This is a genomic window from Alphaproteobacteria bacterium US3C007 (genome assembly GCA_034423775.1).
In the GTDB taxonomy this organism is placed as follows: Bacteria; Pseudomonadota; Alphaproteobacteria; order Rhodobacterales; family Rhodobacteraceae; genus Thalassovivens; species Thalassovivens spotae.
Genome location: CP139918.1, coordinates 2,422,205 through 2,537,547, shown reverse-complemented (window position 1 = coordinate 2,537,547; position 115,343 = coordinate 2,422,205). Strand labels below are relative to the sequence as shown.

Below are 115,343 nucleotides of genomic sequence, written 5' to 3'. Positions count from 1 at the left end.
GCCTTCCCCCGCATTCTTTCTCAAATTGAAGGAAAGTTAGAAGGGCAAGAGCAGGCTGATAAGCCTACAGTTTTCGATGTAGATGAAACTCGGATAACTGCGAACGCTGCGTCCCCTTCTGCTGATCCAATCTTGAAAAGACACGGCTTTGAACACAAAGTCACAACCGAGAAGATCCGGAACGTTCTGCGTCATACAAAAAAACGCCTGAGCGCGGGTGTTAGCGCGCTAAGGGCCGTTCTAAAAACGCTGCTGCAAACGGCTCTTCGCCAAACCAAAATGGCCGGCGTAGGCGCCACGCAATTTATAAAAATCTGCAAACACAAGCTGTTTGTTGAAGGCGTTGTACCGCTGGTGCAGAGATTGCAACCAATTCTGCGCAAATACGTGTTGAAGGCGCGGGATTGGGGGCTTCCCGTCATGCTGCTTAGCGCTTCGGTGCTTCTGGCTGGGTTTACAGCAACATATTTCATTGTAACGCGCAGCGCCGATCCAAGTACTGATCTTGCGTTGAAAGTAGAAACGGTGAGCGCAGATGCAGATGCAGATGCAGATGCAGATGCAGATGCAGATGCAGATGCAGATAAGAAAATCGACGTTTTGCGATCGATACAAGAGCTCTCGCCAGCCCCGGAAGCAGAACGGCGTCGGGGCTTAACCGGGCTGGAAGGTTTTACCACAACCGATACGCAGGCAAAGGCAGAGGTGTTCAGCGAAACGCCATTGCTCGGCCTATCCGAGCTTCAAACATCGGCCGGTTTTGACCTCTCTATTGTAGAAAAGCTGCCAATGAAGCGGGCACTGTCGCGGTTAGACAGCCTAGCAACACCCAGTTCAACTCGCACGCGCGATGGAACAGAGCTTGCACCGGAAGCTAAAATCGAGATTCCACAAACGGCTAGGTCTTCCCAGCTTAATACGCCTGAATTTATCCCGAATGGACCAATGACCCCCGAAGAGCTTCGGCGCGTTTATGTATCAACAGGGGTTTGGCCAATGGCCCCAAAAGCTCCATATCAAGCAAGCACGAAGGCTCTTGAAGATTTATATATCGCATCAATTGATGCAGATATTCGTGCCCATGATCCGGTTATTTTGCAAAGCCCGGATGAGTTTTTGACCGATAGTACAAAAGACCTTGCGATCCCTCTGCTTAAAAAAGCGAAACCGCTTGGGCTTGCAACGGGTGACCCGGCTATCGAAATGCCCAACGAACCTTCTGCAAAAACGCTGGTTTCGCCTAACATAAATGCATTGCGCGTGTTGCCAGATGTGACGCTGAGACCGCCTTCAATGGCGCCGCAGCCTTTGGCAGAATTGACCCCGTCGATCATAACACAAGACAGCAATAAAACGGCAATATCACAACCGGATGCACTACCCTCGATTGATGCGTTAACGCGGCTTGACCCTCCCAGCGTGACTGGCTTTGGAAATCAAGCAACGAACCCTATTTTTGAAAATGCGGCCACCGAAAACGCAGAAAACCAAAGCTCAGAAACTAACCCGACCTCTGAACTCGTCTCAAAACCGCCTTCTGTTTCCTCAGAAGAAGACGCCATTGCCAGCACCGATCCGCAAACACCAAAAGCACCCGAGCCTGCAATAGATATGCTTGCCCAAAGCCGGCCTCTCATACGCCCGCAGGCCCTTGTCGCGGCTTTACGTGCAAAAGAGAAAGCCTTTGAAGAGGCGCTTAACACCTCTATCCGACCCAAAATCCGGCCGGCGCTTACGGAAATTGCTCAATCTGACACTTTGATAAGCCGCTTGTTCAGCGCCTTGGATGAAGGAGATGAAGCCAATGTGGATTCTCCAATAGCAGACGAACCAAGCAGCGCGCGGGTAAGTGAGCGCGCCACGTTGGAAAAAGGGCTCAATCTCAGAAAAGTGAATTTGCTCGGCACGTATCGGTTTGGAAACAGCCGGAAAGCCTTAATTCTTATGCCAAATGGGTCGAAGCGGATGGTAAAAGTAGGAGACCGCTTGGATGGTGGACAGGTGGCCGCCATTGACGAAGAAGAATTGCGTTATATCAAGTCAGGGCTCAATATCATTTTATCCATGCCAAGTGGGTAGGTTCCATTGCTGGGTTTTATGCGTTGCAACGGCGGTAAAATACGAAAACAACGTTAGGCGTCGCTTTCATCGCTCACCCCTGCTTCCGCAAAGGTCGACATCCCAGAATGACAGGCCAGCGCTGCCTGAAGAATTCCAATCGCAACCGCCGCGCCTGAACCTTCGCCGAGTCGCATCCCCAAAGATAAAAGCGGCTCTTTATCAAGCTGCGCCAACACGCGTTTATGCGCTTGCTCGGCACTTTCATGCCCCGCAACAGTATGATCCAACACGGACGGGCTAATTTGCTGCAGACAGGCTGCCGCGGCGCAGCAAATAAAACCATCCAAAATCACCGGAATGCGCAGACAGCGCGCGCGTGCAATCGCGCCCGCCATGGCGGCCAATTCACGCCCACCCAGACATTGCAAAGCTTTTAATCCGTTCTGCTGGGCCTTAGGGTTCATCTGCAAGCCCGCCGCAATAACACGGGCTTTTTTGGCGATACCGGCCGCGTCAACACCAGTGCCCTTACCAACCCAATCTTCCGCGCGGGCGCCAAAAAGCGCGTGGGCAATCGCGGCTGCAGAGGTTGTATTTCCAATGCCCATCTCACCTGTGACCAAAAGATCACAATCTTCGGACACCGCGTTCCAACCCGTTTGCAACGCCAGAAGAAACTCATCTTCCTCCATCGCGGGCCCTTGCGTGAAATCTCGTGTTGGGCGATCTAACTCTAAGCCATGCACCTGTAATTTCGCGCCAAAACAGGCAGAAAGCTGATTAATCGCGGCGCCCCCAGCTTGAAAATTAAACACCATCTGTTCTGTAACCTCGGCTGGAAAAGCGGATATACCTTGCGAGGTCACCCCATGATTGCCGGCAAAAATCAGCACTTCAGGTTGTGAAATAGACGCGCGCGCATCCCCCCGCCAAGCGGCGTACCATATGGCAAGCTCTTCCATCCGCCCCAAAGCACCGGCCGGTTTGGTCAATTGCATATTGCGTTGTTTGGCTGCTGCTTGGCTTTCAAGATCAAATGACGGTGCTTGACGCAGCAGATCAACGAATTGTGAAAGAGAAGAAAAAGTGTCCATAATCAGTTTTACCTTGTTCGCAATATACTCTTTGAGCTATTTACCCAGCTGCCATCGAAGTACAAGCGTTTTAGAGGCATCCAACGAGTATTAACCGACATGACCCTGCATAAGTTCACCACCTATTCTAACGATGCGAAATTGGCGCTCAGCCTGCTCAGCCGCACCCCTATCTCAGTGGAGGATGGCGCCTATCAGCGCACGGCAAAGGCCGTGTGGGCTTATGGGCTTGTCGGGATAGTTTGGGGCACTTTGGTTTGGGCTGTGGGTCTATGCGCAGTAACTTTAAATATTCCAGATGGCCTAGCTGCGCTTATCGCCTTGGGTACTGGTCTTATTTTCACCGGCGCGCTGCATGAGGATGGTCTGGCAGATTGCGCCGACGGCTTGTGGGGCGCCCAAGAGAAACAGCGCCGCTTGGAGATCATGAAAGACAGCCAAATTGGCAGTTATGGAACCCTAGCCTTGGTTGTGTCCGTGCTCTTGCGGTGGCAGCTGATAAAAGAACTGATGCAGGCAGAATTTGCCTTTGTGGGGCTAATTGTGACCGCCGTGCTTGCCCGCGCGGCCATGCCGCTTTTGATGGTTTATCTACCGCATGCCCGGAGCAGCGGTTTATCGCATAGCGTTGGCAGACCTCAGCCCAAGCACGCCCTGATAGGAGTTGGCATAGCTGCCATAATCGCGCTGGCCTTTGCAGGTCTGATAGGCTTTGCTGCTCTGCTCTGCACAGGCTGCGCTGCCCTACTCTGTTCTGCGATTGCCCAGCGCAAAGTCTCGGGGCAAACCGGCGATATTTTGGGAGCAACCGAACAGGTTTCAGAGATATTTGTGTTAATGGCAATCGTCGCGCTGTTACCGTAGCTGCAGCTCAAGTGAGAGAAGCCTGATCAGACTGCATCTGCTTTACGCGGCGCGAGACACCAATACATCATCGACTTTTTTTGCCGCAGCAACCTCATCGCCATCTTCAACAGCCGCAACTTCGCGCGTCAGGCGTTCCAGCGCCGCTTCGTAAAGCTGCCGTTCCGAATAGCTCTGCTCGCGCTGATCATCGTTGCGATGTAAATCCCGAACAACTTCCGCTATGGCAATCAAATCGCCAGAATTAATCTTTTGCTCATATTCCTGTGCACGCCGCGACCACATCGCCCGCTTCACTTTTGCTTTGCCTTTGAGCGTGGTCATCGCGCGGCCAACCACATCAGGAGAGCTTAATGCGCGCATGCCAATCTCAGTCGCCTTATGCGTTGGCACGCGCAGCGTCATCTTGTCTTTTTCGAAAGACACCACGAATAATTCAAGCGTTATTCCAGCGATTTCTTGCTCTTCAATAGAAACGATTTGGCCCACACCATGCGCGGGATAAACAACAAATTCGTTTGGACGAAAATCATTTCGTTTTGATTTGGACATTCAGTTTACCTTTCTTGCGGTTCTCTTTGGCCGAGCAGATCAACAAGCCTAAAACATTCGGCTTCTTTTAACATAGTCTCAACTAGGATGATTAGATGCAGGGTATCACACCACTTTTCGCTGCTCGTACATGCTTTCGATCGTGTTCATAGCACAAAATCAACCTTGGCACCAGAGATGGGTTTTGGTGGCGTTTATCCGCCTTCGCCAGCAGCCTCAGAAAAGTATTTTTCAAGCTTTCCGGTTTCACCATCGCGCTCTTCAGCGTCTGGAAGTGGATCTTTTTTGGTTATAATCACCGGCCAGAGGATCGAGTATTTGCGATTAAATTCGACCCATTTCTCCATATCAGGCTCGGTGTCAGGACGGATGGCATCTGCGGGGCATTCAGGCTCACAAACGCCGCAATCTATACATTCATCAGGGTGAATAACCAACATGTTCTCACCCTCGTAAAAACAATCCACCGGGCAAACTTCAACGCAGTCGGTATATTTGCAGCCAATGCAACTGTCATTCACAATATAGGTCATTCGTCGCTGTCCATTTCACATATCTTCCAAACCCTTAGCTAGAGCAGTCGAAAGAATCATTCAAGCCAATCATTGCGAAAATTACGCAGCGCGCGGCGTTCTCGTTTGGTGGGGCGCCCTTTTCGATCCTGCCCCGGCGCTGGGTTTTCGGGGTCTTGCTTTGGCGTTAAATCGCGATAGAGCAACTGAGCCTCGCTAGCCGGTCCACGACGATGCCCCAAGGCTAAAACTTCGACAACGCGCACAGAACGGCTTTGCACAACAGTTAGAACCTGTCCGACCGAAATACTGGTTGCCGGCTTCAGAACTTTTGCAGCGTTCACGCGTATATGGCCCGCTTCAATCTGTTTACTGCTGAGGCTGCGTGTCTTGAAAAAACGCGCAAAAAACAGCCATTTATCCAACCGTATTCGATCCGCCTCTGCCACACTTAGCGATCCTGCGTTTTTAACCCCATCAACGCAGCTGCAAACGGGTTATCTGGATCAATTTTCTGCGTTTTTTCTGGCTTGGCTGCAAAATTTTTGGGGCCTTTTTTATCGCGCGATGGTTTTTGCTTGCCCTTCGATTTGCGCGTCTGCTTTTCATCACCCGCGCGGTGTTTCGGTTTATTATGCCTGGGCGGGCTTTGTTTTTTAGCCACATGCCCCCAGGTGAATGTATAGAACACTTCCAACTCTGGCTCTATGGTCTCAGCGCTTTGTGATTGCGCGGGCGCTGATTGGCTATCTGCCTGCGCTATCGAAGCTGCGGGCTGCTCTTCCTCGTGCAGCGTCTCCGTCCGCTCTGAGCCCGAAGAAAGCGCTTCCGCAGCGCTCGGCTCGACCTTCGCGGGGTTGACGTCCAATGCCGCCTCTTGCGCCGCATCCACAGGTTCGGACGCCACCTTCTCAGGCAAATCGGCGGCTATTTCGGGTTTATCCACCTCAGGCGTTGCGCTGGCTACTGGATCTTGGGCAGCCTTGGTTTTTACGCGTTCCGCCTTCGCCGCCTGATAACCAAGACCTTGCATCAAATCGGCAAATTGCTCCAAGGTCATTCCGGTAATCGATAGCATATCTGCTTTCGCTTCAAACCCGGTCCGGCTGTTTTCGCCGCGCAGCATATCTGCCAAACGCTCCAGCATATCGATGCGAATGGCGCGGGTGCCCGCGTTGCGATAGCCACAAATCGTATCATGCCCGCTTTCCGCATGGGCATCGACGGGAACCGTCACCAAACCGGGGGGCGGCGCTTCGGAAAAGGTTTGCAGCCCCTTGGAAAGCGACCATAAGACCAACCGCAAGCGGGTGGGGGCGGGTTTCAGCAGCAAGGGCATAAACACGGTAAATTGACCGAAACGCACCCCATGTTTGCGCAATGCCCCGCGCGCATCTTGATCCAAAGATTTCACATCTTCGGCAACTTGCGCGCGCGGTAGAATTCCAAACCCCTCAACCATGCGATAGGCAAAGCCCCGCGCCAAACCCGTTAGGGTTTCATCACGTTGTAAATTTATCAGCGGCTCAAACAGGCTAGCGATCTTGCGATCAATAAAATGCTGCAACCGCCGCTGTACTTTTTGCGTCACATCGGCGCCGGCCTCATCATCCACGAACACCGTGATCCGTGGTTTTAAAATATCATCTCCGGACACCAATTTGCCGATCGCCTGCGTTCCCCACAAAAGGCCGCCTTGCTCAGTAAAATCAATTTCTGTATCCGGCGCGTTGTAAAATCGATCCGCCCGCAGATGAAAATGCGGCGTCAGGGCCTGTAAAGCCGCAGATTTGATGGTCTTTGCTTCTTGCCCGGTCGCGTCTTTATCTTGACGAAACTGAAACCCTTCAAGCCGACCAACGAATTCTCCTTCGACGGTCACCTCACTATTTTCATTCACTTCGGCCAACAGGGCCTCCTTCTGGTTCAACCTGCGCAACAGCACCGAGGTTCTTCGATCCACAAACCGCTGCGTCAAACGCATATGCAGCGCGTCCGATAATCTATCTTCTACAGCGCGCGTCGTCTCACGCCAATGATTTTCGTCATCTACCCAACCACTTCTTTGGCTGACATATGTCCAAGTGCGCACAAAAGCCAATCGCATTGACAATGTATCAATATCACCCTCCACGCGATCAATGCGTTTGAGATGCCCCGCAAGCCAATCATTCGGCAAATGCCTATTGCCCTGTAAATGCCCGAAAACACTGCTGAGTAAGCTGACATGTTCGGCCAAGCTTATCCCGCGAAAATCAGGAATTCGGCAAATATCCCAAAGCAGGCGCACATGCTCTGGATGCTGCATTTGTTGGCGAATATCTTCGCTTTGCCATAGGGCCTGCAGCGCAAGGTAATCATCGGCTTCCCGAGCTTTTACCAAAAGATCATCTTGAGATGATATAGACAGGCTGTGCATCAACGCATCGATCGAAGAAAAATTCAAATCAGAATTGCGCCATTGCAATTTCGAAATCGGTGTGAAGCGATTTTCAACAATTGCAGCCGCCATGCCCTCGTCAAGCGGAGGTGCCTCGCCCGTCACCCCAAAACTGCCATCCGACATCCCGCGCCCCGCGCGGCCGGCGATTTGCCCCAATTCATTTGGCGCCAAATCACGCATCCGGCGGCCATCAAACTTTGACAAGCCTGCAAAAGCCACGTGGTCGATATCCAAGTTCAACCCCATACCAATCGCATCCGTTGCCACTAGATAATCAACATCTCCGTTTTGATACAGCTCCACCTGCGCGTTTCTTGTGCGCGGGCTCAACGCCCCCATCACCACTGCTGCACCGCCCTTCTGGCGCCGGATCAATTCGGCGATGGCATACAGATTATCAACTGAAAAGCACACAATTGCGCTGCGGGCGGGCATTCTGCTGATTTTTTTGGAGCCCGTATAACTGAGCGTGCTCAGACGGTCCCGCCGCATAAATTGCGCCTCTGGCACCAATTCTGAAATCACCTTTCGCATCGTGCCGGCGCCCAGAAACAGCGTTTCATGCAAGCCGCGCATGTTAATTATGCGATCGGTAAACACGTGACCGCGTTCAGGATCTGCACAGAGCTGCACTTCATCAATCGCCACAAAATCCACCCCCATCGCCTGCGGCATGGATTCGACGGTACAGATCCAATATTTGGTGCGTGGAGGTACGATCCGCTCTTCGCCAGTGACCAGTGCCACAACTGATGGACCGCGCAGGGCAACAATTTTATCGTAGACCTCACGTGCCAAAAGCCGCAATGGCAAGCCAATAATTCCAGTACGATGGGCGAGCATGCGTTCAATGGCGTAATGGGTTTTACCGGTATTTGTGGGCCCTAGAACGGCGACCACCCGCGCAGATTGCTGCATCTTACCCTCTAGGATTAAAGCGTTTTCTCGCCGGTCGCCGATGCAACGCGATCTCTGGCGCTTTCTACGTCTTCTAAAAACGGATGTATAGTCAGAACCTTGGAATAGGCGGTAAAGGCAAGATCAGGACGTTCAAAATGCTCAAAAATTTGGCCCAGAAGCACCAGAGACGGATAATGCAAGGCATCAAGCCTCAGGGCGGCTTGCAAATCTTCTATAGCGGGGCCGAAATAGCCAAGGTGATGATAGGCGCGGGCGCGCCCATACCATCCTGAAGCAAACTGTGGCGCCATTTCAATCACGGCACCAAAATGCTGCGCCGCCACATCGAACCGCTGCGCTTTAAAACTGTTTTCGCCGCGCTTGTAGAGCAAATCAACGCCAGGCGAGCCCGACAAAGACCAAAGCTGCTTTATTTCTCGCTCTATCGCGGCAAACTTTTCTTGGTCAGACGCCGCCAACTCATTGTACAAAAGCCTGATTTGATCCGAGCTATCCGCTGAGCAAAGCGTTGCACAAACAGAAATGAAGCCTGAGGCAACAAGGCATTTGATTGTTGTTCGAAAACTCTCCATAGGGATAAGATAGTGGATGGGTCACTTTATTCTAGTTAAAATGGCAAAAAGGAATTCGTGATGAGTGAAATTTTGGAACAGGCTGTCCTAGCCCTGACAAAGAAAATGGGCGAAGCCTCTTTTGGTGGTTCTGCTAAATTCGATATCGACGGCGAAGGGTGCATTATGATTGACGCCGCAGGCGTGCGTGCCGGCGATGAAGAGGCAGAGGTAACGCTTCGAGCAAATACAGAGACGTTCCAAGATATCTTAGCCGGCGATTTAGATCCTGCATCTGCCTTCATGAGCGGACGTTTGACCATTGATGGTGACATGGGCGTTGCCATGCAGCTGGGCAGCGCGCTTGGGTAAAGGGATACCAACGCGTACAAAAAGCTCGTCGGCCAGCCCTTACTGGCGTGCGGGGCGGCCTAATCTAAGCGATCTTTTTAACAGTTTTTAAGTGAGCTTATGCACGCCTTTGGCAACCGCAGCAGCGCCAGCGCGCAGCCAATTATGCTCAGAGGCCACAAAAAACACCGTTAAGCCATATTTCTCGCGCCATTCTGCGGCTTGCTCTACAGTGCCCACAAAGCTCATATACGCCTTGTTCGAGGCGCGCGCCGCCTCGCCCACACTGCGCAATGCCGCTTGCAATTCCTCACTGGTTTGATCAGTTTTACCATAGCCAACCGATAAATCAGCCGGCCCAACAAACAGACCATCAATCCCCTCGATTGACGCAAGATCCTTCGCAACTAGAACCGCCTCTGGCTCTTCCACCTGGGCGATCACAACAGTTTCATCACGCGACTTTTGTAAAAGGTCAGGCATTGATTGCGTGGCATAACCGGCCCAGCGCGTCGATCCGGCATAACCCCGACCGCGATGCCCGAAGCGCGCCATACGGGCAATCGACTGCGCTTTTTCAACGCTGTCAACATGAGGCACAACAATGCCAACGGCTCCATAATCTAAAGCCTGTAAAATTTCGCGCTCGCTGCCATCACCCACCCGAATCAAAATTGGGAAATCAAGCGCGGTTGCAACGGCAATACATTGATCCATGGCGCCCCGATCAAACGGCGCGTGTTCGGCATCCAAACATAAAAAATCTAACCCAGACTGCGCCAAAACCTCAATCATAATATAATGTGGTGTTTTCAAGAAGGTTCCCGCTAAAGGCGCCCCCGATAACATTTTTTGTCGAAAATTCGATATGCGTGACATTTTATACCCCATTTTTTTCGCGCAGTGTACGCGGCGATCTTGCAGATGCAAGGGTGGCCGCAGCCCAGCTTTGATCTATGTTTGAACGATGAGCAAATCAGCACTTCTTCGTTTCACAGGTCGCGGGATATATTGCCCTGCCGGAGAGTTTTACATTGACCCGTGGCGCCCCGTGGAACGCGCCCTTCTCACGCATGGTCATGCCGATCACGCCCGCCCTGGGCATAGCAGATATCTCAGCACGGATATTGCTGCCCCTGTGATATCGCATCGCTTAAACAATCCCGTATTGGAAACCGTCCGCTATGGAGAAACCAGACAGATTAAAGATGCGCTGGTTTCGTTTCACCCCGCCGGCCATATCCCTGGCTCTGCCCAAATTCGTATTGAGGTTGCAGGTGAAATATGGGTGGTATCTGGCGATTATAAAATCGAAAATGATGGATTAACAACCCCTTTTGAGCCACTGAAATGTCATAGTTTTATTAGCGAATGTACCTTTGGCCTTCCGGCGTTTCAATGGCAGCCTCAAAACACCATTTTTGATCAGATTAACACTTGGTGGGCAGAAACTGCCAAAGCCGGCAAATGCTGCATTCTGGGTGCCTACGGTCTGGGCAAGGCGCAGCGCTTGCTATGCGGCTTGGATGCCAATATCGGTCCAATCTTGACGCACAGCGCCACAGAAGCCACAAATCAGATCTTGCGCGATCAGGGCTTTGATCTTCCCAAAACTCAGAAAATTATGCCCGATATGGATCGCAAAGCGCAGCGCGGTGCGCTGATTTTGGCGCCCCCTTCGGTATTTGGCAGCGCTTGGGCCAAACGTTTTGGCGAAACGTCAACAGGGTTTGTAAGCGGTTGGATGGCGCTGCGCGGTATTCGGCGGCGGCGTGGCTTTGACCGGGGCTTTGTTTTATCCGATCACGCGGACTGGCCGGCCCTAAACGCCGCAATCAAAGAAACTGGTGCAGAAAACATCTATGTTACACATGGTTACACTGACATCTTTAACAATTGGCTGAACGAACAGGGCTATAATTCAAACATCGTAAAAACCGATTTTACGGGGGATGAGGCTGAGCTGCCTGAGGAAGAGAGCGCCGAATGAAAGCCTTTGCGCAGCTGATCAAAACACTGGATGAAGCCAGTCAAACCAACGCAAAGCTCGCAGCGCTATCTGAATATTTTAAAAGCGCCGCGCCAGAAGATCGCGTCTGGTGCATTGCTATATTTTCTGGCCGCAGGCCAGCGCGCAGCGTCACGACCGCCGAGATGCGCATTTGGGCGGCCGAGGCCGCCGAGCTGCCGCTATGGCTGTTGGAAAACACCTATCATATTGTGGGTGATTTGGCCGAAACTATTTCGCTTTTACTGCCGCCTGCACAGCACAAATCAACGCGAACGCTTCAGCAATGGATCCAAGCGCTTCTCAATTTGAAAGGTCAGGATCTGGCTGCACGCAAAGGCTTCATGCTTGCAGCTTGGACAGAATGCGATGGGTATGAGCGTTTCGTGTTCAATAAATTAATCACGGGCGGCTTTCGCATCGGCGTCAGTCAAAAGTTGATGACGCGCGCTTTGGCCCAAGCAACCGGACAGGATGCCGCCGATCTCGCTCATAAATTAATGGGCCAGTGGAATCCACAAATGACCAGCTGGGAAGATCTTATTCTTGCGCAAAACGCCAGTATCAATCTATCGCGCCCCTATCCGTTTTGCCTTGCACATGCCTTAGACACAGAGCCCACAAAACTGGGCGACATAAGCGAGTGGTCCGCCGAATGGAAATGGGACGGCATACGCGCCCAAGTGGTGGTGCGCGAAAAAAACTGTTTCATCTGGTCGCGCGGTGAAGAGATGGTGAACAATCAGTTTCCCGAGCTTGCCCCTTTGGCCGAACAACTGCCACATGGCACCGTGATCGATGGAGAGTTATTGGCTTGGGCAGATGATAAACCCCTGCCCTTTCATCTTTTACAAAAACGACTTGGGCGCAAAACAGTGCCGGCGAACCTGCTCAAATCTGCGCCAATACGGCTGTTAGCCTATGACCTGCTTGAGGAAAAAGGCAGCGATATACGCGCGCAACCCTTCGCGCAGCGTCGGTCTGCGTTGGAGGCGCTTTTGCAAACGCACAATGCGCAGGATGTGATCATCCCTTCACGCTCACTTCCAGCAAAGAGCTGGGGGGATTTGGCAACATATCGGGACGACGCGCGATCTACGCTTGCGGAAGGTTTGATGATAAAATCACGCCAGAGCCCCTACATCGCGGGGCGCAAAAAGGGGCATTGGTGGAAATGGAAGCTAGATCCGCGCACCATTGATGGCGTGATGATCTATGCTCAGGCCGGACATGGGCGACGCGCCAATCTGTATACTGATTTCACCTTTGCTGTATGGGATGGTCCAGCGCTCGTGCCCTTTACCAAAGCCTATTCGGGCCTAAGCGATGCCGAATTTCGCAAAATTACCGCCTGGGTGCGCAAAAATACGCTGCAAAGATTTGGCCCCGTACGCCAGGTCACGCCGCAGCACGTTTTCGAAATAGCCTTTGAAGGCATCCAAGAAAGCACGCGTCATAAATCAGGTATTGCACTGCGCTTTCCGCGTATGGCACGCTGGCGCGGTGATAAAAAACCAGAGGATGCAAATACCCTGGCCGACTTAAAGGAAATGCTTCATGTCCAGCCCTAAGCCAACCGCGCCCGCGCCAGCCTTGGCGCGCGCCCCCCATAAAAAGGCGCGGCCGGGCAGTTGCGACACGCATGTGCACCTTTTAGCTGCCGCAAATGAATTCCCGCTTTATGAGGGCCGCGCGGAAGACCCCCCAAGCGGTTATAAATTTCAAGAATGGATCGGGCTGTATCGTCGCCATCTTGAAAATTTAGGCTGCACCCGCGGGGTTATCGTGCATTCAATTTTTTACGGCACCGATAATAGCGTAACCGTGGCGGCCCTGCGCGAAATGGGCGCAGGTTTTCGTGGCATTGGCTTGCTTCCCGATCAGGCTTCAGAAGCCGATCTTGACCAATTCGTAGCCTGGAACATGGCTGGCGTGCGGCTGAATTACGTCCACGGGGGTGTTTTAAGCTGGAAAGGCGCCAAAGCAATGGCGCCCAAACTGGCCGATCGGGGCTTGCATATTCAAATGCTTATGCACGCCCATCTGCACATGAACGAATTACAACCCGACCTGCAAAGCCTATCCGTGCCTGTGTGTTTTGATCATATCGGATGGCCCGACTTAACGCTTGGGACAGGCAATGCCGGGCTTGAGACGCTGTATCATATGTTAGATAGCGGCAAGGTTTGGATCAAATTGTCAGGCCTCTACCGGTTGGCAAACGCGCCTTATTTTGATACGGATGAAATTGTTTCAAAGCTGGTACGCGCAAATCCAGAACGCTGCCTATGGGGGTCAGATTGGCCCCATATCATGCTCAACGGCGCTGAAATGCCCGATGCAGGGTCTTTGATGGATGCATTTTATCGCGTGGTCAGCGATGAAAAAACGCGCGACCAAATTTTGATTGAGAACCCCAAGAAACTGTACGGCTTCGCCGATTGATCTGCGTATCACCTAGCCAAAACGGCCTGTCAGCGCCAGCGCGCAACATGCCCTTGTAACTCAAAACCCAGCGGCCTATCTCTTTAGGTGAACAACAAAAGGTCTTTACATGTATTTTCCCAATATTGCCCCACGCGATGCAAACACATCTCATGGAAATAAAAACCTTGGTGATCTACCGGAATGGGATTTAAGTGACCTTTATGAGGGCGAAGACGCGCCGCAATTGATCAGCGATTTGCAATGGCTCGAAGGCGAATGTGCACAATTCGCACAAGATTATCAAAATAAGCTGGCTACGTTAAACGCCGATGAACTACTCAGCTGTATCCACCGAAATGAGAAAATCAGCGCCATCGCGGGGCGCATCATGTCTTTCGCGGGGCTGCGCTATTACCAAATGACCACAGATAGCAACCGCGCCAAATTTATGTCGGATGCGCAGGAGAAAATCACCAATTTCACCACGCCTTTGGTGTTTTTCACCCTCGAGATCAATCGGCTTGAAGATGGGTATTTAGACACGCGGTTTGCGCAGAACAAGGAACTTGCCCGATACAAGCCAGTATTTGACAAGATCCGAGCGATGAAGCCCTACCAGCTGTCTGATGAGTTGGAGAATTTTCTGCATGATCTTGGTGTTGTTGGGGATGCGTGGGAAAAACTCTTTGATGAAACAATCGCAGGATTGTCTTTCGACGTGGCGGGCGAAACGCATAATATCGAGGGCACTTTAAATTTCTTAACCGATCAAAACCGAGATAACCGTCAAGCCGCAGCGCATGCTTTGGCCGACGTGTTTCAAGACAACATCAAAACCTTCGCGCGCGTGCACAACACGCAAGCCAAAGAAAAAGAGATCTTGGACCGCTGGCGCGGCATGCCCAGCCCACAAACCGGTCGGCATTTATCCAACCATGTTGAACCGGAAGTCGTTGAAGCTTTGCGAAACGCTGTGGTAAGCGCCTACCCGCAACTCAGCCATCGCTATTATGAGCTCAAGCGCAAATGGCTGGGGCTGGATAAAATGCAAGTGTGGGATCGAAACGCACCTCTTCCGCTTGAAAGCGATCGATTGGTGGATTGGCCCGAAGCCCGGGATACCGTGATGAGCGCCTATGCAAGCTTTGATCCGCGTTTGGCAGATTTGGCTGAACCGTTTTTCACCAAAGGGTGGATAGACGCGCCGGTTAAACCCGGCAAAGCCCCCGGTGCTTTCGCGCATCCCACCGTGACCGATGTGCATCCCTATGTGATGCTGAATTACTTGGGAAAACCGCGCGATGTGATGACTTTAGCGCATGAGTTGGGGCATGGCGTTCATCAGGTTTTGGCGGCAAAGCAAGGCGAAATGCTTTCATCTACACCTCTAACCCTTGCAGAAACGGCATCCGTGTTTGGCGAAATGCTCACCTTCAAAAAAATGTTGGAAAACGCCAAAGATCAAAATGAGCGCAAAGTATTATTAGCCGGAAAAGTGGAAGATATGATCAACACGGTCATCCGGCAAATCGCCTTTTACGATTTTGAGTGTAAATTGCATGAGGCACGAAAAGCCGGCGAACTCACGCCCGATGATATCAACGCGCTTTGGATGAGTGTTCAGGGCGAAAGCCTTGGGCCAGCCTTCGAGTTTATGGATGGCTATGAAACCTTTTGGGCCTATATCCCGCATTTCGTGCATTCGCCATTTTACGTTTACGCCTATGCATTCGGCGATGGTTTGGTCAACGCGCTATACGCCGTTTATGAAGCGGCTCCTGATGGCTTTCAGGAAAAATATTTCGATATGTTAAAGGCCGGCGGCTCCCAACATCACAAAGATCTGTTGGCCCCATTTGGTTTAGACGCCAGTGACCCAACATTTTGGCAGCAAGGATTATCAATGATCTCATCGATGATCGATGAGCTTGAAGCGATGGAAACTCCCTAATAAGAATATCCGATTGCGATCTAAAGCCGTTGGTCAGGCCAGCCCAAGCCCGCAGCAACAGCAACCTGCGTCAAGGCTGCTCTTGTTTTTTCGACAACCGATCTACCTTTAAGTCTACGAGTTGAATGACTGATTGAAAGAGCTCACATGCGCCTATGGATTTTATTTGCAATGATGATCACCGCCAGCACTGCCACCGCCCTTGACTTTACCTTTGAAAATATTGATGGGGGCGCGCTGTCTTTATCGAATTACGAAGGTCGGCCAATTTTGGTTGTGAATACGGCCAGCAGATGCGGTTTCACAGGTCAGTTGAGCGGGCTTCAAAAGCTTCATGAAACCTATAACGATCAAGGTCTGGTGGTTCTGGCTGTGCCTTCGAATGATTTCAACCAAGAATTGGGGAGCAACGCGGATGTTAAAGAGTTTTGCGAGCTTGGTTATAGCACCACGATGCCCATGACCGGTATAACCAAGGTAAAAGGACCAAACGCACATCCGTTTTTCAAATGGGCGAAACGCTCTGCTGGCTTCGTTCCGTCGTGGAATTTTAACAAATTGTTGATCGATCAAAATGGCCAAATCGTTAAGAGTTTTGGATCAGTTGCGCGTCCCAGCGGGCGAAAGATCACGTCTGAAATCGAAATACTGCTTCAGTAAAAGCCACGCTTTTTTCTGTTAAGCAGACGCCACCGATTTACTTTTCTAAGAGACGAAAAGGGGTAACCGGTCCCGTTTTAAACGCGTTGGGCCCAATTGAGGATGATATCCGCAACGGGCTTGGTTTGGCTAGGCGACAAGACATGCCCGGCAAGCACGTGGAAGCTCTCATCATCCTGTTGCCCCAAGTGAATTTCCTGCCCTGTGCTCTGGCCGCCCCAAGCATGCATTACCTGTAAAATTTTATCAGCCTGTACCACCTGATCTTTGGACGAATACAAAAATAAGCTGGGAATTTTTGCCCGTGCAAAATCCAATTGCATGACCTGTTTGACCAAGGCACCGACGGGCAGAACCGCCACGGATGGGTAAACAAGGCTGCACGTCGCGGCATGCGCCGCGCTGCGGGGGTCAAACCGGCGCGTTTTGCCCGCAAAAACCGGCAACCAATAGCGCGCCAACGGCCATGTTAAGAACCGCGCGCGAAAATCTAGGATGCCAAAATTTGGCGATACAAACACCGAGCCTGCAAGCTTTTGGGACAGCTTCGGATTTAGCGCCGCCACCGCCGCCAAGGTGCCCCCTGTTGAGGTCGAGATAAGCAAAACCCGCTCACCCAAGCGCTCACCAATTAAAATCGCCTCTTGTAAATCCGCCATCCAACCCGCAACCGTCCCCTCTGCTAGGGCTTTATCTTCGCGCCCATGCCCTTGCAGGCGGGTAAAAAACAAATTGCTGCCCAAAGCGTTTGAGACCAAATCGGGTACAGGCCTAATTTCTTCAGATGCTGCCGAAAACCCGTGCAAATACACCACAGATAGCAGAGTTTTTTCTTTGGCGTCATTTGCCCAAATGATGCGTTTTTCTAAAGAGGGTTTAATATCGGAATACGCGCTCTCTGCATCTTGCAAATAATGATCAAGATCATCACCAATCGGTTTGGGCGCTGCCAAGCTTAAATCTGCGGGTTCACGAGGGGCCCAATACACCAAACCCAACACCAAGAGGCACAGAATTCCTATTATCAAAATGAAAAAAAATGTCATTTATGGCTGCCCCATATGTTTGGTTGATTTTTCAAATAAGACCCTCAAATTCTGATCAATTACAGCCAAACATTCGGCAGTTGAAAAGGAATGATCTTGCCCCGCCAAAAAAGTTAATGACACATCCGGGCTTTCAATATGATCTAGCAAATTAAGGGCGGTTTGGCGCGTTACGCTACGATCTTGTGTGCCTTGCAAGCAGATCACCGGAAACGGCAAGGACAGACTTGCCCGCATCACCAGATGGTCACGGGCCTCTTCGATCAACTGTCGAGTGATCGGATAAGCCTCGCCATATTCAGAGGGCAATAAGGTAAGACCTTTTTCCAAAACTTCGGCTTTTTGTTCAGCCGAAAAACTCGGCCACATGCTGTCTTCGGTAAAATCAGGTGCAGCCGCGATTGTCATCAAACCTGCAACACGACCTGCCAACCGTTGCGCCAAAAGCAACGCAATCCACCCGCCCATCGAGGATCCGACAAGCATGATAGGTCCCTGCGTTTTTTCGCTAATGATAGCCTCTGCATCCTGCGCCCAGTTCCCAATAGATCCATCGGTAAACACGCCTGAAGACTCGCCATGACCAGAATAATCAAAACGCAGATAAGAAAAGCCGCGCTGCTGCGCCCAACTTTCTAGGAAAAGCGCTTTTGAACCCTGCATATCGGATTTAAATCCCCCCAAAAACACCAAATTGGGCGAAGCGCCTGCGGTTTTGTGATAGGCAAGCCGGCGCGCCTGCGGCGTGGTGTAAAAAGCGGGCATCATAAATCCTTATCGTTTAAGGTTGGCTTTCGTTGTGACAGGGCATCCCCTGCTTGGTCAAGCCAGCGCTTTTAAAATTAGCAAAAGCTTGCTTGACGATGAACGCAAGACGCGCCAAAAGAGGTTAAACCCGCAACCGGGCGCATGGTCGGCGCCAAAATGACGAGGAGGCATCTGATGTCCCAAATTACGCTCACCCTTCCAGATAACAGCAAGCGCAGCTATGCGGCCGGGATAACCGCAGCCGAAGTGGCCAATGATATTGCGACATCGCTGGGCAAAAAAGCTATTAGCGCAACGCTAGACGAAGCCCATTGGGATCTACAATGGCCCATCGAAAACGACGCCGCAATCGCTATCAACACGATGAAAGACGTGGCACCTGCGCTGGAGTTGGTGCGCCATGATCTGGCGCATATCATGGCCCGCGCCGTGCAAGAGATTTGGCCCGACGTAAAGGTGACAATCGGCCCAGTGATTGAAAACGGTTGGTATTACGATTTTGACCGCACCGAGCCATTTACCCCAGAAGATCTTGGTTTGATTGAAAAAACTATGAAAGCCATCATCAATAAACGCGAGGCAGTTCGCACAGAAATCTGGTCGCGTGACGAAGCCGTGCAGCATTATACCCAGTCAAATGAACCCTATAAGGTTGAACTGATTGAGGCGATACCCGGCGCGGAACCTCTGCGCATGTATTGGCATGGCGATTGGCAGGATCTGTGCCGTGGACCACATTTACAACATACAGGACAAGTTCCCGCCGACGCGTTTAAGCTGATGTCGGTGGCCGGTGCTTATTGGCGCGGCGATAGCAATCGCGCCATGTTGCAGCGTATTTACGGCGTCGCGTTTTTAAATAAAGAGCAGCTAAAAGCCCACCTGCATATGCTTGAGGAAGCCGCAAAGCGCGACCATCGGAAATTAGGCCGTGAAATGGCTCTGTTTCACATGCAAGAAGAGGCCCCCGGGCAAATTTTTTGGCATCCAAATGGCTGGAAAATATACACCACGATCCAAGATTATATGCGCCGTCAACAAACACGGGACGGCTATGTCGAGGTCAATACTCCCCAAGTGGTGGATCGCAAATTATGGGAAGCCTCTGGCCATTGGGAAAAATACCAAGAACATATGTTTATTGTTGAGGTCGATGAAGACCATGCGCGCGAAAAAGCTGTCAATGCGTTGAAACCGATGAACTGCCCCTGCCACGTACAAGTATATAATCAGGGCTTAAAGTCTTACCGCGATTTGCCATTGCGGATGGCTGAATTTGGCAGCTGCAACCGCTATGAGCCGTCTGGCGCGTTGCATGGCATCATGCGCGTGCGCGGCTTTACCCAAGATGATGCCCATATTTTCTGCCGCGAAGATCAGATCGAATATGAAACAAAGAAATTTATCAATTTTCTTTCAAATGTATATGAAGATTTGGGTTTTGAGAAATTCGCCATTAAATTCTCGGATCGGCCCGAGCAACGATCGGGCAGTGATGCGGTATGGGATCGCGCCGAGGCCGCTTTAAAATCGGCCACGGAAGCGGCCGGTTGTGAGTTTGAACTTAACCCAGGCGAAGGCGCATTTTACGGCCCAAAATTAGAATTCGTGCTAACCGATGCCATCGGGCGTGATTGGCAATGCGGGACTTTGCAGGTGGATTTCGTTTTACCCGAACGGCTTGATGCCAATTATATTGGCGAAGATGGGGATAAACATCGCCCCGTGATGCTGCACCGCGCGTGCTTGGGCTCTTTTGAACGCTTTATCGGTATTTTGATCGAAAACTTTGCTGGAAAGCTGCCATTTTGGTTGGCCCCGCGGCAAGTTGTGGTGGCGGCAATCGTCTCGGATGCAGATGAATATTGCCGCGAGGTGGTTGATTTGCTGTCTCGCTTGGGAATTCGGGCCGAGCTCGACCTGCGCAATGAAAAAATCAATTATAAAGTGCGCGAACATTCATTGGCAAAAGTGCCTGTTATTTTGGCCTGCGGCAAACGAGAAGTGGAAAACCAAACCGTCTCAATTCGCCGTCTTGGCGAAACGCAAACAAGCGTTGCGCCGCTAGATGAGATTGCACAATCGTTGAAAGCAGAGTCTGCAGCACCTGATTTAAGATAACGATTTCATTTCACAACGCGTAAAAATTACACAGACCTTGGCTGAAAACTGTTTCAGCCAAGCCGGCGCTCTGTTCCGAAAGGGGCGCGGTCTTACCACAATAATGTGATCAGACGTGATGTGCCTTTTTATTTAAACGCTGCCTATATTGAGGGCGTTAATAGATAAAAAGGAGTTTCAGTATGTCAGAAGATTTAAAAACAAAAGTCTTGATCGGGGCCGTAGCCGTTGCCTTGAGCGCACCCATGGTTGCTACCGCCTCTGGTGCCAAAGAAAAATGCTATGGCGTATCTCTGGCCGGCCAAAATGATTGCGCTGCAGGCGCAGGCACTACCTGCGCAGGCACTTCAACCGTGGATTACCAAGGCAATGCCTGGTCGTTGGTGGATGCAGGCAGCTGTCTGGAAATCGAGCTGCCAAATGACGCAGGCGATCAAGCCCGTATGGGATCCCTTACAGCCTTAGAGCGCGATCTGCCCTCTTAACGGGCTCGATCATCTTTCGAGGAATATCCAAAGATGAACCAAGGAACGCCGATGCCAGATCTTATCGCAAATTCACTTCCCGCCAGCATTGGCGTCGGGTTTAAATCTCAACATTTCAACGATATTTTATCTAGCCCGCATCCCGTTGGATGGCTGGAAATTCACGCTGAAAATTATTTGGGCGAAGGCGGGCGCCCAATCTCTCAATTGCAACATTTACGGGCTGAGCTGCCAATCTCGGTGCATGCAATTGGTTTATCAATAGGAGGTGAGGCGCCGCTGGATAAAGAACATTTGGCGCGCATAAAGCGTTTATGCGACTGGCTAGATCCTGCAAGTTTTTCCGAACATTTGGCATGGTCAACGCATGCAGGCAATTTTCTAAACGATCTTTTGCCGCTGCCTTATACCGAGAAAACCTTAAAACACGTCATCCGACACGTGGATCATGTTCAAACTATATTGGGGCGGCAGATGTTGCTTGAAAACCCATCTAGTTACTTTCAATTTTCGGAAAGCTGTTATTCGGAACCTGCATTTTTAAACGCGGTGGTGGCGCAGACTGGATGCGGACTTTTGTTAGACGTCAATAATATATTTATCTCATGCCACAATCTAAACATGTCAGCTGAAGCCTATATCGATGAGCTGAATTGCACCGCCATTGGTGAAATTCATTTGGGCGGACATTCAACAGATGTTTTGGAACAGGGCGAACTTTTGTTGATCGATTCTCATGCTGCGCCAGTAGCAGATACAGTTTGGACGCTTTATAAAGATGTTTTGAAACGTACAGGTCCAAAGGCAAGCTTGATCGAATGGGATACAGATGTGCCTGATTGGTCCGTTCTAAACAGTGAAGTGATGCAAGCTGCCTGTCTTTTGGAACAGCAAAGATGCCAGTCTCAATGACACAAAAAGAGCTTTTCATCGCTTTTTCCAACCCCGGTCAGCCTTGCCCAGCGAATTTGAAAACCGGCAAGCACCTCCCTGCTACCAGCGGGTTGAACATCTACCGAAACACCATAGCCCACGGCTTAATTACCACTTTGGAAAGCAACTTCCCGAAAACAAGAGCCGTTCTTGGCCCGAAGAATTTTTATTCATTGGCGCGCTTATACGCCAGTAAAGAAAAACCAACCTCATCTCTTTTGTATAAATATGGCGTGGGGTTTTCGAAATTTTTACAAAAAATACCTGCCCTTTCTGAGTTGGGATACCTACCTGATTTGGCCAGGCTCGAACAACATATAAGGTTATCTTATCATGCGCGCGACTGCGCCCTATATAATTGGGAAAACCTTCTTAAGCACCAAGATACAGATCTTTTAACGGCATGCTGTCAGTTTGACGCAGCCTGTTTCATCATCCCGACATATTGGCCGCTAGGCACCATTTACCGCAAAGCCCAGTCAGGCGCACCAACGCGGCATCCAAAGCGGCTTAGCAGCGCAAGCGCGATCCTTGTTACGCGCCCTGAGTTTGATCCCCAGATCACAACGGTTCCAGAAGAACTCATAAAGTTTTTAGACGCGTTGGCTGCAGGTCATACATTTCGAACCGCATGCAATATCGGAAAAACCAGCGGCCCAGCATTTACGCTCAAGGCGGGACTGCAGTTTCTTGTAAACGCAAACTCCGTTCACGACATCACATTTTAGGGCAGCATCATGATCCAACTTATTCAAATTATGAACTCTTTTGCAGGCAGGCTGGCAGCGAAAGTACCCAATCTGTGCTTATTGGCAAGATTTGTATTTGCGGCGGTGCTTTTGGTTTATTTTTGGGCATCAGGCCTCAGCAAACTCGGTGCGGGGTTACTGGGGCTGTTCCACCCATCAGCTGGCGCATATGTTCAAATCTTCCCAAAACAAATGGAAGCCTTTGGCTATGATCCTAGCCAGTTTGGCCTATTTCACGACCTGGTCGTTTTAATAGGTGTTCTGTCAGAATTCCTCATTCCACTGATGATTACAATCGGCCTGCTCACCCGATATGCCGCGTTGGGCATGATTGCCTTCATAGCCGTACAAACCGCAACTGATCTATTTGGTCACGGGGTGCTTGAGGATCCCACCACTTTGGGCAAATGGTTTGACCGCAGTTCTTCTTCTGTGATTATGGACCAAAGGCTGCTTTGGCTGTTTGTGTTGTTCTATCTCGTCAGACACGGAGGCGGAGTTCTTTCGCTTGACCAGTGGCTAAGCTCACGCAAGGTTTAAAGCAACGCAGCTTGCGTTTTCGCGCTCCAACTGAGGTAAAGTTTCTGCTCGTGTGTCTCAATTAGGGGGCGCTTCATCACTGCGGGGTGAAGGCGTAACAAATCGCGCGGTGGCATTGCCCGCTCGTCCGACGATAAATTACGCCAGGTTGTAGATTTTTTATTGACCAAATCATCGCCAAATTCTTGCAAAGCAGCGTCTAGAATTTCGTCAGGAATCAAATCGACACGCACATCAAAAAACCGATAGCCATCCAATAACTTAACTGCTTTTCGGCAAGTATCGCAGTTTTTTAAACCGAATATTCTCATTTCAACGCCTTTTTCAGCGAAATTTTGCAGAAGTTTTCGTAAATGAACAGGTTTTTCTTGATTTTTAAAGCAGCTCCGTTCCAATTTATCATGTCTTAAAGCGACACAGAAACCGTTGTCGCTTGAGAAGCCGCCAAACTGGCGGAACGAACACCCCCGCATAGGGGCAAACTTTAGAAGGAGACACGGGGCATGCCGAATGGTACCGTGAAATGGTTTAATACCACAAAAGGCTACGGCTTCATTGCACCTGACGATGGCGGAAAAGACGTTTTCGTTCATATTTCTGCATTGGAGCAATCGGGCTTAACCGGATTGGCTGATAATCAAAAGATCAGCTTTGAACTGCAAGAAGGACGTGACGGACGCCAAATGGCGTCAGAGTTGAAGCCTTTATAAACGAAACGCCAAGCCCCGTTCCTATGCGGGATTAGGCGCTTTGAAGCCGCCGCGCTTCTTTTCCGGCCAAATCGATAAGGTCGGCGAAGAAAGGCTTTTGCAAATCGGGCGTGCGCACGGCTGCGTAAAGGCGGCGGGTTATCCCACTTTCGGTCAGCGGCCGCGTGACATAATCCGAATTATACTGGACCTCGCGCACCACCCAATCTGGCAAAACCGCAACCCCACGATTTGAAACAACCAACAAAAGAATAACCGCTGTCAGCTCTGCCTGTCGAATGGCTTTGGGTTCGACTTTCGCAGGGATTAATAATTGACTGAACAGGTCCAAGCGGCTGCGTTCAACAGGATAGGTGATCAAGGTTTGCTCTGCAAAATCCTTCGCCTCAATAAAAGGTTTTTTTGCCAAAGGATGCGATCGCGCCGCCACAAAGACGGGCGCGTAATCAAATAATGGCACAAATTCAATTCCCGGAAGGTCATCGGGATCGGAAGACACAACAAGATCAACATCTTCTTTTTGCAGCGCCGGCAAGGCATCAAATGCCAAGCCAGGCCGAATATCAACATCAACATCGCCCCAGTTTTTCCGAAAAGACTCTAAGACCGGAAACAGCCATTCAAAACAGGCATGGCATTCAATCGCAATATGCAACCGCCCTGCGCGCCCGCCCCGCAAACTGGCAAATTCTGCCTGCAAGGCGTCGATCTCGGGCAAAATCTTGTTGGCCGTGCGCAACAAGCGTTGACCCGCTGCGGATAAACGCATCGGTTTTGAACGCCGCACGAATAATTCAACCCCGGCCTGATCTTCTAAACCCTTGATCTGATGGCTTAGAGCGGATTGGGTTATATGCAGCATATCCGCGGCTTTGGCCAAACCACCGGCCTCTTCTATCGCCTTTATCGTTCTTAAATGGCGAAACTCAATGTGCATCTTCATATGGAACTCATAATATTAGTGAATTTTATGAACTTGATTCAAGTTTAAGGATCGTTGATGAGGGATGCAAGCAAGAAGGAACCCGCATGAGCACGCCTGAAATATCATTTGAATTTTTTCCTCCAGCCTCTTTGAAAGACTCGTTTCGCCTTTGGAACACGATCAACGCGCTGGAAGGGTTTCAACCGAAATTTATCTCAATCACTTATGGAACCGGAAATAAACCGCGCGCCCTGACGCAAGATTTGGTGGAAACGCTTTTAGAACATAAAGATCTGACAGTGGCCGCGCATTTAACCTGCGTGGATATGAGCGCTGAAAGCACCTTGAATTTGGTAAGGAGTCTTGCGGCAAAGGGGTTGAAAGATATCGTTGCTCTGCGAGGCGATCCGGCGCCTGATCATGGCGGCGCGTTTCGCCCCCACCCTTTGGGCTATCAGACAAGTTGCGAGATGATCGCTGCTCTGAAAAATCTGGGCGGTTTCAAAATAAGAGCCGCGGCCTATCCTCAAGGGCACCCCGAAAGCAGAAGCCAAGCTGCCGATCTTGATTGGTTGAAGCGCAAATTTGAAGCAGGCGCTAATGAAGCGATCACGCAATTCTTCTTTGAAGCGGATGACTTTCTGCGCTTTCGCGATGCTTGCGTGAAATCTGGGATCGACGCCCCTATAATTCCGGGCATTTTACCCATCGAAAACTGGATAAAAACCCGCAACTTCGCAAAGAAATGCGGCGTCAGCGTGCCGTTATGGCTAGAAGAAGCTTTTGAGCGCGCCACGCGCGATGGCCGGCATGATTTATTATCCACCGCGATCGGTACCGAGCTTTGCGATACTTTGCGCTCGGAAGGCGTCGATACTTTGCATTTCTACACGCTTAATCGACCAGAACTGACGCGCGATATTTGCCTTGCCCTGGGCCTGACGGCAAAACCCTCTCTCAAAGCGGTCGCCTGAAAGGCAAGCTAGGCGTGATCGTGCCTCTATCCTAGGCGCGCCTTCAAAAAAGCTTTGCTATGCGGTGGTAGGCTGATGGCCTCTCCCTCTTTTTCAAAGCCCGCAGCCTGCAAAAAGCTAAACCTCGCTTTGGCAAGCTACAGCCTACACAAAACAGTCTCTCGGTTATCGCTGAACAGGGCCAGTGGCTTTCGCTACAGGCGATTAAAACCCACTTTCAAAACGATTGAAGAGGTAAAAAGCAATTTGCCAATTTACAACCTTGGGCACGGCTGAAATGGTAAGCGTAGGTATTGAAAAGGAAACTTGGTCACCCCATGAGCTGGCTGGACGTTGTGATTTATAATTACCCTCTTATCATCAGCTTGGCTCTGATTGGATTTGGGTTCTACTTTGGTGAAAATGCGCTTTGGGGCACCGTAACCATTTCTTTATGTCTGCTTTTATATACCGATCCGGATAAAATTGTGGTCTTAGTGGTCTATGCATTTTCCTTTTTTCTCATGCATCGGGGCTATCGAAAAATCCGCCAAGGTTTAGAGGTCGAGCCGCCATCCGCCCCTGTAGCGCCTCCTAGCCCTGTCACCAATCTTGCGATAGATGGGAATAACCTTTTGGGCCTCGCTAAATGGGATTTGATCGCGTTGAAACGCTTTACCGATGAACTGCGCCACGACGGCTTCACCCTGCATCTTTTCTTTGATCACAGCGTTTATCGCACTTTGAAAGAAAACGACTTACTACAACCCAATGAAACCGTTCCAATGGCCGTCAGCCGCGTGCTGGATGTGGACCGCCATATGCTTACCGTCTCGAAAAAAGGCTATAAGGCAGACGCGTTGCTGATCCGATTTGCCGATCGCAATGATTATATGGTGTTAAGTAATGATCGCTTTAACAAGGCAAGCGAAGATTTTTTATATCAAAAAGCAGTCTCCCGTCTTGGCAGCAAAGGCTTTTTAAAACGGGTTGGTTTGCTGCAGGGTGAGCTGACAATCCTTTAAACCTCGCTTACATGATCCGCGCGGATTGGTTGCATTTTCTTGCGGATTTGCACAGCCTCAAGGCGGGCGTCAATATCGATATCGTCCCACCGAAGGCACGCGCCGGCGGCAATATTGGTTTTGAGCGTTACATTATGCGCCAAACCAATTGGAAGCGCACCCATCTCCAGCGATGTGCGCGCGGGCAATAACTTACCCCAAACGGTATAACCGCCCTCGCCATCCAGCCTCTCTCCGGCGCTGAGGTCACGCTTCGCTACCGCCACCACGTCGGCATGAAACCCCTTGGTTCTGCCCGTTGGGCTATTGAGCAGAGCCGCGGACAGAATCGAAATATTTAACTCTAATCCAATTAAATGAAAGGGCTTATACATCGCCGAATAGCGGCCTGACTCGTCTGTATTCATACCATATTGGCGAAAACAAGCGGCGGCATACTCGGTCGGGGCTTCCAGAACAACGTAGACACCCCAGCGCAAATCACGGAACACGGGCCTGCCATCCCGTTCAACAGAGGACACCACTTCAACCTGTCCGCTCAACTCCAATTGCCCGCCTTCAGCCCGCGGTCGCAGCACATGCGCCAAATCATCCATACCCGCAGGTGGGAAGGCCAAGCCCTGACTGGGCGCCGCCAATCCGGTGGCATTTGAAATCGCCGCCATTTCTAATGCGGATTTGGTTCCATCTAAAAAGGAATTGAACATCTTACTGTTCATACCTGCCGCTTCCGCCTGGCTGGACGTTAACCCATAATGGTCCCACACAGTGTCTGGTGTAGACATATGATAAGAGGGTAAATACTTGGTTCCTTTGCCCGCAGCGATCACACGAAACCCGCTAGATCTGGCCCAATCCACCAATTCGCATGTCAGCGCAGGCTGATCGCCATAGGCCATCGAATAAACAACCCCCGCCGCTTCGGCTTCTTGCGCTAGAAAACTTCCCGCAAGCACATCGGCTTCCACATTTACCATCACAATATGACGACGGTTGGCAATCGCTTGGCGCGCATGCGTGATCCCCACAATTGGATCTCCAGTGGCTTCAACGATCACATCAAGCTCGACGCTTTGCATCATTTCAACCGCATCGTCTGAGAAACTTGTTTGGGCGATTAACTCCTTCGACCAGCCAATTGACGCACAAGTCGCCTTTGCTTGATCTGGGAATAGGTCCGCAATTGCCACCACCTCAAGGCCTGGTGTATTGGGCACTTGCGCCAAAAACATTGAGCCAAATTTTCCCGCCCCAATAAGACCAACGCGAATAGGAGATTGGCTTTTTGCGCGGCGCAGCAACGCCTCATACATAAACATATGTTGCTCCTTTTTTTGACCAAGTTGTGCAAACTATCGCGTCGAAGTTCCAATTTTGTCCAGTAAAAACGAAGCTCCTGCGTTCTTTGAGGATGGCGGCCGCGCTGTAGGTCAAATTTCCTGAAACGGCAGACCTTCATTGTTTGGCAGGCAGGAAAACTACCCTGCGCGCTTAAGCGATCAAAACGGCCAAAGTAATCGGAATCAAAGCTACCGAGAACAGCGTTGAGATAACCACCAACCCGGCAACCGCTTGTGAATCGGCACCGTATTTCTCTGCCAACATATACGATGTCACAGCGACCGGCGTTGTGACTTGCAGCACCAAAACGGCAAAGGCAATATCGGGTAAATTAAACCACCATCCCGCCGCACAAGCGCAGATCAAACATCCGGCATATTTGATAAGCGCCAACCACGCCACTTTTGAAACACGCCCTGGCGTTAAACGCGCCACCGCTACCCCAAGCGTAATCAGCATTAACGGAATCGCCATTTGCCCGATCAATTCAAGGGTATTGGTCAAAAACGGCGGCGTCTCCCAGCCCTGCCACAGAAACAGCGCACCTAAAAACGTGGCCGAGACCAGCGGCTCTTTTACGATTTTAAAGAGTGAACCGCCCCCAGACACGATCCAAATTCCTGCCGTGAAAGAATACATGCCCATAATTGCAAAGATCACAACTGCATAGCCAAAACCTTCATCGCCGAAAGCGAAAAATGCCAACGGAAGGCCCACATTCCCGGTATTTCCAAAAATTAATGGTCCCAAATAGGTACGCAGATCCAAGCCCGCCAACTTGACCAAAGCAAATCCCGCCACTGTTACCAATGCGTAGGCCAGAATGCTTGCAAATACGGTGATCTGTAAAAACCCAGCGTCGATTTTCGTTTGCATCAGCGCGGTAAAAATTAAACAAGGCACACCCAAACTCATAGACAGGCGGGTAACAAACTGCACCCGATACTCAAACCCCAGCTTCACCCATAAAAACCCTATAGCCGCCAGAATAAAAACCGGCGCCACAACTTCTGAAACAGAGAAAAGAAGAGACATCTCTAAAAGCCCATTTTGTGAACAAGATCCGGAAACATACCAAATATCTTGCGGCGTGGCTTACGCAGAATATCTAAAAGTTTCAATGACCCTGCGCTTTAAAATGGTAGTGCTTATCGAGGTTTCATGGCCCCCCTGCCCGCGCGTTACCCAGTTGATCGACAAAACAAGCTTTGCTTTCAGCCATTTGTCATCCAACGCGACTGACAGTGACGGCGAAAACTGAATCTACAAGGCCATATAGAAAACAAGATTGCCAAAAGCGCTGATCAAAGACATATTCGCTTGAACTTGGCCCCACGTCTGGGGCTGAAACGCGGGTACATGATGGTACCTTCCTTTAACCCCAGCGGGATCACGTTGCATGCAAAACTCCGAGCCCGTCTCAAGAAACCTAGAAAATCAGTGTAAAACAGTAGCGATTATCGGGGCGGGGCTGATTGGCTGCGGATGGGCAATTGTATTTGCCCGCGCTGGGTGGCGCGTAAATTTATACGATCTTCACCAGCACGCGCTTGTTGCAGCGCAAGACACCATTGCAGCGCAGCTTAATTTGCTTAAAGCCCATCATCTATGCTCAGAGACAAGCGAAATTCAATCGCATATTCACTGCGTAACCAAGCTCCAAGCTGCCGTTCAAGGCGCTGATTACATTCAGGAATGCGGACCTGAAAATTTAGATGAAAAATGCAAGATATTTAGAGAGCTGGATGAAATCACTCCTCCAGAGGCCATATTGGCCAGCTCAAGCTCAGGCCTGATGACCTCACAATTTACGGCAGATCTTTCCGGACGACATCGCGCTTTGGTTGCGCATCCGGTAAATCCACCCCATCTGGTGCCACTTGTCGAAATTTCCTCTGCCGAATGGAACGATCAGAATACCATTAAAACCGTCCATCAAATTATGACATCTATCGGCCAAACCCCCATTACATTGCATAAAGAAATACCCGGCTTTGTGCTCAACCGTCTGCAAGGCGCGCTGCTCAATGAAGCGTTGCGCCTCTCGCAAGCCGGGATCGCCTCAGCTGAGGATATCGATAAAACAATCCGCGATGGGTTGGGCATGCGCTGGTCCTTTATGGGGCCATTTGAAACCATCGATTTAAACGCACCCGGCGGGTTGGCCGATTATGCGGCCCGTTACGGCGCGATGTATCGCGCAATGGCAGAGCCCCCTCTGGCAAGCCCTGATTGGAGCAAAGCGGCTATTGATAAAATAGCGCAGGAAAGACGCGCTGCGCTGGATATAAAGGATCTGAACCTGCGCCAGTACTGGCGTGATGCGCGTTTGGCCGCGCTTGCCGCGCATAAACAAAAACAGGATCGCTAAAATGAGCAAACCAAACCGTAATGTAATTATAACCTGCGCCGTGACTGGTGCGATCCACACACCCAGCATGTCACCTTATTTACCGGTGACGCCAGATGAAATCACAGCCGCTGCGATTGCAGCCGCTGAAGCGGGAGCGTCAATTTTACATCTGCATGCGCGGGATCCTGATACCGGTAAACCTAGCCAAGACCCCTACGTTTTTGAACAATTTCTGCCGCGGATAAAACAAGCAACAGATGCCGTCATCAACATCACCACCGGAGGCAGTCCGCATATGAGCGTGGCGGAGCGGATGCAACCGGCCACAACCTTTCAGCCAGAAGTGGCGTCTTTGAATATGGGATCAATGAATTTTGGGCTTTATCCTATGCTAGACCGCTTTGATCACTTCACCCATACATGGGAACGCGAAAATCTAGAAAACTCTCGCGACCTTGTCTTCAAAAACACCTTCCAAGACATCGAAACAATCCTGCGTATCGGCAATGAAAATGGCACGCGCTTTGAATTTGAATGCTACGATATTTCGCATCTGTATAATCTGGCGCATTTCGTTGATCGCGGTTTGGCCAAAACGCCTTTATTTATTCAATCTGTTTTTGGCCTGCTTGGCGGTATTGGCGCGCATCCTGAAGATCTGATGCATATGAAGCGCACCGCGGATCGCTTATTTGGATCAGAGTATCAATGGTCAATCCTCGGGGCCGGGCGCCATCAAATGCCATTGGCGGCCATGGGCGCTGCACAGGGGGCAAATGTGCGCGTCGGGTTAGAAGATTCCTTATGGATCGCGCCTAAAGAATTGGCAAAATCCAACGCAGATCAAGTTACCAAAATGCGGCAAATTCTCGAAGGCCTTTCTTTGAATATCGCCACTCCTGCGCAGACAAGAGAGATGCTGGCTTTAAAAGGCGCTGACCGGGTAAATTTTTAAATCGCCACTAAGGACAAGATTATGGGCTTTCAGACGAATTTATGTAAAGATTTAAAAGTCTTGGTCACGGCGGGTGGCAACGGGATTGGGCGGGTGATTGCGGAAAGTTTTGCCTCTTATGGTGCTAAGATCCATATCTGCGACGCAGATAACGCAGCCTTGGCTGATGTGAAAGCCAGCCAACCCGAGTGGGGCCGCAGCCATTGCGATATCGCCTATGAAAAGCAGGTGGCGCGATTATTTGAAGAGGCAACCACTGAAATGGGCGGCCTTGACGTTTTGGTGAACAACGCCGGCATTGCAGGCCCAACCGGCGCCATAGAAGATATTGAAAGCAGCAAATGGCGCGACACCGTGGATGTAAATCTTAATGGTCAATTTTACTGCACAAAATACGCGATGCCGTTGCTGAAGCGGTCTCAGAACGCCTCGATTATCTGCATATCATCGGTTGCAGGGCGCTTAGGCTATGGCTATCGAACGCCCTATTCTGCCACCAAATGGGCCATCATTGGTTTGGTGAAAAGTTTGGCAATCGAATTGGGCCCAAGCGGAATACGCGCCAACGCATTATTGCCGGGCATCGTCGAGGGCCCAAGAATGCAAAAAGTGATTGCTGATCGCGCCGCTGCGCTAGAGCTTTCGTATCAAGATATGGAGCAAGACTACCTGAATAAAATATCGCTCCGACGCATGGTCAGCGCGCAAGATGTTGCCGAGCAAGCCATCTTTCTTGCCTCGCCTCTTGGGCGCAACATATCCGGACAAGCGATCAGTATTTGTGGCAATGTAGAAACATTGTGATCACCCAATCCTGTCAAGGCGCGGCGCCTTTTTTTCAGGTGGTATTGCTGTGCTTTACAGCCCCAGTTGCGGTTGAAAACAGCCTACCGGCGCGTCGCCCTGCCCGGCGCAGCGTTTTAAAGGCGCTTTACGTTTTAATGGTTTGAGCAGATCGAAACGTTTTATTTCAAAACAACGCCCGGGGCAGATAATGCAGTTTCATTTTGTGGCAACCGGCGGGTTTCCCGGCACCGGCAAAGCTAAAAAGGCTTTGTTCGAGCGCCTATATTGAGGGGGATATGCTGCTTTCGCATTCAGGCTTTCTGCCGCCTGCCATGCCCAACGCGGATTGTTTAACATCGCGCGTCCAAGCGCAACCATATCAGCCTGCTCCGAACGCAGCACCGCCTCGGCCTGTTTTGGATCCGTGATATGACCAACCGCCATTGTCGGCATACCGGTTATCCGCTTAATTTCCGCGGCAAACCCGGTTTGATAGCCTGGGCCGGCATCTATCTCTTGCTCTGGCGAATTCCCCGCGCTTGACACATCGATGAAATCGCAGCCACGGGTTTTCAATTCTCCGGCAAAGATCTGCGACTCGGCGAGCGTCCAGCTTGAGCGGGCGACCCAATCAGTAGCCGAAAGCCGAACGCCCAAAGCCTTATGTTTTGGCCAGATTTCGCGCACAGCCTCGAACACCGCCAAAGGAAACCGCATTCGGCCTTGCAAACTTCCTCCAAACTCATCCGCACGCAGGTTGCTTAAGGGCGAAAGAAATTGATGCAACAAATACCCATGCGCGGCATGCAGTTCAGCAACATCAAACCCGATGCGGTCAGCGCGCTGCGCGGCGCTTACAAAGGCATTCTTGATCCGCAGCAGCCCAGCTTGATCCAACGCGGCTGGCGCGTCCCACCCTTTAGGCGCATACGGCACTGCCGACGGGCTATCCGTTTGCCATCCGCGCGGCTCATTTGGTGAAATGGGCTTTCCACCATTCCAGGGCAAATCCGTTGATCCTTTGCGCCCAGCATGGGCAAGTTGTATACCCATTTTGGCATGACCAAACTTTTGACAAAAATCAAACACGCGTTTCAAGCTGCTCTCCTGCGCATCCGAGCACAAGCTTAGGCATCCCGGAGTAATCCGGCCCGCCATCTCCACGCCAACCGCTTCGGTCAAGATCAGCCCCACGCCAGACACCGCAAACTGCCCCAAATGCATTAAATGCCAATCCGTGGCGCATCCTGCATCTGCGCTATATTGGCACATTGGTGACACAATGATGCGATTGCGCAGTTCAACATCTGCCAAAGAAATGGGCGAGAAAAGCCGACTGCCCATTATCAACACCCAACCAAATTATGGTGGTAAAAGTGGGTGGGATTGCACCCATTTTTCATAGTCTGCGTTTTCATAACCGGCCTCGCTCTGTGATAGAGCGAAGACTATCAGAGGCCAAGAAACTTCATAGTGCCAAAATCACGCCTTTGACAGCAGCCCTGCAAAGGGCCCGCGAAAACCCTTTCTTTAAGAAAACCATAGCGCGCAGCGCTTTTGGGCCTTGAAACCTGAACCAGAAAGCAGCGCGCTGAAGCACCGGTGCATGCATAAAACCAAAAAGGCCTTAAACAGACAAGCGATGGCCCGTATCGCGATCAAAATAAGATGCCTTATTCAGATCAAAACAAAACTCCATCGACTTCCCCGCTTCGGCCGAGGTTTCCGCCTGAAGCCGCGCCGTAACTTCTTTGCCGCCAAGGCTGAGAACAACAAATGTATCGGCCCCTGCTGGCTCAACAACGCTCACTTTGCAGGGCGCCATTGGTTTTGCCGATCCATTGCGGAATTGACCATCAGTGATATCTTCTGGTCGCAGGCCAAGCATCACTTCGCTGGGAAGATCGCGCGCTTTGGTATCTGACAAAACCAGCGGATCTTCTCCAACACGGCGGATAATAATATCAAAGCCAGAAGATGTTTTTGACGTTGAAGCGGGCACCAAATTCATCGCTGGCGAGCCCATAAAATCTGCTACAAATAAATTTGCGGGCCGATTGTAAATTTCTGCAGGCGTGCCGATCTGCTGGATAACACCACTTTTCATAACAACGATCTTGGTCGCCAAGGTCATCGCTTCGATCTGATCATGCGTCACATAAACCATCGAGGCCCCTAAGGATTGGTGTAGCTTCTTAATCTCGGTGCGCATTTCAACGCGCAGTTTGGCATCGAGGTTTGACAGGGGTTCATCAAATAAAAACAGCTTTGGATCGCGCACCAACGCCCGCCCCATGGCCACCCTTTGGCGTTGTCCCCCAGAAAGTTGCCCCGGCCGCCGGTTCAACAATGGCTCAATTTGCAGCTGTCGTGACACTTCCTGCAATTTTTGCGCCTGAACCTCTTTTTCAACGCCGCGCACTTTCATGCCAAACGTGATATTTTTCGCAACCGTCATGGTGGGGTAGAGCGCATAGGATTGAAACACCATTGCGATATTACGATCCTTAGGGCTTACATGGGTCATATCTTGCCCACTGATCGCGATCCCACCATCGCTGATCGGCTCGAGCCCAGCAATGCAATTGAGCAAGGTCGATTTCCCGCATCCAGAGGGTCCAACGAGAACCAGAAAATCACCCTCATCGATAGAAATGTTGATATTTTTCAAAATTTCGATTGAGCCGAAATTCTTAGATAGATTTTTGATATCCAAAACAGGTGACATAGCCGTTATCCTTTGACCGAGCCTGCGGTCAAACCGCGAATGAAATATTTTCCAGCAACCACGTAGACAAGCAATGTTGGCAAGGCAGCAATAATCGCTGCGGCCATATCAACATTATATTCTTTAACGCCTGTGGTTGAGTTTACGATATTGTTTAGCGCAACTGTGATCGGTTGCGTGCCAGCTTGGCTGAACGAAACGCCGAATAAAAAATCGTTCCAAATTTGGGTGAATTGCCAGATCACGGTGACCACAATGATGGGCAGCGATAAGGGCAGAAAGATAGACCAAAATATGCGATAGAACCCCGCCCCATCAACTTTCGCCGCCTTCACCAATTCTGCTGGAATTGAAACGTAATAGTTTCTGAAAAACAGCGTTGTAAAGCCGATCCCATACACAACGTGAACGAAAATCAATCCAGGGATTGATCCTGCAAGCCCCATAAGCCCTAGCATCCGCGCCATCGGCAACAGCACCACTTGAAACGGAATGAAGCAGCCAAAAAGCATTAATGAGAAAATCAGGTTGGCACCGCGGAATTGCCATTGCGCAACCACATATCCGTTCAACGCGCCGATCAATGTAGATAAAATCACAGCGGGCACAGCCAATAAAACTGAGTTCCAAAAATAAGGTTGAAGCCCTTCACATTGAATGCCCGTACAAGCGCCGGACCATGCCGTTTTCCAGGCCTCAAACGTAATTACTCTGGGCAAAGCCACCAACGAGCCCGTGCGAATTTCTTCAAGGCTTTTTAGCGATGTTGTGACCATCACGAACAAAGGCATCAGATAATAAACGACGAAGATACCCAAAAACAGATAAAGCAACCATCGCAGCGCCACTGTACCATAAGATTGTTTTTTGGCCGCAAGAGGGTTGGAAAGATCAGTCATTTTTTGCCCTCAATTCGGAATAGAGATAAGGAACCACAATCGTGAATACCACCGCCATCATGATCATGGCTGAGCTGGCAGCTTGCCCGATATCACCGCGGGAAAACGCCATTGTATACATGTAGGTCGCTGGCAGATCTGTTGCATAACCCGGCCCACCGCCGGTCAGCGCGATCACCAAATCAAAGCTTTTAATCGCCAAATGCGATAGAACGATGAAAGCTGATAAGAAGATTGGGGCCATCGAGGGGATGATGATTGCCGAATAAATGCGCCATGTTGGAATACCATCCACTTGCGCAGCTTTTATAATCTCTTCGTCTACGGAGCGGAGGCCAGCCAGAAACAGCGCCATCACAAACCCCGAAGATTGCCAAACCCCAGCAAGAACAACGGTGTAAATGGCCATGTCAGGATTGACCAACCAGTCGAAGGTAAAATTCTCATACCCCCATTTTCTTACCGTTGCCTCGATACCAAGGCCAGGGTTTAAAATCCATTTCCAAGCCGTGCCTGTCACGATCATTGAAAGCGCCATAGGGTAAAGGTAAATCGTACGAATAACCCCTTCAACGCGAATTTTTTGATCTAGAAAGATGGCCAATATCAGGCCAAGACACATAGAGATCACGATGAATAAGATACCAAAAACATACAGATTATTGATCGCAGTTTCCCAGCGCGGCGACTGAAACAACCTGTCATATTGAATCGTTCCTACAATATCATATTTTGGCAAAAGGCGAGATTTGGTGAACGACACCCAAGCAGTCCACCCGATAAATCCATACACAAAAATCAAAATGGCCACGAAAGACGGCGCCATTACGAATTTGGGCATATGGCGTTCAAGCCACTCAGTCATCATATTTCTCCAAAAAAACTGCCTTGCCCGAAGCTATCGGGCAAGGCGATTTGCATTTACATGCTGTTTTGAACAGCTTGCAGCAACATCTGAACAGCGTCATCTGAGGACATGTCAGAGTTGAAATGCGATGTCACAACATCGGTAATTGCGCCAGATTGTGCCCCACGCAACGCCATACCATGGGCATAGCTTGGCAATAATGATCCACCGGCGTTGCTGTCGGCCATATCTTTTGCCGATGTATGCGCGCAGCTGTCAAACTCATCCAAGGCAACATCTGTACGGGCTGGAATTGAGCCTTTGTTCAGGTTGAAAACCTTTTGGAAGTTCTTGCCTACGATCAATTCCGCCAAAAGCAGCTGACCGGCCGTTTTATCATCACCCGCAACATCGAACATTGCGAAGCTGTCTACATTATAGAGGAAACCCTCACCAGGGGTTGAGGCGCAGAGGAAATCTTTGCCAGGCTGTTTGCCCGCGGCAAGGAATTCACCTTTGGCCCAGTCCCCCATGATTTGGAAAGCAGCTTCGCCATTCATCACCATGGCTGTTGCCAAGTTCCAATCGCGACCCGAGAAATTCGAGTCTACAAATCCGCGCATCGTACGCATTTGATCGAACACGGCTTTCATGGTGTCTGAGGTTAAAGTAGCCTCATCAAGCTCTACGAACGCTTTTTGGAAGAACTCTGCTCCTCCTACACCCAATGCGACAGCTTCAAAAACGGTTGCATCCTGCCAAGCTTGTCCACCATGCGCCAAAGGCGTGATGCCCGCGGCCTGAAGTTTTTCGGCAGCTGCGTTAAACTCGGCCCATGTGCTTGGCATCGCGATGCCATTGGCTTCCAAGATCGCGGCGTTCGCCCAGATCCAATCGATGCGATGCACGTTGACCGGCGCCGCACACCATGTGCCTTCGCATTTCATGTGACCCGCGATTGATGCTGGCAGAACATCGGCCCAACCATTGGCTTGTGCAACGGATGAGATATCCGCCAAAACACCCTCTTCATACCATTCTTGAATGGCGGGGCCTTTCAACTGAACCGCTGTTGGCGCGTTGCCGGAAAGAACCCGCGCACGCAACGCTGTCATTGCGGCATCACCGCCGCCACCCGCAACGGGCATATCTGTCCATGTGCCGCCTTTTGAGGCAAATTCTTCTTGTAAAACGGCAACTGACTTGGCTTCACCGCCAGATGTCCACCAATGCAAAACTTCGGCTTCCGGTCCCGCAAAGCCAGCGGTTGCAGAAATGATACTTACAGCAGCAGTTGCTGCCAGAGCAGATTTTAAGGTCATAATTTCCTCCCAAAATGTCGCCCAACGCGACGAATGCAGCTGCATTGCCCGCCCCATCACGAAGTTCAACCGCCAAGATTTGGTTTACAGCAGCCGATCGTTAGTTTTTCGTTTCTTTTGTTACAAACTGTTACCTTCGACTGGAATTTGTTGCACAGTGTTACATCGATAACCTCGAGAAGCACAAATAACTCTTTTAGCAAGATAAAGGCATGAAATGGCAATACAACGGCTTTTGGTGGTGGATGATGATGATGATATGCGCAGCATGATGACACAATATCTGCGCAAATCCGGTTACATGGTAATGGCCGCGGCCACCGGCCGGGATGTCAAAGCCCATCTGGAAAAAGGCCGCGTTGATCTGGTGCTTTTAGACGTGATGCTTGGCGATGAAAACGGGGTTCAGATCTGCGCTAACCTGCGCAATACGCATGATGTGCCGATTATTCTTGTATCTGCACTTTCGGCTGATCACCAGCGAATGCAAGGCTATGAGGTTGGTGCCGATGATTATATCGCCAAGCCGTTCAACCCCGATTTACTGCTCGCGCGCATTCGCGCGGTACTGCGGCGTGGCCAACGCTCTGCCTCTTTGAATTATCGCCGCAACACATCGCAGTATTTTTTTTCAGGTTGGCAATATGATGGAAAACGCGACGAAGTCCAATCTCCGTCTGGATTTCAAGTGGTGCTTTCGCGCCGCGAAACCGCGCTTTTAAAAGTGTTGCTTGCCAACCCACATATTCCCCTGACCCGCGACGAAATCTTATCGGCAATGGATGTTACAAAAGATATTGAAAATGAACCGAGCGATGTGTCGGGGCGGGCTTTGGATGTTTTGGTCGGACGGCTTCGGCAGAAGATCGAAAATAATCCAAAAGAACCACAACTTCTGAAAACAGAACGCGGCGTTGGATATATTTTCGCCACGGATGTGGATCGCACCAGCGCATGAGGATGTGGCCGCGAAACTTGAATTCCCTGCGTATTACAGGAATTGTTTTGATTATGCTCGCCGCCACAATCGGGGCTGGGTCGGTTTGGATTTGGATGCACAGCCAATTCGTCTGGCAAAACCATTTGCAGCGGGCCTTCAACAGCGGCCTTAGGCTGTCAGACATGCTGCGACAACAGGCAAGCCCACCCTCTGATCTGGTGATCACACAACTCAAACCAAATGATATTCTGATCGCAAATAAGGGAAAATTTGGGCTTTTGACCGATCAATCCGCAACGCCTTATGTTACGGTATTTTCGCTGAAAGCCAGCGGTCCGAAGCTGCGAACCCAAGAAACCTTATCGCTCGCAATTGTGTCCTCAGATCTGCAATATCCAGTAAGAGAAATCGCTAAAACAAAAGACGGATCAGCGGCAGTTGCGCTTGGCGATGTGACTCGCTTATTGGCCTCATACTGCTCGGACCCGATCCTTTTTGCCCGTTATCAAGACGGGTATTGGTATAAAATCGACGGGTCGAACGTTTGGGGTTGTGACGCCGCCCCCACAGACCGGCGCCCGCATGCGGTGCTTTTGGTTTTGCTCGGACTTGGGTTTTTGGTTTTGCGCCTGCAAGATGTGGCGGCCAATTTTAGCGCCTATGCCGCGCGGCTCGGCGCGCAAAGGCGCAGCGATATAAATGAAACCTCGCCGGTGGAAGGCCCCCTTGAGCTGCTGGAAATCGCAACGCAAGTGGAAGCCTATCGAGAGCGAGAACGAGATGCGCTGGAAAAGCGCGCGATGGTTCTTTCAGCCGTGAGCCATGATCTGGGCACACCAGCCACTCGGGCCCGGCTTCGCATCGCGCTTATTGAAGATGAAGAGCTGCGAGAAAAGCTTGAGCGGGATATTGATCAAATGACGCATATGATCGACAGCATATTAAATTATACGCGCTCAGAGCTAAGCGCAGAGCGGCCAAGACGGCTGTCTCTACGCGCCTTGATATCGGCCATCGTGGATGATTATCAAGATCTTGGCCACCCGGTCACGCTGGCAGGGGAACCCCCGGTGAAAATCAAAATGCAGCATAGTGTGTTTGATCGTAACCCGCGCAGCCGCGCTTTTAACATGGACGGGCTGCATCAGGTGATCGTGACCGCACGGCCACTGGCGCTGCGCCGTGCTGCCACGAATTTAATCGAAAATGCGCTTAAATATGGCCGCCGCGCGCATGTGACGCTTGAGGCGAACGCCACCCAGGCACATCTGACCATCGCTGACCAGGGCGGACGCATTGACCCTGAGTTAATCGCAAAGCTAACAACGCCTTTTTCACGCGGTGAGAACAGCAAAGCCAACCCTGGCTTTGGCTTGGGCCTCACGATTGTAGACACGATTGCAGCGCAGCATGAAGGCGCAGTCACCTTCGAGCAGGGGGCGCAAGGCTTAGAAGTACGCTTTACAATTCAGCGTTAATCCCCCGCTCGAGACACCCAAACAGCCCCCAGTTCAGAGCTTTTTTGACAGGCTTGAATAAACCACATTCCCGCCAGACCCGCGTCTAAATTGGGCAAAAGCTCACCCGCGCCTATGCCTGAGATTAAATCGGCCGCCTCGCTATAGAGCGTTGCAAATCCCTCTAGATAGCCTTCGGGATGACCAGGGGGAATGCGGGTCCAATCGCCAGCAGTTTCTCCAAACCCTGCCCCGCCTCTGGTAAGCAGCTGTTTGGCCTGCCCAAAGCGCGTAAAGCTCAATTGGTTTGGGTTTTCTTGCTGCCATTCCAAACCGGCTTTCTCGCCATAAATCCGTAATGTAAGCGTATTTTCGCACCCAACCGCAACTTGACTGGCCCAAAGCATACCTTTCGCACCCTTCTCAAACCGCAGCATAATATGGGCATTGTCATCCACACGACGGCCATCCACAAAACTGTGCAAATCCGCACAAAGCGCTTGAGGCTGCAAGCCCGATACAAAACTGGCCAAGTTTAAAGCATGTGTTCCGATATCACCAATGGCGCCCGCCCCAGATTTTTCGGGGTTCACCCGCCAATCTGCTTGTTTGTTATCCGCAGCTTCGCTCAACCAATCTTGCGCATATTCCGCCTGAATCACTCGAATTTCGCCCAATTCGCCGTTTTCGACCAATTTGCGCGCCTGCCGGATCACCGGATAACCGGTGTAATTATGCGTGAGAATAAAATGCGCCTTCGAAGCCCTTACCGCGGCATCGATGAGCTGAGCCTGTTCAGACGTGGCCGCCAAGGGTTTATCACAAATCACGTGAATACCCGCTTCTAAAAAAGCTATGGCTGGCCCCGCATGCATATGATTGGGCGTAACGATGGCAACCGCATCAATCCCATCCGCTCGGGCGGCTTCTTGCACGGCCATCTCAGCATAGCTTTGGTAAGATCGCTTTGGATCCAATCCCAATTCTTTGGCCGAAGCCTCTGCACGCGCGGGGTGGGATGACAAAGCTCCGGCCACCAATTCCCAACGCCCATCAAGCCGCGAAGCCATTCGGTGGACGCCGCCAATAAACGCGCCTTGGCCACCTCCGACCATGCCTAATTTTAAAGTTTTCACAGCCCCAACATCCTTTTGATTTGCGCCTCGTCACGCTCTGCACCAGCGAAATCGTCGAACGCTTTTAACGGCGTTTCGATCAAATGTTTTGCAATAAACGGCGCGCTTTCAGCCGCCCCTTGTTCGGCGGATTTCAAACAACATTCCCATTCCAATACCGCCCAGCTGTTATAGCCATATTGTGTCAGCTTGGAAAAAATCGCCGCGAAATCAACTTGACCATCACCCAAACTGCGAAACCGGCCTGCCCGGTTGACCCAAGGTTGATAGCCTGAATATACGCCTTGGCGCCCATCTGGGTTAAATTCGGCATCTTTAACATGAAACGCATTGATCCGATCATGATATAGGTCAATGAAAGCCAGATAATCCATCTGTTGAAGCAAAAAATGACTGGGGTCGTAATTGATTAGGGCACAATCATGCCCGCCTGTTGCATCCACAAACATCTCATAGGTCGCGCCATCAAACACATCTTCTCCAGGATGAATTTCGTAACCGATTGACACGCCATGCTCTTTGTAATGGTTCAAAATCGGCTTCCAGCGCCGGCCCAGCTCTGCAAAGGCTTCTTCAATCAGGCCTTCTGGACGTTGCGGCCAAGGATACAGATAGGGAAAGGCAAGCGCTCCTGTGAAGGAAACAGAGGTCGTCAGGTTCAACCGCTTTGAGGCGATGGCAGCTTTTTTCATTTGATCAACGGCCCAAGCCTGACGCTTTGCGGGATTTTTTTGGCACGCTGCCGGAGCGAAGGCGTCAAAGGCGATATCATAGGCCGGGTTGACCGCCACCAATTGGCCCTGAAGATGCGTTGATAACTCGGTGATTTCCACACCGGCATCGGCGCAAATGCCTTGGACTTCATCGCAATAAGTCGCGCTTTCAGCCGCGCGATCCAAATCAAAAAGGCGCGTATCGAAGGTTGGAATCTGCACGCCTTTGTAGCCGAGACTGGCCGCCCATTTCGTAATGCCCTCTAAAGAGTTAAACGGAGCTTCATCTCCGGCGAATTGCGCCAGAAAAATTCCTGGTCCTTTGATCTGCGATTTCATCTGTTTTTCCTATTCTCACCTTGGTAAAATTTTAAAATCGGGCTCAGAACCAGCCCTTATATATCTTCTGGGCCAACCAGCTTTTGCAATGGCGGTCTGCTTGGCTGGGCAATGGCGTTTTGAACCGCGCGCGCCAAAAATGTTCCTGCCGGAGATGCATTTTCGAACGTCGTCAAGATATCTGGTCGAAAATTGGCCAAAAACGGCTGTAATTCTTTTGTCCAGACATCGATCGTATCGCCCACCACACCCTTAATCTTTTCGACAGCTTGCGCGGCGGTGAGACCTGCATCGATAGACGCTGCAATCACCGCATCAATATGAGGCGCGCGCTTGAGCTCTTGGGCAATCGCAGCAGCAAAAGCCGCAGGGCTTTCGGCGCCCTGTATTTTTTCGATAGGCCGTTCAATAAAGCGCACCGTCATCGACAGGTCTTTACCAGCTTCAGTTAACGCCCGAAGCATCTCTTGCGCGTAGGTTTGCGTCAACGGTGGCGCAAGCAAAAGTACTGAAGATCTCCCTCGATCCTTAAGCTTGCGCATCGCATCCCAAACGTAAGCATGGTTATCAAAGTCGAAATAAGCATGCTGCTTGCGCCACTTACTGCGCCCATGCGTCGCAAACGGAAATTGACGCTCTAACAAATAAGCAACCCGCGGATCTTCGGGTTCAATCTGATTCATAATGATGCCATCTGCCAACCCATTCTCGACGATACGTTGCACAGGCAACAACGAATCCCCAGCTGCAAAAAACGGTGTGACGTTCAAATGATATGGGGTGCCCAGAAACTCTGCGCTGATAGATCGGATGATAATCGAATAAAAGATATTCGTTTCTTCATCTGTCATTGGCAATAAAAGTGAGATGACATTGGTTTTGCCGGTTCTCAGCCTGACGCCGGCACGATTGGGAACATACCCAACGGCCTCCGCAATATGTTTGACAAGATTTTTTGTATTATCGCCAATATCTGGCGCATCAGATAAAGCCCGCGACACGGTGGCCACGGCAAACCCGCTGAGGCGGGCTAAAGTTCTTAAAGTCGGTTTTTCCCCAGGCAATAGGCGCGCCGCAAAGTCTTGATCAACCGTTTCACGTTTACGCGCCATCTTTTGTCACTTTATCCTTCCTGGAGGGCCATACCCCAGATTTCCTTCTGCATAAGCAAGGATAGTTTCAATATTAACATATATTTTTTCAAGCCTTTTCCGGTGATCGGATTTAAAATCTGGGCTATCACTCGCGCAAGATGGGGAGAGTTTAGAATATTATTAATTTGTTGCAAGCAAAAACTAAAACGTTATAGATTGCAGGGAATCGATTCAGACATGGGAGGTCAATCGTGAAACTACTATCAAAATTTATAACAGCGACGGCATTTGTTGCAGCCGGAAATGCAGCAGCAACTGAACTGGACGTCATGCATTGGTGGACATCCGGCGGCGAAGCCGCTGCGGTTGCCGAATTTGCAAAAGCCTTTGACGCGACGGGCAATACCTGGGTTGATGCCGCAATTGTGGGCGGCGAAGCCGCGCGCGCGGCCATGGTAAGCCGGATCATTGGCGGAGAGCCGATGGGAGCATTCCAATTCAACCATGGCCGTCAGGCAGAAGAACTTATCGAATCTGGTCTTTTGCGTGATATCACTGATATCGCCGAAGCCGAAGGCTGGAAAGACATGGTCAACCCCTCTTCGCTGCTTGACGCCTGCACCGTCGATGGCCGTATTTACTGCGCGCCTGTCAATATCCACTCATGGCAGTGGCTGTGGGTCAGCCACAAAGCCTTTGAAGACTCTGGCGTTTCGGTTCCAACCAATTGGACCGAATTTGTAGCTGGTGCGGCTGCTCTGGAAGCTGCTGGTAAAGTACCATTGGCGATGGGCCAGCAAGGCTGGCAACAGTCTGGCGCGTTCAACGTGATGATGGCCTCGCTTCTGCCAAACGATATTTTTATGGCCGTTTATGGCGATAAAGACGCCTCTGTTGCAGCGGGCCCCGAAGTAACTTCACTGTTCGAAGCGGCTGAAAATGCGCGCTCCATGGCGGCAAAATCGACCGTTCAAAACTGGAATGACGCAACCAACTTGGTCATCACAGGTCAAGCCGGTGGTCAAATCATGGGCGATTGGGCGCAGGGTGAATTTGCGGTTGCGAACGCAGTGGCGGGCGAAGATTATAGTTGCTTGCCCGGTTTGGGGATGAACCCAAGATTGGGAACAGGCGGCGATGCGTTCTATTTCCCAGTTCTGAAGGATGATGCTAAGGTTGCAGCGCAAGGTGAATTGGCAGCATTGTTGCTTAAGCCAACAACTCAAGTTGCCTTCAACCTGAAAAAAGGATCGCTTCCAGTACGCGGCGATGTTGATCTGTCAGCGGCAAATGATTGCATGCAAAAAGGTTTAGCCTTGCTTGACCAAGGCGCGTTGTTGCCAGATACCAATATGCTTCTAACGCCTGACACGGCAAACCAAATGAACACATTGTTCACCGAGTTCTTTGCCGACACATCCATCTCAGCGGCGGATGCACAAGCTGACTTTGTGAAAATGATCGCAAACGCGGACTAAACCCAAAACAAAATGTCAGCCCGCCCGCGCGGGCTGACACCCTTTTTTATATCAAAGCATTGGATATTGAGGCCGCAAATGTCACACAAGCGCCCTAATCAGCTTTTCAGAAACAAATCAGCTAAGATCGCCGCAATCCCGATGATTGTGACGGCCCTGTTTGTTTTCGTGGGCGGTACGGCTTGGACTATTGTCTATAGTTTTACCAAATCTGGACTGCTGCCACGCTTAAAATGGGTTGGCTTTCAACAGTATGAGCGGCTTTGGGACACGAAGAAATGGCTGGTTTCAATCGAAAACCTATTCATCTATGGCCTGTGTATGTTGATTTTGATGTTCGTGATTGGCTTTATACTCGCGGCTTTAATTGATCAAAAAGTGCGGTTCGAAAGCGTTTTTCGCACCGTAATCTTATACCCTTATGCTTTAAGCTTCGTTGTGACAGGTTTGATCTGGCAGTGGATTTTGAACCCAAGTTTTGGCGTGCAAGGCATTGTAAGGGATCTCGGCTGGGCGAGCTTTACCTTCGATCCGCTCTACAACCCCGACATCGCGATTTTCGGCGTGCTCATTGCCGGCTTATGGCAGGGCAGCGGCTTGGTGATGGTGCTGATGCTCGCGGGCTTGCGCGGTATTGATGAAGATGTTTGGAAGGCCACGCGCGTTGATGGTATTCCGACATGGAAAACCTATGTGGTCGTTATTATTCCAATGATGCGACCCGTGTTTATCACAACTTTGGTGATCGTAACCACGGGCATTGTCAAAGTGTTCGATCTGATCGTCGCGCAGACCGGCGGCGGCCCCGGCATCGCCACCGAAGTGCCTGCAAAATATGTATATGATCTTATGTTTCAAGCGCAAAACCTGGGGCAAGGCTTCGCAGCCTCAACCATGATGCTGCTCACCGTTATGTTGGTTGTTATACCTTGGGCAATGCTTGAATTTGGAGGTTCTAAAAAACATGGCTGAGCAAGAGATCATGATTGGCCCTCGGGGCCCTAAACCTCGCAAAACCTTTTCGCGCAGAAATATCTTTCTCTATGGCACGCTGGCGTTTATCGCGGTGTATTACGCCATCCCGCTTTATGTGATGACGGTCACCTCTTTAAAAGGCATGCCTGAAATTCGGCTGGGAAATATTTTTTCTCCGCCCCTTGAGGTGACCTTTGCGCCTTGGGTGAAAGCCTGGTCGCAGGCCTGTACAGGATTGACATGTGAAGGCTTAAGCCGCGGGTTTTGGAACTCGGTTCAAATCACGGTCCCCTCAGTCATTGCCTCGATAATCGTCGCCTCTATCAATGGATATGCTTTGGCAAACTGGCGTTTTAAAGGCGCCAATGTGTTTTTTACGATTTTGATATTTGGAGCGTTCATCCCCTATCAGGTGATGCTTTACCCATTGGTGATCATGCTGCGGGAAATTGGCATATATGGATCACTGGGTGGGCTGGTTATCGTTCATACGATTTTTGGTATGCCCATTTTGACGCTGTTATTTCGCAACTATTTCACCTCGTTACCCGAAGAGTTGTTCAAAGCGGCGCGCGTGGATGGTGCCGGGTTTTGGGGTATTTATTTCCGCATTATGGTGCCCATGTCTTTGCCAATTTTTACGGTTGCCGTGATTCTTCAGGTGACCGGCATCTGGAATGACTTTCTGTTTGGTATTGTGTATACGGGGCCGGAAAATTACCCCATGACCGTACAATTGAATAACATTGTGAATTCAACGCAGGGCGTGCAGGAATATAACGTGAATATGGCCGCCACAATCATCACGGGGCTGGTTCCCCTGACCATCTATTTCATCTCAGGAAAACTGTTCGTGCGCGGCATCGCAGCCGGCGCAGTTAAAGGATAAGCTGCATTATGCATTCGGTAGAAATAAAAAAATTAGACCTGAATTTTGGATCTGTAAGTGTTCTGCACAATTTGGACCTTAATGTTCATAAGGGCGAATTTCTGGTGCTTTTGGGATCGTCAGGATGCGGCAAGTCAACCCTGCTGAACTGTATTGCCGGATTGCTCGACATAACCGATGGACAAATCCTGATCAATGGCACCAACGTCACGTGGGCCGAGCCGTCAGAGCGTGGCATCGGGATGGTTTTTCAATCCTACGCGCTTTATCCGCAAATGAGCGTTGAGGGGAATTTATCCTTTGGCCTGAAAAACACGAAAATGCCCAAAGAGGAGATCAAAGCGCGCGTGGCGCGGGCCGCTGAGATTTTGCAGATCGAGCCTTTGCTCTCCCGCAAACCCGCCGCTCTTTCTGGAGGGCAGCGCCAACGTGTAGCTATCGGGCGTGCTCTGGTGCGCGATGTCGATGTCTTTTTATTCGATGAACCCCTGTCAAATCTGGATGCTAAGCTGCGCGCTGATTTGCGCGTTGAAATCAAACGTCTGCACCAGCAATTGGGCAATACGATGATTTATGTCACGCATGATCAGATCGAGGCCATGACATTGGCCGACCGTATCGCGGTGATGCGCAATGGCAAAATCATGCAACTTGCCTCACCAAATGAGATCTACAACCGCCCGCGCAATAAATATGTGGCCAATTTCATTGGTTCGCCATCAATGAACTTTCTGGAGGGTCAGATCCAAGATAACCATTTTATCTTTGAAGACGTCAAATTACCGCTCGATCGCTATGAATTCTCTGAACAGCCAGCCAATAATTGCGCCGCAACCATCGGAATCCGTCCAGAGCATGTGATCGTGGGGGATTTAAGCGCCAAAGCCCCCTATCACACGCAAGTCACCGTTGATTTGGTCGAACCGATGGGCTCGGACACGATCGTTGATTGCACCGTAAGCGGGGCCTATTTCAGATTTCGGATGGATGGCCAAGCCCGCGTGAAACCAGGAGACCTTGTCAGCATCGGGTTTGACCCGAAACAAGCCTCTCTGTTTGATCCTGCTTCCGAATTACGCCTTTAACCCCCCCCCTTAGCCCCTACATTAAAAGAAGATTACTCATGCCCGCACATTCCATGCAACTTTACTCGTTTCGAAATTTTGACTTGGCGGATACGCTGCAAACTCTGGCTGATCTAGGATTGCGCGAGGTCGAGGGGTTTGGGGCATTATACGAAAATCCAAGCAAAACCAAAGCGCTGTTGGACACATATGGTCTGTCAATGACCACCGGCCATTTTGATATAGATCTGGTTGAGAATGAACCAGAAAATGCCTTAAATATTGCGCGTGAATTTGGCATGGAAGCCGTGATCATCGCCTTCTTAAAGCCCGAACGGCGACCAACAGATCGCGCAGGCTGGGCTGAGTTTGGCGCGCATCTTGAAACGATCGGGGCGCCTATTCGTGCGGCGGGATTGCAGTTTGGCTGGCATAATCATGATTTCGAATTTATTCCTTTAGAGGATGGAACATATCCCATCGAAGCTATGTTAGAGGCCGCGCCCTCGCTGGTTCTGGAACTTGATCTGGCTTGGGTGGCGGTTGCAGGGGAATCGCCCGTAGAATGGATAGAGCGTTACAAAAATCGTATCATATCTGCCCATATAAAAGATCACGCCCCAGAGGGTGAAAATCGTGATGAAGGCGGTTGGGCTGATGTCGGGCATGGGGTGATGAATTGGGATGAAATCAGCGCATGTTTACGTGCATCGGGCATTGGCCGTTATGTTCTGGAACATGACAATCCAAAAGATGGTGTGCGCTTTGCAACAAGATCCTACGAAAAACTGATAACCTTTTAAACTAAAGGCCGCTGCAAGAAAGGCGCTAAAACTATGAAGAAAATGGGCATTGGCCTTATTGGATGTGGTAATATCTCAACGGCTTATCTGCAGTTGGCAACACAGTTTTCATCCCTAGAAATGCGCGCTGTTGCAGACCTTGATATGGCCATAGCCAAAACTCAGGCAGAGAAATTTAACCTGCGCGCGCTAAGCGTACCAGATCTACTCGCAAGCAGCGATATCGATATAGTCGTGAACCTGACCATACCAGCGGCGCATTTTGAGGTCACGAAACAAATCCTACAGGCGGGCAAACATGCCTTTTCGGAAAAACCGTTTGTGCTCAGCTTAGAAGAAGGTGAGGCGTTGCGCAAATTGGCCGATGAAACGGGCTTGCGCATCGGTTCGGCACCCGACACGTTTTTGGGCGGGGCCCATCAATTGGCGCGATCTTTGATTGATCAAGGAGCGATAGGAGAGGTTTTAAGCGGCACCTGCCATGTCATGTCGCGAGGGATGGAAGCATGGCATCCGAACCCTGATTTTTTCTTTCAACCTGGTGGTGGGCCCGTACTCGATTTAGGCCCTTATTACATAACGAATTTGGTGCAATTGATCGGACCGGTCAAGGCTGTAAGCGCGATGGCATCAACCGGCCTGAAAACCCGCACCATTGGCACGGGCCCGCGCACGGGAGAGAGCGTACCCGTAGATACCCCCACTACACTTCATGCCTTACTCGCATTTCAATCCGGCGCGATTATAACGCTGGGTGCAAGCTGGGATGTTTCCGCACATCGGCATGAAAATATGGAGCTTTATGGCAGTGAAGGCTCGCTCTACGTGCCTGATCCCAATTTCTTCGGGGGCAGCGTACTACACGCCGACGCAAGCGGGGGCACCGCGCAGACCAAGCAAGATGATCATCCTTTCGGCATCACCAATACCACCGATGGACAGGGCGAAAAGCGGGCAAATTACCGCTGCGCTGGGCTTGCTGATATGGCGAAGGCAATTCTTGAAAACCGCCCGCATCGCTGCTCTTTGGATTTGGCAGCGCATGTCGTGGACGTGATGACGGGTATTCTGGAGTCTGGCGAGAAAAAACAGTGGATTGAGCTGTCAACCAGTTGTGCGAGGCCCGCTGCACTAGGTAAAACAGAAGCGTTAAAACTGCTTAATCAAACAGCGGGGTAATATGAGGGTGATCGATAATCCGGTCTTACCAGGTTTTCACCCGGATCCGTCTTTTCTTCGGGTCGGTTCCGATTACTATCTAGCGACCTCGACCTTTGAATGGTACCCTGGGGTGCGCATTTATCATTCAACCAACCTTAGCGCGTGGCGCTTGGTGGCAACCCCTTTGAACAGACCCGCGCTTTTAGACATGCGTGGAAACCCAGATTCAGGCGGTGTTTGGGCCCCATGCCTCTCTTATGCAGACGGTTTATTTTGGTTGGTTTACACAGATGTGAAGCGCTTGGACGGCGCCTTTAAGGACACCCATAATTATATCACAACCTGCTCGCGCATCGATGGCGAATGGTCTGATCCAATTTACCTAAACTCGTCTGGATTTGATCCCTCGCTTTTTCACGATGACGATGGCCGCAAATGGCTCTTGAATATGGTTTGGAATCATGGCGCGCATGATACAGGCTCTAACCCGACCCATCACCGCTTTGATGGCATAGCTCTACAGGAATGGGCCCCCGATAAAGGGTTGTTCGGACCCATTAAAAACATCTGGTCCGGAAGCCAAAGAGGGCTGACAGAAGCACCCCATATTTTCAAAAGAAATGGCTATTATTACCTCACCACTGCGGAGGGGGGAACCGGCTATGGGCACGCAGTGAGCATGGCGCGCGCGCGCAATCTACAGGGGCCCTATGAGGCCCATCCAGAACAACATCTGATGACGCATAGCGACACGCCTGACCACGCGTTTCAACGCATCGGGCACGGTCAGTATGTTGAGACCCAAGACGGCGAGGCCTATCACTCATTTTTGATGGGGCGGCCAATACCCGGTCCAGATGGGGTTGGACGCTTTTGTCCCTTGGGCCGTGAAACAGGATTAGAGCGCTGCGTTTGGAAAGCCGATAACTGGCTTTATCTTGAAGGCTCTGGACAAACCGTTCGGGCAAACCTGCCCAATCCTGACAAAGGCCAGCACAGCGTTCAAAAAGCCAAAACCAAAACAATAGATTATCAGTTTAATTGCCTTCATTCTGATTTCCAATGGCTTAGAACGCCGTTTCCCGAAAGGTTATTTCGGTTAGAAAATAATAGCTTAATTTTAATAGGGCGGGAAAGCATCGGCAGTTGCTTTGAACAAGCATTGCTCGCGCGCCGCCAGCAACATCTCATCTATTCCGCCGAATGCCAGCTGCAATTTGCACCGCAAACCTATCAGCAAGCCGCCGGTTTGATCACCTATTATAACGGCCATAAATTTCATGCGTTGCTGCTTTCGCATGATCCTGAAATTGGCCGGATATTAACCCTATTTTCCTGCCCAGGTCGTTATCCGAATACGGATATGGATTATCCACTGGCCGCGCCCGTGCCAATCGCTGAGGGCGCTGTAGAGTTGCGTCTTCAGACCGATCATGCTGAGCAACAGTTTTTCTGGAAACAGGCCAAGGATTGGCATCCAATTGGCCCGGTTTTAGATGCAGCCTGCTTGTCGGATGAGGCAGGAAAAGGCGAAGGCAAATCTTTTACGGGCAACTTCGTTGGTATGATTGCCTTTGATACGTCAGGTTTGGCCGCCGAAGCACAATTTTCCCGCTTCAGCTATACTGGCGCCGAATAAGCTTTGAACAATCGCGGCAACTGTCTTGGGTGAAAACGCGATTTTAATACCATTTCTCCGCACCTATAAAAAAAAGCCCCGCGCTAAATCTGCATCGCAGGTCCCACCAAGGCCTAACGTAACACCGCCTCAGTACCCTTGTATAAATGATAGATACATCCTTGTTCTGCGGGAAGCTTTAATAAGTCAGCCTGATCAAGGCCCAGATAAAGGCCGCGCAAGACTTTAGAGGTCACAGCATGCGTAACGATAATAGCCGGATCTTCAAGTTCTTGTAAAAAGGACATGACCCGCGTTGAGATCATCTGAAAGGTTTCACCGCCTGGACTCTTAAAAAACCATTCAGATCCTTGCACTGGCGCTTTGAATTTTTGACTTATGGCATCGCGCGTGGCCCCTTCCCACGCGCCAAAATTGATTTCAAGCAAACGCGGATCTTTTACGTGAGTTTTGATGAAGGGGGCTGCAAGATTTGCCGTTGTTAAAGTTCTTCCCAAAGGGCTAACGAACACAATATGCGGCAAGCTTTTAACAGATCGCAATACTTCGCCTTGGGCCAAGGCCTGCTGCCGCCCCTTATCTGTCAGAGGCGAGTCTTTTTGCCCCTGAAGACGCCCCTGCTGGTTCCAGAGCGTTTCACCATGTCTTAGAATATAAAGCTCGGGATAAGGGTACATGCTCGAAACCTATCTTAATAAAATCATACAGACAGATGCATATGCTGCGGATCACAGTTTTGAAAGGCGCAGAAACGCTTCCCAAAAACCGTTTCAACAAACACACCTAACGTTAAAATCCGCTGGATTTATTCCCAAAAAATACTTTCGTAACCTCTTGAATAATATCCCATGTGACACGGTGTCCATCGGGCATAAAAAGGCTGTCACCCGCGCCCAACACGTGGCTTTTGCCCGTTGATTGATCTGTCAGATGGCAACGCCCAGATAAAAAGGTCATCAATTCATCACCCTGCTCTGTGCATTCAAAGGCACCGGTGCTGCAGCGCCAGATGCCCGAGCGGGTTGTATAGCCCGCCCCCCCCGTATCAATACGGCCCGATGCGGCGGGCGCCCCGGACAGAATTTTATAATTGCTTTCGGGGTTATCAAAAGGCCAAGGCTGCAAAACCCCAATCTCGCTACCTGGCGTATAAATCTGCATGCCTTAGTTCCTAAAAATTGCCAATAAGCACAACAACTTTAGCACATCCTATACGTAATGTAAGCTGACTTGGGGAAGCGCCCGCGCAGCGACTTCTTTGCCAACCTCGATCAAAAATTCTGTAAATTTACAAAAGCCCAGCCTGGAAAATAGAAATTGCAAATGGAAAACGGCTGCTTCACCGAACGGCGGATGATCACAGGCCGGTAAAAAACAGCCCCGCAATACGCCCTGCAAGCCGCGGTATCGCGTCAAATTGATGGGTCTGTCTGCTTTGGGTGTTTTACAAGCTGATGGTAACGTTTTTTGTCTAGTTCAATATGATAGCGATGTTTATACTGACGGAATTCAAATTTGATCAGGGGCGAATATGAGCAATCTTCTTTTAGCAACCGCGGTTGGAATTGGGGGAACCGTGTTCATGGATCTATGGTCGGTTCTGTTAAATCGCGTCTTTGCGATTGCGCCCCCCAATTGGGGATTGGTTGGCAGATGGGTATTCCATTTAAAACATGGCGTGGTTTTTCATTCAGATATTCAAATCGCGCAAGAAACGGCTGGTGAAACCCGCATCGGCTGGGCCTTCCATTATGGCGTGGGTATAATCTACGGCGTTCTTTTCATCGCGTTAATAGGAGCAGACTGGCTAAGGGAGCCAAGCTTCCTGCCTGTTTGGGTATTTTCTATTGCGACAATCGCTGCAGGATGGTTTTTATTGCATCCCGGCTTGGGACTTGGCATCGCCTTATCAAAAACCCCAAACCCGCACTTTGGGCGCGCTATGGGATTGCTTGGCCATACCGTTTTTGGGCTCGGAATGTGGTGCACAGCGCTTTTGTTATAGCGCGGTCAAGAAGGCAGATCTGATAGAAGTGAACCTGTTCCAATTGCTAAGATATTGGCGCGTACGATCTTAAAAGTGCAGTTTAACAGCAGCTTAAACGGGGCAGCGTGCGATCCTAAAACAAACTGCCTGCGAGCTTTTGAAAAACGCTTCTGCAGCCATCTTAAACATCTTTAAGCCTTTAAGATGGATCTCTTCACGCATTACGCTAGCTTAGTCGATAGAGAGCGTTCTGACATGGTGCGATGACTAGTTCAAAAATAAAACATCTTTGCGTAATCGCCCAAAAGGCACGGGGCCCAATAATTCAAAGCAAAGATCGGGGTGAGACGCCCGGCTATGCGGTCAAGCGATAAGCCGCTTGTACCCTTGCAGATGGAGCAAAACATGAAATTTGAGGGTGTTTATACCCCGCTTGTTACCCCTTTCCACAAGGATTTCACTTTAAACAAACAGGCCATGCAAGCCAGCATCGACCTTTTGATCGACGCCGGCATTGATGGGTTAATTGTGGCGGGTACGGAAGGTGAATATTATGCAATGTCGATGAAAGAGCGCGTCTATTTGATGCGAGTGGCAAAAGAAATGATTGCAGGGCGCGTGCCCATGATCATCGGGACCAGCGCCATACGCACCGAAGAGTGCATCGAATATGCCCGTCAAGCCAAGGTGCACGCAGCAGATGCAGTTCTGGTCACGGCGCCGCCGGTGGCTCTTCCAACGGGCCCTGAAATCGCGGCGCATGTATTGGCCATTGAGCGCGCAGCCAAGCTACCCCTTATATTGCACAATGACCCGCAGCGATTATCGGTTAATTTGGATGAAAGCTGTCTTGCTCAAATTGTTGCATCCAATCCTCCATCTGCGTTGATCTATAACAGCGGCAATCCGGAGCATTTGCATATGCTCGCGCGCGCGCATCCTCAAATCGACCTGTCCTGCGGAAGCAATTCTCACGCGCTTGAATTTTTTGCTTGGGGTGCGCGCAGCTGGGTTTGCGCGGGTTCCAATTTTGCACCAGAGGCCCATGTCGCGCTTTATCAGGCCTGCGTGATCGAAGGCGATTTTGTCAAAGGTCGGGCGATCATGTCAGCCATGCTGCCTTTGATGCAGGCTTTTGAAACGCAAGGAAGGTTCGTGCAATCTGTCAAACATGGCCTGAGCACGCGCGGTATCGATGCCGGCCCCCCGCGCAAGCCGCTTCATCCCTTAGAACAAAAAGAAAAAGACCCTATAGAGGCGATGATACACAAAATGAACAAATCAATTTCACAAATCACACGTCAAGCTGTGTGACCTGCGTGATTGGCATCTTCATCAATGACATCTCATTGATGAAGATGTTCATACGCCGAAGACTCTGCGCTAGTCGGTGCCGATCAGAACCCCAGCCAAAAGGAAAAAGGCCAGCCTTTTTAGGCCACGCGGTGCTTCAACCGCATGGGAATATAAAAGGGCCTTCGACCGGTTTTTGAGCCTGCGCTTGCGGCCAAGCATTTGATGCCCTCAGGCCACTAGAAAAACGCTTGCAAGCCGGTTTGGGCGCGACCCAGGATCAACGCATGCACATCATGCGTTCCCTCATAGGTGTTCACCGTTTCCAGATTATTCATGTGACGCATCACGTGATATTCATCCGAAATACCATTGCCGCCATGCATATCACGCGCAAGGCGTGCAATATCCAGCGCTTTACCGCAATTGTTACGTTTGATCAGGCTGATCATCTCAGGCGCGGCTTCGGCCTGATCCAACAAACGCCCCACTCGCAGTGAAGCTTGCAATCCTAAAGCGATTTCCGTTTGCATATCGGCCAGCTTTTTCTGAAACAATTGCGTCTGCGCAATCGGCCGGTCAAATTGTTTGCGATCTAGACCATATTGACGGGCGGCATGCCAACAGAACTCGGCCGCGCCCATAACGCCCCAGCTGATGCCATAACGCGCTCTGTTTAAGCAGCCAAAAGGCCCTTTCAACCCTGAAACATTGGGCAGCAACGCATCTTCTGAGACTTCGACATTATCCAACACAATCTCGCCGGTAACCGAGGCCCGCAACGACAGCTTGCCATCGATTTTAGGGGCAGTCAGACCCGCCATCCCTTTTTCCAAAATGAACCCTCTGATGGCACCATCATGCGCATCTGATTTGGCCCAAACCACGAAGACATCCGCGATCGGTGCATTCGAAATCCACATTTTAGATCCTGTCAGGCGATATCCATCCGCAGTTTTAATTGCCCGCGTTTTCATGCCCGCCGGATCCGATCCCGCATCTGCTTCGGTCAGTCCAAAGCAGCCAATAAGGCGCCCTTCTGCCAAACCAGGCAGGTATTTATTGCGCTGCTCTTCCGAACCATAGGCGTAAATCGGATACATCACGAGGCTTGACTGCACCGACATCATCGAACGGTAGCCACTGTCAACGCGCTCCACCTCGCGGGCCACAACCCCATAAGCCACATAGCCTGCGCCCAACCCGCCATATTCTTCAGGTACCGTCACGCCCAGCAAGCCCAGCGCCCCCATTTCCCGAAAAATCTCTGGCTCAATAGTCGCATTCCGGTAGGCGTTCAGAATTCGAGGCTGCAATTCATTTTGCGCAAAGCCGCGCACAGATTCTTGCAACATGCGTTCTTCCTCAGTCAACTGATCTGAAAAATTGAATGGATCTTGCCAATCGAAGCTGCTTAGATTTGGTCGGTCTTTCGCGCTGATCATGTCAGTTGCATCTTTCATATCGATATCCCCAGGGCTGTTTTTCGAATTGGCGCCATTATGACCTGAATATCCGAAAAGTTACAGCGCGATCGCGAATTTATTTTTTTCATTAAATCCGCTATCATTCAGGCGAGACCGCAGCTTTTATATCCGGTTCAAACCCTCTGTCGCCCCCGGTCAAAATTGAAACAGTTTCACCCCAAGGCGTAGCCGGCACCGCGCACTGTGCGTAGAAGATCTGTACCGCCATTCTGGCATAAGGCTTTGCGAAGACGTCCTATGTGAACATCTACCGTGCGGGTTTCGACATCGGTTTCACGCGACCAAACCCGATCAAGCAGCTGATCCCGGCTCCAAACGCGGCGCGGCTTTTCCATAAAAACGCTGAGCAATCTAAATTCAGTCGGGCCAAGTTTCAGCGGCTGGTTATCGCGAAACACTTCAAAGGTTTCAGCGTCCAAAACAATATCCTCAAATCGCAATTTTTGCCCCATCGCGGCGGCCCGCGTTCGGCGCAACTGGCCGCGCACCCGCGCCAATAATTCAATCACCGAATAAGGTTTGATCATGTAATCATCTGCGCCGGTTTCCAAACCACGTACCTTATCAACTTCTTCTGAGCGCGCAGAGAGCATAATGATTGGGATTTCCCGCGTTTCCCGATTCAGTTTCAAACGGCGGCATACTTCGATACCAGAGACCAATGGCATCATCCAATCCAATAAAATTATGTCGGGTGACGCTTCATCCACGACCAGAAGCGCTTCTTCACCGTTCTCGGCGATCAACACCTCATAACCTTCGGCTTCTAGATTATAGCACAATATCTCGCGCTGTGACGGCTCATCTTCCACAATCAAGATCGCTGGTTTTACCATGCGGCGCGTCCAATTACTTTCTTAAGCTGATATCAGGATCCAGCGATGTAAGATCGCCTTTGGGGCGCGGGTCACTGGGAAGCTCACCGGTTGCCAAAAAGACAACTTGCTCGCAAATTGAGGTCACATGATCGCCCATGCGTTCGATATTCTTGGCGATGAAATGTAAATGCATGCAGGCTGTGATATTGCGCGGATCTTCCATCATAAACGTTAAGAATTGCCGGAACATCCCGTTATAAAGCTGGTCAACATCACGGTCTTTTAAAATCACCTGCTCTGCCAAGTTCGGATCACGTTGAATATAAGCATCCAAGGCATCTTTTAGCATAAGCTCAACCTCGCGCCCCAAGCGCCGCAAGGATGACCCCGCATTTTCTATCTCGGGCAGTTCCAACAGCACGCCTGTGCGCTTGGCCATATTTTTGGAATAATCGCCAATGCGTTCAAGGTTGCCACTGACTTTAATCACCGACAGGATCAACCTTAAATCGACCGCATTGGGAGAGCGCAATGCCAAAACCCGCGCAGCCTGCGCATTGATCGACGCTTCAAGCTGGTCAATCATTTTATCGCGCGCGATAACCTCTTCTGCCAATGGATTATCACGGGTTTCAAATGAACGGGTCGCATCTGCGATCGACGCCTCAACAAGCCCCCCCATTTTCATGATCAGGGCTTCTATTGATTCAAGGTCTTTATCAAATCCGCTGACAATATGTTTTTCTACCATGGAAGCCTCCTTAGCCGATCCGGCCCGTGATGTAACTTTCGGTTCGGGCATCTTTCGGATTTGTGAAAATCGCGCTCGTATCGTCAAACTCGACCAAATTACCAAGGTGGAAAAAAGCAGTTTTTTGGCTAACCCGGGCCGCTTGCTGCATCGAATGGGTAACGATAATCACAGAGTAGTTTTGTTGTAACTCGCTGATCAATTCTTCGATTTGCGCGGTCGCGATGGGATCAAGCGCAGAACATGGCTCGTCCATCAGCAAAACTTCAGGCTCTGTGGCGATTGCGCGGGCAATGCATAAACGCTGCTGCTGCCCGCCCGACAAGCCGGTTCCGGAAGTGTGCAGCCGGTCCTTCACCTCATCCCAAATAGCGCCGCGGCGCAGCGCCTTTTCAACAATCTCATCCAACTCGGCTTTGTTCCGCGCCCGGCCATGTATGCGCGGGCCATAGGCAACATTATCGTAAATAGACTTTGGAAATGGGTTGGGCTTTTGAAACACCATGCCAATCTTGGCCCGCAGCATCACCGGATCTATTTGCGATATATCTTGATCGTCAAACATAATACTTCCTTCAACACGACAATCCGAAATCGTATCGTTCATCCGGTTGAAGCATCTTAAAAAAGTTGATTTTCCGCAGCCTGAGGGACCGATGAAGGCGGTTACCATTTTCTCAGAAATACGAATGTTCACATCTCTAAGAGCCTCTTTATCACCATAGAGCACGCGCACGTCTTGAGCGATTATTTTTGATTTTTCAGACACGGTTTCTTCCATATTTGTATCAAGCATATCCTACCACCGCTTTTCAACGCGGCGGCGCAGGATTATCGCCAGAGCATTCATTGTTATCATAAAACATAATAAGACGATAATGGCACCCGAGGCGCGCTCAACAAAGGCGGGATCACCTCTGACCGTCCAATTATATATTTGCACGGGCAGTGCCGTTGAGGGATCAAAAATACCATCGGGAGACAGTGATGGGTATTCGCGCACAAAAGCCACCATCCCGATCAACAGCAATGGTGCGGTTTCCCCCAGCGCTTGGGCAAGGCCCAAAATAGTGCCCGTTAAAATACCAGGCGCTGCTGAGGGCAATACGTGATGAAACACCGCCTGAACGCGGGATGCGCCAAGACCCAGCGCTGCAGATTTGATCGAGGGCGGCACCGCTTTGATCGCAGCGCGCGCGGCAATTATCACCGTTGGCAAGGTCATCAATGTCAGGCACAATCCACCAACAATCGGGGCTGATTGGGGTAAATCCATAAAATTAATAAAAAGCGATAGACCCAGAATTCCAAACACGATCGAGGGCACCGCCGCCAAGTTTGAAATATTTATTTCAATCAAATCGGTAAACCAATTTTTCGGCGCAAATTCTTCCAAGAAAACCGCTGTGCATACAGAAAGGGGTACGGCCAAAACGAAAACGATAATCACCATATAAAGCGAGCCAAGTAAGGCTACGCCCAACCCTGCTGCTTCTGGCCGCAAGTCAGAGGCATCCGGCCAATAGAAGAATTGCCCGTTGAAACGTGTCTTTAACAGACCCGCGGCTTTCATAGCATCTGCCAAAACCAGCTGATCTGGCGAAATCATAACATCAAGCGCGGCGGTTTCAAAAGTCACCCGCCCCTTATAATATCCGTCAATCCGGCCATTGGCCAAAACTTCAAAGTCAAACGGGCGATCAAGCAGCGAGGGATTTTCTAACACTGCATAGCGTAATTGCGCGGGCGCCTCTTTCGAGATCATATTTTTAAGCTGCTTTTTATCCAGCTTTGAAAAGTCGATCCCTGCATCTTTCAGGTTTTGCTGCAATTGATCACGGATCACCTTCGAGTAGCCGATCGTTGAGACTTTCTTCATCTTTTCCGGATCCCGCGTGCCGGTTTTATCCAGTTTAGCGGCGGGCAAATCCAGCTGCAGCTGTATGAAGGTTTGTTTAAAGGCCGGCAGACCTGCAGCCAAGACTGAGCTGAATAAGGCGAGCACGCACAGCAAACCCAGCGTTATCGCTACTAGGCCATACATCCTGAAGCGCAGTTCTTTCGCGTGACGGGCTTTTAAATCCAAATCCTTAATCCCTACTCATATTCTTCACGATATTTGCGCACGATATAAAGCGCCAATACATTTAAGCATAATGTGATCACGAACAGCGACAGCCCGAGCGCAAACGCCACCAAGGTTTCTGGCGATTCAAATTCTGTATCACCCGTGAGCTGGTTGACAATTTTTGCCGTGATTGTTGCCATGCCTTCCAGTGGGTTGAGGCTTAGCTTCGCCGCTGCACCGGCCCCTAAAACCACGATCATGGTTTCGCCGATTGCGCGGCTGCTGGCCAACAGAACCGCACCAATGATGCCCGGCAATGCGGCAGGAATAATCACTTTTTTCACCGTCTCTGAGCGGGTTGCCCCAAGCCCGTAGGACCCATCCCGCAAGGATTGAGGCACCGCATTGATTATATCGTCAGACAGCGAACTGACAAAGGGAATGAGCATGATGCCCATCACCAGACCCGCCGCCAGAACAGAATCCGAATTTGACCCCAAACCAAGTGGTTGCGTGAAGGAATCGCGCAACATCGGGCCCACAGTAAGCAAGGCAAATAATCCATAAACGATGGTGGGAATTCCAGCCAACAGCTCCAGCAAAGGTTTGGTGATGTCCCGAAAACGCTGCGTGGCATATTCTGACAGGTAGATCGCCGCAAACAGCCCAATCGGAACCGAAAAAGCCAAAGCCACAAAAGAAATATATAACGTGCCCCAGAGCAGCGGCAAAACACCCAGCTCGGACCCGTACCCCTCTACCTCACCAGAGTGAAATTGTGGGCTCCACACGGTGCCAAATAGAAAGTCGGAAATTGGGTGCATTTGCGCAAAATGGAGGGTTTCGGAAAGCAGCGACACAACAATCCCGACCGTGGTTAAAACAGCCACAACGGATGAGGCCGCCAGCACCGAGATAATACCAAATTCAACGCGGTCGCGCGCGTTAAACTCGATTGAGACTTTATCCCAGGCGCGATAGCCGAAAACCAACGCGATCAGGCTGGTTCCGATTAGCAACAACGTTGAAAACTGCATTTTCAAACGCAAAGCGTGCAGAACAAGCTCAGGATGAACCACATCAGGAGCCTCGCCTATACGCGGTATAACCGTTTCAAACCCACCGGACCAATATGAAATCACCGCCATGAGCAGCCCCATAAAGCCCTGCGGCGCCAAGCCGGGCAAACCGGCTTTCAAGGAAGCGCGTATGCTTTCGCGCAGCAAGTGCAGGTCGGCCGCGGTTTCAAATAAATCCACGCCCAAAGCCTTAATCGCGGAATTGAAAAAATAAAGTTCAAGCCCCCATATGAGCGAAGAAAAAAGCACGATCGGAATAGAGACTTGCATCACGCCATACCAGCCCCAATGGGTTGAGGAGGCACCCATAATATGCCCTTGTGCGCGCAAATTCAGTGACCGCGCACGGCAAAGAAAAAACACAGCGACACAGGCCAATAAGAGGATGGGCAAAACAGAATTCATGTTTGAACCTTCAACAAAACAGGGGCCGCCCAAACCTGAGGCACGCCCCCTTGAAACATCCGCATGGGTTTATTCCAAAGGACCCATCGGAATGCGGTTTGCGACCATTTCTTGAGTTTCAGCAAGCTGCGGATCGGACACAAGACCATATTCCGATAATGGCCCATCGGGGCCCGCTATGTCATCGCTCACAAAAAACTCAACAAACTCTTGAAGCCCTGGGATCGCATCTAAATGCGCGTTCTTAAGGTAAAAATAAAGTGGGCGTGACACGGGATATGCCCCAGTTGCAATGGTTTCCGTCGATGCCTCAACGCCGTTGATCGTGGCCGCATAAATTGTATCGGTATTGTTCATCAAAAAGCTTAACCCAAACACGCCGATGCCGTTGGGGTTGGAGGATAAACGCGCTAACGTTTCCGTGTAGTCCCCGTCAATATCTACGGAACGACCATCGGTGCGCACTTTAAAGCATTCCTTTTCGGCTTTCTTTTTATCATTCCCATTGGCCTCAAAGAAAGTGTTATAAAAGCCGGCGGCTTTACATCCTGCAAGCATAACTTTCGTTTCAAACACTTCCCGCGTTCCATGTTTTGTGCCCGGAATGAACAACATGATCTCTCGATTAGGCATAGACGGATCTATTTCTGTCCAATTCAAAGCCTCAGATTTATCGCTGGTCGCAAGATAAATCTGCATCGGCGTCAGATTTTCAAAACCCGTGGTTTCCAACCGGCTTGCAAACACAATGCCATCGTAACCGAAGCGCACTTCCATGATTTCTTTCACGCCATTTGCCGCGCAAGTGTCAATATCGCTTTGCTTGATTCGGCTTGAAGAATTGGCGATGTCCGTTGTGTTTGCGCCAACGCCTTCGCACAGCTTCTTGCGCCCAGCGCCTGACCCCCCAGATTCAATCAAAGGCGTGGGAAAATCAAAGTTTTCGCCAAAGGCTTCGGCAACGATTGTGGCATAGGGCAGCACGGTTGATGAGCCTGCAGCGTGCACATTGTCACGCGCAAAAGCAAAATTTGGGGATGTTGCACTTACAGCCAAAGCGCAAATCGCCAGTTTAACAAAAGACATCGGTCTCTCCTTAATGAGTCACGTAAAGCCAGATGCACTTTGCATCGTTTCCGGCTGTTGCGGTGCTATCTCTTTTTCACGATGCTTTTGCGACAGTTTTGTAACAGCTATATGACGGCTTTATATTTTTACAAAAAATATGCGCCACACTCCAATTTTTAAGCAGCTTGTCCCAACTTAAGAAAGGCTCGCAAGGCTTAGATTGGCAAAATAATTTTAAATTCACTGCCTTTGCCAACAGCACTGTCAATTTTCAAAACCCCGCGATGGCGGCTGACAATATGCTTTACAATCGCCAAACCCAAACCAGTTCCCCCCATTTCGCGGCTTCTATGGCTGTCGATGCGGTAAAACCTTTCGGTCAAGCGCGGTATATTAAGCGCATCAATGCCGGGCCCCTTATCCGCCACGCTTATAGCGATACCCTCACATCTCAGGCGGGTCTGATACCTGATATCCGATAAGGTAACGCTTACCTCATTATTCGGCCCACCATATTTGATCGCATTTTCAATAAGGTTGATAAAAACTTGCCTCAATTGGTCTTTATCCCCCGCCATTTTGACCAAGCGATCCGCGTTAACCACGTGCAAGCGCACTCCCCGCGCTTCGGCAACGGGTGCCAATGTTGTTGCGGTTTCCTGCAGCAAGCGCGACACATCAACAACCTCATTCGGGCGCATTCGTTCAACAGCCTCAACTTGTGACAGGGATAGAAGATCAGAGACCAAGCGGTTCATGCGCTGCGCTTCGCGCTCCATAATTTTAAGAAATCGCTCGCGCGCTGACGCATCCGCGCGCGCTGACGTGTTTAGGGTTTCAATAAAGCCTAACAGCGCGGTGAGCGGTGTTTTCAACTCGTGGCTCACATTGGCAACAAAATCGCGCCGCATTTGGCTGACATGCTCTCTATCCGATTGGTCTTCAAAACACAGCAATGTCAGATTTTCGTGAATGGGCGCGCAGGACACTTTATAAAGCACATCTTGCGTGCTTTCATTTACGACGAACTGGCTGATCTGCGTAAGGCGCGTTGCCAATGCAGCCTCTACCGCTTCGAGCAGAGCGGGCTGTCGCAGCACTGTGATATAGTGCCGATCCATCAACCCCTCCCCCAAGAGAGACACCGCCTCTGCGTTCATTACCGAGACGCGCTGGTTGGCATCTATAGCAAGCGCGGCAAGGGGGATGCCCTGGAGGATGGACGCAATATTTACCTCTGCCAACATGTCACCTTTTTGAACCCAAATAGAACGGAATGCTTTGAGCGCCTATTGCCGTTAAGCTATAGAAGGACGATAAAAGCAATCCATCGCTCGCGGCTTTTACAATGCCCGTGCGGGTCATAATCACACAGAAGCAAGTGCATGTTCGAAGACATTCAGCAGGGCAATCTCATCTTCCAAACCAACCGAGACGCGAAAAAAGCCCTCCGAAATGCCCAGCTTTTGCTGCTCAGGCCCGCTCAATACCCGATGCGATGAACTGACAGGATGGCTGAGCGTTGTGCCCACATCCCCCAATGTGGGGGCAAAGGCTATCTGATCGGCAGCTTTTGTAAAACGCTCAGCAGCTTCTCGCGTCTGATTGGCCAACTCAAAACTCACCATATTGCACCCGTTTTGACCCAAAATGGCCTGTGCCCGGGTGAAATCAGGGTGGCTGGCTTGGCCTGGATACAGCACCCGCGCCACGCCTTTATGTTGCGCAAGCATCTTGGCCAAAGCACCCGCTGTGGCTTGTGTTTTTTCAAAGCGCAAAGGAAAGGTCAGCAATCCCCGCTCGGCAAGCCAACAATCAAATGGGCTGGCCGTCATCCCGGTGGTTACCGAGAATGTATAAATCTTTTCTCGCAAACCGAGATCTTTTGCGGCCACATAGCCCAGAGTGACATCGGAATGCCCCGCCAATAATTTTGTTACCGAATGGATCACAATATCAGCACCAAAGTCAAAAGGCCGGATGGCTTTTGGCGTGGTGAAGGTATTATCGACTGCCAGTATCACCTGCTGCTCTGCCGCCCAGGCGGCAATGCCAGTCAGATCAGCAACGCGCAATGTCGGGTTTGATACCGCCTCAATCAAGATCATTTTCGTATTGGGGCGCCGCGCCGCTGCCACGCAATCCGCTTGCGTGGTATCAACCAAGCTGGTTTCAATCCCCAATCTGGGCAAATCCTCTTTCAAAAGGCGCAGCGAACGGCCATAGAGCTGGTCTGAGCCAATAATATGATCGCCCGCCTCGAGCACCCCCAAAAGGGCCGCGCTGACCGCAGCCATTCCAGACCCCAGCACAATTCCATGATGCGCGCCCTCGAGATCATCGATTAGGCGGGCCAGCGCCTCTGCGTTGGGATGCCCCTCGCGGGCATAGGTATACCCCTGCAGCCTTCCCTCATATTGAGCATCCAGCATATCCGGCCCCTCCGAGGCGTAGACAACCGATGGGGATAAAGGGGTCACCACCGGGCGGCTAGCACTGTCCGGCAGACCAATGGGCCGCATCAAATTGCGAGCATGGTTTTTCATAATACTGCCCCCTCTTGCAGTTGGTCGCGAAACTGCGCTGCATTCTCTTGGTAATGCAGCGCGCTTGCCGCAAGACCTTGCATCTCTTGCGCGCTGAGCGCGCGCACAACCCGTCCGGGACTGCCCACAACCAGTGAACCATCTGGAATAACTTTATTTTCGGTGATCAACGCCCCCGCTCCGATCAAACAGTTTGTTCCAATTTTCGCCCCATTTAAAACGATTGCGCCCATTCCAATCAGTGAGGTATCGGCAATTTCACATCCATGAAGGATCACCTTATGGCCAATTGTGCAATTTTCCCCAATCCGCAAAGGGTACCCAATATCAGTATGGATAACGACATTTTCTTGAATATTGCTGCCGGCCCCAATCTTGATCAATTCGTTGTCACCGCGCAAAGTTGCACCGAACCAAACCGATGTTTTACGCTCGAGGATCACGTTCCCAATGACATTGGCATCTGGAGCGACCCAAGCAGAAGGGTCAACTTGCGGTATTTTGGCATTCAAGCGGTAAAGCGTCATACTCGATCCTCAAACTCACTGTTCAAACGGCGCACTCGGTCAACCAAACCAGGTTGTTGGGAAAGGCGCATGCGCTCAGATGTGATGATATTCTTCAAGTCTTGTTCTGTTTCATCAAGGTCATCATTGACCAGAACGTAATCATATTCGGGCCAATGGCTGATTTCGTTGCGTGATTTTGCCATGCGCCCCGCAATCACCTCTTCGCTGTCTTGCGCCCGCGCTCTTAGACGGCGTTCAAGTTCTTTTATACTGGGCGGCAAGATGAAAATCGATAACACATGTTTGCCCAAACTGGAATTTCGCACCTGTTGACCACCTTGCCAATCAACATCGAACAGCACATCTTTCCCCTCGTTAATGGCCTCTTTCACAGGGCCATGCGGGCTTCCGTAAAAATTTCCAAACACCTCAGCATGCTCGAGCATTTCATCGTTTTTAACCAATATTTCAAAGGCTTTTTGATCGATAAACATATAATCCTGCCCATCAACCTCTCCGGTGCGCGGCGCCCGCGTGGTGGCCGAAATCGAAAATTGGATTTCAGGATCCCACTGGCGCAACCGGCGCGCCAGGGTCGATTTGCCTGCACCTGAGGGCGAGGATAAAATAATCAGCAAACCCCGCCGGTTTTCTTGGGTCATACTCTATTCCACATTCTGAATTTGTTCGCGCATCTGATCTGTTAAAACCTTCAACCCGAGCCCAAGATCTGTCAATTCTTTATAATTGGCCTTCGCGCACAGCGTATTGGTTTCTCGGTTAAACTCTTGCATCAAAAAATCTAATTTCCGGCCATTGGCAACTTTTTGTTCAATCAATTTACGCGCCGAGGCAACATGTGCGTCGAGGCGATCTAATTCTTCAGTAATATCACTCTTTATCACAATCAGCGCCAATTCTTGGGCAACACGCTGAGGGTCCATTTCATTCTCGGCGCGAAAAATTTTATCAATATTCTTTTGCAGCGATTTGGAAGCGGCCGCTTCACGCTGTGGCAGCAACGTTTTAGCCTGCGCCAAAAGGCGTTCAAAATCCGCCAACTGTTGTGAAATAATCGTTTTTAAAGCTGCGCCTTCTGCTGCGCGACTTGCCGCGAAGGCCCGCAGCATGGGCCGCAACGCCTCAAGCAGGTCGGCGCCTTGCTCGCTTAATCGCTGTTGCCCTACCTCAGAAGATACCAGCACACCGCGCAATGGCAGAATGTCAGCCGCCCGCGAAGGCGCCAAGCTCAGGCCAATATCCATCGCTTTTTGTTCGATACGTTCCAACGCCCCTAAAATCGCCGCTAGGCTTTCTTCGCCAAGCACCGCTTGATCTGAGGGTGAATCACTGGCCTCTAGTTTCAGCGAAACAGAAATATGCCCCCGCGTCGCATAGGTTTGCAATTCAGTGCGCAAACTCTCTTCAAACCGCTCAATCCAATCGGGGATGCGGCATTTAATGTCGAGTCCACGGCCGTTTACGCTTCGAATTTCGGCCCGCCAAGACACACCATTTAGGCACCCGGTATCGGATGCAAAACCAGTCATTGAACAGATCAAAATGACCTCCTGTACCACTCAGATGGTGCTAAGCTATCCCCAAAGACAGATCAAGCCACCACCATGCCGAGGCTGCCAACAAAATATCCGCCGGAATACCCCGTTTTCAGCCTTTAGCTGAAAAAACGCCCCCCATTTGGAAAGGCTAAGGCTGCTCACCCTCATGACCGGCCAAGCGCAGCGCCGCGTAAGCACATAAGACGCCGCTGACAAGAGCTTCAGGGTCGCCGAGGGCTATCCCATTGTTACGCAACAGCTGTTTTCGCCCGTCCCTGTCGGTGACAAACCAATTCCTCAGCCACCAGAAACGCAAGCTCCAAAGACTGGCTGGCGTTTAGACGCGGATCGCAGGCAGTGTGATAGCGCGCGGATAGATCTTCATCGCTTACAGCGTGCACGCCGCCCGTACACTCGGTTACGTCTTGGCCTGTCATTTCAAAATGCACGCCGCCTGGAACAGTGCCCTCTGCCGTGTGCACCGCAAAGAATTCTCGCACCTCACGCAAAACACTGTCGAAAGGGCGCGTTTTATAACCGGTCGAGGATTTGATGGTATTCCCATGCATCGCATCGCAGGTCCAAAGCACGTTGGCGCCTTCTTCCTGCACGGCCTTGATTAACCGCGGCAAATGATCCCCGACAGCACCGGCGCCAAAGCGTGAAATCAGCGTCAGACGCCCAGCTTCATTTTCAGGATTGAGACGCGCCATCAACACTTTAAGATCATCAGCGGTGGTGGTTGGTCCACATTTCAGCCCAATCGGGTTTTGAACGCCGCGACAAAACTCTACATGCGCCCCATCTGGCTGGCGGGTGCGATCGCCGATCCAAATCAGATGGCCTGATCCGGCCAGCCATTTTCCAGATGTTGAATCCAAGCGGGTTAGGGCTTCCTCATACTCCAACAATAGGGCTTCATGGCTCACATAAAAATCAACCGTCCGCAGCTCTTGAGAGCTATGCGAGGCGATACCCGCCGCGCTCATAAAGTCAAGCGCATCGCTGATGCGATTTGCCATATTGCGGTACTCAGCAGCGCGGTCGCTTTCAGTAAAACCCAGCGTCCAACTATGCACTTGATGTACATCCGCATAGCCGCCTTTGGAAAACGCCCGCAATAGGTTCAACGTCGCCGCAGATTGGGTGTACGCTTGTGTCATTTTTTGAGGGTCCGGGATGCGTGCCTCAGGCGTAAAGGCCAGCTCATTGATGATATCGCCCCTATAGCTGGGCAGTTCCACGCCCTCTTTGGTCTCGGTTGGGGCAGATCTGGGCTTGGCGAACTGGCCGGCCATGCGGCCCAATTTCACCACCGGCACTTTCGCGCCATAAGTGAGAATCATCGCCATTTGAAGCATCACTTTAAACGTGTCGCGAATCCCATCCGCAGTAAATTGCTCAAAGCTTTCTGCGCAATCTCCGCCTTGCAGTAAAAAGGCTTCCCCCCGCGACGCCGAAGCAAGCTGTGCTTTCAAGTCACGCGCTTCGCCCGCAAATACCAAAGGTGGATAATTAGACAGCTGTGCTTCTACTTTCTCCAAAGCTGCCGCATCGACATAATCGGGCATTTGCACGCGCGGAAGATTACGCCAATCAGATTTTTGCCACTCCGCCATCTCTTGATCTCCAAAGCAAAGGATTGTTTCGTATTCCTATACTAAATCCGCCGCGAAAGAACCATAGCATAATGTTATTCTACATCTTGACGCGACCGATTAGTTTTGACCAAGTGATGTTTGAAAAAACGAATGCCCAGACCCTCGGCCCGTGAATAAGAGAGACAGTGGAATGGTAACCCAATCCAATTTGATTTCAGTTTCCAACCAGCAAGGTGGCCCGCGCCGATTTGCGTTTGTATTGATCGAAGAGTTTTCATTGTTGTCATTTGCGGCGGCGTTGGATGCGTTGCGAATCGCAAATCGGATGTCCGGAAAACCTCTTTACAGTTGGACAGTTCTTGGCGAGAGCGCGGATATTGTTTTTTGCTCCGCAGGAACGTCCTTTCGCGTCGATGACGGGCTTGTTGAGTTGAAAAGAGATGATACCGTGATCCTGTGCGGCGGTATGAACATTCAGCGGCGAACCTCTAAAAAGCTTTTGAATTGGGTGCGCCGCGAAACGCGCAAAGGCCTGTCGGTCGGCGGGCTTTGCACCGCAGCTTACACGATGGCGAAAGCCGGCCTTTTAAACGGACGACGCGCCACTATACATTGGGAAAACCAAGATAGTTTTACCGAAGATTTCGATGAGGTCGAATTAACAAAATCCGTCTTTATCAAAGATGGTAAGTTTATGACCACGGCCGGTGGCACCTCATCGATCGATTTAATGCTAAAATTAATCGCCGAGGATTTTGGCGAGGATTTGGCCAATGCCGTGGCGGATCAACTGATCTATAGCTCGATCAGAACCGACCAAGATACCCAAAGATTATCAGTGCCCACGCGAATTGGCGTCCGCCATCCAAAACTAAGCCAAGTCATTCAAATGATGGAAACAAACATCGAAGAACCGATAAGCCCCTCGCTGCTTGCAAAATATGTTGGCATGTCAACCCGGCAGTTAGAGCGGCTTTTCCGGCGCTATTTAAACCGCAGTCCAAAGCGGTATTACATGGAACTTCGCCTGCAAAAAGCCCGCAACCTTTTGATGCAGACGGATATGAGCGTGATCAATGTGGCCTTGGCCTGTGGCTTTGCCTCACCCTCTCACTTTTCAAAATGTTACCGGGCGCATTATCAAACCACACCCTACCGTGAGCGGGGCAGCCTGTCAGCAACCCCGGGTTGATTTGGTTGCAATTCTCGGTGGAATTATACCGCAGAAAGACACTTTAGCCTGCACTTATGCTGATAATTTAAGCATTCCTACTTTTCTTTTGCGACACAGCGTCATAAAGTTCGCGCTGGATTTGTGATCCTTACATGGGAGAAGTAACATGAGAAACTTTTTAATGGCGACGGCTGCGGCAGCTTTAACAGCAGGCACCGCAATCGCTGGCGGCCATAGCGACGAGATTAAAATCGGCGTGATTTTGGGCTTTACCGGACCGCTCGAAACAATCACCCCCTCAATGGGCTTGGGCGCTGAGCTGGCGATGAAAGAAGTCACCGCGTCAGGCAAATTGCTCGATGGCGCAACCGTGACACCGGTTCGCGGAGATTCGACCTGCATTGACGCAGCGGCCGCAACCGCGGCGGCAGAGCGTTTAATCACATCGGATAATGTAGATGCGATCATGGGTGCGGATTGTTCAGGCGTCACAGGCGCGATCCTGCAGAATGTAGCACGCCCGAATGGTATCGTGATGGTATCGCCTTCGGCTACATCACCGGCGCTTTCAACGGCTGAAGATGATGGTTTGTTTTTCCGCACAGCCCCATCAGATGCGCGTCAAGGCGTTGTGATGACACAAAATATCATGGATCGCGGTTTCAAATCCGTTGCTCTGACATACACCAATAACGATTATGGCAAAGGATTGGCCGACAGCTTCCAAGCCGCGTTCGAAGCCGCTGGTGGCACCGTAACCGTATCTGCTGCGCATGATGAAGACAAAGCCGATTATTCTGCCGAAGTCGGCGCACTGGCCTCAGCCGGTGGCGAAATTCTGGTTGTTGCGGGCTATGCAAACGGTGCTGGCACGCAAATCATCCAAGGATCGCTTGACACAGGCGCGTTTGACACATTCGTGCTGCCAGACGGTATGGTAGGTCAAGATATCGTTGACAAAATCGGCCCAGATTTGACCGGCTCATTCGGTCAATATCCAGGCACCGACAGCAAAGGCGCTGACATGTTCGTTGCGATGGCGCTTGGCGCCTCTTTGAACAACCCTGCGGAAGCGTTTGGCGGTTCTGACGCATTTGCGCCCGAAAGCTATGATGCTGCCGCGTTGATCATGCTCGCTATGCAAGCCGCTGGCTCAACCGACTCAGCCGCAGTGAAAGATCACCTCATGGCGGTTGCCAATGCGCCAGGCGAACAAATCATGCCGGGCGAATTGGGTAAGGCGCTTGATATGATCAAAGCCGGAAAGGAAATCGATTACGTGGGAGCAACGGCCGTTGAATTGATCGGACCGGGCGAATCAGCCGGCAACTATCGCGAGATCGAGATCAAAGACGGCGCGGTGGCAACGGTCGCGTTCCGTTAATCTCTTTAAGTGAGAACAAAAAACAGCCCGGGAGACCGGGCTGTTTTGCATTTCAACCCTGCGCAGTGGATGAATAAGGGCAGTTGTTTTGATTAAAGTTCAAAATCTTCACAAACATTTTGGTGGGTTTCACGCGGTTGACGGAGCCTCGCTTGAAATTGCATCAGGGTCTATAACAGGGCTAATTGGCCCGAATGGCGCTGGAAAAACCACTTTATTTAACGTAATCGCCGGCGTGCTCGCACCAACATCAGGCAGCGTCTTAATGAATGGCGAAGATATCACCGGATTGGCGCCGCATCAGTTGTTCAGTAAAGGCCTGCTGCGCACGTTTCAGATCGCCCATGAATTTTCATCTATGAGCTGCCGCGAAAACTTGATGATGGTTCCGGCAAATCAATCAGGGGAAACCCTTTGGAACACTTGGTTTGGCCGCAAACGCATCGCCAATGAAGAGCGGGCGCTGGCGGCAAAAGCCGATGAAGTCCTTGAATTTTTAACCATTGATCACCTGCGCGATCATAAAGCTGGGCAAGTCTCTGGCGGCCAAAAAAAGCTGTTAGAGCTGGGCCGTACAATGATGGTCGATGCAAAAATTGTGTTTCTGGATGAAGTCGGAGCCGGGGTGAACCGCACGCTTTTAAACACAATAGCCGATGCAATCTTGCGGCTGAATAAAGAGCGCAATTATACATTCGTTGTCATCGAACATGACATGAATTTTATCGAGCGGCTTTGTGACCCAGTGATCTGTATGGCCGAAGGGCGCGTACTGGCAGAAGGAACACTGGCCGAAATAAAGGCCAATGAACAGGTTATCGAAGCCTATTTGGGCACCGGCCTGAAAAACAAAACCACCGCATGAATAAGGGCGTAAGAAAATGAATATGAGCAGCCTAAATCTGCAGGTTACTTGGATGCAAGCGAGTTAATTGGACATGAATGAGCCATTTTTAATCGGAGAAACGATGACCGGCGGCTATGGGCAGGGGCCAGATATTCTGCACAGCTGTACCATTGCGGTCGAGCGCGGAGAAATCGCGGTGATTGTGGGCCCAAATGGCGCGGGAAAATCAACCGCGATGAAGGCTGTTTTCGGCATGCTTCGCCTGCGCGAAGGCCAAGTGCGCCTTGACAGTGATGATATCTCACATCTCTCACCGCAAGATCGTGTTGCCAAAGGCATGGGATTCGTGCCCCAAACAAACAACATATTCACCAGCATGACAGTACAAGAGAACCTAGAAATGGGTGCGTTTATTCGACGGGATGATTTTCGCGAGACGCTTGAGCAGGTCTATGATTTATTTCCTATTCTGCGCGATAAACGTCGGCAAGCCGCCGGCGAGTTATCAGGCGGGCAACGCCAGCAAGTAGCGGTTGGGCGCGCGTTGATGACCAAGCCTAAATTACTCATGCTGGACGAACCAACCGCCGGTGTCAGCCCGATCGTTATGGATGAACTCTTTGACAGGATCATCGAGGTCGCCCGCACCGGCATACCGATCCTTATGGTTGAACAAAATGCGCGGCAGGCGCTGAGCATTGCCGATAAAGGCTATGTCTTGGTGCAAGGGCGCAACGCTTTTACCGGCAGCGGCGCAGAATTGTTGAACAATCCAGAAGTCCGCAAATCGTTCCTAGGGGGGTAGAGCTTTGCGTAAAGTTTTTGAATGCACTCGATTACGCGGTGGCGGTCTTTCACCTCAGACGCGTCTGCGCGCGCGCAGAATTGATAGAGGGGAATGCCTGTGATGGATCTGCTTAATGCGCTGGTTGCGCTGGCCAATTATGTAATTATACCCGGCCTTGCCTATGGCAGCCAATTGGCGCTGGGGGCTTTGGGTATCACGCTCATTTATGGGGTGTTGCGGTTTTCTAATTTTGCGCATGGCGATACGATGGCCTTTGGAGCAACGCTGAGTATTCTGGGCACGTGGTGGCTTCAATCGATGGGAATTTCTTTTGGGGTTTTGCCAACGGCCCTTTTGGCCCTGCCCTTCAGTATTCTTGGCTGTATTGCGTTGATCTTGTTCACCGATCGTACCGTCTATCGCTTTTATCGCGTTCAAAAAGCCAAACCCGTGATCTTTTTAATCGTTTCGATGGGGGTGATGTTTATTATGAATGGCGTCGTGCGCTTCATCATCGGCCCCGATGATCGCACTTTTAGCGATGGTCAGCGCTTCATCATGTCAGCGCGCGAGTTTAAGGCCATGACCGGGTTGAAAGAGGGGTTGGCAATTAAAACGACGCAAGGCTTGACCGTGATTGCCGCCGTGATTGTTGTTGCCTTGCTGTTTTGGTTCCTTGAGCGCACACGAACCGGCAAGTCGATGCGCGCCTACGCGGATAATGAAGATCTGGCTTTGCTCTCTGGGATCAATCCAGAGCGCGTGGTGATGGTGACCTGGATGATCGTCGCGGCGCTGGCGACAATTGCAGGCACGCTTTATGGGCTGGATAAAGTGTTCAAGCCCTTTACCTATTTGCTATTGCTCTTGCCGATTTTTTCCTCGGCCATCGTCGGCGGGCTGGGCAATCCGGTTGGCGCGATTGCCGGCGGGTTTGTGATCGCCTTTTCGGAAGTTACCATAACCTATGCGTGGAAAAAAGTGGTGACCTATCTCGTGCCAAGCGATTGGGCCCCCTCGAGCTTGGTGCAATTGCTAAGCACTGATTATAAATTTGCAGTCAGCTTTTCTATTTTGATCATTGTGCTGCTATTTCGTCCGACCGGTTTGTTTAAAGGAAAGGCCTATTGATGGCGCAGTATAGAAACATTTTTCTGTTTGCAGCGATGGCATTGCTCATCCTGTTGACTGGTTTTTTGCAAAGCTGGAATAGCGCTTTATTGATCCTCAATATGGGGCTAATCAGCGCCATCATGTCCTTAGGGGTGAATTTGCAATGGGGCTTTGCGGGCCTTTTTAACGTGGGCGTGATGGGGTTTGTGGCTCTGGGCGGTCTGGCCACTGTGCTGATTTCAATGCCACCCGTTACAGAGGCGTGGAGCGCAGGAGGACTGAGGACCATGCTGGGCTTGGTGATTGGTGTTGCCAGCCTTTGGCTAACCAGCTTAGCCATCGTCCGCCTGCCATCGGGCAAAGCCAAAATATTGGGAATTATTGCTGGGCTGATTGTGGGGTTTTTCGCATTCAGGTTTGTTTTCGATGGCGGCGTATCAGCGATCGAAGCGGTCAATCCAGCCTCAACGGGATATCTAGGCGGATTGGGATTGCCGATCCTACTGGCTTGGCCCGCTGGCGGGCTGCTGGCAGCGGGTGTGGCGTGGATTATTGGAAAAACCGCCTTGGGCTTGCGCTCTGATTATCTGGCCATCGCCACTTTAGGCATTGCGGAAATCATTTTAGCGATCATGAAAAATGAGGATTGGCTGGCCCGAGGCGTCAAAAATGTAATCGGCCTTCCTCGGCCGGTTCCCTTCGAGGTGGATTTGCAAAACAACCCAGACTTCGTGGCAACCGCAACGGACCTTGGAATGAATGCTGTGACCGCTTCGTCTATTTATGTAAAGCTCTGCTACGCTGGCTTGTTTACTGTCGTTCTGTTGCTTTTGCTTTGGATGGCCCAAAACGCGCTGCGCAGCCCATGGGGGCGTATGATGCGCGCCATTCGCGATAATGAAACCTCTGCAGAAGCGATGGGAAAAGACGTTACCAAACGGCATCTGCAGATCTTTGTGTTGGGCTCGGCGATCTGCGGCATTGCGGGCGCTATGATGACCACGCTGGACGGTCAGCTGACCCCAGCGGGCTATCAACCTTTGCGTTATACATTCTTGATCTGGGTTATGGTGATTGTCGGCGGCTCTGGAAATAATTTTGGCGCGGTGCTGGGCGGTTTTGTGATCTGGTTTTTTTGGGTGCAAGTGGAACCGATCGGTGGTTTCTTAATGCAAGCAATCACCTCAGGAATGGAAGATGCAAGCCCCCTAAAACAGCATTTGATCAGCAGCGTGGCGCATATGCGGCTTTTTACCATGGGTCTTATCTTATTGCTGGTGCTGCGCTTTTCTCCCAAAGGCTTAATTCCTGAAAAATAGAAAAACGGGTTGAGGTCCTGCGCGAGAGGGCCTTTCAAACCTCTTTTTTAAAGCCCTGACAAACCGCTTTGAAGCCAAGCCTCCGCCCAATCAAACCTGCACGACAAACATAAACCGTCCATCAAGGACCTGCGCGCACCGCGAGCGACGCTGACACGCCACTCCAAGCGCAGCGAGAGCTCATGCATCGCGCAAGTAAAGGCGGCTTATTCAGCTGCTAATTTCCGGTCTTTGAGCAACATCTTCAAATAATGCCCCGTGTGACTGCTTTTCTTCTTGATGATGGTTTCCGGAGTTCCGGCGGCCACGATGCGCCCGCCCCCATTACCGCCTTCAGGACCGATATCAATGATCCAATCTGCCGTTTTGACAACATCCAGATTATGCTCAATCACCACCACAGAATTCCCTTGATCCACCAATTCATGCAGCACTTCTAGTAATTTTCGTACATCTTCGAAATGCAAGCCCGTCGTCGGTTCATCCAGAATATAAAGGGTACGGCCCGTCGAGCGCTTTGCCAGCTCTTTTGACAATTTGACGCGCTGCGCCTCACCGCCCGACAGCGTTGTGGCCTGTTGGCCGACCTTGATATAGCCCAAACCCACCCGCACCAATGCATCCATTTTTTCACGGATCGATGGCACCGCTTGAAAAAACGCCTGCGCATCTTCGACCGTCATATCCAGCACATCTGCAATGCTTTTGCCTTTGAATTTAACCTCCAGCGTTTCGCGATTGTAGCGCGCGCCATTGCAGGTTTCGCAGGTCACGTAGACATCGGGTAAGAAATGCATTTCAATTTTGATAACCCCATCGCCCTGGCAGGCTTCACAGCGCCCGCCTTTCACGTTGAAACTGAACCGGCCGGGCTTATAGCCGCGGGTTTTTGCCTCAGGCAATCCTGCGAACCAATCGCGGATGGGCGTGAAGGCACCCGTATACGTGGCGGGGTTTGAGCGCGGCGTCCTGCCGATCGGACGCTGGTCGATATCGATCACCTTATCAAGAAATTCGAGACCTTTGATCGTTTCACAGGGGGCCGGTGTTTGTTTGGCCCCGTTCAAACGCATCGAGGCCGTTTTGAACAAGGTTTCGATTGTAAGCGTGGATTTACCACCGCCTGACACCCCTGTAACGCAGATCAGTTTGCCAAGCGGAAAATCCGCCGTAACGGATTTCAGGTTATTTCCGGTGGCCTTAACCACGGTAAGCATTTTGCCGTTCCCACTGCGCCTTACCGCAGGAACCGCGATCTCTTTTATCCCTTGAAGATATTGCCCTGTAAGAGAGTTTGGATCGGCCGCGACCTCTGCTGGCGTGCCGCGGGACACAACATGCCCCCCATGAACACCCGCGCCTGGTCCGATATCGAACACGTAATCCGCCTCGCGGATTGCTTCTTCATCATGTTCGACCACAATCACCGTATTGCCTTGATCGCGCAGGTTTTTCAACGTGGTAAGCAAACGGTCATTGTCGCGCTGATGCAGGCCAATTGAGGGCTCATCAAGCACGTATAAAACACCCGTGAGCCCGCTGCCAATCTGACTGGCCAACCGGATCCGTTGACTTTCGCCCCCCGATAAGGTGCCCGCATTGCGGCTGAGGGTTAAATACTCCAAGCCCACATTATTCAAAAACCCAAGCCGCTCTCGGATTTCTTTCAAAATCGCGGCCGCGATTTGATTTTTTTGATCGCTCAAATGTTCGGGCACGCCCTCGCACCAGCTCAGCGCATCTCGGATCGACATTTGTACAAGTTCACCCACGTGCAAGTTGGCAATTTTGACGGCCAGCGCCTCGGGGCGTAGGCGGAAGCCATTGCAGCTTCCGCAGGGTTGGTTGTTCTGGTAATTTTCAAACTCTTCGCGCACCCACGAACTGTCAGTCTCGCGATAGCGCCGTTGCATATTCGGAATGACACCCTCAAAACCACGGGTTACCTGATAAACGCGGCCTCCGTCATCATAACGAAATTTAATCTCCTGATCCCCTGATCCGTGCAAAAATACTTTTTTAACGGCGGCAGGCAAATCCTTCCAACTGACATTCATGGACACGCCATAATGTTTGGAAATTGCTTCGATCGTTTGTGTGAAATATGGGCTCTTTCCCTTCCGCCATGGTGCGATGGCACCATCCCGCACTTTCAGGGTTTCATCCGGCACCACCAATCGCTCATCAAAAAACCGCTCTTGCCCCAACCCGTCACACTCCGGGCATGCACCGAAGGGCGCATTGAACGAGAACAGACGCGGTTCAATTTCCGAAATTGTGAAACCGCTCACCGGACACGCGAAATTTTCGCTGAAGGTAACCCGCTCAGGATCACCCTCATCCGGGGCAGTTTCCAAAATTGCAATACCATCGGCGAGGTCAAGCGCGGTTCGAAAACTATCGGCAAGGCGGGTTTCTATGCCCGCACGCACCACAATCCTATCAACCACAACGTCGATATCATGGCGAAATTTCTTATCCAGGGTGGGCGGATCATCCAGCTCATAAAAAGCGCCATCCACTTTCACGCGCTGAAACCCTTGCTTTCGCAATTCAAGGAATTCTTTGCGATACTCACCCTTTCTATCGCGCACGATCGGGGCTAATAAATAGGCGCGGGTGCCCTCGTGCATCGCCGCAACGCGGTCGACCATGTCTTGCACCTGCTGGGCCTCAATCGGCAAGCCAGTGGCAGGGCTATAGGGCGTGCCAGCCCGGGCAAAAAGCAACCGCAAGTAATCATAAATTTCGGTGACTGTGCCAACTGTGGAGCGCGGATTTTTGCTGGTGGTTTTCTGTTCAATCGAAATGGCAGGGCTGAGGCCAGAAATCTGATCGACATCCGGTTTTTCCATCATATCCAGAAACTGACGGGCATAGGCACTGAGCGATTCAACATAGCGCCGTTGCCCTTCAGCATAAACGGTATCAAAGGCCAGCGATGACTTTCCGGATCCGGAAAGACCTGTTATCACCACAAATTGATCGCGTGGAATATCCACATCGATTGACTTTAGGTTATGTTCGCGGGCACCGCGCACAGAGATGAATTTTTGATCTGCCATGATGTTCCTTACTCTACAAACCAAACATAGGCTGATTAAACTGAGTCTCCAATCAAATTTTGAGAACAAATATAGAACATTTGGCTTTACGTGGCCTTTCCCTCTGATCTTTCATTCTGTAACATTTGCTCGATCTATCGGCTTGAGCAATCGCCTTTAGGCCTCTAAACAGCAGATGAAGCAAAAGCAGGCGGCAGCTCGGGGATAAAAAATGGCTGAAAACACCTATATTTTGATTGATTTGGGGGGCAGCAATACCCGCATCGCTCTAAGTGATGATACCGCGTTGAACCCTGAAACAATTCAAAAATTTTCGAATGCAGGCTATGGCTGCTTAGAAGATATTATCAAAACCTATATGCAGGCGCAAAACCTAAGCAAGGTTACAGCTATTTGTGTTGCAGCTGCGGGGCCGCTTCGCGACGGGGTGATAAAAGTCACTAATCTGGACTGGCTAATTTGCCCGGATCGATTGCGCGCGCTTACCCAAGCCGATCATGTTGGCTTGCTCAATGATCTGCAAGCCCAAGGATATGCGCTAAACGTTCTGCCTTTGGAAAGCCTCAAGCATCTTTATGGTCCTTCAAAAGCCAAAGCCGGGACCACAAAATTGGTCTGTGGAATTGGAACCGGCTTCAATATCGCGGCGGCTTATCCTGCTTCTAAAGGCGTGCTGGTGCCACCTGCGGAAGCCGGGCATGTTCGGTTGCCCGTTGCAACTGCGCTGCAGCGCGAATTATCTGATTGGATTGCAGCTGAGCGGGGGTTTGCATCTGTTGAAACCGTGCTGTCTGGCAACGGGTTGGAAACCTTAAACAGATTTTTTGATCCCGAGCACCCGCGCAGCGCGAGCGAAGTTATGCAAGCCGCGCAGGATGGACAGCGCGAGGCACGCCACGTTGTGGCATGCTTTGCATCAATCATGGGCTCTTATTTCGGAGATTTGGCCCTGGCACATCTGCCTCTGGGTGGCATTTATATGATTGGCGGGGTTTCTCGCGCAATCGCGCCGTTTGTGACGCCTAAAAATTTCGGCGCGACCTTTCATGACAAAGGCGTCTTCTCAGATTACATGTCGGAATTTCCGATCTTCTTGGTTGAGGATGATTTTGCAGCGCTTAAAGGCTGCTTGGGCTATTTACAACAATCGATTTAGGCAAATGCGGCGCTGCGCGCCATACCCCAAATGACATTACGGCCGTGCTCAACACAAAGAATATAGCAACTGCGATATATTGAGTTTCCAATCCTATATCCCAGTCAATCATCACACCAGTGATACCCGGCCCAAGCGCAGAGCCCAATACCATAATCGCGGCCGCCAATGATTTAATCGCACCCAAATACCGGGTGCCATAAAACTCAGCCCAAAACGCATTTGGAAGCGTTGTATTTGCGCCGGCTGTGATTGCCAGAAACAGCAGACCCGTTACGAACATCATCTGCGATTGTCCGAATGCAAAGCACAAGAACGCAAACGACATGGGCAATTGGTAAAACCAGATCAGCCTTGGGGTGCCAAAACGATCAAGCGCCCAGCCCGATGCCAGCATCGCCAAAACCGCGGCCCCCGTATATAGCGGGAAAAAACTTACCAACGATAAATGATCCCAGCCTTTTACCGCCGCGAAATGCACCTGTTGAAAGAAAAACGCCGTGTTGAACGCGCTAGGGCCGAGTAATGCCGGCATCATGCACCAAAAAAGCGGGTGGCGGATGACCGCCCCGCGCGTCCAATGCTGCGCATCCATTCCCAAGGAACTGTTATCTTCCGCCATTGATTGCGGGGTTCGCTCTTGACGCAGCAATCGAAATAAAACTGGTAGAGACAATAAAAGCACCCCAGCAGCAACGCACCATAAAGAGCGCCACGACACAACGCCCATTAAAAACACGAACAACACGGGCAAAAAAGCTTCTCCGAAGGAATATCCCAGCCCCGCGATCGATAGCGCGCGCCCCCGATTGGCCACAAACCAACGCGACATAGCCACCACTGCCAGATGCGAGCACATGCCCTGCCCCAGTAAACGCAACGCGAAAATTGCAAAAGGCAGGTAAAACACATGCGACAGATTGGCCATCACAAGCGTTGCCCCCATCAAACCAGATAAAACGAAAAGCCCCAAAACTCGGGTCCGGATGACATCGCTTAAAGTACCCAGCCAAACCATCACAATCGCCGACGCCGTTGTGCCCAAAGAGTAAAACCCACCCCAAGCCGCGTGTGAGAGGCCGAATTCGGCCCGAATATGGCCTGAAAAGATAGAAATGAAGAAGGTTTGGCCAAAGCTTGACATAAATGCCAGCAAAGCCCCTGCTGCTAACCAGGCACTATTTTGACGGAAGAACTGCAAAATAGGCACAGGCGTCTCCTTTGATTAGACATCTGTGCTAAAGTTAAATCTGCCAAAAGGAAAGATGATAATGAAGCAATGCTGCAAGCACGTTTTGAGGGGCCCGAGACCACAAATGTTACATACTTAAACGTTCTGCCACGCGCGTTTGACCATAAAAAATGCTAAATTTCTATGAGGTCTCAAGCATAGGCATTTTACAAAAAAAGACTGGCGCCCGATCCGAAAGCAGCTGCCAGCCATATTCGAGCGTAAAATTTTTCTCTGTTCAGAAAGAAACCGTGGAGGGGTGCGTTCCTCTTAAAGCGCCTTTAATCATAAAGCCGCCTTAAAGAAGTATAAGCCGCCCCTCCACAAAACTCGTCACCAATACGCATACGCAACATCTACAAACGCGCCGGGCACACAAAACCAACAAAGCCACCCAAACCAAAACGCATCCAAAATGTTTCGCCTACCCATTCCTTTAAAGGACAAAAAGATATTTTTCAATACAAAAGTATATATTTATATCCCTTAAATTCACGCCTGTAAAATCTGCAATCCCAAAACCGCCAAATTTCATCTAACGCGAAATGATAAGGCTCGCGCAAAGGCCTCCAAAATCTCTACTTTTAGACAGCTCAACTCGGCCACCATGAGCACGCGCAATATCAGCGGCAATGGGAAGCCCAAGACCAACCCCCGATCCTTTATTTTGGTTGCGCGCAGGATCAAGACGCGAAAATGGTTTCATGGCTTCTTCATAAAGCTCGGGCGGAATACTTGGCCCGTCATCCTCCACGGAAATCACCAGGCTGCGCGCTTCATATTGAAGATCAACAACCGCTTTTGTGCCATACCGCACCGCGTTCATAATCAAGTTTTCAAGCGCGCGCTTGATCGCAAGCGGGCGCATCTCAACGAGAATGGTGCTTGGATTGCAGCGCAAAGAGACCGAATGTCCGGCGCGTGTCGTATCTTGTACAATCATTTGAACCAACTCGAACGGATTAATTGCCTCTGATTTGCCCCCTTCATCGCCCTGCTCGCGGGCAAAGGAAAGAAATTCATCCAAAAGTTGGCGCATTTCATCAACATCGCGTTCTAGCAATTTGCGATCGTCATGCTCGAGCATAGATAGACCCAGCTTCAACCGTGTCAAAGGTGTACGCAAATCGTGACTAACGCCCGATAATATCATTGTGCGTTGTTCAATATGGCGTTCAATGCGTGCACGCATATCTAAAAACGCCCGCCCCGCTGCGCGCACTTCGATCGCGCCAGAGGGGTGATATGGTAGGGTTCGCCCCCGTCCAAAGGCCTCAGCCGCGGCGGCCAAACGGGTGATTGGCCGCAATTGATTGCGCAGATAAATAAACGCAATCAAGGTAAAAAACACACCAAATACAACCATATTGACAATCAACTGGTGCGGGTTTGACGGCGACACCCTGTCACGCGAAAACTCAATATCAAAATATGCTCCCGCCAAATCAAGCCGCAAATGTACCAATTTAGGCGCATCAAGATTAACCGCCACTAAACTGTCCATTAGCTCAAACTCTTTTACAACAACCAATCCAGTTAAATCATAAAAATGCCGAAAAGTTGCCAAATCCGGCGCATCGGCAACAACGGTTTCAATGGTGATATTCAAAGCATTGGCCAAGTTTTCCGTCGTTTCGGTCAAACCCTGATCCGCGATCAGCCGCTTACTTAACAAGCTGAGCTCGCTGATCACGGCCCGGCTCATCTGCTCGGTCACCCCTTCAAAGTGCCGCTGAATAAATACGATGGAGACCACAAGCCAAAGCAGCACCACCGGCAACACCAAAATTAAGGCCACGCGACCATACAGCCCCGAGGGCAAATAGCGTTTGAAGGATCTAAACATCACCTCTACATCTAGAACAAGTTTAGAACCGGGGAAACAAAAATGGACTCTGCCCACCAAAGCTTTGATCCGCCTGTTGGCATAGCGCAGACAATTGCGCCAAATCTTCGTAGAATTTTGGCCCCAAACCCGTCACCCATGACATTTCGGGGCACGAACACCTATCTGCTAGGCTCTTCTGATCTGGCGATTATTGATCCCGGCCCCGATCATTTAACGCAGTTGAGGGCGATCAAAGCAGCGCTTCAGGGCACACAAAAAATCACCCATATTCTGGTCACCCACTCGCATCTTGATCACTCGCCTTTGGCGCGGCGGCTGTCGGCGGATTGCGGCGCACCCATTTTTGCATTTGGGCGCTGTGATGCAGGGCAAAGTGACCGCATGAAAGCGCTTATTAAATCGGGCTATAGCGGCGGTGGAGAGGGCGTTGATAGCGAATTCATCCCAGATCATACTTTGAAAGACGGCAGCAAACTGACTGGCCCTGATTGGGAGCTGGAAGCAATTCACACCCCGGGGCATTTTTCAAATCATCTCTGTTTTGGCTGGCAAGAGGCCGCTTTTACTGGCGATCATATCATGGGCTGGGCCAGCTCGATGGTGTCGCCACCCGATGGTGATATGGGTGATTTTATACGCTCTTGCAAATCACTTTTGCAGCGTAACTGGAATGTTTTCTACCCTGGCCATGGTGATATTGTTAAAACACCAAACGCGCGCATTCGCGACTTACTTGCCCATCGAAAGCATCGAGAACGTTCGATATTGGCGGCCCTGTCAGCAGAGGGGCGCAGTATAAAAGAGATCACAAAAAGCGTTTATCATGACACATCTGAGGCTTTGCTCCCGGCTGCCGCGCGCAACGTATTTGCTCATTTGATCGACCTTTGTGAACGCCAAAAAGCCATCTGTGATGACCCAATCCGGTTTGAAAGCCAATTTCGATCGCTGACGCCATAAACAAAAACAAAATTAATATAAAAACCGCTGGACGCGGAATTCTCGTATTGCTATAGCGACATCAGTTCCGGCGTAGCTCAGCGGTAGAGCAGTTGACTGTTAATCAATTGGTCGTAGGTTCGATCCCTACCGCCGGAGCCAGTAAAATCAACACCTTAGCAGTTTTGCGAGGTGTTTTTTTATTGTTTGGCCAGACATACAGCTAGACAAATGATAGTCAAACTACGTTATTTAGCGTTATCTGATACTTGTTCGCAGCGCCTTTATTTGCAACGCGCGCGCCTGTGCGCGTCGCTGTTAACGAGCGTGATTGGCGCTTTTTGCATTGTCTTTATCGGTAACTGTCCCAATTGCGGTTTAAGGTATGCTTTATTGCAGTGGAAAACCCTATTAATGTTGGGCTGCTGCCTGTCCGCCACTCCACCTACTTTAATATTTGAGAGGTCAAAGTTAAGTTACATACTCTGATTCATTTGAGACTCCACATATCTCTGTCTTAGCCCCCTAGAACTGTGCCAGTATATTTTGGCATAGGGAGTAAGGAAACATGGCTCGGAAGCGTTATTCTGATGAAGATGTGTTGAAGTTATTGCGCGAGATTGATGTTCATTTGCACGATGGTTTGGACGTTGTGAGTGCGTGTCGCAAAGCTGGGATTTCAGATAAGAGTTATTATTACTGGCGTAAGAAGTTTGGAGGCCTTTCTCGTTCACAGGTTTCAGAGATGAAATCGCTCAAGAAAGAAAACGAGCGCTTGAAGAAGATCGTCGCTGACTTGCAGTTAGACAAGGTGATCCTGAAGGAGAGCCTTGATCATCTAAAGCCACGGGCCTGACGCGGGCTCAGCCTCGTCAGGCTGTTATTCATACGCGTCAAAAGCTGGATATTTCTGAGCGGCGTGCTTGCGCTGTTCTGGATGTAGCCCGCTCAAGTCTGCGCTATCAAGCCAAACAAGTAGATGATACCAAACTACGCTTGGCGATGATCCGGCTGGCCAAACAGTATGGGTGGTATGGTTATAGGAAAGTCACAGCCCTGCTGCGCATGGAAGGCTGGCGTGTTAACCACAAGAGGATCGAGCGCTTATGGAACGAAGAAGGTTTACAGCTGCCGCGCCGGCACAAGAAGCGCAAACGGCTTTATCACAAAGACAGCTCCATCATCAGGCTGCGGCCCACACATCCCAACCATATTTGGGCGATCGACTTTGTGCACGATAAGCTTAGCAATGGGTGCAGCTATAAAATGCTCACGGTTCTAGATGAATATACCCGTGAAGCGCTCTACGTGGCAGTGCGATCCAAAATGAATGCGAACGACGTTTTGGAGACACTGCACCCGCTGCTGATTAAACATGGTAAGCCAGAGTTTATTCGCTCTGACAACGGACCCGAGTTCATTGCCACGCATCTACAGGACTGGCTGAAGAGGATCGGTATCAAACCAATGCAAATCTATCCAGGCAGCCCTTGGGAAAATGGATACAACGAACGCTTTAACGGCACCTTGCGAAAAGAAGTGCTAAACGCTGAATGGTTCCACACCACACGGCAAGCCCAGGTCGCTATCAATGTTTGGCTCAGGCAATACAACCAGATCAGACCTCATCACGCATTAAACATGCGCCCACCCGTCCCAGAAACCTTATTAGAGAAACCAAAACTCAATGGGCGAGTATAGGGGGCTAGACATCGAAGTCTAAGGGGTTGACTAATGTATAAATTTATCAGCTGCATAATCGTTTTTGCCATCTTTGCAGCAACAACCGCGCAGGCTACTTTACTAAAAACTACAGATCCTTCCGCTGTTTGTAACGATGGTCGACAGGCTGCATTTATGGTCTCAAAATCTGAGTCAAGAAATTGGTTCATATATTTTGAGGGTGGAGGTGCAGCTACGACACCTGATGCCTACAAAAAACGTCAAAGCAGGTGGAAAAAGCCGATTACAGATGGAAACTACGGCCTTCATTATCCAATTGTGAAGGATTTCAAGAAAAAAGGCTTTAATGTTGTTGTTATTCCTTACTGCACAAGTGATCTACATCAAGGCGCACACACGAATATCGTGGATGGCAGAAAAGTCTATTTCCGTGGTCGCAAAATTGTTGAAGATGTCTTCAATCAACTGGATGCCGATTTCAGATCGGCGAATGATCTCGTATTTGCTGGCTACTCAGCAGGCGCAATCGGGTTGGGCTTCAACTCTGACTTAATTAAAAAATACAAAAATCCAAAGGTAATCGTAGATAGTTTTTGGTTAGATTCAGAATCTCGCCGTGTCCGCCAAGGTTGGACGAAGGGTCCATGGGTGGAAATAAATAAGTTTGTCTACGGAAATATGCCTAAGCATTGCAAAGGGCATTGGTCTGCATGCTTTCCACAAAGATCTAAATTCATATCAATGAAAATAAAACATGTTTTCCCAATTTGGAACATTGGTGATCCATACATCAAAGGAGATATGAATAAGGTACGGAAGAGTATTAGAAATGATATCAAGTTTTATGATGCTGGGTTTTCGGTTGATGCTGAAAAGTTTAAAGTAGATGGGTCTCAGACATGGGGTCATGTTATCACCGCTAACAAATATTACACAAAAAAAATTGATGGGGTTTCTGTCAAAATGTTAATTGAAAACTGGCTTAGTGACGCGGGACAAACAGCTTTAGTAAAACACTAAGACTGAAATACACGGGCCTTGTCTGAATGCCTGAGTGATCCTAGCCACAAATAGGGCGCCGTGAAGACGAGCTTTATGTCAGAACCGATTTCAAACAAGGTTGGGTTGGGCTTAAAAGATGCGTCGAGACTTGGCGTTGATTAGGCCTTTGTTTTTAAAACCGTAATTTCGTTGCAAACTTTTCAACGCATTTTTCACGTGCGCATGATGCGCATAACTCTTCAATTAAACTCATTTTCTTTCACAATATTGCGCACGGACCACCACACCAAGCGTTAGACTCTGAATAAACTTTATATGTCAACGGCGGCGTAAAACTCTGCCAGCTTGGCGGAGCAAACGCATTCTCTCACGATACGCTCGATACAGCGTAATTTGGGTATAGTATATCCAAAGACGGGCTGCAGTCGGGTTTGCGTTCAACCTTGCTCTGTCAGTGCAATTTGCGCTCATCTTGCACCGTCTAGCAGCTTACACTGGCTATAAATCGCATCCGACAAGCATGTGCACAACAAGCCTTCAACGCGTTTTCATAAAGTTCGAACATAATTTTTAATGGTCGGGACGGCAAGATTCGAACTTGCGACCTACGGTACCCAAAACCGTCGCGCTACCAGGCTGCGCTACGCCCCGACTGGCGTGCCTTCTAACGAGTTCTCAGAAGATTGGAAAGAGGAAAGATCGCTTCAAACGTGCAATTTGGCCAGAAACTGTTAGAAACGGTCACAACGTGGATCGGCGTCGGGTCCAATGCTCGGATGCGCGCTGCGATCTCCCTTTGATATGCCATATTTTGCCGCGCTTCCGGCTGCTACTTCCAAAACATATTGAATATCCGATCCCCCATCAATCAACTCTGTCGAGAACGGGGTTGCACTATGCTTGACGCGCTGAACGATGCCGCCTTCATCAATGAACAACATATCCAAGCCAAGCGGCGTATTTTTCATCCAAAACGAAACCGATTGCGGATTTGGGTAAATAAACAGCATCCCTGATTGGTCTGGCAGATCTGTCACGAACATCAAACCCCGGTTGCGTTGTTCCGGAGTTCTTGCCAGCGCCACCTTAAAGGCCGCGTCGCCCCAACTGCCGCTGATTATAAAATCTGTCTTAGGGCAGTTGGCTTGCGCGAAATTTGCAAAAGGCAGCATTGCAAAGGCGCACAGCCATCTTGCCTTATTCAGAGCTGCCCATTTCCCAAGAACACACATCTGCCGCCATTTTACCCCGCTTACCCTCCATAACGCGCAAAGCGATCGCTTCGCCCGCTTGTAAATTGGACAGGCCTGATTTGCGCAACACTTCGATATGAACAAAAATATCTTCATCATTTCCGAAAATATTTGCAAAGCCGAATCCCTTGCCACCATCAAACCACTTGACCCGTGCGGCTTGCAGCGGCAACGATCTGATATCTTCAATATCGACGTCTTCAAAATCTTCCAGCGTTGATAAGGCATCTAAAACCGGATCCACCGAGAGTATTTCAACCGCCTGGACGCCCCGCTCCGTGTAATGCGCCATAAACTCAATATGGGTGTTTTCTGCGATAGAGCTTTGTCCAAATTTGCGCAGCACATTGGCGTGAATCAAAATATCTTCTTCGGTTTCATCGGATATGATAAAACCAAACCCTTTAACGCGATCAAACCACTTTATGTGGCCCGACTGTTTTTCAATATTTTCGTTGTCGTCGCTCACACGCATACCCACCCGTAAAATCTACCGTGCCGCGATAAAGGAACCGTTTTTTGATAAAAAAGCAAACAATAAAAAAACCAGCGCGCAAGCGAAAGACCCGAAAAACGATCGGGCCAGCGCTTCACGGGTTCAATCTTTGTACCGACCAAGGCGCAGTCACCTCTTTTCGTCTCCAGACTGCGCGATCATGCAATCGAAACGCGCCATCTGACCAAAACTCGATCTCAAGCGGCGTGATTCTAAATCCACCCCAAAACGGTGGCCGCGCTGGGTTTTCACCCTTTTCATCGCGGATCTCATTTACCCGTTGAATCAGCGCCTCTCGAGAGGCGAGCGGGCGCGACTGCTGCGAAGCCCAAGCCCCGATGCGGCTGTCTAAGGCCCGACTTTTATAATAGGCATCCGCGATCGGCCCCTCTTCTTTTTCAACCAGGCCCCGCACTCTAATTTGCCGCGCCAGGCTTTTCCAATGCAACACAAAGGCCGCCTTGCCACTGGCCAACAGCTCGGTGCCTTTGGCGCTTTCATAATTGGTGTAAAAAACAAAACTATTCGCTTGGATGTCTTTCAACAAAACGGTTCTTACATTCGGCATGCCGAAACGGTCTACGCTTGCCAATGCCATTGCGTTTGGATCGTTAATTTCCGCTGCTTCGGCTTCTTTTAGCCAGGATTTTGCCAGCTCAAACGGGTCGGCCTGTGTAAACCCTTCATCCAAATCTAACATTTCAGCTGCTCCTTTTTTCGATCCCTGTTTAATCTTGACGGCCCCTTAGGGGCTCTGGGCTTGATGACCGCTGTGCAATCGCCTAAACCAACGCAACATAGATAGATCGGAGGAGCAAGATGTCACATAATCTTATGCAGGGCAAACGCGGCTTAATCATGGGGCTGGCAAATGACAAATCGATCGCTTGGGGTATTGCAAAAGCCTGCGCTGAAGCCGGCGCGGAAATGTGTTTTTCGTATCAAGGAGACGCGCTAAAAAAGCGGGTAGAGCCTTTGGCAGCGCAAGTTGGCAGCGATTTCGTGGCAGAATGTGATGTTGCGGATGCAAGTTCCGTCGATGCCTTATTTGAGGCGATTAAACAGCGCTGGGGCAAGCTTGATTTTATTGTGCATGCGATCGGGTTTTCCGACAAAAGCGAGCTGCGCGGCCGCTATGTCGACACAAGCCTAGACAATTTCAGAATGACCATGGATATCTCTGTCTATTCCTTCACCGCAGTGGCGCAGCGGGCCGAAAAGCTGATGACGGATGGCGGTTCAATGCTCACGCTCACCTATTACGGCGCTGAGCAAGTGATGCCGCATTATAACGTTATGGGGGTGGCCAAAGCGGCCCTTGAGGCCTCTGTAATGTATTTGGCCGAAGATCTGGGTAAAGATAATATTCGCGTAAACGCCATTTCGGCCGGCCCCATTAAAACGCTTGCAGCCTCGGGTATCGGTGATTTTAGATATATTATGAAATGGAATGAGTTAAACTCACCTCTGCGCAGAAACGTAACCACAGAAGATGTCGGCAAATCAGCGCTATATTTGCTGTCAGATTTAGGGTCAGGGGTTACCGGAGAAACGCTACACGTAGATGCCGGCTACCATGTCGTGGGAATGAAAGCTGTAGATGCGCCGGATATAGATGCCGTAACGGGAAGGAAATAACCATGTCTGAACGTCTCCCCCATGAAAAAGGTTTCCATGTCAGCTGGGACCAGTTGCATCGCGACTCGCGGGCATTGGCCTGGCGGCTTGATGATCCAAAACTAACCGAAAACGGCTGGCGCGCGGTTGTTGCGATTACCCGTGGTGGCATGGCACCTGCAATGATCGTTGCGCGTGAATTGGACATTCGCGTTGTTGATACAATCAGCGTTAAATCTTATAATCACCAGAGCCAAAGCGAACCAAGGGTAATCAAAGCACCGGATATGGACCATGTCGGGGATGGCACCGGCGTGTTGGTGATCGATGATCTCGTGGATACCGGCAAAACTCTCGAAGTCGTGCGTCAGCATATGCCCAAAGCGCATGTGGCAACCGTTTATGCAAAGCCGCTGGGGCGGTCTCAGGTAGACACGTTTATAACGGAAGTCAGCCAAGACACTTGGATCTTTTTTCCATGGGATATGGCCCTGCAATATGTTGAGCCGTTTCGCGGAACGGATTAGCCGCGAATGGTGGCACCTAACCCACCATCAAAGCCGGTTTTGGCCGGTGCAACCGCGCGCACGGCACCCGCTCCGATTAAAGCCGCAAAAGCCTGGCTGGAAAGCCATGATCCGGAGCGCGGCAGACCGGTATTAGACGTCTCGCAAGCCGCGCCAAGCGACCCACCCCCTCAAAATATGCGCGATGCGATTGCAGATTTTGTGCGCCATGATCCTGAGGCGCATCTTTATGGCGCAATTTTGGGGGATGCTGAGTTACGCGCAGATTTTGCCGCGCATTGGTCAAATGCCTATGATGCGCAGGTAAGCGCCAGCCAAGTTGCCATTACCTCGGGGTGCAACCAAGCGTTTTGCGCGGTGATCACGGCGCTTTGCTCGGCTGGGGATAATGTGCTTTTGCCCGTGCCTTGGTATTTCAACCATAAAATGTGGCTCGATGTGATGGGGGTAGAGGCAACGCCTTTGCCGACGGGGGCCAATTTGCTGCCCGATGCATCTCTGGCCCACCAATTGATCACAAAAAAAACCAAAGCCATTTGTCTGGTCAGCCCGAATAATCCCTCTGGCGTGGAATATCCTGACGCTGTGTTGAATGCATTTTATCAGCTCGCAAAAGGCCATGACCTCACGCTTATTATCGATGAAACCTATAAAGATTTTCATAGCAATCCAAAGCGTCCGCACAGCCTTTTGGATGCGCCCGATTGGAAGCAGCATTTGGTGCAGCTCTATTCGTTTTCAAAAGCCTATCGCATGACAGGCCACCGCGTTGGCGCCATCATTGCCCATAAAGCCTTACTCGCCGAGGTTGAAAAATACCTCGACACCACCACAATTTGTGCCTCGCGGGTCGGGCAATTTGCGGCGCGCTGGGGGGTTACCCATCTTCAACCCTGGTTGGCCGGCCAGCGGAAAGAAATTTTACAGCGCCAAAGCTTTCTAAAGCGAAATTTTGAAGCGCTTGAAAGGCAAGGCTGGGAGCTGCTGGGCTGCGGCGCATATTTTGCATATGTCAAGCATCCCTTTGCCAACTCGGGCGTTGATTTGGCACAAAAATTGGTGGCAGAGGCGGGCATCTTATGCCTGCCTGGCGATATGTTTGCACCCCCAGGCACTCCCAATGCCGCGAAGCATTTACGGCTGGCATTTGCAAATATCGATCAAACCAATTTGAAAGAGATGATCATACGGCTTTCAAATCTCACCTTCCAGCTTGCCCCCGACAGCTCAGAGGCGTAGACAGGCGGGAAAATATCAAGTCTACGAGGGATCCATGGCGTCACAATCAAAATCCATTTCCAAATATTTAGTTTGGATTCTGTTGGGTCTGCTCATCATTGGCCTGGGGGGATTTGGCGCGTCGGGGCTTTCTGGCACCATGCGCAGCGTCGGCTCTGTTGGTGATCGCGACATTTCGATCGATGAATATGCGCGGGCCTTGCGCCAAGAGTTGGCGCAAACAGGCCAACAATTCGGTCAAACCCTTACCTTCGAACAGGCCCAATTATTTGGGCTTCCGCAACAAACGCTGAGCCGCTTGGTGCTTCAAAAAGCGATTGAAGTCGAAGCCGACCGGCTTGGCCTTTCGGTTGGCGATGAAGCGGTTCTGGAACAGTTGGTCAAAGTCAGTGCCTTTCGCGGTTCAGATGGTCAATTCAGCCGCGAAGCGTACACGTTTGCACTGGAGAATAATCGCCTCAGCGAAGCCGAATTTGAAGATGGCATTCGCCAGGAAACAACGCGTAACATCGTGCAAGCTGCCGTGGTGACAGGCAATGTGATGCCATCAGTATTTACAGAAAAAATGATTGATTTTCTGTTAGAGACCCGCAGTTTCACCCATGTTCAATTGAACGAGGCAGATCTTGCCGTTCCCCTTCAAGAGGCCACTGAGGCGCAGTTGCAAGCCTATTATGACGAAAATATTGAGCGCTTCACCGTTCCGGAAAGCAAACAGCTCACCATTGCCTCTTTGGATCTTGCGCAGCTTAGCGAAAAGATGACCGTAAGCGATGAGGCGATCGCTGCCTTTTATGAAAAACAGAACGCGTATTATAACCAGCCTGAGCGCCGGATCGTTGAACGCCTTGTGTTTTCGGATGCGCAAAGCGCCGATGCTGCCGCGGCAGCGCTGGAGAACGGCACAAGCGATTTTGATGCGCTACTCGAGCAGCGCGGCTTAACCGCCGCAGATGTGAGCCTGGGCGCAATAGACCAAAGTTTTTTAGGACAGGGCAGCGGCGCTGCTGTCTTCAGCGCAGAGATGAACACGGCCATCGGGCCGTTTTCCGATGATTTGGGCGCTGCAATTTTTCGTGTAACGGATGTTATTCCTGCACAATCTACACCGCTTGAAGAAGTCGCAGATCAATTGCGCCAAGAACTGGCGCTGGAATTGGCCGCGAAAGAAGTAGACGGGGTAAGTGCGCAAGCCGAAGATCTTCTGGCCGCCGGTGCAACTTTGGAAGATATCGCGTTAGAAACCGATCTGGTGCTAAGCGCTCTGAGCTATCACGCTGGTGTGGCTGAGGGCTTGGCCTCAGATCAAGCGTTTCGACAAGCGGCATTTGAAGTAAAGAGCGAAGATTTTCCCGAAATTATCCGCTTGGACAATGGTGGTTTGGCCGCATTAAGGCTGAATGAAACCCAAGCGCCGCGCCCCCAACCTCTACCGGAAATACGCGAAGATGTCATGAAGGCATGGCGCGTCGAAGCGTTGCGCAACGCGCTGCTTGCCCAAGGTGATGATTTGAAATCGCAGCTCGAGGCGAAGACGCTGCGCATTGAGGAAATCGGTGGAATACTGCAACAGGAAACCGGGCTCAACCGTCAAGAGCGCCCAACCACAACAACCGCAAATGTGATTGAACGCGCCTTTGAACTTGCGCCAGACGCGGTGACTGTTTTGGATGATGCGGGGCAGATAACGCTTATACTCGTCACAGAGATTATGCCCGCAGATCGCCAATCCGAGCTTGCCAAAGACATCACGCAAGAGATCACAGCTCAGCTCAGCGATGGCCTGTCACAAGATTTATTTGAAGCCTATGTGGGGCAAATTCAGGCACGCGCGGATGTGTCTTTAAACCAAGCGGCTCTCAATGCCGTTCATGCCAATTTCCAGTAAAGTCGTTGCTATGATAACGCCCGATCTTGATAATTTTTCGCGGCAATACGCGCTTGAGAAAAGCCAGGTTCTATTCACCCGATTGGCGGCTGACTTAGACACGCCCGTGTCTTTAAAGATGAAGCTCGCAGGTGATCAAAAGAATGCGTTCATGCTGGAATCTGTAACCGGCGGAGAAGTGCGCGGGCGTTATTCCATCATTGGTATGAAGCCGGATCTGATCTGGAAATGCCAAGGCAACGAAAGTTTTATCAATCGGGATGCGCGCTTCGATGATGAGGCGTTTATAGCAGTTCAAGCCCCCCCCCTTGAGGCGCTACGCGCGCTCTTGGCAGAAAGCTTTATCGACTTGCCCGAGGATTTGCCACAAGCCAGCGCCGGCCTTTTTGGATATCTGGGCTATGACATGATTCGGCTGGTCGAAGATTTGCCAGACATGAACCCCGATCCGCTTGCTTTGCCAGATGCGGTTTTTTTGCGCCCCAGCGTTGTGGCGGTTTTGGATGGCGTGAAAGGCGAAGTGATTTTGGTTGCGCCGGTTTGGTATGATCCAGCGATCTCGGCAAAAGCTGCCTATGCCAAATCAGCGGAACGTATTCAGGATGCGATGCGGGATTTAGAACGCCCCTTGCCCGATCCGCGCAGGCTTGGCGCGCCTCAAGAGGCACCCAATCCAAGGTCCAACTTCAGCAAAGAAGCCTATATCGCTGCGGTTGAAAAAGCCAAAGACTATATTCGCGCAGGTGACATCTTCCAAGTGGTGCCCGCCCAACGCTGGACGCAAGATTTTGCGCTGCCACCGTTTGCGCTCTATCGGTCTTTGCGCCGCACGAACCCCTCTCCCTTCATGTTTTATTTTAATTTTGATGGGTTTCAAGTGATCGGCGCCAGCCCAGAAATCCTAGTACGTGTCTTTGGCCGTGAGGTGACCGTGCGCCCGATCGCAGGCACCCGTCCGCGCGGCGCAACCAGCGAAGAGGATAACGCCAATGAAGCCGATCTTCTGGCTGATAAAAAAGAATTGGCAGAACATCTAATGCTCCTGGATTTAGGGCGCAATGATGTGGGCCGAGTGGCCAAACTGGGTACGGTCAAACCAACCGAAGAATTTATTATCGAACGCTACAGCCATGTGATGCATATCGTTTCAAACGTGGTTGGGGAATTACACGAAAATCAAGACGCGCTATCCGCCTTTTTCGCGGGTATGCCGGCGGGCACCGTATCGGGCGCTCCAAAAGTGCGTGCGATGCAAATCATCGATGAGCTTGAAACCGAAAAGCGCGGGGTTTATGGCGGTGGCGTAGGCTATTTCAGCTCTGGCGGGGATATGGATATGTGCATCGCCCTGCGCACGGCCATCGTCAAAGATCAAAAGCTCTACATACAAGCGGGCGGCGGCGTGGTCTATGACAGCGATCCCGAAGCCGAATATATGGAAACGGTGCATAAATCCAACGCGATCCGCCGGGCCGCGGCAGATGCGGCGATGTTTGCATCTAAATCATCCTAAAAATTCACAGAAAAGCCAGCCATACTAGGCATTTTGGCCGTATACCGGCGCATGGCTGATCCAAAACCTGCTCTAAAACACGTGCAAAAAAGCTGCGTATCTAGCGCATCACTACCGGAAGGCAGGCGGTGTTTCTTGCGACGAAGGTTTCGCAAAACGCCGAAGCCTCAGCCAAATCTTCAAGACCCACAACGCGCAAGCGATGAAAAATTCGCCCGTTCACTTCCGCCATTTGTACCACATGGTCCAAGCCGTTCAGCTGCTCTGCAAATTTAGCCGATAAGCGCTGCCATTCCTGTTCGGCAATATCGGCACTGCGGAACGCCCCGAGCTGTGCCAGAACAGTGCCCAAGGGAATGCTCGAAGAGGTTGAAGAGGTTGAGGCCAATACGGTTGCGGATGCGGTGAGATCGGGATCAGGCGTAGATGACCGGTTGTTCAAGTTGTCCTCTGGTTCAGATTTTAAAACCACCGCCCTATCAGCACTTACTTTGGCTTTTGATGCACTCTCCGGTGCGGGTAAAGGCTCTTCGGCCTTGGGCACAGCCTTCTTCGCAACAGGGGCCGCTACACTTGATTTATCAATGCTCGGCGCGGTTGCCAGATCGAGCCCTGCCTGGGGTTCACTGGGCACAGGCGCGTCCAACATCATCTGTTTGGGAAAAACGGGCTGCGCCGGATCAAGATCAAAACTCAATCCAAAATCCATGCTCGGAGGACCCGGCTGCGCAAAGCCATCGGTTGAGAGAGTCGGCTTTTCAGCGCTATCCGATAAAACTGGCAAATTGGTTTCGGTTTGCGGCAAGGTGCTTGTGCTTAAGCCTGTGAGCTTGTTTTGTGCGCTTTTAGGCACTGTTGCTGACGCGATATCCTCATCAGGGGCTACATCAGGCGCCGCTGGTTGAGGTGCTTCGGCGGGCGTTTTGGCAAGCTGCTGAGGCGCCTCTACGGGCGCTGGTAAACTGGCAGCCTGATCTTCACGCGAACGGGTGAATTCTGATCCGGCAGGTACCTCGAACGCCTCGGCTTCTGGCATCTGGATGCGCTCATAGCTCTGAAATACCAGCCCGACAACGATCACAATGACGGCGCTTAACGCCCCCCAGACCAGCCCACTGAAAAATCCCCGCTTCACTACTCTTGCCCTCATTGACGCCGCGATAATTTGGCGTGATATACACTTGTTTTTGCTTCGCGCCCCTTGACGGTGACACCGAAGCCTGAGCAAGTATAGATCGATCTAAGGTGTGGGGGCCAGCCCCATTTAATACAAGGTAAAAGAAACGCAATGCTGCTGCTAATCGACAACTATGACAGCTTTACCTATAATCTGGTGCATTACCTTGGGGAACTTGGCGCGGATGTTGTGGTCAAACGCAACGACGCGCTGGATGTTCAAGACGCCATGGCGCTGCAACCAGAGGCTATTTTATTGTCACCAGGGCCTTGCGATCCTGATCAAGCGGGGATTTGTTTGGCGCTGATCGCCGCAGCAAGCGAAACCCAAACACCTTTGCTGGGCGTCTGCTTAGGGCATCAATCAATCGGTCAAGCCTTTGGCGGCAAGGTTATAAGATGCCACGAAATTGTGCATGGAAAAATGGGGACGATGCATCATGCAGGCGAAGGTCTTTTTAAAGATGTCCCTACCCCGTTTGAGGCAACCCGCTATCATTCATTAATCGTAGAGCGAGCCACCCTGCCCGCTTGCCTCACGGTCACGGCAGAATTAAGCGATGGCACCATTATGGGGCTTCAGCATAACAGCCTGCCAATCCATGGCGTGCAGTTTCATCCAGAATCGATCGCCTCTGAACACGGGCATCATTTGTTGAAAAACTTTCTGAGCATTGCAGGATTGGGCTGATGAGCGATTTTATGAAACCCCTAATCTCGGCGGCCTCTGACCGCGAGTTAACAAAAAATGAAGCCGAGGCCGCCTTCCAGATTTTATTTGAAGGCGCCGCAACGCCAGCCCAAATCGGCGGGTTTCTGATGGCGCTGCGCACGCGCGGAGAAACCGTAACCGAATTTGCGGCCGCCGCCTCGGTTATGCGCGCAAAATGCAACGCGGTGTCGGCACCAGCCGATGCGATGGATATTGTTGGCACTGGCGGCGATGGAAAAGGCACGCTGAACATCTCAACCGCGACTGCCTTTGTTGTTGCCGGTGCGGGCGTTCCCGTGGCCAAACATGGCAATAAAAATCTTTCTTCAAAATCCGGTGCCGCAGATGCGCTGGGTGAGATGGGCGTGAATGTGATGATCAGCGCCGATAAGACACAGGCCGCTTTGCGTGATATTGGCATCTGCTTTATGATGGCACCAATGCACCACCCTGCGATGAAACATGTAGGGCCCGTGCGCGCGGAGCTGGGCGCGCGCACAATATTTAATATTTTAGGCCCTTTAACTAACCCGGCGGGCGTAACGCGCCAACTCACCGGCGCCTATAGCGCCGATTTAATTCGGCCCATGGCGGAAACATTAGGGGCATTGGGTGCGCATAACGCTTGGTTGGTTCATGGCGGTGACGGCACCGACGAGCTGGCAATCAGCGCCTCCAGCCAAGTTGCCGCGCTTAACCCGGATGGCTCGGTTACGGAATTTGAAGTGCACCCGGAAGAGTTTGGTCTCCCGACGCACCCGTTTTCGGCTATTCTTGGCGGCGCCCCTGCAGAAAATGCGGTGGCGTTCCGCGCCCTGCTTGAGGGTGAAGCCTCCGCTTATAAAGACGCGGTTCTCCTCAATAGCGCGGCTGCATTGATTGTGGCCGGGCGCAGCACTGACAAACAAGAGGCGGTGGCAATGGCGCGCGAAAGTATTGACAGCCATGCCGCAAAAACAAAACTGGCGCAGCTGGCCTCCTTCACATCGGATACCCTATGAGCACCACTATTTTAGACAGAATCAAAGCCTATAAGCTTGAAGAAATCAAAGCCGACAAATCCAAACGCGCGCAGTCAGATGTGGAAGCAGATGCCAAAACCGCAGCGCCCGTTCGCCCGTTTGCACAGCGCATCATTGAAGACAGCAAAACGGGCTATGGGCTGATTGCAGAAATCAAAAAGGCTTCGCCGTCCAAAGGATTGATACGGGCTGATTTTAACCCCGCAGATTTGGCCCAAGCCTATGAGGCTGGCGGAGCATCCTGCCTATCAGTTTTGACGGATAGCCCCAGTTTTCAGGGCGATAAATCCTTCCTCTCCCAAGCCCGGCAGGCCTGCGGGCTGCCGGTTTTACGCAAAGATTTCATGTATGACCCCTATCAAGTTGCCGAAGCGCGCATGTTGGGCGCGGATTGTATTTTATTGATCATGGCCTCGCTCGCGGATAGCCAAGCACAAGAGCTTGAACAGGCTGCATTTGCTTGGGGGATGGATGTTTTAATAGAAGTCCATGACGCAGAAGAATTAGAACGGGCCTTATTGTTAAGCTCACCGCTAATTGGAGTGAATAACCGCAATTTGAAAACCTTTGAAACCTCGCTGCAAACCACCAAAGAATTGTCAAAAATGGTTCCCGCTGAGCGCGTTTTGATTTCTGAATCTGGGTTGAACACGCCAGATGACTTGGCCGATATGGCGCGGCACGGGGCGCGTATCTTTTTAATCGGAGAAAGCCTGATGCGGCAAACGGATGTGGCGGCGGCAACGCGCAGCCTGCTATCGGATCCAAGGTAAGCTCGGATGCCCAAACTCACCCATTTTGACAGCCGCGGAAACGCCCATATGGTTGATGTTTCGCAAAAACAAAACACCGATCGCATCGCTGTGGCAAAAGGCTGGATTAGCATGCTGCCTGAAACGCTGGATCTCATCACCCAAGGCCTTGTCAAAAAAGGCGATGTATTGGGCGTGGCGCGTCTTGCAGGGATCATGGCCGCTAAAAAAACCGCTGAGATCATTCCCCTTTGCCATCCATTGGCAATCACGAAAATCGCTGTCGATTTGGAGGTCGATCCCGATTTGCCGGGGGTGCGCATTGAGGCAACGGTAAAAACATCAGGGCAAACCGGTGTGGAAATGGAAGCGCTTTGCGCAGTGAATGGCGCGGCGCTGACTGTCTATGATATGTTAAAAGCCGCAGATAAGGCGATGCAGATCGGGGGCGTTCATTTGGCCTTAAAAGATGGCGGTAAATCGGGCCGCTACGAAGCGCCATGATCTCTGTCCAAGCGGCGTTAGATGCTCTTTTCGCGCTGGTCAAGAAACCGAATGTGGAATGGGTAGATCTCACCAAAGCCATGGGCCGCGTTTTGGCGCGCCCGATGACAGCATTTCGCGATCAACCGCCATTTGATGCCGCGGCCATGGATGGCTACGCGATCGCGCAGCCAGCAGCGAAACGCGGCGATAGTTATCGCGTGATCGGAGAAGCCGCAGCAGGACGTCGATTTGAAGGTGATTTGACATCCGATACAGCGGTGCGCATTTTTACCGGTGCCCCCGTGCCCGCAGGCACCAGCGCCATCATTATTCAAGAAAATGCGATCCGCACCGCAGATAGAATCGAGCTGAGCGCAGATCCCCACGCTCAAAGCCATATCCGACCAGCCGGCAATGATTTTAAGGCCGGCAGTTGCCTGACTGCACCCAAACGGCTTAATGCGGCGGATATTGCCCTTTTGGCCTCAATGAATATAGCGCAGATCCCGGTCTACAAGCGACCAACGATTGCGCTTCTGTCAACGGGTGATGAATTGGTAATGCCAGGAGAGCAGCCGGGCCCAGATCAAATTTTAGCGTCAAACACATATGGGCTGGCTGCCCTTTTGAACAGCCATGGCGCCGAATGTCGCATTTTACCGATCGCGCGCGACACTAGCGCCAGCTTGAAAGCCACCTTCGCCCTAGCTGCCGGCAGTGACATGGTTCTTACCATTGGCGGCGCGTCGGTCGGCGATCATGATTTGGTGGCGCAAGTTGCCGCTGATATCGGCATAAGGCAAAGCTTTTACAAAATCGCCATGCGCCCAGGCAAACCTTTAATGGCCGGGGCGTGGGGCGATACGATCATGATCGGCCTGCCCGGAAACCCTGTCTCGGCTTTGGTCTGCGGCCATATTTTTGTCCTCCCAGTTGTGAACGCTCTTTTGGGCTTACCAAGATCCGCGCCAATCCGACAATCCGCGCCCTTGGCGCAGGATGTCGCGGCAAACGGCCCCCGCGAACATTATATGCGGGCAAAGTTTCACGAGGGGCGCGTGCATGTGTTTGAACGGCAAGATAGCGCTTTGCTAAGCGTTCTGGCAGAAGCCAATATTTTGGCCATTCGTCCAGCTTATGCGGCCCCCGCAACGCAAGGGGACAGGATCGAGTATATCCCACTTTAAAGCGGCCGCCGCGCAAAAAAAGGCCTCTTTCGCGGCAATAACTTGACACAAATCAAGAACATCTATAGAACAAAGCAAAATTATGCCTTGGAGAATGTGATGCTCACCCGCAAACAGCTTGATCTATTAAACTTCATCAATAAGCGCCTAACCCGTGACGGCGTGCCCCCTTCGTTTGATGAAATGAAAGAGGCGTTGGATTTGAGGTCAAAATCTGGAATTCACAGATTAATTTCGGCGTTAGAAGAGCGTGGCTTTATCCGCCGGCTTGCACATCGGGCGCGGGCGATCGAAATCGTGAAGCTGCCAGAAAGCTTGGGGGGGGATCCCAGCGGATTTGCACCCCGCGTGATCGAAGGGGGAAGGCCAGAAACGCGCCCATCAAGCGCCACCCCGATTGAGGCGCTGCACGCGCTGGAACTGCCCGTTATGGGCAGAATTGCCGCCGGTGTGCCGATCGAAGCAATCAGCCAAGTTTCCCATAACATCGCGGTTCCAGGTCATATGCTGCGTGCAGGCGGCGAACATTATGCGCTCGAGGTAAAGGGCGACTCGATGATCGAAGCCGGCATCAATGATGGTGATGTTGTCGTGATCCGAGAAACAAAAACAGCGACCAATGGCGATATCGTTGTGGCGTTGGTTGAAAATCACGAGGCCACGCTGAAACGGTTTTTCCATCGCGGCGATGCGATTGCGCTGGAAGCGGCCAACCCGGCCTATGAAACGCGCATTTTGCCCCAAGAAAAAGTTAAGGTACAGGGTCGTTTGGTTGGATTGATCCGAACCTATTGAGGCCCTGCAAAAGCGTCTTCCGGTAAGGTCACTGGGTTAAAATCCAGCGATCGCGTAGGCCCGCTACCTATGCTTGCTCCATAAGCGGGCAAAGCCGGAATTTATGTGGCGTATCTTCGCCGGCTTCCCCTGCTTATCCAGCCATATAGCGGTTGCACCGTTGCGTTTTATTTTACGATGAGACAGATGCCAACATTCCCCGCTTATGCGGCGTTGCTGCGCCAAAATATGTATTTCTCCTTGGCCGCACATAATTTCTAATCCTTTCATTTTTTTCGACCAGTGGTGATAAAGGTCGCCTTTTCGATCTTTCCACAATGCATAGGCTTTTTCGCGCGGCATCGGCCGTCCATCGTTTTGCGCCCATATACGGGCCGAAAACGTTCCACCACTTGGCTTGGAAAGTGCCCGTCCCTCCGGCAAAAGAAGGCCGACAAGCACGCCATCTTCTGCGATCAAAATATCTGGCCGATCGCTTCCATGCCAGCCCATTAAAGCCGCGACAACGCCTAAAACTCCAACCCCCTTCCCCCAGCCGCGCCATAAAATGATCCAAGCGCATGATGCACTGAATAAAGGTAAGATCCACGCAACTGGCTCTGTCACAAAGGTTACCGCGCTTGCTGGCTGCGCGAAAAACCGCGCCACAGTCAAAATCCAACGAAGGCCAAGATCCACCCCCCAAAGACCAACCGCCTCGGCGCCAAGAGGCATCAACATCATGGCCAATACCGCCGAGGGGGCCACGAGAAAGCCCATAACCGGAAGACTTAGAATATTTGCCAGCAAACCATAATGGCTCACTTGGTTAAAATGCGCCGCCGAAAAAGGCGCCGTGGCCAAGCCCGCCACCAATGAAGACAAAACCAACGAAATCACCGGCAACTGGCGCCAACGTGAAAACCCCGGTAAGGCAGGAGTACGCTGAAACACCGTAACCAGCGCAATCGTAGCGGCAAATGACATTTGAAACCCCGCTGAACTTACATCTTCAGGTCGCCAAGCCAAAATGACCAAAGCCGCAAGAGCAATACTGTGCAAACTCAAAGCGCGCCGATCGAAAAACACCCCCAGCATCACGATTGAAACCATAATAAAGGCGCGTTGCGTTGACACAGCCGCTCCAGAAATCAGCAAGTAATAAAGCCCGATCAAAATCGCCAAACCCGCGGCTATTTTTTTAGCGTTAAAATGCAGGAAGGCATTTGTATTCAATAAGCACAAGCGGCGAAAAAATCCAAACACCACCCCGGTTAACAAAGCCACATGCAGCCCCGAAATTGCTAGCAAATGCGCCAAATTGCTGCGCCGCAAATCCTGTAGCTGCGCGCGCGTCAGAGACGAGCGGTCGCCCGTGATTATCGCCGCGGCGGGGCCAGATGCTACCTGAGAAACACCGGCTTTTATCCGCGCAGAAAGCGCCATTCTTTTGTCGAAAAGCCGGGTAAAAATTCCGGATGACGGGCCAGAGGTGATCTGCACCCCTTCCCGCGTATAACCCACGGCCCCGAGCCCTCGAAACCAAGCATAACGCCGGAAATCAAACCCTCCAGGTTCGGACGGGCGCGGAGGTGGCATCAAAAAACCTTTGGTTTTCAGGCGCCCCTGCGGCGTTAAAAGCTGCGCCGCAGGGGCGTCACTTATCGAAAGGCGCACTTTATGGGGAGTGTTGCTTTTGGATATGTTTTCCAATTCCACTTGATCCAGCGTCACTCTTACTGCACCACTGCGCGCGCGATCGACACCTATAATTCGACCTTCAATTTCTCCATAAAATCGGTAGGTAAGCGTGGGTGCTACGACATAATGAGCCTTTCCGGCCACCGCAAAAAAACCAAGGCAGAACACAGCCAACAAAAGGAAAAACGGCGCTAAACTGCATATTTGAAAATGATAGCCCAGATAAGAAATTCCCCCGAGCAACGCCATCGCAATAAATAAATTTGGCGCGGGTTCCTGGCGAAGCGACAGGTAACACCCGATCCCACAGGCCAAGGCAACCGGTAGCCAGTAAAACAAAACAACCCGTTGTTTTTCCAATTCGCGTCGCAAAAAATTCTTGAGCGTTAGCATGCTTGTCCTTGCCTCACAGGATCGCTAGACACGGGTGAAAATTAACGCCGTAAACTTGCTGAAAGGTTAATCTGTAATGTCACAGGTTGTTACGAGAATTGCCCCCTCACCAACAGGATATATGCATATAGGGACGGCGCGCACGGCGTTGTTTAACTGGCTTTACGCCCGCGGGCGCGGTGGTAAATTTTTGTTACGCATTGAAGACACGGATCGACAAAGATCAACTCCGCAAGCCAGCGCCGCCATTTTGCGCGGATTAGATTGGTTGGGCTTAGACTATGATGGAAAAGCTATCAGTCAATATGAGCGCGCCGAACGCCATGCCCAGATCGCCTGGCATCTTTTAAAAACGGGGCATGCCTTTAAGTGTTTTGCGACGCAAGAGGAGATCGAAACCTTTCGAGAAACCGCGCGCGCCGAAGGGCGCTCGACGCTGTTTCAAAGCCCCTGGCGCGATATTCCAGCCTCAGAGCATCCCGATGCGCCATTTGTGATCCGAATAAAAGCCCCGCGCGACGGCGAAACGCATATCGATGATGAAGTGCAAGGCAAGGTGGTCATTCGCAATACGCAACTGGATGATATGGTGTTGCTGCGCTCGGATGGTTCACCAGTTTACATGCTTGCGGTCGTGGTTGATGATCATGATATGGGGATCACGCATGTGATCCGCGGCGATGATCATTTAAACAACGCCGCGCGCCAAATGCTGATCTATAAAGCTATGGAATGGCCCCTGCCGGTCTATGCCCATATTCCTTTGATCTTTGGCGATGATGGCAAAAAACTTTCGAAACGTCATGGGGCCACCAGCGTCGAAGAGTACCAACAGATGGGATACCCCGCGGTTGCGATGCGCAATTATCTGGCCCGGCTTGGTTGGAGCCATGGGAATGATGAATTTTTCAGCGATGCTGAGGCGCAAGAGTGGTTTGATTTTAAAGGCATAGGCAAATCGCCCTCGCGGTTTGATTTCAAAAAACTACAAAATCTTTCAAGCAAACATATAGCCGCCGCTTCAAATGCTGCACTGCTGCAAGATATTACGAATTATCAATCTGCGATCGCGGCGCCGCCATTCACGGACGCGCAGTTACAGGGGTTGGATACGGCCATGTATTGCCTCAAGGAAAGGGCCAAAACACTTCCTGAACTTCTTGAAAAGGCTCGCTTTATTCTACAAACACGCCCGATTTCCATCGATGAGCCCGCGCAGGCAACGCTTGACTCTGTATTCATTGGTATACTCCAATCATTGACGCCGCAATTGCAAAATGCTACGTGGAGCCGGGAACATTTGGAAGTGCTTTTCCACGAATTTGTTGGCTCAAACGGGATCAAATTCGGGCAGCTTGCGGCGCCATTACGCGCCGCACTTGCTGGGCGAAAAGCCACTCCAAGCGTGTATGATATGATGGTTTTGCTGGGCCGCGACGAAACGATAGCGCGAATCAAAGACGCCATAGCAGAAAGCTAAATCTGCTCACATCGCGCATAATCAGAAAGAACAAGGCCATAGTGCCAATGGGAAAAGGAACGAATATGGCTGATACAAAACAAACCGCAGAGTTGCGCTTAAACGGTCAAGTGTATCAATTGCCCATTCACCACCCATCCGCCGGGCCAGACGTAATTGACATTCGCAGCCTATACAAAGATGCTGGCGTGTTTACCTATGATCCCGGTTTCACCTCAACAGCCAGTTGTGACAGCACCATCACCTTCATTGATGGCGCCAAAGGTGAGCTGTTGCACCGCGGATATCCAATCGATCAACTGGCCTCTAAATCGCATTATTTAGAAGTTTGTTATCTGCTGCTTTACGGTGAATTGCCCTCACCAGCGGAGCTAGAGGATTTCGAAAGCCGCGTCACCAATCACACAATGATTCACGAACAAATGATGTATTTGTTCCGAGGCTTTCGCCGGGATGCGCATCCAATGGCAATTATGACGGGTGTCGTTGGTGCTATGTCCGCCTTTTATCACGACAGCACCGATATCTCTGATCCATGGCAGCGAGAAGTGGCGTCGATCCGAATGATTGCCAAAATGCCGACGATTGCCGCCATGGCGTATAAATATACAATCGGGCAACCTTTCGAATATCCGCGCAATGATCTTGATTACGCCTCTAACTTTTTGCGCATGTGCTTTGCCGTACCGGCCGAGGATTACAAAGTGAATCCGATCCTTAGCCGCGCAATGGACCGGATCTTTACCCTTCATGCAGATCACGAGCAAAACGCCTCAACATCCACCGTACGACTAGCCTCAAGTTCTGGCGCTAACCCTTTTGCTTGCATTGCCGCGGGTATTGCCTGCCTTTGGGGCCCCGCGCATGGAGGCGCGAACCAAGCCTGTTTGGAAATGCTACGCGAAATCGGAACCGTCGAGAATATCCCGACCTTTATTGCCAAGGCGAAAGACAAAAATGATCCGTTTCGTTTGATGGGATTTGGTCATCGCGTTTACAAAAACACGGATCCGCGTGCCACCGTATTAAAACAATCGGCAGATGAAGTTCTTGAATTGCTCGGAGTGGCCAATAACCCATTGCTGCAAGTCGCCAAAGAGCTTGAAAAAGTGGCCCTTAGTGACCCCTATTTTGTTGAAAAGAAACTATTCCCAAACGTAGATTTTTATTCGGGAATTATTCTGGAAGCGATGGGCTTTCCAACCTCAATGTTCACACCAATTTTTGCTCTGAGCCGCACCATTGGCTGGATTTCGCAATGGAAAGAAATGATCGCAGATCCGCAAATGAAAATTGGTCGTCCCCGCCAATTATATCTGGGCGATACAGCGCGCGACTATGTAAATATTGAAGATCGCTAAGATCTATTTTGCAATTGGTCGCTTTGCCTACGGAATAAGTCCGGCGTCCAGCCAGCCATCTTTTTAAATGGCGGGCGGGTCTTAGGTGGGAGGGTCAATCGCACAAGAGCAATATTAGCTTGCCCCCCAAAGCGCCGTTGAACTGCAGAGATCAACCGGTTACTTTGATAAAATGCATCGGCAAATCTATGTTGTAGCGCCCGGCACAAGCCGCCAAAACATCGGCTTGTGAGATACGCTATTTTTGTGAAGGAGCAGCAATGTCCTATGAATTCGTTAACCTTAGCACATATGGCAAAGTCCTTTTGGTCACGCTCAACCGACCTGATGTTTACAACGCGATGCATGCGCCCATGCATGCGGAATTGGCAGGCGTGTGGGACGGATTTGCAGCAAATCCCGATCTCTGGGTCGCCGTTTTAACCGGCGCGGGCGAAAAAGCCTTTAGCGCGGGAAATGATTTGAAAGCCACGGCAAAGGGCGGCGCGGCCACCATGCCCAGAACCGGCTTTGCTGGCTTAACCCAAAGGTTTGACTTGGAAAAACCGGTCATTGCAGCCGTGAATGGCTTTGCAATGGGTGGCGGCTTTGAAACCGCCTTATCCTGCGATATTATCATCGCGGCGCAAACAGCCACATTCGCCCTGCCCGAGGTAAAAGTTGGCTTCATGGCTGCCGCCAGCGGCATACAGCGCCTCAGTCGTTATATCGGGCGCGTTGCTGCCCATGAAATGATGCTAACAGGGCGCCGTATTTCGGCGGCTGAAGCGTTAAATATGGGCATTGTGAATGCGGTTACATCAGACAAAGAACTTTTAGACACCGCATTGAACAAAGCGCAGGAAATCGCCTCTGTTTCGCCCTCGGCGGTGAAAGCCACCAAGCGGGTGTTGAACGATCTGGCCAAGCGCGAAAACCTGCCTGCCAGCTTAGAATTTAGCCGCGAGGTTCTGGCTGATCTTCTTCAAACAGAAGATTTACGCGAAGGCGTTGAGGCTTTCGTTGAAAAACGCGCCCCAAAATGGGTGAATAAATGACCAATCAGTATTTCTTTTAAAAGACATTTTGCGTTTTGCCCTTGCTCTAACGAAAGATAATGAAACGTGGATATCAAGAATAAAATTATTGTGGTCACAGGCGCAGGCGCAGGGATCGGCAAAGCGCTTGCAATCTGCTTTGCCAAACAGGGGGCGAAGAGGGTTATTTGCAGCGATATTGACGCAATCAAAAGCAAAGAAACCGCAGATCTGATCGATGGGGTGAGCATAGAAGCCGATGTTTCAAAAGAGGCCGATCTGATCAACCTTATCGCGCAAAGCGAAGCCGAAATAGGCCCGATTGATCTGTTTTGCTCGAATGCGGGAATTTTAAATCAGGCAGGGCTTGACGCCTCAGATCAAGACTGGCAGCGGGTTTGGGAAACCAATGTCATGTCGCATATTTGGGTGGCGCGGCATTTGGTACCCCGCATGATTGCGCGGGGCGGGGGCTATTTGCTGCAAACCGCCTCGGCGGCTGGATTGTTAAACCAAATTGGGTCTGCGCCTTACGGGGTGAGCAAACATGCCGCGATCGGTTTTGCCGAATGGTTAGCCTTCACCTATGGGGATCAAGGGATCAAACTATCGGTGCTATGCCCACAAGCCGTGCAAACTGATATGATTACCGGGCTGGACAGCCATGCTGCCAGTCTTGATGGCATTTTAAAGCCAAGTGACGTGGCGCAAGCCTGCCTACAAGGGCTCAAAGACGAACGCTTTCTCATTTTACCGCATCCAGAAGTGTTGACTTATATGCGAAATAAAACGTCCGATTATGACCGTTGGATTGGAGGTATGCGCAAATTGAACCGTGCAAATACTAACTCAAAATCACCAGAAGCAAAATAACTGAGCTTAGCAATGTGAACATAACATGGTGAGATCCACCTATTCACCGGTTTCGGATCTTGCCACAGATGGGCGATGATGCGCTTCACCGGCGCGGTTGCCGCACCAAACCTTCCTGCGCCACGCTGGCCACCAAATTGCCGTTAGCGGCATAAATTGAACCCCGGTTAAACGCCCGTCCCCCCCCTGCAAAAGGGCTGTCCATTGCGTATAAATGCCATGTTTCAAACTGCGTCGGTCGATGGAACCAAATTGTGTGATCAAGGCTGGCCACCATAACCCCGGGTTGAAACCAGGTCACGCCATGCGGGCGTAGCCCGGATGCTAACAGATTTAGATCCGAGGCATATGCCAGTAAACATTGCTGCACTATTGCACTTTGTCTGGCCGCGGCCCTCATCCGAAACCACAATTGGTTCTTATCGCTGCAAGGGTCAGGCGTGAAAGAATCGCGCGGTTGAACCTCTCGAACCTCAACAGGCCGCGGGCGTAGAAACTCTTCCTGATGCTTTTCAGGCAAACGGTGCACCTCGGCGTGACGCAAGGTGCTGCGCGACGCCAATACCTGAGGGCCCACGCATGCGGGCATGGGGTGCTGATGCTCAACGCCGGCTTCTTGATGCTGGAACGACGCGCTCATCGTAAGAATTTCTTTACCCTGCTGGCGTGCAACGATACGCCGCGTTGTGAAGCTGCCACCATCTCGCGTACGTTCAACGTGATAGATTACCGGCACAGCCGGATCTCCTGCTCGGATAAAATAGGCGTTTAAGGAATGGCATAGACGCCCCTCTAACGTCAGATAGGCCGCTCTCAACGCTTGCGCGATTACATGGCCCCCAAAAATGCGCATTGTGGTTTCACCACCCGTTCCAACGCCTTGAAACGCATCTGTCCCCACAGGCGTCAATTCAAGCATTTTTATCAAATCATCGCCCGGATCTGTCATTTTAACGGTTTCCTTTACCGGCACGTTTGAGGCAGCGCCCTTGCCAAATTACGTATTTCACAGCGGGATCTCAGCAAGCGTCAAATCGGAATACTTCCATGCCAGGGAATAAAAACGACGCGCAGGGAAAACCTCACCCGATCAACTTGCGCATTGCAGGCCGCGTTTCGGGGCTAAACCAAGGCAAAGCGGGCGTGGCCTGCCGGTGTGCTCTATTTTTTTCAATGCGTTCAATCGCTTCAGCTCTCACCTGCATTTTAATCTCAGCATAGGTTTGCGGCGGCAATTGAGCATATTCCGCCGCCACACTGTGAGCATGGCTTAAAAGCTCGCTTGGCTCGACAAGCTCATCAATCAGGCCTGATCCTAACGCTTTATCCGCTGAAATAGCCGCTCCTCGCTGCATCAAGCGGCGCAGATCATTTGGACTAAGAGCGGCGCGCGCGATCTCCATCGGGCAAAAAGGCATGGCCACGCCCACCTTCACCTCAGCCAATCCAAACTTAGCCTTGGCGGTGGCAATTCGATAATCTGCGCATAAAACAGGAAAAAGCCCCCCTGCAATGGCCGCGCCTGAAACCGCCGCAATCAAGGGCTTGCGAAACGAAAACAAAGCGCCAAAAGCTTGGTCCATCCCATCAACCACAGCGGTTTGCGCCTGAAGATCAAAATGCACCGCATCTTTGAGGTTTAGACCTGCTGAAAAAACGGGTAATGCGCTGGCAAGTACAACCGCCCGCACCGCGCTATCCGCCTCTAAGACAGCCACCAAATTGGTGAGAAGCGCTAAATTATCAACCGTTAAGGCATTCACCGGCGGGGATGATAATGTGATGCGAGTCACCCCACTCATATCATCTTCCCGGATCAGCCAATTTTGCGTTATCATAGCGCCTCGCCCTTTTTTATACACCCCAATTTAACGCCAGCTTATCCTTTAGTTGACAGAGATCAAATCGTAACGCTACGTTTCCTGCAAAGTCACTCTTTGAAACTATTTTAGTCGCATTGGGAAAAACGAATGAAGCTATATTATGCCCGCAACAGCCGCGCCGTTCGCGTGGCTTGGTTGCTTGAGGAGCTTGGCCTCAGCTATGAGATTGAGAGTTTTGAGCTTGGAAGCTCCGATATGCGCTCTGACACCTATCGGGCTTTGCACCCGATGGGCCGCGTGCCCACGCTTGTCGATGGCGATATCACGCTTTATGAGAGCGGCGCGATTTTACAATATTTACTCGCCAAATACGGCGCTGGAAGATTTATCCCAGATATAAACTCGGCTGCGTTTGCAGTGAATTTGCAGTGGTTTCATTACGCCGAAGGCATGATCATGCCGCCGATGAACACCATCGTGGTCGAAACGATTCTATTGCCGCCAGAGCGGCGCAACGAAGTGAATGTGAAACGCGCTACGAAACTTCTGGGGCAGATGCTGACAAGCGTGGAGCAACAGCTTGAAGGGAAAACGTTTCTGCTTGGCGAGCACTTATTAGCGGCTGATTTCATGACCGGTCATGCGGTGATTATGGCAAAACGCCTTGGCGCGGATTTCAGTGACAAACCAAACCTCCTGCACTATGGCGAACATCTGAGCCAACGCCCAGCCTTTCAGACGGCGTCATCCTTATGACGACGCCGATTGTGCTGATCGTGGGCGCGGGCGATTATATTGGCGCCGCCATCGCCCGGCGTTTCGCACAAGGCGGGTTTGTGGTTTGTTTGGCGCGTCGCAATGGCGATAAACTGACAGACCTAGTCGATGAGATTTCCGCCTCTGGCGGGGTCGCATATAAGTTTTCTATGGATGCCCGCGATGAGGACCAAACCGCAGATCTTTTTAAAACCATCGAACGCGATATCGGGGCCCTTGATCTGGTTATCTTCAATGTGGGTGGAAATGTTCATTTTCCAATTCTGGAAACGACCACGCGGGTTTTTCAAAAGGTTTGGGAAATGGCCTGTTTCGCAGGATTTTTAACGGGCCGAGAAGCTGCGCGATATATGGTTCCACGCGGCAGGGGTAAAGTATTTTTCACGGGCGCTTCTGCCAGTTTGAGGGGAAAATCAGGCTATAGTGCATTTGCGGCCGGGAAAGCGGGGTTGCGTATGCTGGCGCAAAGCATGGCCCGTGAATTGGGCCCGCAAAATATTCACGTTTCCCATCTGATTATTGATGCCGCCGTTGACACTGGATTTATCCGTGAGCGATTTCGGGCGCAGGGCAAAGATCCAGATAGACTGCCCGAAGACAGTCTGATGAAGCCAAGCTCTGTGGCGGAGGCGTATTGGAGCTTATACCATCAAAGCAAAGATGGCTGGAGCCATGAGTTCGACCTGCGGCCATTTTCCGAAACATGGTAATCTGGGCAAATACATCCGCCCTTTACCCGCTTAAGCAAGATTACAATCGGCCTTTCCGGCTAGCCCTGATCGCAATCATGCAAGTAAGGTTTAAGCAAATTTTGCAAATCAACTTCTGCCTTAAGTCGACGCCCTAATAAATAAAGGCCCGCCATTTTACGCTGGATATACAAAGTCTCAGGCGGCGGCAAATGCATCTCGCGCGAGCGCTCGGCCATTTGCAAACCGCGTTGTTGCAAATCATGCGCCAGTTCATTTTGGCCAAATTGAAAAATCTTATCCTTTGCCAGCTCTGCAAAAGCAAGATGCATCATCTCGACAAACTCATCCTGCATGCTCTGCGGCATGGCTTCATTTAAGAACCCTAACGTCAACGCAGCACTGCACATAGAAGTTTCTTGCCCTGCCAAACCTGCGTTCAGATAGCGGGCATAGGCTGCACTTAGCGCCGCATTCACCGGGCGCGTTGCGCCAAAATCCAACAAAACCACCCGTTTTGATTTTGCATCATAGAGGAAGTTCGCGAAATTAGGATCTGTCTGCATAAGCTTGAAATCAAAAAGTTCTTTTAAGCTCAAATCGATCAAAGCCTCCATGACAGCACGTCGATCCTCTGTTGGAAATTGAAGCAAATCTTCAATCGGCTGACCCGGCATAAACTCCATCGCCAATATATTTTCGGTGCTTAAATCCGCGTGCACTTGCGGCACTGCAAAGCGGGTATCCCCGCTTAAAAGGTCGCCAAAGCATAACAGCTGCTTGGCCTCGCGCGCGTAATCGGTTTCTTCGTGCAGCTGTTCTTTCGCCAAGGTCAGAAACGGGCCCAGATCGAGGCCGGGGGGCAACAGCCCCGACCATGCGATTAGGGCGGATACGTTTTCAATATCGCTATCAATGCTGTTGCGCACGCCTGGATATTGAACTTTTATGGCCAAGGCCTCGCCCGCCTTGGTTACGGCATAATGGACCTGCCCGATCGAAGCGGCCGCCATCGGGCGCACATCAAAGCGGGAAAACCGCCCCATCCAGCCCATTCCCCATTCTTGGTTCAGCACATCTCGCAATTGCTTCGGGGGCATGAAATCCGCCTCAGCCCGCAAACGCTGCAAAATCATTGCCAGCTCCGATGGCAGAAAATCGCCGCTATCCATTGAAAGTAGCTGGCCCAGTTTCATCGCCGCACCGCGCATTTTTGCCAGTTTACGCGCCAAAAGGCTTATATTTTGAGGGCTCATTAAAAGCTGTGGAAGCGCCGGCCGCCGGCCAGAACCCAGCTCTTTCAAACCTTGGCCAGCAACATTGCCCATCATACCCAAAGAAAGGCCACCAATATGAGCAAGGCGCGCCGCGCGGCCACTTGGAACCTTTACAGCACGCCCGCTCACAGCCAAAAAATCCGGCTCTGAGCAGGCATCAACGCGCCTCTTACACATTTATCAAACTGGGTATTCATGAAGCTGGACATAGCGGGGCAGCGCCATAAAGAAAGGTCCGCCCCGCGCAGAAGGCTGTTTATTCTCTGTAATCGCGTCAGAAACGGGCCAAACCAATAAAAAATGCTATGATGCAGCGCCAAAGGCCGGGCGTATGTGTTTTTCAAAGCGCGTGAAGATTGCGAATATGTTTTGCCAAAGCAGCGGTTTCCGGCCGTATAATTTGCGCCTTTTCGGGTGGAGTATCGTAAAGTTGAGTGATTAAATCACGGCTGGGGCGCAGTTTGCGCTGCCAAGACAGGCTTTCAAGACCGCGCTGCGCGCCGCTCGGAAGCTCGATAAAAGGCGAGCGATCGTTGAGAACCAACCAAAACCCAGCCCATAAGCGCGCCACCGTCCATGGGTTATATCCGCCGCCGCCCGTCAGAATGATTTTGTCGCACATTTCTTTTAGCCGTTTTACCGCGTTCCACAGCGTGTAATTTGACAGCCCCAACCGCGACAGAGGGTCATCGCAAACAGCATCAGCCCCACCTTGGATTATTATCGCTTCGGGGGCAAAGCGGGCCAATGCAGGAAAAACACAATCTTCCGTGAAAAGATTAAATTCTTCATTATTACAATTCTTTAACAGGGGTATATTCATCTGCTGATCAATTATATTTTCAGAGAGACCCCCTGTAAAAGGCCATCTTTTCGCCTCATGGGTTGAGATCATTAGAAGGTCACGATCCCCCGAAAACGCGGCCTGAACCCCATCGCAATGATGTGCATCCAAATCAACATAAGCAATACGTTCTACGCCAAGGCTGCGCAGCCGTAAGATTGCAAATACCAAATCATTCAAAAAGCAAAAGCCATTCGCGCGATCGGTCAACCCGTGGTGTAAACCGCCGCCCATCGCATAAGCAACGCCACCATTTGCAACCAGTTCAGCAGCCAATAACGAACTTCCAACAGACGTGGCCGGCCGTGCAAACATACCCTTAAAAACCGGGTTTGAGACAGTGCCCAATTGGTATCTCTTCTGATCATGCTCTGATATTTTTTGCGTATCTTCAGCCCTTTTAAGCGCCGCAATATACTCTGGCGCGTGGAAGGTTTTCAAAAGCGCAGGCTTTGCCTGAGGCGCCGTGCAGTAGCGATCCAAACTGCGCATGTTCAACGAAGAGATAAGATCGAAAGCCGCTGCAACACGCGGAATAGCCAGCGGATGATTGCCGCCGTAACTCGAATAGCGGTAGATCGAAGATGAAATTAAATACGGCCTGCAGGCTTCTGTTATTATGTCGTTTTCTTCTATAATTTTACAAACCTTTCACCACGTTAATGAAGTTTACATCTAGCTCTTTCACACGGCAAATCTACCATCAGAACCGGCTTTACACTATCAATGGAAAATTTAAACTTCTTGGCGCAGTTAAGAAGCGGTTCAAATTACCGCCACTCTGACATAGAGCGCTGTGGCGCACGGCTATACAAAGGCCCAACTGCGCGCATTGGCCCTGCAACCTTTTGCTTTCTCTGCACTGAACCCGTCGAAAACAAAGCTTTGGCGCATCACCTAAGTAAGCAGCAACGAATTTTACCCCAGATTCTGGAGCGCTAAAATGCACGCCATTAAAAGCCATAATTTTTGACCTTACCCATCGGAGGTTTTGTGCCAACACAATCGCGGAAGATCTACGACTGATAACACGAAAAAGCTATTTCTACCGCGCCGGATCACCGCGACAGCGCGCCAGAGATGACAGCCTATACCTGCTGCCATCCTTGCCGCAGCTCGCGGGTGTGGGCGCCCAAAACAACGCGCAGGATCTCGCTTACATTTAGCCTTGAATGGAACCTCTAACAGCCTTCTTCAGCGCCCGCGCTCATGGGGGTTGGCGCGACATCAAGAGCGCTCTATAAGGTGGTGCAAAGAGAAGGACGGAATTTCATGCGCAACGCAACCGTGAGCCGCAACACGGCTGAAACAAAAATAGAAGTCACGCTGGATCTGGATGGCACTGGTCTTTATGACAATCAAACAGGTGTTGGCTTTTTTGACCACATGCTCGATCAGCTGTCGCGCCACTCCTTGATCGATCTGCGTATCCGCTGCGAAGGCGATACCCATATTGATGACCATCACAGCGTTGAGGATACTGGTATTGCTTTGGGCCAAGCGCTCAGCCAAGCTTTGGGGGATAAACGCGGTATCAATCGTTATGGAAGCTGTTTATTGCCGATGGATGATGCACAAATTCGCTGTGCATTAGATTTATCTGCACGGCCTTTTTTGATTTGGAACGTAGTGCTGCCAAGCGCAAAAATCGGCGCCTTTGACAGCGAATTATTGCGCGAATTTTTTCAGGCGTTTTCCACGCATGCGGGGATGACGCTGCATATTGATCAGATCCATGGCTTCAACAGTCACCATATTGCAGAAGCGGTTTTTAAATCGGTGGCCAAGGCGTTGCGAACAGCCGTTGAACATGACCCGCGGATGCAAGGTAAATTGCCATCGACCAAAGGCAGTCTGTAAAACATCATGCTGACCGTTATAATCGATTACGATAGCGGAAACCTGCACTCTGCTAGCAAGGCCTTTGAACGTATGGCCCAAGAAACCAATGCAGGAGAGGTGCGCGTGAGCGCTGATCCTGCCATGGTTGCCAAAGCCGATCGTTTGGTGCTTCCTGGCGATGGCGCGTTTCCGGCGTGCCGCAAAGCGCTGACAGAATCTGACGTTTTTGAGACAATGATCGAAGCTGTGCTCGAGCGCGGACGTCCATTTTTTGGCATTTGCGTCGGCATGCAGATGATGGCCCAAAAAGGGTTTGAATATGAAGCCACCAGCGGT

Annotated in this window: 106 protein-coding genes, 2 tRNA genes and 1 pseudogene (2 of these 109 running past the window's edge); 59 read left to right on the top strand and 50 right to left on the bottom strand. The window is 50.9% G+C overall.

All coding sequences use genetic code 11. The features are described 5' to 3' along the window. A protein-coding gene (locus UM181_12105; GenBank protein WQC62066.1) for a hypothetical protein crosses the window boundary here: on the top strand, positions 1 to 2,079 show its 3' portion. The gene continues 732 nt to the left of window position 1, outside the view; the window shows 2,079 of its 2,811 coding nt (coding positions 733-2,811); its start codon lies beyond the left edge, outside the window; it ends in the stop codon at positions 2,077 to 2,079. 53 nt (positions 2,080 to 2,132) lie between these two features. On the opposite strand, the gene cobT is transcribed toward UM181_12105, so the two are convergent. Continuing rightward, complete coding sequence (gene cobT / locus UM181_12100; protein WQC64748.1) at positions 2,133 to 3,158, bottom strand: nicotinate-nucleotide--dimethylbenzimidazole phosphoribosyltransferase; 1,026 nt, start codon at positions 3,156 to 3,158, stop codon at positions 2,133 to 2,135. Between the two features lie 96 nt (positions 3,159 to 3,254). Here cobT and cobS point away from each other — a divergent pair, with 96 nt between their 5' ends. After that, complete coding sequence (gene cobS, locus UM181_12095; protein ID WQC62065.1) at positions 3,255 to 4,019, top strand: adenosylcobinamide-GDP ribazoletransferase; 765 nt, start codon at positions 3,255 to 3,257, stop codon at positions 4,017 to 4,019. 42 nt (positions 4,020 to 4,061) lie between these two features. Here the strand turns inward: cobS and UM181_12090 are convergent, their stop codons facing one another. From UM181_12090 to UM181_12070, 5 genes are all read right to left on the bottom strand, one after another. Beyond that, positions 4,062 to 4,571, bottom strand: coding sequence for a CarD family transcriptional regulator (locus UM181_12090; protein ID WQC62064.1), 510 nt, complete (start codon positions 4,569 to 4,571; stop codon positions 4,062 to 4,064). A 194-nt stretch (positions 4,572 to 4,765) separates the two neighbouring features. After that, positions 4,766 to 5,104 carry a ferredoxin FdxA gene (gene fdxA / locus UM181_12085; GenBank protein WQC62063.1) on the bottom strand — a complete coding sequence of 113 codons (339 nt, stop codon included), beginning with the start codon at positions 5,102 to 5,104 and terminating at the stop codon, positions 4,766 to 4,768. Positions 5,105 to 5,160: 56 nt separating this feature from the next. Continuing rightward, positions 5,161 to 5,532, bottom strand: coding sequence for an RNA-binding S4 domain-containing protein (locus tag UM181_12080; GenBank protein WQC62062.1), 372 nt, complete (start codon positions 5,530 to 5,532; stop codon positions 5,161 to 5,163). A 2-nt stretch (positions 5,533 to 5,534) separates the two neighbouring features. Next, positions 5,535 to 8,444, bottom strand: a complete 2,910-nt coding sequence (locus tag UM181_12075; GenBank protein WQC62061.1) for a helicase-related protein — start codon at positions 8,442 to 8,444, stop codon at positions 5,535 to 5,537. A 14-nt stretch (positions 8,445 to 8,458) separates the two neighbouring features. After that, positions 8,459 to 9,019 carry a tetratricopeptide repeat protein gene (locus tag UM181_12070; protein WQC62060.1) on the bottom strand — a complete coding sequence of 187 codons (561 nt, stop codon included), beginning with the start codon at positions 9,017 to 9,019 and terminating at the stop codon, positions 8,459 to 8,461. Between the two features lie 60 nt (positions 9,020 to 9,079). Between UM181_12070 and UM181_12065 the strand changes: the two genes are divergently transcribed. Further along, entirely contained in the window at positions 9,080 to 9,370 is a 291-nt protein-coding gene (locus tag UM181_12065) for an SCP2 sterol-binding domain-containing protein (GenBank protein ID WQC62059.1), read from the top strand. Between the two features lie 87 nt (positions 9,371 to 9,457). On the opposite strand, the gene UM181_12060 is transcribed toward UM181_12065, so the two are convergent. After that, positions 9,458 to 10,228, bottom strand: coding sequence for an aldolase/citrate lyase family protein (locus tag UM181_12060; protein WQC62058.1), 771 nt, complete (start codon positions 10,226 to 10,228; stop codon positions 9,458 to 9,460). 88 nt (positions 10,229 to 10,316) lie between these two features. Here UM181_12060 and UM181_12055 point away from each other — a divergent pair, with 88 nt between their 5' ends. The 5 genes from UM181_12055 (at position 10,317) to UM181_12035 (ending at position 16,395) form a co-directional block, all read left to right on the top strand. Next, complete coding sequence (locus UM181_12055; protein ID WQC62057.1) at positions 10,317 to 11,339, top strand: ligase-associated DNA damage response exonuclease; 1,023 nt, start codon at positions 10,317 to 10,319, stop codon at positions 11,337 to 11,339. Next, a complete protein-coding gene (locus tag UM181_12050) occupies positions 11,336 to 12,928 on the top strand; it encodes an ATP-dependent DNA ligase (GenBank protein ID WQC62056.1) in 1,593 nt (530 codons plus the stop codon). Before UM181_12055 ends, UM181_12050 begins: the two co-directional genes overlap by 4 nt. Continuing rightward, positions 12,915 to 13,802, top strand: a complete 888-nt coding sequence (locus UM181_12045) for an amidohydrolase family protein (protein WQC62055.1) — start codon at positions 12,915 to 12,917, stop codon at positions 13,800 to 13,802. Before UM181_12050 ends, UM181_12045 begins: the two co-directional genes overlap by 14 nt. A 109-nt stretch (positions 13,803 to 13,911) precedes the next feature. Continuing rightward, positions 13,912 to 15,735 (top strand): M3 family oligoendopeptidase, encoded by a 1,824-nt coding sequence (locus tag UM181_12040; protein ID WQC62054.1) that lies wholly within the window; start codon positions 13,912 to 13,914, stop codon positions 15,733 to 15,735. A 147-nt stretch (positions 15,736 to 15,882) separates the two neighbouring features. After that, positions 15,883 to 16,395, top strand: a complete 513-nt coding sequence (locus tag UM181_12035) for a glutathione peroxidase (GenBank protein ID WQC62053.1) — start codon at positions 15,883 to 15,885, stop codon at positions 16,393 to 16,395. A 77-nt stretch (positions 16,396 to 16,472) separates the two neighbouring features. Here the strand turns inward: UM181_12035 and UM181_12030 are convergent, their stop codons facing one another. Continuing rightward, a complete protein-coding gene (locus tag UM181_12030) occupies positions 16,473 to 17,441 on the bottom strand; it encodes an alpha/beta hydrolase (GenBank protein WQC62052.1) in 969 nt (322 codons plus the stop codon). Further along, positions 17,442 to 18,206 carry an alpha/beta hydrolase gene (locus UM181_12025; protein ID WQC62051.1) on the bottom strand — a complete coding sequence of 255 codons (765 nt, stop codon included), beginning with the start codon at positions 18,204 to 18,206 and terminating at the stop codon, positions 17,442 to 17,444. Positions 18,207 to 18,383: 177 nt separating this feature from the next. Between UM181_12025 and thrS the strand changes: the two genes are divergently transcribed. The 3 genes from thrS to UM181_12010 all read left to right on the top strand — a co-directional run bounded on the left by thrS (position 18,384) and on the right by UM181_12010 (position 21,727). After that, positions 18,384 to 20,330, top strand: coding sequence for a threonine--tRNA ligase (thrS, locus tag UM181_12020; protein WQC62050.1), 1,947 nt, complete (start codon positions 18,384 to 18,386; stop codon positions 20,328 to 20,330). A 182-nt stretch (positions 20,331 to 20,512) separates the two neighbouring features. Beyond that, on the top strand, positions 20,513 to 20,815 hold the full coding sequence (locus UM181_12015) for a DUF2282 domain-containing protein (protein WQC62049.1): 303 nt from the start codon (positions 20,513 to 20,515) through the stop codon (positions 20,813 to 20,815). A 51-nt stretch (positions 20,816 to 20,866) separates the two neighbouring features. Then, entirely contained in the window at positions 20,867 to 21,727 is an 861-nt protein-coding gene (locus UM181_12010; GenBank protein WQC62048.1) for a DUF692 domain-containing protein, read from the top strand. Between the two features lie 484 nt (positions 21,728 to 22,211). Here UM181_12010 and UM181_12005 read toward each other — a convergent pair whose 3' ends face one another. Beyond that, complete coding sequence (locus tag UM181_12005) at positions 22,212 to 22,334, bottom strand: hypothetical protein (GenBank protein WQC62047.1); 123 nt, start codon at positions 22,332 to 22,334, stop codon at positions 22,212 to 22,214. Positions 22,335 to 22,485: 151 nt separating this feature from the next. On the opposite strand from UM181_12005, the gene UM181_12000 reads away from it, so the two are divergent. Continuing rightward, positions 22,486 to 23,037, top strand: a complete 552-nt coding sequence (locus UM181_12000; protein WQC62046.1) for a DoxX family protein — start codon at positions 22,486 to 22,488, stop codon at positions 23,035 to 23,037. Here the strand turns inward: UM181_12000 and UM181_11995 are convergent. Further along, positions 23,034 to 23,630 (bottom strand): ArsC/Spx/MgsR family protein, encoded by a 597-nt coding sequence (locus UM181_11995; protein ID WQC62045.1) that lies wholly within the window; start codon positions 23,628 to 23,630, stop codon positions 23,034 to 23,036. The genes UM181_12000 and UM181_11995 overlap by 4 nt on opposite strands. Between UM181_11995 and UM181_11990 the strand changes: the two genes are divergently transcribed. Then, positions 23,541 to 23,747, top strand: a complete 207-nt coding sequence (locus UM181_11990; GenBank protein WQC62044.1) for a cold-shock protein — start codon at positions 23,541 to 23,543, stop codon at positions 23,745 to 23,747. The two genes, UM181_11995 and UM181_11990, sit on opposite strands and share 90 nt — an antisense overlap. 31 nt (positions 23,748 to 23,778) lie before the next feature. On the opposite strand, the gene UM181_11985 is transcribed toward UM181_11990, so the two are convergent. Next, the gene (locus tag UM181_11985) at positions 23,779 to 24,684 is read right to left on the bottom strand and encodes a LysR family transcriptional regulator (GenBank protein WQC64747.1); all 906 of its coding nucleotides are present in this window, start codon (positions 24,682 to 24,684) and stop codon (positions 23,779 to 23,781) included. A gap of 92 nt (positions 24,685 to 24,776) precedes the next feature. Here UM181_11985 and UM181_11980 point away from each other — a divergent pair, with 92 nt between their 5' ends. Continuing rightward, complete coding sequence (locus tag UM181_11980; GenBank protein WQC62043.1) at positions 24,777 to 25,646, top strand: methylenetetrahydrofolate reductase; 870 nt, start codon at positions 24,777 to 24,779, stop codon at positions 25,644 to 25,646. Positions 25,647 to 25,963: 317 nt separating this feature from the next. Continuing rightward, positions 25,964 to 26,650 (top strand): hypothetical protein, encoded by a 687-nt coding sequence (locus UM181_11975; GenBank protein ID WQC62042.1) that lies wholly within the window; start codon positions 25,964 to 25,966, stop codon positions 26,648 to 26,650. On the opposite strand, the gene UM181_11970 is transcribed toward UM181_11975, so the two are convergent. Further along, positions 26,647 to 27,969, bottom strand: a complete 1,323-nt coding sequence (locus UM181_11970; GenBank protein ID WQC62041.1) for a Gfo/Idh/MocA family oxidoreductase — start codon at positions 27,967 to 27,969, stop codon at positions 26,647 to 26,649. The genes UM181_11975 and UM181_11970 overlap by 4 nt on opposite strands. Positions 27,970 to 28,141: 172 nt before the next feature. Beyond that, entirely contained in the window at positions 28,142 to 29,026 is an 885-nt protein-coding gene (locus UM181_11965; GenBank protein ID WQC62040.1) for an AEC family transporter, read from the bottom strand. Positions 29,027 to 29,390: 364 nt separating this feature from the next. Here UM181_11965 and UM181_11960 point away from each other — a divergent pair, with 364 nt between their 5' ends. Genes UM181_11960 through UM181_11950 form a run of 3 tightly spaced genes read left to right on the top strand, consistent with a single transcriptional unit; the run spans position 29,391 to position 32,103 of the window. Continuing rightward, positions 29,391 to 30,362: a 3-hydroxyacyl-CoA dehydrogenase gene (locus tag UM181_11960; protein WQC62039.1), complete on the top strand. Its 972-nt coding sequence runs from the start codon at positions 29,391 to 29,393 to the stop codon at positions 30,360 to 30,362. A 1-nt stretch (position 30,363) separates the two neighbouring features. After that, entirely contained in the window at positions 30,364 to 31,299 is a 936-nt protein-coding gene (locus UM181_11955) for a 3-keto-5-aminohexanoate cleavage protein (GenBank protein ID WQC62038.1), read from the top strand. 21 nt (positions 31,300 to 31,320) lie between these two features. Further along, on the top strand, positions 31,321 to 32,103 hold the full coding sequence (locus UM181_11950; protein ID WQC62037.1) for an SDR family oxidoreductase: 783 nt from the start codon (positions 31,321 to 31,323) through the stop codon (positions 32,101 to 32,103). 198 nt (positions 32,104 to 32,301) lie between these two features. On the opposite strand, the gene UM181_11945 is transcribed toward UM181_11950, so the two are convergent. The 5 genes from UM181_11945 to UM181_11925 form a co-directional block, all read right to left on the bottom strand. Further along, positions 32,302 to 33,429, bottom strand: a complete 1,128-nt coding sequence (locus tag UM181_11945; protein WQC62036.1) for an NADH:flavin oxidoreductase/NADH oxidase — start codon at positions 33,427 to 33,429, stop codon at positions 32,302 to 32,304. A 283-nt stretch (positions 33,430 to 33,712) separates the two neighbouring features. Then, a complete protein-coding gene (gene ugpC, locus UM181_11940; GenBank protein ID WQC62035.1) occupies positions 33,713 to 34,813 on the bottom strand; it encodes a sn-glycerol-3-phosphate ABC transporter ATP-binding protein UgpC in 1,101 nt (366 codons plus the stop codon). Between the two features lie 5 nt (positions 34,814 to 34,818). Then, positions 34,819 to 35,712 (bottom strand): carbohydrate ABC transporter permease, encoded by an 894-nt coding sequence (locus tag UM181_11935; protein WQC62034.1) that lies wholly within the window; start codon positions 35,710 to 35,712, stop codon positions 34,819 to 34,821. Continuing rightward, complete coding sequence (locus UM181_11930; protein WQC62033.1) at positions 35,705 to 36,577, bottom strand: sugar ABC transporter permease; 873 nt, start codon at positions 36,575 to 36,577, stop codon at positions 35,705 to 35,707. Before UM181_11930 ends, UM181_11935 begins: the two co-directional genes overlap by 8 nt. Positions 36,578 to 36,633: 56 nt before the next feature. Next, on the bottom strand, positions 36,634 to 37,881 hold the full coding sequence (locus tag UM181_11925; GenBank protein ID WQC62032.1) for an ABC transporter substrate-binding protein: 1,248 nt from the start codon (positions 37,879 to 37,881) through the stop codon (positions 36,634 to 36,636). A gap of 217 nt (positions 37,882 to 38,098) precedes the next feature. Here UM181_11925 and UM181_11920 point away from each other — a divergent pair, with 217 nt between their 5' ends. Together UM181_11920 and UM181_11915 are read left to right on the top strand one after the other, a co-directional pair. Beyond that, positions 38,099 to 38,839, top strand: a complete 741-nt coding sequence (locus tag UM181_11920; protein ID WQC62031.1) for a response regulator transcription factor — start codon at positions 38,099 to 38,101, stop codon at positions 38,837 to 38,839. A gap of 53 nt (positions 38,840 to 38,892) precedes the next feature. Further along, entirely contained in the window at positions 38,893 to 40,299 is a 1,407-nt protein-coding gene (locus UM181_11915; protein ID WQC62030.1) for a HAMP domain-containing sensor histidine kinase, read from the top strand. Here UM181_11915 and UM181_11910 read toward each other — a convergent pair. From UM181_11910 to UM181_11900, 3 genes are read right to left on the bottom strand one after another with little or no spacing between them, the layout of a single operon-like run. Continuing rightward, the gene (locus tag UM181_11910; GenBank protein WQC64746.1) at positions 40,296 to 41,393 is read right to left on the bottom strand and encodes a Gfo/Idh/MocA family oxidoreductase; all 1,098 of its coding nucleotides are present in this window, start codon (positions 41,391 to 41,393) and stop codon (positions 40,296 to 40,298) included. The two genes, UM181_11915 and UM181_11910, sit on opposite strands and share 4 nt — an antisense overlap. A 17-nt stretch (positions 41,394 to 41,410) precedes the next feature. Further along, positions 41,411 to 42,466 carry a sugar phosphate isomerase/epimerase gene (locus tag UM181_11905; protein ID WQC62029.1) on the bottom strand — a complete coding sequence of 352 codons (1,056 nt, stop codon included), beginning with the start codon at positions 42,464 to 42,466 and terminating at the stop codon, positions 41,411 to 41,413. 56 nt (positions 42,467 to 42,522) lie between these two features. Further along, positions 42,523 to 43,578 (bottom strand): LacI family transcriptional regulator, encoded by a 1,056-nt coding sequence (locus tag UM181_11900; protein WQC62028.1) that lies wholly within the window; start codon positions 43,576 to 43,578, stop codon positions 42,523 to 42,525. Positions 43,579 to 43,811: 233 nt separating this feature from the next. On the opposite strand from UM181_11900, the gene UM181_11895 reads away from it, so the two are divergent. From UM181_11895 to UM181_11865, 7 genes are all read left to right on the top strand, one after another. Continuing rightward, entirely contained in the window at positions 43,812 to 45,038 is a 1,227-nt protein-coding gene (locus UM181_11895) for an ABC transporter substrate-binding protein (protein WQC62027.1), read from the top strand. A gap of 78 nt (positions 45,039 to 45,116) precedes the next feature. Then, entirely contained in the window at positions 45,117 to 46,010 is an 894-nt protein-coding gene (locus UM181_11890) for a sugar ABC transporter permease (protein ID WQC62026.1), read from the top strand. Continuing rightward, entirely contained in the window at positions 46,003 to 46,902 is a 900-nt protein-coding gene (locus UM181_11885) for a carbohydrate ABC transporter permease (GenBank protein WQC62025.1), read from the top strand. Before UM181_11890 ends, UM181_11885 begins: the two co-directional genes overlap by 8 nt. Positions 46,903 to 46,910: 8 nt before the next feature. Further along, positions 46,911 to 47,987 carry an ABC transporter ATP-binding protein gene (locus tag UM181_11880; GenBank protein WQC62024.1) on the top strand — a complete coding sequence of 359 codons (1,077 nt, stop codon included), beginning with the start codon at positions 46,911 to 46,913 and terminating at the stop codon, positions 47,985 to 47,987. Between the two features lie 38 nt (positions 47,988 to 48,025). Then, positions 48,026 to 48,769, top strand: a complete 744-nt coding sequence (locus tag UM181_11875; protein WQC62023.1) for a sugar phosphate isomerase/epimerase — start codon at positions 48,026 to 48,028, stop codon at positions 48,767 to 48,769. A 33-nt stretch (positions 48,770 to 48,802) separates the two neighbouring features. Further along, entirely contained in the window at positions 48,803 to 49,948 is a 1,146-nt protein-coding gene (locus UM181_11870; protein ID WQC62022.1) for a Gfo/Idh/MocA family oxidoreductase, read from the top strand. Position 49,949: 1 nt separating this feature from the next. Further along, positions 49,950 to 51,569 (top strand): glycoside hydrolase family 43 protein, encoded by a 1,620-nt coding sequence (locus tag UM181_11865; GenBank protein ID WQC62021.1) that lies wholly within the window; start codon positions 49,950 to 49,952, stop codon positions 51,567 to 51,569. A 113-nt stretch (positions 51,570 to 51,682) separates the two neighbouring features. On the opposite strand, the gene UM181_11860 is transcribed toward UM181_11865, so the two are convergent. Together UM181_11860 and UM181_11855 are read right to left on the bottom strand one after the other, a co-directional pair. Continuing rightward, positions 51,683 to 52,246, bottom strand: a complete 564-nt coding sequence (locus tag UM181_11860; GenBank protein ID WQC62020.1) for a histidine phosphatase family protein — start codon at positions 52,244 to 52,246, stop codon at positions 51,683 to 51,685. Positions 52,247 to 52,358: 112 nt separating this feature from the next. After that, positions 52,359 to 52,730, bottom strand: coding sequence for a cupin domain-containing protein (locus UM181_11855; protein WQC62019.1), 372 nt, complete (start codon positions 52,728 to 52,730; stop codon positions 52,359 to 52,361). 370 nt (positions 52,731 to 53,100) lie between these two features. Here UM181_11855 and UM181_11850 point away from each other — a divergent pair, with 370 nt between their 5' ends. Both UM181_11850 and UM181_11845 read left to right on the top strand, forming a co-directional pair. Further along, on the top strand, positions 53,101 to 53,574 hold the full coding sequence (locus UM181_11850; GenBank protein ID WQC62018.1) for a DUF2938 domain-containing protein: 474 nt from the start codon (positions 53,101 to 53,103) through the stop codon (positions 53,572 to 53,574). 387 nt (positions 53,575 to 53,961) lie between these two features. Continuing rightward, positions 53,962 to 54,870, top strand: a complete 909-nt coding sequence (locus tag UM181_11845; GenBank protein WQC62017.1) for a dihydrodipicolinate synthase family protein — start codon at positions 53,962 to 53,964, stop codon at positions 54,868 to 54,870. A 218-nt stretch (positions 54,871 to 55,088) separates the two neighbouring features. Here the strand turns inward: UM181_11845 and UM181_11840 are convergent, their stop codons facing one another. The 13 genes from UM181_11840 to UM181_11780 form a co-directional block, all read right to left on the bottom strand. After that, entirely contained in the window at positions 55,089 to 56,312 is a 1,224-nt protein-coding gene (locus UM181_11840; protein WQC62016.1) for an acyl-CoA dehydrogenase, read from the bottom strand. A gap of 176 nt (positions 56,313 to 56,488) precedes the next feature. Next, positions 56,489 to 57,172 (bottom strand): phosphate regulon transcriptional regulator PhoB, encoded by a 684-nt coding sequence (gene phoB, locus UM181_11835; GenBank protein ID WQC62015.1) that lies wholly within the window; start codon positions 57,170 to 57,172, stop codon positions 56,489 to 56,491. A gap of 13 nt (positions 57,173 to 57,185) precedes the next feature. Beyond that, entirely contained in the window at positions 57,186 to 57,905 is a 720-nt protein-coding gene (phoU, locus tag UM181_11830) for a phosphate signaling complex protein PhoU (protein WQC62014.1), read from the bottom strand. 10 nt (positions 57,906 to 57,915) lie between these two features. Further along, complete coding sequence (gene pstB, locus UM181_11825) at positions 57,916 to 58,701, bottom strand: phosphate ABC transporter ATP-binding protein PstB (protein ID WQC62013.1); 786 nt, start codon at positions 58,699 to 58,701, stop codon at positions 57,916 to 57,918. Between the two features lie 3 nt (positions 58,702 to 58,704). After that, complete coding sequence (gene pstA / locus UM181_11820) at positions 58,705 to 59,991, bottom strand: phosphate ABC transporter permease PstA (protein WQC62012.1); 1,287 nt, start codon at positions 59,989 to 59,991, stop codon at positions 58,705 to 58,707. Positions 59,992 to 60,002: 11 nt separating this feature from the next. Continuing rightward, complete coding sequence (gene pstC / locus UM181_11815; GenBank protein ID WQC62011.1) at positions 60,003 to 61,457, bottom strand: phosphate ABC transporter permease subunit PstC; 1,455 nt, start codon at positions 61,455 to 61,457, stop codon at positions 60,003 to 60,005. A gap of 69 nt (positions 61,458 to 61,526) precedes the next feature. Beyond that, positions 61,527 to 62,543 (bottom strand): substrate-binding domain-containing protein, encoded by a 1,017-nt coding sequence (locus tag UM181_11810; protein ID WQC62010.1) that lies wholly within the window; start codon positions 62,541 to 62,543, stop codon positions 61,527 to 61,529. A 197-nt stretch (positions 62,544 to 62,740) separates the two neighbouring features. Further along, positions 62,741 to 63,772 (bottom strand): ATP-binding protein, encoded by a 1,032-nt coding sequence (locus UM181_11805; protein ID WQC62009.1) that lies wholly within the window; start codon positions 63,770 to 63,772, stop codon positions 62,741 to 62,743. Positions 63,773 to 63,892: 120 nt separating this feature from the next. After that, positions 63,893 to 65,071 carry a PLP-dependent aspartate aminotransferase family protein gene (locus UM181_11800; protein WQC62008.1) on the bottom strand — a complete coding sequence of 393 codons (1,179 nt, stop codon included), beginning with the start codon at positions 65,069 to 65,071 and terminating at the stop codon, positions 63,893 to 63,895. Continuing rightward, positions 65,068 to 65,598 carry a gamma carbonic anhydrase family protein gene (locus UM181_11795; GenBank protein WQC62007.1) on the bottom strand — a complete coding sequence of 177 codons (531 nt, stop codon included), beginning with the start codon at positions 65,596 to 65,598 and terminating at the stop codon, positions 65,068 to 65,070. The genes UM181_11800 and UM181_11795 overlap by 4 nt, the downstream gene beginning before the upstream one ends. Then, positions 65,595 to 66,242, bottom strand: a complete 648-nt coding sequence (gmk, locus tag UM181_11790; protein WQC62006.1) for a guanylate kinase — start codon at positions 66,240 to 66,242, stop codon at positions 65,595 to 65,597. The genes UM181_11795 and gmk overlap by 4 nt, the downstream gene beginning before the upstream one ends. A 3-nt stretch (positions 66,243 to 66,245) precedes the next feature. Then, on the bottom strand, positions 66,246 to 67,160 hold the full coding sequence (locus UM181_11785; GenBank protein ID WQC62005.1) for a YicC/YloC family endoribonuclease: 915 nt from the start codon (positions 67,158 to 67,160) through the stop codon (positions 66,246 to 66,248). 227 nt (positions 67,161 to 67,387) lie between these two features. Continuing rightward, a complete protein-coding gene (locus tag UM181_11780) occupies positions 67,388 to 68,758 on the bottom strand; it encodes a 3-deoxy-7-phosphoheptulonate synthase class II (protein WQC62004.1) in 1,371 nt (456 codons plus the stop codon). Positions 68,759 to 68,930: 172 nt separating this feature from the next. Here UM181_11780 and UM181_11775 point away from each other — a divergent pair, with 172 nt between their 5' ends. The 6 genes from UM181_11775 (at position 68,931) to UM181_11750 (ending at position 75,364) form a co-directional block, all read left to right on the top strand. Beyond that, positions 68,931 to 69,932, top strand: a complete 1,002-nt coding sequence (locus UM181_11775; protein ID WQC62003.1) for a GlxA family transcriptional regulator — start codon at positions 68,931 to 68,933, stop codon at positions 69,930 to 69,932. Between the two features lie 148 nt (positions 69,933 to 70,080). Continuing rightward, positions 70,081 to 71,298 carry an ABC transporter substrate-binding protein gene (locus UM181_11770; GenBank protein ID WQC62002.1) on the top strand — a complete coding sequence of 406 codons (1,218 nt, stop codon included), beginning with the start codon at positions 70,081 to 70,083 and terminating at the stop codon, positions 71,296 to 71,298. Between the two features lie 88 nt (positions 71,299 to 71,386). Continuing rightward, a complete protein-coding gene (locus UM181_11765) occupies positions 71,387 to 72,163 on the top strand; it encodes an ABC transporter ATP-binding protein (protein WQC62001.1) in 777 nt (258 codons plus the stop codon). Between the two features lie 73 nt (positions 72,164 to 72,236). Next, complete coding sequence (locus UM181_11760; protein WQC62000.1) at positions 72,237 to 72,950, top strand: ABC transporter ATP-binding protein; 714 nt, start codon at positions 72,237 to 72,239, stop codon at positions 72,948 to 72,950. 102 nt (positions 72,951 to 73,052) lie between these two features. Next, positions 73,053 to 74,063 carry a branched-chain amino acid ABC transporter permease gene (locus UM181_11755; protein WQC64745.1) on the top strand — a complete coding sequence of 337 codons (1,011 nt, stop codon included), beginning with the start codon at positions 73,053 to 73,055 and terminating at the stop codon, positions 74,061 to 74,063. Then, on the top strand, positions 74,063 to 75,364 hold the full coding sequence (locus UM181_11750) for a branched-chain amino acid ABC transporter permease (protein WQC61999.1): 1,302 nt from the start codon (positions 74,063 to 74,065) through the stop codon (positions 75,362 to 75,364). Before UM181_11755 ends, UM181_11750 begins: the two co-directional genes overlap by 1 nt. Positions 75,365 to 75,570: 206 nt before the next feature. Here the strand turns inward: UM181_11750 and uvrA are convergent, their stop codons facing one another. Beyond that, positions 75,571 to 78,429, bottom strand: coding sequence for an excinuclease ABC subunit UvrA (gene uvrA, locus UM181_11745; GenBank protein ID WQC61998.1), 2,859 nt, complete (start codon positions 78,427 to 78,429; stop codon positions 75,571 to 75,573). Positions 78,430 to 78,640: 211 nt separating this feature from the next. On the opposite strand from uvrA, the gene UM181_11740 reads away from it, so the two are divergent. Next, entirely contained in the window at positions 78,641 to 79,585 is a 945-nt protein-coding gene (locus UM181_11740; GenBank protein ID WQC61997.1) for an ROK family protein, read from the top strand. Here UM181_11740 and UM181_11735 read toward each other — a convergent pair. Beyond that, on the bottom strand, positions 79,548 to 80,795 hold the full coding sequence (locus UM181_11735) for an MFS transporter (protein WQC61996.1): 1,248 nt from the start codon (positions 80,793 to 80,795) through the stop codon (positions 79,548 to 79,550). The genes UM181_11740 and UM181_11735 overlap by 38 nt on opposite strands. A gap of 556 nt (positions 80,796 to 81,351) precedes the next feature. Next, entirely contained in the window at positions 81,352 to 82,662 is a 1,311-nt protein-coding gene (locus UM181_11730) for an ATP-binding protein (protein ID WQC61995.1), read from the bottom strand. A gap of 42 nt (positions 82,663 to 82,704) precedes the next feature. Here UM181_11730 and UM181_11725 point away from each other — a divergent pair, with 42 nt between their 5' ends. The 4 genes and pseudogenes from UM181_11725 to UM181_11710 all read left to right on the top strand — a co-directional run bounded on the left by UM181_11725 (position 82,705) and on the right by UM181_11710 (position 86,307). Then, complete coding sequence (locus UM181_11725) at positions 82,705 to 83,625, top strand: MBL fold metallo-hydrolase (GenBank protein ID WQC61994.1); 921 nt, start codon at positions 82,705 to 82,707, stop codon at positions 83,623 to 83,625. 66 nt (positions 83,626 to 83,691) lie between these two features. Continuing rightward, positions 83,692 to 83,766: transfer RNA gene (locus UM181_11720), tRNA-Asn, on the top strand. Between the two features lie 406 nt (positions 83,767 to 84,172). Then, positions 84,173 to 85,305: pseudogene (locus tag UM181_11715) on the top strand (IS3 family transposase). A 33-nt stretch (positions 85,306 to 85,338) separates the two neighbouring features. Then, positions 85,339 to 86,307, top strand: coding sequence for a pectin acetylesterase-family hydrolase (locus tag UM181_11710; protein WQC61993.1), 969 nt, complete (start codon positions 85,339 to 85,341; stop codon positions 86,305 to 86,307). 556 nt (positions 86,308 to 86,863) lie between these two features. Here the strand turns inward: UM181_11710 and UM181_11705 are convergent. The 4 genes from UM181_11705 to pdxH all read right to left on the bottom strand — a co-directional run bounded on the left by UM181_11705 (position 86,864) and on the right by pdxH (position 88,738). Next, positions 86,864 to 86,940, bottom strand: a tRNA-Pro gene (locus UM181_11705). 80 nt (positions 86,941 to 87,020) lie between these two features. Then, positions 87,021 to 87,461, bottom strand: coding sequence for a DUF192 domain-containing protein (locus UM181_11700; protein WQC61992.1), 441 nt, complete (start codon positions 87,459 to 87,461; stop codon positions 87,021 to 87,023). A gap of 25 nt (positions 87,462 to 87,486) precedes the next feature. Then, a complete protein-coding gene (locus UM181_11695; protein ID WQC61991.1) occupies positions 87,487 to 88,017 on the bottom strand; it encodes a cold shock domain-containing protein in 531 nt (176 codons plus the stop codon). Positions 88,018 to 88,132: 115 nt separating this feature from the next. Continuing rightward, positions 88,133 to 88,738, bottom strand: a complete 606-nt coding sequence (gene pdxH / locus UM181_11690; protein WQC61990.1) for a pyridoxamine 5'-phosphate oxidase — start codon at positions 88,736 to 88,738, stop codon at positions 88,133 to 88,135. Between the two features lie 119 nt (positions 88,739 to 88,857). On the opposite strand from pdxH, the gene fabI reads away from it, so the two are divergent. Genes fabI through trpE form a run of 5 tightly spaced genes read left to right on the top strand, consistent with a single transcriptional unit; the run spans position 88,858 to position 94,822 of the window. Then, positions 88,858 to 89,676 carry an enoyl-ACP reductase FabI gene (gene fabI / locus UM181_11685; protein ID WQC61989.1) on the top strand — a complete coding sequence of 273 codons (819 nt, stop codon included), beginning with the start codon at positions 88,858 to 88,860 and terminating at the stop codon, positions 89,674 to 89,676. Positions 89,677 to 89,678: 2 nt separating this feature from the next. After that, positions 89,679 to 90,182 carry a xanthine phosphoribosyltransferase gene (gene gpt, locus UM181_11680; GenBank protein ID WQC61988.1) on the top strand — a complete coding sequence of 168 codons (504 nt, stop codon included), beginning with the start codon at positions 89,679 to 89,681 and terminating at the stop codon, positions 90,180 to 90,182. 6 nt (positions 90,183 to 90,188) lie between these two features. Further along, the gene (locus UM181_11675; protein ID WQC61987.1) at positions 90,189 to 91,421 is read left to right on the top strand and encodes an aminotransferase; all 1,233 of its coding nucleotides are present in this window, start codon (positions 90,189 to 90,191) and stop codon (positions 91,419 to 91,421) included. A gap of 34 nt (positions 91,422 to 91,455) precedes the next feature. Next, on the top strand, positions 91,456 to 93,309 hold the full coding sequence (locus UM181_11670) for a SurA N-terminal domain-containing protein (protein ID WQC61986.1): 1,854 nt from the start codon (positions 91,456 to 91,458) through the stop codon (positions 93,307 to 93,309). Between the two features lie 10 nt (positions 93,310 to 93,319). After that, on the top strand, positions 93,320 to 94,822 hold the full coding sequence (gene trpE, locus UM181_11665) for an anthranilate synthase component I (protein ID WQC64744.1): 1,503 nt from the start codon (positions 93,320 to 93,322) through the stop codon (positions 94,820 to 94,822). Between the two features lie 100 nt (positions 94,823 to 94,922). Here the strand turns inward: trpE and UM181_11660 are convergent, their stop codons facing one another. After that, positions 94,923 to 95,957: an SPOR domain-containing protein gene (locus UM181_11660; GenBank protein ID WQC61985.1), complete on the bottom strand. Its 1,035-nt coding sequence runs from the start codon at positions 95,955 to 95,957 to the stop codon at positions 94,923 to 94,925. 153 nt (positions 95,958 to 96,110) lie between these two features. Here UM181_11660 and UM181_11655 point away from each other — a divergent pair, with 153 nt between their 5' ends. From UM181_11655 to lexA, 6 genes are all read left to right on the top strand, one after another. After that, on the top strand, positions 96,111 to 96,689 hold the full coding sequence (locus UM181_11655) for an aminodeoxychorismate/anthranilate synthase component II (GenBank protein WQC61984.1): 579 nt from the start codon (positions 96,111 to 96,113) through the stop codon (positions 96,687 to 96,689). Then, positions 96,689 to 97,711 (top strand): anthranilate phosphoribosyltransferase, encoded by a 1,023-nt coding sequence (gene trpD, locus UM181_11650; GenBank protein WQC61983.1) that lies wholly within the window; start codon positions 96,689 to 96,691, stop codon positions 97,709 to 97,711. The genes UM181_11655 and trpD overlap by 1 nt, the downstream gene beginning before the upstream one ends. Beyond that, entirely contained in the window at positions 97,708 to 98,505 is a 798-nt protein-coding gene (gene trpC / locus UM181_11645; GenBank protein WQC61982.1) for an indole-3-glycerol phosphate synthase TrpC, read from the top strand. Before trpD ends, trpC begins: the two co-directional genes overlap by 4 nt. Positions 98,506 to 98,511: 6 nt before the next feature. Further along, positions 98,512 to 98,988, top strand: a complete 477-nt coding sequence (gene moaC, locus UM181_11640; GenBank protein ID WQC61981.1) for a cyclic pyranopterin monophosphate synthase MoaC — start codon at positions 98,512 to 98,514, stop codon at positions 98,986 to 98,988. Continuing rightward, positions 98,985 to 100,157, top strand: a complete 1,173-nt coding sequence (locus UM181_11635; GenBank protein WQC61980.1) for a molybdopterin molybdotransferase MoeA — start codon at positions 98,985 to 98,987, stop codon at positions 100,155 to 100,157. Before moaC ends, UM181_11635 begins: the two co-directional genes overlap by 4 nt. A gap of 99 nt (positions 100,158 to 100,256) precedes the next feature. Then, the gene (gene lexA, locus UM181_11630) at positions 100,257 to 100,952 is read left to right on the top strand and encodes a transcriptional repressor LexA (protein WQC61979.1); all 696 of its coding nucleotides are present in this window, start codon (positions 100,257 to 100,259) and stop codon (positions 100,950 to 100,952) included. Positions 100,953 to 101,015: 63 nt separating this feature from the next. On the opposite strand, the gene UM181_11625 is transcribed toward lexA, so the two are convergent. After that, the gene (locus UM181_11625) at positions 101,016 to 103,025 is read right to left on the bottom strand and encodes a ComEC/Rec2 family competence protein (protein ID WQC61978.1); all 2,010 of its coding nucleotides are present in this window, start codon (positions 103,023 to 103,025) and stop codon (positions 101,016 to 101,018) included. A 76-nt stretch (positions 103,026 to 103,101) separates the two neighbouring features. On the opposite strand from UM181_11625, the gene gltX reads away from it, so the two are divergent. The 4 genes from gltX to UM181_11605 all read left to right on the top strand — a co-directional run bounded on the left by gltX (position 103,102) and on the right by UM181_11605 (position 107,755). After that, complete coding sequence (gene gltX / locus UM181_11620) at positions 103,102 to 104,505, top strand: glutamate--tRNA ligase (protein WQC61977.1); 1,404 nt, start codon at positions 103,102 to 103,104, stop codon at positions 104,503 to 104,505. A gap of 65 nt (positions 104,506 to 104,570) precedes the next feature. Next, positions 104,571 to 105,866, top strand: coding sequence for a citrate synthase (gene gltA, locus UM181_11615; GenBank protein ID WQC61976.1), 1,296 nt, complete (start codon positions 104,571 to 104,573; stop codon positions 105,864 to 105,866). 260 nt (positions 105,867 to 106,126) lie between these two features. Further along, the gene (locus UM181_11610) at positions 106,127 to 106,903 is read left to right on the top strand and encodes an enoyl-CoA hydratase-related protein (GenBank protein ID WQC61975.1); all 777 of its coding nucleotides are present in this window, start codon (positions 106,127 to 106,129) and stop codon (positions 106,901 to 106,903) included. Between the two features lie 66 nt (positions 106,904 to 106,969). Beyond that, entirely contained in the window at positions 106,970 to 107,755 is a 786-nt protein-coding gene (locus UM181_11605) for an SDR family oxidoreductase (GenBank protein ID WQC61974.1), read from the top strand. Between the two features lie 85 nt (positions 107,756 to 107,840). Here UM181_11605 and UM181_11600 read toward each other — a convergent pair whose 3' ends face one another. Together UM181_11600 and UM181_11595 are read right to left on the bottom strand one after the other, a co-directional pair. Continuing rightward, positions 107,841 to 108,704: an acyl-CoA thioesterase II gene (locus tag UM181_11600; protein ID WQC61973.1), complete on the bottom strand. Its 864-nt coding sequence runs from the start codon at positions 108,702 to 108,704 to the stop codon at positions 107,841 to 107,843. A gap of 133 nt (positions 108,705 to 108,837) precedes the next feature. Next, positions 108,838 to 109,593 carry an enoyl-CoA hydratase/isomerase family protein gene (locus UM181_11595; protein ID WQC61972.1) on the bottom strand — a complete coding sequence of 252 codons (756 nt, stop codon included), beginning with the start codon at positions 109,591 to 109,593 and terminating at the stop codon, positions 108,838 to 108,840. 132 nt (positions 109,594 to 109,725) lie between these two features. On the opposite strand from UM181_11595, the gene UM181_11590 reads away from it, so the two are divergent. Together UM181_11590 and UM181_11585 are read left to right on the top strand one after the other, a co-directional pair. Then, a complete protein-coding gene (locus tag UM181_11590; GenBank protein ID WQC61971.1) occupies positions 109,726 to 110,334 on the top strand; it encodes a glutathione S-transferase family protein in 609 nt (202 codons plus the stop codon). After that, positions 110,331 to 111,065, top strand: a complete 735-nt coding sequence (locus tag UM181_11585; protein WQC61970.1) for an SDR family oxidoreductase — start codon at positions 110,331 to 110,333, stop codon at positions 111,063 to 111,065. Before UM181_11590 ends, UM181_11585 begins: the two co-directional genes overlap by 4 nt. Positions 111,066 to 111,124: 59 nt before the next feature. On the opposite strand, the gene UM181_11580 is transcribed toward UM181_11585, so the two are convergent. Then, entirely contained in the window at positions 111,125 to 112,450 is a 1,326-nt protein-coding gene (locus UM181_11580; GenBank protein ID WQC61969.1) for an AarF/ABC1/UbiB kinase family protein, read from the bottom strand. Positions 112,451 to 112,661: 211 nt separating this feature from the next. Next, complete coding sequence (locus UM181_11575) at positions 112,662 to 113,702, bottom strand: acetoin utilization protein AcuC (protein ID WQC64743.1); 1,041 nt, start codon at positions 113,700 to 113,702, stop codon at positions 112,662 to 112,664. A 735-nt stretch (positions 113,703 to 114,437) separates the two neighbouring features. Here UM181_11575 and hisB point away from each other — a divergent pair. Together hisB and hisH are read left to right on the top strand one after the other, a co-directional pair. Beyond that, positions 114,438 to 115,025, top strand: coding sequence for an imidazoleglycerol-phosphate dehydratase HisB (gene hisB, locus UM181_11570; GenBank protein WQC61968.1), 588 nt, complete (start codon positions 114,438 to 114,440; stop codon positions 115,023 to 115,025). 6 nt (positions 115,026 to 115,031) lie between these two features. Next, on the top strand, positions 115,032 to 115,343 hold the start of the coding sequence (gene hisH, locus UM181_11565) for an imidazole glycerol phosphate synthase subunit HisH (GenBank protein ID WQC61967.1). The gene runs 324 nt beyond the window's last position; only the first 312 of its 636 coding nucleotides appear in the window; its start codon is at positions 115,032 to 115,034; the stop codon falls past the right edge of the window.

What these genes read in the sequence shown, in the direction of transcription:
- gltX (WQC61977.1), top strand. Translation starts at nt 103,102, where the DNA reads ATGTCACAGGTTGTTACGAGAATTGCCCCCTCACCAACAGGATATATG.
- UM181_12045 (WQC62055.1), top strand. Translation starts at nt 12,915, where the DNA reads ATGTCCAGCCCTAAGCCAACCGCGCCCGCGCCAGCCTTGGCGCGCGCC.
- moaC (WQC61981.1), top strand. Translation starts at nt 98,512, where the DNA reads ATGCCCAAACTCACCCATTTTGACAGCCGCGGAAACGCCCATATGGTT.
- UM181_12030 (WQC62052.1), bottom strand. Translation starts at nt 17,441, where the DNA reads ATGACATTTTTTTTCATTTTGATAATAGGAATTCTGTGCCTCTTGGTG.
- UM181_11700 (WQC61992.1), bottom strand. Translation starts at nt 87,461, where the DNA reads ATGCTGCCTTTTGCAAATTTCGCGCAAGCCAACTGCCCTAAGACAGAT.
- UM181_11920 (WQC62031.1), top strand. Translation starts at nt 38,099, where the DNA reads ATGGCAATACAACGGCTTTTGGTGGTGGATGATGATGATGATATGCGC.
- UM181_12060 (WQC62058.1), bottom strand. Translation starts at nt 10,228, where the DNA reads ATGTCACGCATATCGAATTTTCGACAAAAAATGTTATCGGGGGCGCCT.
- UM181_11855 (WQC62019.1), bottom strand. Translation starts at nt 52,730, where the DNA reads ATGCAGATTTATACGCCAGGTAGCGAGATTGGGGTTTTGCAGCCTTGG.
- uvrA (WQC61998.1), bottom strand. Translation starts at nt 78,429, where the DNA reads ATGGCAGATCAAAAATTCATCTCTGTGCGCGGTGCCCGCGAACATAAC.
- gltA (WQC61976.1), top strand. Translation starts at nt 104,571, where the DNA reads ATGGCTGATACAAAACAAACCGCAGAGTTGCGCTTAAACGGTCAAGTG.
- UM181_12070 (WQC62060.1), bottom strand. Translation starts at nt 9,019, where the DNA reads ATGGAGAGTTTTCGAACAACAATCAAATGCCTTGTTGCCTCAGGCTTC.
- UM181_11600 (WQC61973.1), bottom strand. Translation starts at nt 108,704, where the DNA reads ATGACAGATCCGGGCGATGATTTGATAAAAATGCTTGAATTGACGCCT.
- UM181_11860 (WQC62020.1), bottom strand. Translation starts at nt 52,246, where the DNA reads ATGTACCCTTATCCCGAGCTTTATATTCTAAGACATGGTGAAACGCTC.
- UM181_11755 (WQC64745.1), top strand. Translation starts at nt 73,053, where the DNA reads ATGGATCTGCTTAATGCGCTGGTTGCGCTGGCCAATTATGTAATTATA.
- UM181_11870 (WQC62022.1), top strand. Translation starts at nt 48,803, where the DNA reads ATGAAGAAAATGGGCATTGGCCTTATTGGATGTGGTAATATCTCAACG.
- UM181_12065 (WQC62059.1), top strand. Translation starts at nt 9,080, where the DNA reads ATGAGTGAAATTTTGGAACAGGCTGTCCTAGCCCTGACAAAGAAAATG.
- UM181_11980 (WQC62043.1), top strand. Translation starts at nt 24,777, where the DNA reads ATGAGCACGCCTGAAATATCATTTGAATTTTTTCCTCCAGCCTCTTTG.
- UM181_11970 (WQC62041.1), bottom strand. Translation starts at nt 27,969, where the DNA reads ATGTTTATGTATGAGGCGTTGCTGCGCCGCGCAAAAAGCCAATCTCCT.
- UM181_11905 (WQC62029.1), bottom strand. Translation starts at nt 42,466, where the DNA reads ATGAAATCGCAGATCAAAGGACCAGGAATTTTTCTGGCGCAATTCGCC.
- UM181_12040 (WQC62054.1), top strand. Translation starts at nt 13,912, where the DNA reads ATGTATTTTCCCAATATTGCCCCACGCGATGCAAACACATCTCATGGA.
- UM181_11635 (WQC61980.1), top strand. Translation starts at nt 98,985, where the DNA reads ATGATCTCTGTCCAAGCGGCGTTAGATGCTCTTTTCGCGCTGGTCAAG.
- UM181_11770 (WQC62002.1), top strand. Translation starts at nt 70,081, where the DNA reads ATGAGAAACTTTTTAATGGCGACGGCTGCGGCAGCTTTAACAGCAGGC.
- gmk (WQC62006.1), bottom strand. Translation starts at nt 66,242, where the DNA reads ATGACCCAAGAAAACCGGCGGGGTTTGCTGATTATTTTATCCTCGCCC.
- UM181_11965 (WQC62040.1), bottom strand. Translation starts at nt 29,026, where the DNA reads ATGTCTCTTCTTTTCTCTGTTTCAGAAGTTGTGGCGCCGGTTTTTATT.
- UM181_12015 (WQC62049.1), top strand. Translation starts at nt 20,513, where the DNA reads ATGTCAGAAGATTTAAAAACAAAAGTCTTGATCGGGGCCGTAGCCGTT.
- UM181_11935 (WQC62034.1), bottom strand. Translation starts at nt 35,712, where the DNA reads ATGACTGATCTTTCCAACCCTCTTGCGGCCAAAAAACAATCTTATGGT.
- UM181_11655 (WQC61984.1), top strand. Translation starts at nt 96,111, where the DNA reads ATGCTGCTGCTAATCGACAACTATGACAGCTTTACCTATAATCTGGTG.
- UM181_11850 (WQC62018.1), top strand. Translation starts at nt 53,101, where the DNA reads ATGAGCAATCTTCTTTTAGCAACCGCGGTTGGAATTGGGGGAACCGTG.
- UM181_11695 (WQC61991.1), bottom strand. Translation starts at nt 88,017, where the DNA reads ATGCGTGTGAGCGACGACAACGAAAATATTGAAAAACAGTCGGGCCAC.
- gpt (WQC61988.1), top strand. Translation starts at nt 89,679, where the DNA reads ATGTCTGAACGTCTCCCCCATGAAAAAGGTTTCCATGTCAGCTGGGAC.
- cobS (WQC62065.1), top strand. Translation starts at nt 3,255, where the DNA reads ATGACCCTGCATAAGTTCACCACCTATTCTAACGATGCGAAATTGGCG.
- UM181_11750 (WQC61999.1), top strand. Translation starts at nt 74,063, where the DNA reads ATGGCGCAGTATAGAAACATTTTTCTGTTTGCAGCGATGGCATTGCTC.
- UM181_11990 (WQC62044.1), top strand. Translation starts at nt 23,541, where the DNA reads ATGCCGAATGGTACCGTGAAATGGTTTAATACCACAAAAGGCTACGGC.
- UM181_11950 (WQC62037.1), top strand. Translation starts at nt 31,321, where the DNA reads ATGGGCTTTCAGACGAATTTATGTAAAGATTTAAAAGTCTTGGTCACG.
- UM181_12005 (WQC62047.1), bottom strand. Translation starts at nt 22,334, where the DNA reads ATGAGTTCTTCTGGAACCGTTGTGATCTGGGGATCAAACTCAGGGCGC.
- pstC (WQC62011.1), bottom strand. Translation starts at nt 61,457, where the DNA reads ATGAATTCTGTTTTGCCCATCCTCTTATTGGCCTGTGTCGCTGTGTTT.
- UM181_11930 (WQC62033.1), bottom strand. Translation starts at nt 36,577, where the DNA reads ATGACTGAGTGGCTTGAACGCCATATGCCCAAATTCGTAATGGCGCCG.
- UM181_12010 (WQC62048.1), top strand. Translation starts at nt 20,867, where the DNA reads ATGCCAGATCTTATCGCAAATTCACTTCCCGCCAGCATTGGCGTCGGG.
- UM181_11625 (WQC61978.1), bottom strand. Translation starts at nt 103,025, where the DNA reads ATGCTAACGCTCAAGAATTTTTTGCGACGCGAATTGGAAAAACAACGG.
- UM181_11865 (WQC62021.1), top strand. Translation starts at nt 49,950, where the DNA reads ATGAGGGTGATCGATAATCCGGTCTTACCAGGTTTTCACCCGGATCCG.
- UM181_11610 (WQC61975.1), top strand. Translation starts at nt 106,127, where the DNA reads ATGTCCTATGAATTCGTTAACCTTAGCACATATGGCAAAGTCCTTTTG.
- UM181_11960 (WQC62039.1), top strand. Translation starts at nt 29,391, where the DNA reads ATGCAAAACTCCGAGCCCGTCTCAAGAAACCTAGAAAATCAGTGTAAA.
- UM181_11975 (WQC62042.1), top strand. Translation starts at nt 25,964, where the DNA reads ATGAGCTGGCTGGACGTTGTGATTTATAATTACCCTCTTATCATCAGC.
- UM181_11890 (WQC62026.1), top strand. Translation starts at nt 45,117, where the DNA reads ATGTCACACAAGCGCCCTAATCAGCTTTTCAGAAACAAATCAGCTAAG.
- UM181_11775 (WQC62003.1), top strand. Translation starts at nt 68,931, where the DNA reads ATGGTAACCCAATCCAATTTGATTTCAGTTTCCAACCAGCAAGGTGGC.
- UM181_11915 (WQC62030.1), top strand. Translation starts at nt 38,893, where the DNA reads ATGCTCGCCGCCACAATCGGGGCTGGGTCGGTTTGGATTTGGATGCAC.
- UM181_11710 (WQC61993.1), top strand. Translation starts at nt 85,339, where the DNA reads ATGTATAAATTTATCAGCTGCATAATCGTTTTTGCCATCTTTGCAGCA.
- UM181_11880 (WQC62024.1), top strand. Translation starts at nt 46,911, where the DNA reads ATGCATTCGGTAGAAATAAAAAAATTAGACCTGAATTTTGGATCTGTA.
- UM181_11795 (WQC62007.1), bottom strand. Translation starts at nt 65,598, where the DNA reads ATGACGCTTTACCGCTTGAATGCCAAAATACCGCAAGTTGACCCTTCT.
- fdxA (WQC62063.1), bottom strand. Translation starts at nt 5,104, where the DNA reads ATGACCTATATTGTGAATGACAGTTGCATTGGCTGCAAATATACCGAC.
- trpD (WQC61983.1), top strand. Translation starts at nt 96,689, where the DNA reads ATGAGCGATTTTATGAAACCCCTAATCTCGGCGGCCTCTGACCGCGAG.
- UM181_11805 (WQC62009.1), bottom strand. Translation starts at nt 63,772, where the DNA reads ATGTTGGCAGAGGTAAATATTGCGTCCATCCTCCAGGGCATCCCCCTT.
- fabI (WQC61989.1), top strand. Translation starts at nt 88,858, where the DNA reads ATGTCACATAATCTTATGCAGGGCAAACGCGGCTTAATCATGGGGCTG.
- UM181_12025 (WQC62051.1), bottom strand. Translation starts at nt 18,206, where the DNA reads ATGCCCGCTTTTTACACCACGCCGCAGGCGCGCCGGCTTGCCTATCAC.
- UM181_12090 (WQC62064.1), bottom strand. Translation starts at nt 4,571, where the DNA reads ATGTCCAAATCAAAACGAAATGATTTTCGTCCAAACGAATTTGTTGTT.
- UM181_11885 (WQC62025.1), top strand. Translation starts at nt 46,003, where the DNA reads ATGGCTGAGCAAGAGATCATGATTGGCCCTCGGGGCCCTAAACCTCGC.
- UM181_11995 (WQC62045.1), bottom strand. Translation starts at nt 23,630, where the DNA reads ATGAACGAAAACGTCTTTTCCGCCATCGTCAGGTGCAATGAAGCCGTA.
- UM181_11840 (WQC62016.1), bottom strand. Translation starts at nt 56,312, where the DNA reads ATGAAAGATGCAACTGACATGATCAGCGCGAAAGACCGACCAAATCTA.
- UM181_12000 (WQC62046.1), top strand. Translation starts at nt 22,486, where the DNA reads ATGATCCAACTTATTCAAATTATGAACTCTTTTGCAGGCAGGCTGGCA.
- UM181_11800 (WQC62008.1), bottom strand. Translation starts at nt 65,071, where the DNA reads ATGAAAAACCATGCTCGCAATTTGATGCGGCCCATTGGTCTGCCGGAC.
- UM181_11730 (WQC61995.1), bottom strand. Translation starts at nt 82,662, where the DNA reads ATGTTTAGATCCTTCAAACGCTATTTGCCCTCGGGGCTGTATGGTCGC.
- UM181_12050 (WQC62056.1), top strand. Translation starts at nt 11,336, where the DNA reads ATGAAAGCCTTTGCGCAGCTGATCAAAACACTGGATGAAGCCAGTCAA.
- UM181_11675 (WQC61987.1), top strand. Translation starts at nt 90,189, where the DNA reads ATGGTGGCACCTAACCCACCATCAAAGCCGGTTTTGGCCGGTGCAACC.
- phoU (WQC62014.1), bottom strand. Translation starts at nt 57,905, where the DNA reads ATGGTAGAAAAACATATTGTCAGCGGATTTGATAAAGACCTTGAATCA.
- trpE (WQC64744.1), top strand. Translation starts at nt 93,320, where the DNA reads ATGATAACGCCCGATCTTGATAATTTTTCGCGGCAATACGCGCTTGAG.
- UM181_11760 (WQC62000.1), top strand. Translation starts at nt 72,237, where the DNA reads ATGAATGAGCCATTTTTAATCGGAGAAACGATGACCGGCGGCTATGGG.
- pstB (WQC62013.1), bottom strand. Translation starts at nt 58,701, where the DNA reads ATGCTTGATACAAATATGGAAGAAACCGTGTCTGAAAAATCAAAAATA.
- UM181_11810 (WQC62010.1), bottom strand. Translation starts at nt 62,543, where the DNA reads ATGTCTTTTGTTAAACTGGCGATTTGCGCTTTGGCTGTAAGTGCAACA.
- lexA (WQC61979.1), top strand. Translation starts at nt 100,257, where the DNA reads ATGCTCACCCGCAAACAGCTTGATCTATTAAACTTCATCAATAAGCGC.
- UM181_11670 (WQC61986.1), top strand. Translation starts at nt 91,456, where the DNA reads ATGGCGTCACAATCAAAATCCATTTCCAAATATTTAGTTTGGATTCTG.
- UM181_11875 (WQC62023.1), top strand. Translation starts at nt 48,026, where the DNA reads ATGCCCGCACATTCCATGCAACTTTACTCGTTTCGAAATTTTGACTTG.
- UM181_11595 (WQC61972.1), bottom strand. Translation starts at nt 109,593, where the DNA reads ATGATAACGCAAAATTGGCTGATCCGGGAAGATGATATGAGTGGGGTG.
- hisB (WQC61968.1), top strand. Translation starts at nt 114,438, where the DNA reads ATGCGCAACGCAACCGTGAGCCGCAACACGGCTGAAACAAAAATAGAA.
- UM181_11955 (WQC62038.1), top strand. Translation starts at nt 30,364, where the DNA reads ATGAGCAAACCAAACCGTAATGTAATTATAACCTGCGCCGTGACTGGT.
- thrS (WQC62050.1), top strand. Translation starts at nt 18,384, where the DNA reads ATGTCCCAAATTACGCTCACCCTTCCAGATAACAGCAAGCGCAGCTAT.
- UM181_11845 (WQC62017.1), top strand. Translation starts at nt 53,962, where the DNA reads ATGAAATTTGAGGGTGTTTATACCCCGCTTGTTACCCCTTTCCACAAG.
- UM181_11740 (WQC61997.1), top strand. Translation starts at nt 78,641, where the DNA reads ATGGCTGAAAACACCTATATTTTGATTGATTTGGGGGGCAGCAATACC.
- ugpC (WQC62035.1), bottom strand. Translation starts at nt 34,813, where the DNA reads ATGTCACCTGTTTTGGATATCAAAAATCTATCTAAGAATTTCGGCTCA.
- UM181_11985 (WQC64747.1), bottom strand. Translation starts at nt 24,684, where the DNA reads ATGCACATTGAGTTTCGCCATTTAAGAACGATAAAGGCGATAGAAGAG.
- UM181_12035 (WQC62053.1), top strand. Translation starts at nt 15,883, where the DNA reads ATGCGCCTATGGATTTTATTTGCAATGATGATCACCGCCAGCACTGCC.
- UM181_11925 (WQC62032.1), bottom strand. Translation starts at nt 37,881, where the DNA reads ATGACCTTAAAATCTGCTCTGGCAGCAACTGCTGCTGTAAGTATCATT.
- UM181_11945 (WQC62036.1), bottom strand. Translation starts at nt 33,429, where the DNA reads ATGGGCAGTCGGCTTTTCTCGCCCATTTCTTTGGCAGATGTTGAACTG.
- pdxH (WQC61990.1), bottom strand. Translation starts at nt 88,738, where the DNA reads ATGTTAGATTTGGATGAAGGGTTTACACAGGCCGACCCGTTTGAGCTG.
- UM181_11725 (WQC61994.1), top strand. Translation starts at nt 82,705, where the DNA reads ATGGACTCTGCCCACCAAAGCTTTGATCCGCCTGTTGGCATAGCGCAG.
- UM181_11585 (WQC61970.1), top strand. Translation starts at nt 110,331, where the DNA reads ATGACGACGCCGATTGTGCTGATCGTGGGCGCGGGCGATTATATTGGC.
- UM181_12075 (WQC62061.1), bottom strand. Translation starts at nt 8,444, where the DNA reads ATGCAGCAATCTGCGCGGGTGGTCGCCGTTCTAGGGCCCACAAATACC.
- UM181_11910 (WQC64746.1), bottom strand. Translation starts at nt 41,393, where the DNA reads ATGGTCGGAGGTGGCCAAGGCGCGTTTATTGGCGGCGTCCACCGAATG.
- UM181_11590 (WQC61971.1), top strand. Translation starts at nt 109,726, where the DNA reads ATGAAGCTATATTATGCCCGCAACAGCCGCGCCGTTCGCGTGGCTTGG.
- phoB (WQC62015.1), bottom strand. Translation starts at nt 57,172, where the DNA reads ATGGTAAAACCAGCGATCTTGATTGTGGAAGATGAGCCGTCACAGCGC.
- trpC (WQC61982.1), top strand. Translation starts at nt 97,708, where the DNA reads ATGAGCACCACTATTTTAGACAGAATCAAAGCCTATAAGCTTGAAGAA.
- UM181_12055 (WQC62057.1), top strand. Translation starts at nt 10,317, where the DNA reads ATGAGCAAATCAGCACTTCTTCGTTTCACAGGTCGCGGGATATATTGC.
- UM181_11900 (WQC62028.1), bottom strand. Translation starts at nt 43,578, where the DNA reads ATGGCGCGTAAACGTGAAACGGTTGATCAAGACTTTGCGGCGCGCCTA.
- UM181_11780 (WQC62004.1), bottom strand. Translation starts at nt 68,758, where the DNA reads ATGGCGGAGTGGCAAAAATCTGATTGGCGTAATCTTCCGCGCGTGCAA.